At 63.6% G+C, this 114,524-nt stretch carries 102 protein-coding genes (2 of these 102 running past the window's edge); 50 read left to right on the forward strand and 52 right to left on the reverse strand.

The window, feature by feature from the left end; genetic code table 11:
• Nucleotides 1-318, forward strand: partial view of a transglutaminase TgpA family protein gene (locus AC4QBL_RS11465; protein ID WP_472906983.1) — the end only. 1,698 nt of this gene lie to the left of the window's left edge; 318 of the gene's 2,016 nt are visible here — the last part of the coding sequence; its start codon lies beyond the left edge, outside the window; it ends in the stop codon at nucleotides 316-318.
• On the forward strand, nucleotides 315-1,424 hold the full coding sequence (gene mltB / locus AC4QBL_RS11470) for a lytic murein transglycosylase B (protein WP_472906984.1): 1,110 nt from the start codon (nucleotides 315-317) through the stop codon (nucleotides 1,422-1,424). Before AC4QBL_RS11465 ends, mltB begins: the two co-directional genes overlap by 4 nt.
• A 27-nt stretch (nucleotides 1,425-1,451) precedes the next feature.
• Here the strand turns inward: mltB and AC4QBL_RS11475 are convergent, their stop codons facing one another.
• The 4 genes from AC4QBL_RS11475 to AC4QBL_RS11490 form a co-directional block, all read right to left on the reverse strand.
• Complete coding sequence (locus tag AC4QBL_RS11475) at nucleotides 1,452-2,288, reverse strand: transglutaminase family protein (RefSeq protein ID WP_472906985.1); 837 nt, start codon at nucleotides 2,286-2,288, stop codon at nucleotides 1,452-1,454.
• Between the two features lie 81 nt (nucleotides 2,289-2,369).
• Nucleotides 2,370-3,332 carry an alpha-E domain-containing protein gene (locus AC4QBL_RS11480; RefSeq protein ID WP_439114971.1) on the reverse strand — a complete coding sequence of 321 codons (963 nt, stop codon included), beginning with the start codon at nucleotides 3,330-3,332 and terminating at the stop codon, nucleotides 2,370-2,372.
• Between the two features lie 70 nt (nucleotides 3,333-3,402).
• On the reverse strand, nucleotides 3,403-4,842 hold the full coding sequence (locus AC4QBL_RS11485) for a circularly permuted type 2 ATP-grasp protein (protein ID WP_472906986.1): 1,440 nt from the start codon (nucleotides 4,840-4,842) through the stop codon (nucleotides 3,403-3,405).
• Nucleotides 4,843-4,952: 110 nt separating this feature from the next.
• Nucleotides 4,953-7,397, reverse strand: a complete 2,445-nt coding sequence (locus AC4QBL_RS11490; protein WP_472906987.1) for a DNA internalization-related competence protein ComEC/Rec2 — start codon at nucleotides 7,395-7,397, stop codon at nucleotides 4,953-4,955.
• Nucleotides 7,398-7,744: 347 nt separating this feature from the next.
• Between AC4QBL_RS11490 and AC4QBL_RS11495 the strand changes: the two genes are divergently transcribed.
• From AC4QBL_RS11495 to AC4QBL_RS11555, 13 genes are all read left to right on the forward strand, one after another.
• Entirely contained in the window at nucleotides 7,745-11,248 is a 3,504-nt protein-coding gene (locus tag AC4QBL_RS11495; RefSeq protein ID WP_472906988.1) for a transglutaminase family protein, read from the forward strand.
• Nucleotides 11,249-11,339: 91 nt separating this feature from the next.
• Nucleotides 11,340-14,024, forward strand: coding sequence for a circularly permuted type 2 ATP-grasp protein (locus tag AC4QBL_RS11500; RefSeq protein WP_472906989.1), 2,685 nt, complete (start codon nucleotides 11,340-11,342; stop codon nucleotides 14,022-14,024).
• A gap of 2 nt (nucleotides 14,025-14,026) precedes the next feature.
• Nucleotides 14,027-15,055 (forward strand): transglutaminase family protein, encoded by a 1,029-nt coding sequence (locus tag AC4QBL_RS11505; RefSeq protein ID WP_472906990.1) that lies wholly within the window; start codon nucleotides 14,027-14,029, stop codon nucleotides 15,053-15,055.
• 194 nt (nucleotides 15,056-15,249) lie between these two features.
• Entirely contained in the window at nucleotides 15,250-15,720 is a 471-nt protein-coding gene (locus tag AC4QBL_RS11510) for a RidA family protein (RefSeq protein ID WP_472906991.1), read from the forward strand.
• Nucleotides 15,721-15,777: 57 nt separating this feature from the next.
• A complete protein-coding gene (locus tag AC4QBL_RS11515) occupies nucleotides 15,778-16,053 on the forward strand; it encodes a BrnT family toxin (RefSeq protein WP_472906992.1) in 276 nt (91 codons plus the stop codon).
• A complete protein-coding gene (locus AC4QBL_RS11520; RefSeq protein WP_472906993.1) occupies nucleotides 16,016-16,306 on the forward strand; it encodes a BrnA antitoxin family protein in 291 nt (96 codons plus the stop codon). Before AC4QBL_RS11515 ends, AC4QBL_RS11520 begins: the two co-directional genes overlap by 38 nt.
• A gap of 54 nt (nucleotides 16,307-16,360) precedes the next feature.
• A complete protein-coding gene (locus AC4QBL_RS11525) occupies nucleotides 16,361-16,918 on the forward strand; it encodes a flavin reductase family protein (RefSeq protein ID WP_472906994.1) in 558 nt (185 codons plus the stop codon).
• A 64-nt stretch (nucleotides 16,919-16,982) separates the two neighbouring features.
• Nucleotides 16,983-17,261, forward strand: a complete 279-nt coding sequence (locus AC4QBL_RS11530; protein ID WP_492131586.1) for a hypothetical protein — start codon at nucleotides 16,983-16,985, stop codon at nucleotides 17,259-17,261.
• A gap of 25 nt (nucleotides 17,262-17,286) precedes the next feature.
• Nucleotides 17,287-18,249: an IS5 family transposase gene (locus tag AC4QBL_RS11535; protein WP_472901589.1), complete on the forward strand. Its 963-nt coding sequence runs from the start codon at nucleotides 17,287-17,289 to the stop codon at nucleotides 18,247-18,249.
• A gap of 220 nt (nucleotides 18,250-18,469) precedes the next feature.
• Nucleotides 18,470-19,153, forward strand: a complete 684-nt coding sequence (locus tag AC4QBL_RS11540) for a hypothetical protein (protein WP_472908243.1) — start codon at nucleotides 18,470-18,472, stop codon at nucleotides 19,151-19,153.
• A 140-nt stretch (nucleotides 19,154-19,293) separates the two neighbouring features.
• Nucleotides 19,294-19,416 carry a type II toxin-antitoxin system Phd/YefM family antitoxin gene (locus AC4QBL_RS11545; protein ID WP_472901833.1) on the forward strand — a complete coding sequence of 41 codons (123 nt, stop codon included), beginning with the start codon at nucleotides 19,294-19,296 and terminating at the stop codon, nucleotides 19,414-19,416.
• A gap of 318 nt (nucleotides 19,417-19,734) precedes the next feature.
• Nucleotides 19,735-19,980, forward strand: a complete 246-nt coding sequence (locus AC4QBL_RS11550; protein WP_472901834.1) for a type II toxin-antitoxin system Phd/YefM family antitoxin — start codon at nucleotides 19,735-19,737, stop codon at nucleotides 19,978-19,980.
• Nucleotides 19,977-20,240, forward strand: coding sequence for a Txe/YoeB family addiction module toxin (locus AC4QBL_RS11555; protein WP_472901835.1), 264 nt, complete (start codon nucleotides 19,977-19,979; stop codon nucleotides 20,238-20,240). The genes AC4QBL_RS11550 and AC4QBL_RS11555 overlap by 4 nt, the downstream gene beginning before the upstream one ends.
• A gap of 97 nt (nucleotides 20,241-20,337) precedes the next feature.
• On the opposite strand, the gene AC4QBL_RS11560 is transcribed toward AC4QBL_RS11555, so the two are convergent.
• The 5 genes from AC4QBL_RS11560 to AC4QBL_RS11580 form a co-directional block, all read right to left on the reverse strand.
• Entirely contained in the window at nucleotides 20,338-20,889 is a 552-nt protein-coding gene (locus tag AC4QBL_RS11560; RefSeq protein ID WP_472908242.1) for a phasin family protein, read from the reverse strand.
• 201 nt (nucleotides 20,890-21,090) lie between these two features.
• Nucleotides 21,091-22,368, reverse strand: a complete 1,278-nt coding sequence (locus AC4QBL_RS11565) for an amino acid deaminase (protein WP_472908241.1) — start codon at nucleotides 22,366-22,368, stop codon at nucleotides 21,091-21,093.
• A 6-nt stretch (nucleotides 22,369-22,374) separates the two neighbouring features.
• Nucleotides 22,375-22,548 (reverse strand): hypothetical protein, encoded by a 174-nt coding sequence (locus AC4QBL_RS11570; RefSeq protein ID WP_472908240.1) that lies wholly within the window; start codon nucleotides 22,546-22,548, stop codon nucleotides 22,375-22,377.
• Between the two features lie 5 nt (nucleotides 22,549-22,553).
• Nucleotides 22,554-24,905: a DNA topoisomerase IV subunit A gene (gene parC / locus AC4QBL_RS11575; protein WP_472908239.1), complete on the reverse strand. Its 2,352-nt coding sequence runs from the start codon at nucleotides 24,903-24,905 to the stop codon at nucleotides 22,554-22,556.
• 128 nt (nucleotides 24,906-25,033) lie between these two features.
• Nucleotides 25,034-27,028 (reverse strand): DNA topoisomerase IV subunit B, encoded by a 1,995-nt coding sequence (locus AC4QBL_RS11580; RefSeq protein ID WP_472908238.1) that lies wholly within the window; start codon nucleotides 27,026-27,028, stop codon nucleotides 25,034-25,036.
• 133 nt (nucleotides 27,029-27,161) lie between these two features.
• Between AC4QBL_RS11580 and AC4QBL_RS11585 the strand changes: the two genes are divergently transcribed.
• The 5 genes from AC4QBL_RS11585 (at nucleotide 27,162) to bamC (ending at nucleotide 31,335) form a co-directional block, all read left to right on the forward strand.
• Nucleotides 27,162-28,424 (forward strand): MFS transporter, encoded by a 1,263-nt coding sequence (locus AC4QBL_RS11585; RefSeq protein ID WP_472908247.1) that lies wholly within the window; start codon nucleotides 27,162-27,164, stop codon nucleotides 28,422-28,424.
• Nucleotides 28,421-28,564 (forward strand): hypothetical protein, encoded by a 144-nt coding sequence (locus AC4QBL_RS11590; protein WP_472908237.1) that lies wholly within the window; start codon nucleotides 28,421-28,423, stop codon nucleotides 28,562-28,564. The genes AC4QBL_RS11585 and AC4QBL_RS11590 overlap by 4 nt, the downstream gene beginning before the upstream one ends.
• Nucleotides 28,564-29,157 (forward strand): class I SAM-dependent methyltransferase, encoded by a 594-nt coding sequence (locus AC4QBL_RS11595; protein WP_472908236.1) that lies wholly within the window; start codon nucleotides 28,564-28,566, stop codon nucleotides 29,155-29,157. Before AC4QBL_RS11590 ends, AC4QBL_RS11595 begins: the two co-directional genes overlap by 1 nt.
• Before the next feature lie 78 nt (nucleotides 29,158-29,235).
• Entirely contained in the window at nucleotides 29,236-30,123 is an 888-nt protein-coding gene (dapA, locus tag AC4QBL_RS11600; RefSeq protein ID WP_472901844.1) for a 4-hydroxy-tetrahydrodipicolinate synthase, read from the forward strand.
• Nucleotides 30,124-30,186: 63 nt separating this feature from the next.
• On the forward strand, nucleotides 30,187-31,335 hold the full coding sequence (gene bamC / locus AC4QBL_RS11605) for an NlpB/DapX family lipoprotein (protein WP_472908235.1): 1,149 nt from the start codon (nucleotides 30,187-30,189) through the stop codon (nucleotides 31,333-31,335).
• A 122-nt stretch (nucleotides 31,336-31,457) separates the two neighbouring features.
• Here bamC and AC4QBL_RS11610 read toward each other — a convergent pair whose 3' ends face one another.
• The 3 genes from AC4QBL_RS11610 to AC4QBL_RS11620 form a co-directional block, all read right to left on the reverse strand.
• Nucleotides 31,458-31,775, reverse strand: a complete 318-nt coding sequence (locus AC4QBL_RS11610; protein ID WP_472901846.1) for a hypothetical protein — start codon at nucleotides 31,773-31,775, stop codon at nucleotides 31,458-31,460.
• 228 nt (nucleotides 31,776-32,003) lie between these two features.
• Entirely contained in the window at nucleotides 32,004-32,528 is a 525-nt protein-coding gene (locus tag AC4QBL_RS11615; protein WP_472901847.1) for a hypothetical protein, read from the reverse strand.
• Nucleotides 32,529-32,569: 41 nt separating this feature from the next.
• Entirely contained in the window at nucleotides 32,570-33,658 is a 1,089-nt protein-coding gene (locus tag AC4QBL_RS11620; protein ID WP_472908246.1) for a JmjC domain-containing protein, read from the reverse strand.
• A gap of 104 nt (nucleotides 33,659-33,762) precedes the next feature.
• Here AC4QBL_RS11620 and AC4QBL_RS11625 point away from each other — a divergent pair, with 104 nt between their 5' ends.
• A complete protein-coding gene (locus AC4QBL_RS11625) occupies nucleotides 33,763-34,305 on the forward strand; it encodes an FKBP-type peptidyl-prolyl cis-trans isomerase (RefSeq protein WP_472908234.1) in 543 nt (180 codons plus the stop codon).
• Nucleotides 34,306-34,371: 66 nt separating this feature from the next.
• Here AC4QBL_RS11625 and dut read toward each other — a convergent pair whose 3' ends face one another.
• The 8 genes from dut to xseB all read right to left on the reverse strand — a co-directional run bounded on the left by dut (nucleotide 34,372) and on the right by xseB (nucleotide 42,754).
• Complete coding sequence (dut, locus tag AC4QBL_RS11630) at nucleotides 34,372-34,821, reverse strand: dUTP diphosphatase (protein ID WP_472908245.1); 450 nt, start codon at nucleotides 34,819-34,821, stop codon at nucleotides 34,372-34,374.
• Nucleotides 34,822-34,838: 17 nt separating this feature from the next.
• Nucleotides 34,839-36,626, reverse strand: a complete 1,788-nt coding sequence (locus AC4QBL_RS11635) for a TRAP transporter large permease (protein ID WP_472908233.1) — start codon at nucleotides 36,624-36,626, stop codon at nucleotides 34,839-34,841.
• Nucleotides 36,627-36,638: 12 nt separating this feature from the next.
• Complete coding sequence (locus tag AC4QBL_RS11640; protein WP_472901850.1) at nucleotides 36,639-37,256, reverse strand: TRAP transporter small permease subunit; 618 nt, start codon at nucleotides 37,254-37,256, stop codon at nucleotides 36,639-36,641.
• Nucleotides 37,257-37,436: 180 nt separating this feature from the next.
• A complete protein-coding gene (locus AC4QBL_RS11645) occupies nucleotides 37,437-38,567 on the reverse strand; it encodes a TRAP transporter substrate-binding protein (RefSeq protein WP_472908232.1) in 1,131 nt (376 codons plus the stop codon).
• Nucleotides 38,568-38,802: 235 nt separating this feature from the next.
• Entirely contained in the window at nucleotides 38,803-39,603 is an 801-nt protein-coding gene (folE2, locus tag AC4QBL_RS11650; protein ID WP_492131587.1) for a GTP cyclohydrolase FolE2, read from the reverse strand.
• Between the two features lie 32 nt (nucleotides 39,604-39,635).
• Nucleotides 39,636-41,531 (reverse strand): 1-deoxy-D-xylulose-5-phosphate synthase, encoded by a 1,896-nt coding sequence (gene dxs / locus AC4QBL_RS11655; protein ID WP_472901853.1) that lies wholly within the window; start codon nucleotides 41,529-41,531, stop codon nucleotides 39,636-39,638.
• A 51-nt stretch (nucleotides 41,532-41,582) separates the two neighbouring features.
• Nucleotides 41,583-42,488, reverse strand: a complete 906-nt coding sequence (locus AC4QBL_RS11660; RefSeq protein ID WP_472908231.1) for a polyprenyl synthetase family protein — start codon at nucleotides 42,486-42,488, stop codon at nucleotides 41,583-41,585.
• Nucleotides 42,485-42,754 (reverse strand): exodeoxyribonuclease VII small subunit, encoded by a 270-nt coding sequence (gene xseB / locus AC4QBL_RS11665; RefSeq protein ID WP_472901855.1) that lies wholly within the window; start codon nucleotides 42,752-42,754, stop codon nucleotides 42,485-42,487. The genes AC4QBL_RS11660 and xseB overlap by 4 nt, the downstream gene beginning before the upstream one ends.
• A gap of 313 nt (nucleotides 42,755-43,067) precedes the next feature.
• On the opposite strand from xseB, the gene AC4QBL_RS11670 reads away from it, so the two are divergent.
• The 5 genes from AC4QBL_RS11670 to AC4QBL_RS11690 all read left to right on the forward strand — a co-directional run bounded on the left by AC4QBL_RS11670 (nucleotide 43,068) and on the right by AC4QBL_RS11690 (nucleotide 51,387).
• Nucleotides 43,068-44,219, forward strand: a complete 1,152-nt coding sequence (locus AC4QBL_RS11670; protein WP_472901856.1) for an aromatic ring-hydroxylating oxygenase subunit alpha — start codon at nucleotides 43,068-43,070, stop codon at nucleotides 44,217-44,219.
• A 52-nt stretch (nucleotides 44,220-44,271) separates the two neighbouring features.
• The gene (locus AC4QBL_RS11675) at nucleotides 44,272-45,162 is read left to right on the forward strand and encodes a DMT family transporter (protein ID WP_472901857.1); all 891 of its coding nucleotides are present in this window, start codon (nucleotides 44,272-44,274) and stop codon (nucleotides 45,160-45,162) included.
• Nucleotides 45,163-45,256: 94 nt separating this feature from the next.
• Nucleotides 45,257-46,123 (forward strand): sulfurtransferase, encoded by an 867-nt coding sequence (locus AC4QBL_RS11680; protein ID WP_472908230.1) that lies wholly within the window; start codon nucleotides 45,257-45,259, stop codon nucleotides 46,121-46,123.
• 103 nt (nucleotides 46,124-46,226) lie between these two features.
• Nucleotides 46,227-48,818 carry a PAS domain-containing sensor histidine kinase gene (locus AC4QBL_RS11685; protein ID WP_472908229.1) on the forward strand — a complete coding sequence of 864 codons (2,592 nt, stop codon included), beginning with the start codon at nucleotides 46,227-46,229 and terminating at the stop codon, nucleotides 48,816-48,818.
• Between the two features lie 4 nt (nucleotides 48,819-48,822).
• On the forward strand, nucleotides 48,823-51,387 hold the full coding sequence (locus AC4QBL_RS11690) for a PAS domain-containing sensor histidine kinase (RefSeq protein WP_472908228.1): 2,565 nt from the start codon (nucleotides 48,823-48,825) through the stop codon (nucleotides 51,385-51,387).
• Between the two features lie 26 nt (nucleotides 51,388-51,413).
• Here the strand turns inward: AC4QBL_RS11690 and AC4QBL_RS11695 are convergent, their stop codons facing one another.
• The 3 genes from AC4QBL_RS11695 to polA form a co-directional block, all read right to left on the reverse strand.
• Entirely contained in the window at nucleotides 51,414-52,265 is an 852-nt protein-coding gene (locus tag AC4QBL_RS11695) for a ZIP family metal transporter (RefSeq protein ID WP_472901861.1), read from the reverse strand.
• 101 nt (nucleotides 52,266-52,366) lie between these two features.
• A complete protein-coding gene (locus AC4QBL_RS11700; RefSeq protein ID WP_472901862.1) occupies nucleotides 52,367-53,266 on the reverse strand; it encodes a dienelactone hydrolase family protein in 900 nt (299 codons plus the stop codon).
• A gap of 192 nt (nucleotides 53,267-53,458) precedes the next feature.
• On the reverse strand, nucleotides 53,459-56,296 hold the full coding sequence (polA, locus tag AC4QBL_RS11705; RefSeq protein WP_472908227.1) for a DNA polymerase I: 2,838 nt from the start codon (nucleotides 56,294-56,296) through the stop codon (nucleotides 53,459-53,461).
• Nucleotides 56,297-56,367: 71 nt separating this feature from the next.
• On the opposite strand from polA, the gene AC4QBL_RS11710 reads away from it, so the two are divergent.
• From AC4QBL_RS11710 to AC4QBL_RS11725, 4 genes are read left to right on the forward strand one after another with little or no spacing between them, the layout of a single operon-like run.
• Entirely contained in the window at nucleotides 56,368-56,691 is a 324-nt protein-coding gene (locus tag AC4QBL_RS11710; protein WP_472901864.1) for a hypothetical protein, read from the forward strand.
• Between the two features lie 16 nt (nucleotides 56,692-56,707).
• On the forward strand, nucleotides 56,708-57,718 hold the full coding sequence (locus AC4QBL_RS11715) for a homoserine kinase (RefSeq protein ID WP_472901865.1): 1,011 nt from the start codon (nucleotides 56,708-56,710) through the stop codon (nucleotides 57,716-57,718).
• 25 nt (nucleotides 57,719-57,743) lie between these two features.
• Nucleotides 57,744-58,598 (forward strand): BPSS1780 family membrane protein, encoded by an 855-nt coding sequence (locus AC4QBL_RS11720; RefSeq protein ID WP_472901866.1) that lies wholly within the window; start codon nucleotides 57,744-57,746, stop codon nucleotides 58,596-58,598.
• Nucleotides 58,599-58,615: 17 nt separating this feature from the next.
• Nucleotides 58,616-59,002, forward strand: a complete 387-nt coding sequence (locus AC4QBL_RS11725; protein WP_472901867.1) for a hypothetical protein — start codon at nucleotides 58,616-58,618, stop codon at nucleotides 59,000-59,002.
• 66 nt (nucleotides 59,003-59,068) lie between these two features.
• Here the strand turns inward: AC4QBL_RS11725 and istB are convergent, their stop codons facing one another.
• Complete coding sequence (istB, locus tag AC4QBL_RS11730; RefSeq protein WP_472901868.1) at nucleotides 59,069-59,884, reverse strand: IS21-like element helper ATPase IstB; 816 nt, start codon at nucleotides 59,882-59,884, stop codon at nucleotides 59,069-59,071.
• Nucleotides 59,877-61,403, reverse strand: coding sequence for an IS21 family transposase (istA, locus tag AC4QBL_RS11735; protein WP_492131588.1), 1,527 nt, complete (start codon nucleotides 61,401-61,403; stop codon nucleotides 59,877-59,879). The genes istB and istA overlap by 8 nt, the downstream gene beginning before the upstream one ends.
• 229 nt (nucleotides 61,404-61,632) lie before the next feature.
• Here istA and AC4QBL_RS11740 point away from each other — a divergent pair, with 229 nt between their 5' ends.
• Together AC4QBL_RS11740 and AC4QBL_RS11745 are read left to right on the forward strand one after the other, a co-directional pair.
• The gene (locus AC4QBL_RS11740; RefSeq protein WP_472901921.1) at nucleotides 61,633-63,804 is read left to right on the forward strand and encodes a PhoX family protein; all 2,172 of its coding nucleotides are present in this window, start codon (nucleotides 61,633-61,635) and stop codon (nucleotides 63,802-63,804) included.
• Between the two features lie 151 nt (nucleotides 63,805-63,955).
• Complete coding sequence (locus AC4QBL_RS11745) at nucleotides 63,956-65,818, forward strand: bifunctional metallophosphatase/5'-nucleotidase (RefSeq protein WP_472901922.1); 1,863 nt, start codon at nucleotides 63,956-63,958, stop codon at nucleotides 65,816-65,818.
• A gap of 52 nt (nucleotides 65,819-65,870) precedes the next feature.
• Here AC4QBL_RS11745 and AC4QBL_RS11750 read toward each other — a convergent pair whose 3' ends face one another.
• The 3 genes from AC4QBL_RS11750 to AC4QBL_RS11760 form a co-directional block, all read right to left on the reverse strand.
• Nucleotides 65,871-67,013 carry a glycerophosphodiester phosphodiesterase family protein gene (locus tag AC4QBL_RS11750; RefSeq protein WP_472901923.1) on the reverse strand — a complete coding sequence of 381 codons (1,143 nt, stop codon included), beginning with the start codon at nucleotides 67,011-67,013 and terminating at the stop codon, nucleotides 65,871-65,873.
• 418 nt (nucleotides 67,014-67,431) lie between these two features.
• The gene (locus tag AC4QBL_RS11755) at nucleotides 67,432-67,596 is read right to left on the reverse strand and encodes a hypothetical protein (protein WP_472901924.1); all 165 of its coding nucleotides are present in this window, start codon (nucleotides 67,594-67,596) and stop codon (nucleotides 67,432-67,434) included.
• Nucleotides 67,565-67,693: a hypothetical protein gene (locus tag AC4QBL_RS11760; protein WP_472901925.1), complete on the reverse strand. Its 129-nt coding sequence runs from the start codon at nucleotides 67,691-67,693 to the stop codon at nucleotides 67,565-67,567. The genes AC4QBL_RS11755 and AC4QBL_RS11760 overlap by 32 nt, the downstream gene beginning before the upstream one ends.
• Nucleotides 67,694-67,872: 179 nt before the next feature.
• Between AC4QBL_RS11760 and AC4QBL_RS11765 the strand changes: the two genes are divergently transcribed.
• From AC4QBL_RS11765 to fabI, 5 genes are all read left to right on the forward strand, one after another.
• Nucleotides 67,873-68,886 (forward strand): M14 family zinc carboxypeptidase, encoded by a 1,014-nt coding sequence (locus AC4QBL_RS11765; RefSeq protein ID WP_472901926.1) that lies wholly within the window; start codon nucleotides 67,873-67,875, stop codon nucleotides 68,884-68,886.
• A gap of 9 nt (nucleotides 68,887-68,895) precedes the next feature.
• Nucleotides 68,896-69,672 carry an alpha/beta fold hydrolase gene (locus AC4QBL_RS11770; protein WP_472901927.1) on the forward strand — a complete coding sequence of 259 codons (777 nt, stop codon included), beginning with the start codon at nucleotides 68,896-68,898 and terminating at the stop codon, nucleotides 69,670-69,672.
• A 143-nt stretch (nucleotides 69,673-69,815) separates the two neighbouring features.
• Nucleotides 69,816-71,618: a PHA/PHB synthase family protein gene (locus tag AC4QBL_RS11775; RefSeq protein ID WP_472901928.1), complete on the forward strand. Its 1,803-nt coding sequence runs from the start codon at nucleotides 69,816-69,818 to the stop codon at nucleotides 71,616-71,618.
• Between the two features lie 13 nt (nucleotides 71,619-71,631).
• Nucleotides 71,632-72,810 (forward strand): acetate/propionate family kinase, encoded by a 1,179-nt coding sequence (locus AC4QBL_RS11780; protein ID WP_472901929.1) that lies wholly within the window; start codon nucleotides 71,632-71,634, stop codon nucleotides 72,808-72,810.
• A 128-nt stretch (nucleotides 72,811-72,938) separates the two neighbouring features.
• Entirely contained in the window at nucleotides 72,939-73,697 is a 759-nt protein-coding gene (fabI, locus tag AC4QBL_RS11785; protein ID WP_472901962.1) for an enoyl-ACP reductase FabI, read from the forward strand.
• A gap of 144 nt (nucleotides 73,698-73,841) precedes the next feature.
• On the opposite strand, the gene AC4QBL_RS11790 is transcribed toward fabI, so the two are convergent.
• The 3 genes from AC4QBL_RS11790 to AC4QBL_RS11800 all read right to left on the reverse strand — a co-directional run bounded on the left by AC4QBL_RS11790 (nucleotide 73,842) and on the right by AC4QBL_RS11800 (nucleotide 78,931).
• Nucleotides 73,842-75,257, reverse strand: coding sequence for a bifunctional enoyl-CoA hydratase/phosphate acetyltransferase (locus AC4QBL_RS11790; RefSeq protein WP_472901930.1), 1,416 nt, complete (start codon nucleotides 75,255-75,257; stop codon nucleotides 73,842-73,844).
• A gap of 63 nt (nucleotides 75,258-75,320) precedes the next feature.
• On the reverse strand, nucleotides 75,321-76,994 hold the full coding sequence (locus tag AC4QBL_RS11795) for a PEP/pyruvate-binding domain-containing protein (RefSeq protein WP_472901931.1): 1,674 nt from the start codon (nucleotides 76,992-76,994) through the stop codon (nucleotides 75,321-75,323).
• A complete protein-coding gene (locus AC4QBL_RS11800) occupies nucleotides 76,991-78,931 on the reverse strand; it encodes a phosphate transport regulator (RefSeq protein ID WP_472901932.1) in 1,941 nt (646 codons plus the stop codon). The genes AC4QBL_RS11795 and AC4QBL_RS11800 overlap by 4 nt, the downstream gene beginning before the upstream one ends.
• A 249-nt stretch (nucleotides 78,932-79,180) precedes the next feature.
• On the opposite strand from AC4QBL_RS11800, the gene AC4QBL_RS11805 reads away from it, so the two are divergent.
• Together AC4QBL_RS11805 and AC4QBL_RS11810 are read left to right on the forward strand one after the other, a co-directional pair.
• Nucleotides 79,181-79,459, forward strand: a complete 279-nt coding sequence (locus AC4QBL_RS11805) for a hypothetical protein (RefSeq protein WP_472901933.1) — start codon at nucleotides 79,181-79,183, stop codon at nucleotides 79,457-79,459.
• Between the two features lie 493 nt (nucleotides 79,460-79,952).
• Nucleotides 79,953-80,927 (forward strand): porin, encoded by a 975-nt coding sequence (locus AC4QBL_RS11810; protein ID WP_472901934.1) that lies wholly within the window; start codon nucleotides 79,953-79,955, stop codon nucleotides 80,925-80,927.
• 168 nt (nucleotides 80,928-81,095) lie between these two features.
• Here the strand turns inward: AC4QBL_RS11810 and AC4QBL_RS11815 are convergent, their stop codons facing one another.
• Nucleotides 81,096-83,525, reverse strand: a complete 2,430-nt coding sequence (locus AC4QBL_RS11815) for a UvrD-helicase domain-containing protein (protein WP_472901935.1) — start codon at nucleotides 83,523-83,525, stop codon at nucleotides 81,096-81,098.
• A 247-nt stretch (nucleotides 83,526-83,772) separates the two neighbouring features.
• On the opposite strand from AC4QBL_RS11815, the gene AC4QBL_RS11820 reads away from it, so the two are divergent.
• Nucleotides 83,773-84,750, forward strand: a complete 978-nt coding sequence (locus AC4QBL_RS11820) for a GMP reductase (protein WP_322303625.1) — start codon at nucleotides 83,773-83,775, stop codon at nucleotides 84,748-84,750.
• A gap of 196 nt (nucleotides 84,751-84,946) precedes the next feature.
• On the opposite strand, the gene AC4QBL_RS11825 is transcribed toward AC4QBL_RS11820, so the two are convergent.
• The gene (locus AC4QBL_RS11825) at nucleotides 84,947-85,831 is read right to left on the reverse strand and encodes an alpha/beta hydrolase (RefSeq protein ID WP_472901936.1); all 885 of its coding nucleotides are present in this window, start codon (nucleotides 85,829-85,831) and stop codon (nucleotides 84,947-84,949) included.
• Between the two features lie 165 nt (nucleotides 85,832-85,996).
• Between AC4QBL_RS11825 and AC4QBL_RS11830 the strand changes: the two genes are divergently transcribed.
• From AC4QBL_RS11830 to AC4QBL_RS11845, 4 genes are all read left to right on the forward strand, one after another.
• Nucleotides 85,997-86,839: an NAD(P)-dependent oxidoreductase gene (locus tag AC4QBL_RS11830; RefSeq protein ID WP_492131660.1), complete on the forward strand. Its 843-nt coding sequence runs from the start codon at nucleotides 85,997-85,999 to the stop codon at nucleotides 86,837-86,839.
• Nucleotides 86,840-86,927: 88 nt separating this feature from the next.
• The gene (locus AC4QBL_RS11835) at nucleotides 86,928-87,743 is read left to right on the forward strand and encodes a motility protein A (RefSeq protein ID WP_472901938.1); all 816 of its coding nucleotides are present in this window, start codon (nucleotides 86,928-86,930) and stop codon (nucleotides 87,741-87,743) included.
• 16 nt (nucleotides 87,744-87,759) lie between these two features.
• Nucleotides 87,760-88,578: an OmpA family protein gene (locus AC4QBL_RS11840; protein ID WP_472901939.1), complete on the forward strand. Its 819-nt coding sequence runs from the start codon at nucleotides 87,760-87,762 to the stop codon at nucleotides 88,576-88,578.
• A gap of 228 nt (nucleotides 88,579-88,806) precedes the next feature.
• On the forward strand, nucleotides 88,807-89,409 hold the full coding sequence (locus AC4QBL_RS11845; RefSeq protein ID WP_472901940.1) for a response regulator: 603 nt from the start codon (nucleotides 88,807-88,809) through the stop codon (nucleotides 89,407-89,409).
• A 129-nt stretch (nucleotides 89,410-89,538) separates the two neighbouring features.
• Here the strand turns inward: AC4QBL_RS11845 and AC4QBL_RS11850 are convergent, their stop codons facing one another.
• The 3 genes from AC4QBL_RS11850 to orn form a co-directional block, all read right to left on the reverse strand.
• Complete coding sequence (locus AC4QBL_RS11850; RefSeq protein WP_472901941.1) at nucleotides 89,539-91,479, reverse strand: DEAD/DEAH box helicase; 1,941 nt, start codon at nucleotides 91,477-91,479, stop codon at nucleotides 89,539-89,541.
• Between the two features lie 404 nt (nucleotides 91,480-91,883).
• Nucleotides 91,884-93,470, reverse strand: a complete 1,587-nt coding sequence (locus AC4QBL_RS11855; protein WP_472901942.1) for an inorganic phosphate transporter — start codon at nucleotides 93,468-93,470, stop codon at nucleotides 91,884-91,886.
• A 105-nt stretch (nucleotides 93,471-93,575) separates the two neighbouring features.
• Complete coding sequence (gene orn / locus AC4QBL_RS11860) at nucleotides 93,576-94,178, reverse strand: oligoribonuclease (RefSeq protein WP_472901943.1); 603 nt, start codon at nucleotides 94,176-94,178, stop codon at nucleotides 93,576-93,578.
• A 100-nt stretch (nucleotides 94,179-94,278) separates the two neighbouring features.
• Between orn and AC4QBL_RS11865 the strand changes: the two genes are divergently transcribed.
• From AC4QBL_RS11865 to rsgA, 3 genes are read left to right on the forward strand one after another with little or no spacing between them, the layout of a single operon-like run.
• Complete coding sequence (locus AC4QBL_RS11865; RefSeq protein WP_472901944.1) at nucleotides 94,279-95,568, forward strand: M48 family metallopeptidase; 1,290 nt, start codon at nucleotides 94,279-94,281, stop codon at nucleotides 95,566-95,568.
• Nucleotides 95,569-95,583: 15 nt separating this feature from the next.
• Complete coding sequence (locus tag AC4QBL_RS11870) at nucleotides 95,584-95,904, forward strand: 4a-hydroxytetrahydrobiopterin dehydratase (protein WP_472901945.1); 321 nt, start codon at nucleotides 95,584-95,586, stop codon at nucleotides 95,902-95,904.
• Between the two features lie 32 nt (nucleotides 95,905-95,936).
• Nucleotides 95,937-96,923 carry a ribosome small subunit-dependent GTPase A gene (rsgA, locus tag AC4QBL_RS11875; RefSeq protein ID WP_472901946.1) on the forward strand — a complete coding sequence of 329 codons (987 nt, stop codon included), beginning with the start codon at nucleotides 95,937-95,939 and terminating at the stop codon, nucleotides 96,921-96,923.
• Between the two features lie 26 nt (nucleotides 96,924-96,949).
• Here the strand turns inward: rsgA and AC4QBL_RS11880 are convergent, their stop codons facing one another.
• From AC4QBL_RS11880 to AC4QBL_RS11935, 12 genes are all read right to left on the reverse strand, one after another.
• A complete protein-coding gene (locus tag AC4QBL_RS11880) occupies nucleotides 96,950-97,885 on the reverse strand; it encodes a CobD/CbiB family protein (RefSeq protein ID WP_472901947.1) in 936 nt (311 codons plus the stop codon).
• Between the two features lie 81 nt (nucleotides 97,886-97,966).
• The gene (locus tag AC4QBL_RS11885) at nucleotides 97,967-98,650 is read right to left on the reverse strand and encodes a CoA pyrophosphatase (protein WP_472901948.1); all 684 of its coding nucleotides are present in this window, start codon (nucleotides 98,648-98,650) and stop codon (nucleotides 97,967-97,969) included.
• Nucleotides 98,651-98,776: 126 nt separating this feature from the next.
• On the reverse strand, nucleotides 98,777-100,501 hold the full coding sequence (gene soxB / locus AC4QBL_RS11890) for a thiosulfohydrolase SoxB (protein ID WP_472908127.1): 1,725 nt from the start codon (nucleotides 100,499-100,501) through the stop codon (nucleotides 98,777-98,779).
• Between the two features lie 126 nt (nucleotides 100,502-100,627).
• Nucleotides 100,628-101,278 (reverse strand): sulfur oxidation c-type cytochrome SoxX, encoded by a 651-nt coding sequence (soxX, locus tag AC4QBL_RS11895; protein WP_472901950.1) that lies wholly within the window; start codon nucleotides 101,276-101,278, stop codon nucleotides 100,628-100,630.
• Between the two features lie 15 nt (nucleotides 101,279-101,293).
• Nucleotides 101,294-102,061, reverse strand: coding sequence for a sulfur oxidation c-type cytochrome SoxA (gene soxA, locus AC4QBL_RS11900; RefSeq protein WP_472901963.1), 768 nt, complete (start codon nucleotides 102,059-102,061; stop codon nucleotides 101,294-101,296).
• Nucleotides 102,062-102,184: 123 nt separating this feature from the next.
• The gene (gene soxZ, locus AC4QBL_RS11905) at nucleotides 102,185-102,496 is read right to left on the reverse strand and encodes a thiosulfate oxidation carrier complex protein SoxZ (RefSeq protein WP_472901951.1); all 312 of its coding nucleotides are present in this window, start codon (nucleotides 102,494-102,496) and stop codon (nucleotides 102,185-102,187) included.
• Nucleotides 102,497-102,554: 58 nt separating this feature from the next.
• Nucleotides 102,555-103,010, reverse strand: a complete 456-nt coding sequence (soxY, locus tag AC4QBL_RS11910; RefSeq protein WP_472901952.1) for a thiosulfate oxidation carrier protein SoxY — start codon at nucleotides 103,008-103,010, stop codon at nucleotides 102,555-102,557.
• 34 nt (nucleotides 103,011-103,044) lie between these two features.
• Nucleotides 103,045-103,383, reverse strand: coding sequence for a c-type cytochrome (locus AC4QBL_RS11915; RefSeq protein WP_472901953.1), 339 nt, complete (start codon nucleotides 103,381-103,383; stop codon nucleotides 103,045-103,047).
• Between the two features lie 106 nt (nucleotides 103,384-103,489).
• The gene (locus AC4QBL_RS11920) at nucleotides 103,490-104,578 is read right to left on the reverse strand and encodes a c-type cytochrome (RefSeq protein WP_472901954.1); all 1,089 of its coding nucleotides are present in this window, start codon (nucleotides 104,576-104,578) and stop codon (nucleotides 103,490-103,492) included.
• Nucleotides 104,578-105,849, reverse strand: coding sequence for a sulfite dehydrogenase (soxC, locus tag AC4QBL_RS11925; protein WP_472901964.1), 1,272 nt, complete (start codon nucleotides 105,847-105,849; stop codon nucleotides 104,578-104,580). The genes AC4QBL_RS11920 and soxC overlap by 1 nt, the downstream gene beginning before the upstream one ends.
• Before the next feature lie 64 nt (nucleotides 105,850-105,913).
• Nucleotides 105,914-106,330, reverse strand: coding sequence for an ArsR/SmtB family transcription factor (locus tag AC4QBL_RS11930; RefSeq protein WP_472901955.1), 417 nt, complete (start codon nucleotides 106,328-106,330; stop codon nucleotides 105,914-105,916).
• Between the two features lie 304 nt (nucleotides 106,331-106,634).
• Nucleotides 106,635-107,672, reverse strand: coding sequence for an IS630 family transposase (locus tag AC4QBL_RS11935; protein ID WP_472907607.1), 1,038 nt, complete (start codon nucleotides 107,670-107,672; stop codon nucleotides 106,635-106,637).
• A 161-nt stretch (nucleotides 107,673-107,833) separates the two neighbouring features.
• Here AC4QBL_RS11935 and AC4QBL_RS11940 point away from each other — a divergent pair, with 161 nt between their 5' ends.
• From AC4QBL_RS11940 to AC4QBL_RS11950, 3 genes are all read left to right on the forward strand, one after another.
• Nucleotides 107,834-108,136 carry a c-type cytochrome gene (locus AC4QBL_RS11940; RefSeq protein ID WP_472907771.1) on the forward strand — a complete coding sequence of 101 codons (303 nt, stop codon included), beginning with the start codon at nucleotides 107,834-107,836 and terminating at the stop codon, nucleotides 108,134-108,136.
• An 11-nt stretch (nucleotides 108,137-108,147) separates the two neighbouring features.
• Complete coding sequence (locus tag AC4QBL_RS11945) at nucleotides 108,148-109,428, forward strand: FCSD flavin-binding domain-containing protein (protein ID WP_472907772.1); 1,281 nt, start codon at nucleotides 108,148-108,150, stop codon at nucleotides 109,426-109,428.
• Nucleotides 109,429-109,501: 73 nt separating this feature from the next.
• Complete coding sequence (locus AC4QBL_RS11950) at nucleotides 109,502-110,116, forward strand: c-type cytochrome (RefSeq protein WP_472901958.1); 615 nt, start codon at nucleotides 109,502-109,504, stop codon at nucleotides 110,114-110,116.
• A gap of 456 nt (nucleotides 110,117-110,572) precedes the next feature.
• Here AC4QBL_RS11950 and fba read toward each other — a convergent pair whose 3' ends face one another.
• The 4 genes from fba to AC4QBL_RS11970 all read right to left on the reverse strand — a co-directional run.
• Nucleotides 110,573-111,640, reverse strand: a complete 1,068-nt coding sequence (fba, locus tag AC4QBL_RS11955) for a class II fructose-bisphosphate aldolase (protein WP_472901959.1) — start codon at nucleotides 111,638-111,640, stop codon at nucleotides 110,573-110,575.
• 154 nt (nucleotides 111,641-111,794) lie between these two features.
• A complete protein-coding gene (locus AC4QBL_RS11960) occupies nucleotides 111,795-112,988 on the reverse strand; it encodes a phosphoglycerate kinase (RefSeq protein WP_472907773.1) in 1,194 nt (397 codons plus the stop codon).
• Between the two features lie 10 nt (nucleotides 112,989-112,998).
• Entirely contained in the window at nucleotides 112,999-113,997 is a 999-nt protein-coding gene (gap, locus tag AC4QBL_RS11965; protein WP_472907774.1) for a type I glyceraldehyde-3-phosphate dehydrogenase, read from the reverse strand.
• A 36-nt stretch (nucleotides 113,998-114,033) separates the two neighbouring features.
• On the reverse strand, nucleotides 114,034-114,524 hold the 3' portion of the coding sequence (locus tag AC4QBL_RS11970) for an HAD family hydrolase (RefSeq protein WP_472901064.1). Its footprint extends 202 nt past the window's final position; the window shows 491 of its 693 coding nt (coding positions 203-693); its start codon lies off the right edge, out of view; it ends in the stop codon at nucleotides 114,034-114,036.

The following is a 114,524-nucleotide window of genomic DNA, read 5'->3' on the forward strand; positions in this document are numbered from 1 at the left end:
GTGGTGGTGCTGGTGAGTCTGGCGGGCGCGGCCTGGACGCTGTGGGAACGCCAGCAACACGACCCCTGGCTGCGCCTGCTGCAGCGCGCCCGCCAGCGCCTGCACAAGCTGGGGCTGAGCAACGCCAACAATCTGCCGCCGCGCGCCCTAGCCCAAGAGGCAAGGCAGCGTTTTGGCGACACCCCCTTCAGCCAGAGCGTGACGCAATGGCTGCTCAAACTGGAATCCCAGCGCTACAGCCGCGAAAGCCCTGTTTCGCTGGCTACACTGCAACGCGAATACAAGCAACTTGCATGGCCCAAGGAGGGTAACCAGTGATTTTCAAGGGTCGTCGTTTTTTCCCGTTGCTCTGCAGCACCCGCGCCGTGCTGGCCCTGTGCCTCGCCACCGGCTTCACCGCCGCCAGCGCCCAGCCCACCAGCCCGGCCAAGGTGCGCCCGGCCGCAGCGGCCAAACAGCCAGCGTTCACCTACGGCCAGCACCCAGAAGCCATGGCCTTTGCAGACGACCTGGCCAACCGCCGCAACCTCGACCCCGCCTGGGTGCGCCAGCAGGTGGCGCAAGCCCAGCGCATCCCCACCGTGGCGCGGCTCATGGCGCCAGCGCCCCGGGGCACGCCGAAAAACTGGGCCGCCTACCGCGCCCGTTTCATCGAACCCGTGCGCCTGCGCGCGGGTCAGCGTTTCTGGGAAGACAACCGCAGCACCCTGGCCCGCGCCGAGGCCGAGTTCGGCGTGCCCGCCAGCCTCATCGTGGGCGTGATCGGCGTGGAAACCCTGTACGGCCAGCACACCGGCAACTTCCGCGTCATTGACGCCCTCACCACGCTGGCCTTTGACTTTCCCACCAGCCACCCCCGCGCTGCGGTGCGCACCGAGTTTTTCAAAAGCGAGCTGGAGCAATACCTGAGCCTGACCCAGCGCACCGGCATGGACCCCCAAGCCCTGCGCGGCAGCTACGCCGGGGCCATGGGCTGGCCGCAGTTCATGCCCAGCAGCTGGGCCAAATACGCGATCGACTTCGACGGCGATGGCCAGGTGGACCTGTTCAACAGCACCACCGACGTCATTGGCTCGGTGGCCAACTACTTCAAGGTGTTTGGCTGGCAAACCGGCCAGCCCACACACTACCCGGTGGCTTTTGACGCAGAAAAGCTCGACAAAGACGCCCTGCTCGCCCCCGACATCCTGCCCACCTTCAGCGTGGCCAGCTTCACCGCCAAAGGCGCTGTGCTGGAAGGCGCCGCGCTGCAACACCCCGGCCAGCTCGCCCTGGTGGAACTGGAAAACGGCCCCGCCCCGCGCAGCTATGTGGCGGGCACCGAAAATTTCTACGTGGTGACCCGCTACAACTGGAGCAGCTACTACGCGCTGGCGGTGATTGAGCTGGGCGAAACTATCCAGGCACTGCTGGAGCCGCGCTGAAGTGTCGGGCGCCGCATCGCGGCGGCGTCAGCCTGCCAGCGGTTCAATCTGGATGTCTACTTTCATCACCTCTTCCCCGCCCCCACGGCGCAGCCCCTTGATGGGCAGGCAGGCGGTGTAATCGGTGGCGGCGGCCAGGCGGATGTGGCGTTCGTCGGTGGGGCAGCGGTGGGTCACGTCCAGGCTGAGCCAGTGGTTGGACTGGGGGTGGGTGCACACGTCCACCCAGGCATGGCTGGCCAGTTCGGGCTCGCCGGCGGCGTAAAAGTAGCCGCTCACATAACGCGCCGGCAGGCCAATGCTGCGGCACACGGCCACCATCACATGGGCCTGGTCCTGGCACACGCCCAGCTCCCAGTCAAACGCTTCGAGCGCGGTGGTTTCCACGCCGGTGCTTCCCGGGCGGTACTGCACTTTGTCGGCCACGGCGCTGGCCAGGGCCACCAGGTCGGCCATGGTGGGCTGCTCGCCACGCGCCCGCGCCGCCACCAGGGCTGGCACCGTTTGCAAGGCCCACATGGCCATGCGCGGGTGCGGCTCGGCCAGTGGGGTGGAGCGTAAGAAAAAGGCGGGGTGCAGGCGGCCGGTGTCGGCAAATTCGGCCGTGCCGTGGGTGCTCACCTGGCCTTTGGCCACCACGGTGATGCGCCGCAGGGCTTCTTCGGCGCGCGCCACCAGGCTGAAGCTGTGCACCCGGTTGCCCTGGCCGTCGGGCTGGGCGTGCAGGGTGCCCGGGGTGCGAATGTCCCACTGCTCGACCGTTTGGCATGGGCCGCTGGCGGGCCACAGGTGCAGGGTTTGCACCGAATACAGCAGCGGCTGGCTGTAGGTGTAGCGGGTGGTGTGGCTGATGTGGAATTTCATGCGGGGATCGGGGCGTGCTGAGGCCAGCGCGCATTGTGCCCGCCCCGCATGGGCAGCTCCGCTGTGAAGCCGCTCAGCCGATCAATGGGTGGTGGGCACCAGGAAGTCCTGGCTGATGCGCCCGCCCAGTTCGTTCACCCGGTCGAGAAACTGCGTCAGGAAAGCGTGCAGGCCGGTGGACAAAATCTCGTCGATGCGGGCGTATTGCAGGTCGGCCTTCAGCTTGCCGGCGCGGCGCAGCGTTTCACTGGAATGGTCGTTGGCCACCACGCTCAGGTTGTTGACCACTTCGTTCAGGCTGGCGGCCAGGCTGCGCGGCATGTCGGCGCGCAAGATAAGCAGCTCGGCCACGCGCTCGGGCGTGATCACGTCGCGGTACACCTTGCGGTAGACCTCAAAGCCGCTCACGCTGCGCAAAATGGCGCTCCAGTGGTAGAAGTCGTACTCTTGGTCCAGCTCGCTGGCGGCACCAAAAAAGTCGCTCTGCACGGCGTGAAACTTCACGTCCAGCAGGCGCGCGGTGTTGTCGGCCCGCTCCAGAAAAGTGCCCATGCGGTAGAAGTGAAACGCTTCGTCTTGCAGCATGGTGCCAATGGCCACGCCGCGCGAGAGGTGCGAGCGGTGTTTGACCCATTCAAAAAAGGCGCCGGGGTCGCGCTCGAAGTCTTTGGACTTGAGGTACCCCGCCAGCTTGAGCCAGGTGGAATTTTGCGTTTCCCACAGCTCCGTGGTCAGCGCGCCCCGCACGGCACGGGAGTTTTCACGCGCGGCGCGCAGGCACGAACAGATGCTCGACGGGTTGGACTCGTCGCGCACCATGAAGTCCATGACGTTGCGCGGCGTGATGTCCTTGCCGTATTTGGCGGTGTAGCTCGGCATCAGCTCGCTGATCACCAGCAGGCCTTCCCAGCCCACCTGAGCCACCGCGGCCGACTGCGGCAACAGCGAGGTCTGGTAGTTGATGTCGAGCATGCGCGCGGTGTTTTCCGCGCGCTCGGTGTAGCGGGACATCCAGAACAAATGGTCGGCAGTGCGTGACAGCATTTCAATAACTCCGGCAAACAGCGCCAAACAAGCAGCGCAACAAGTGATTCATTCCAGCGTCGCGGGGGGATCAGTCCTCCAGCACCCAGGTGTCTTTTGTACCGCCGCCTTGTGACGAGTTGACGACCAGCGAGCCGTCTTTCAGCGCCACACGGGTCAGGCCGCCGGGCACCATCTGCACTTCTTTGCCGCTGAGCACAAACGGGCGCAGGTCAATATGGCGCGGCGCCACGCCGCTGTCCACATAGGTGGGACAGGTGGACAGGCTCAGCGTGGGCTGGGCAATGTAGCCGTCGGGTTTGGCTTTCACCAGCGCACGAAACTCTTCCACTTCGGCCTTGGTGGACGCCGGGCCCACCAGCATGCCGTAGCCGCCCGCGCCATGCACCTCTTTCACCACCAGCTCTTCCATGTGAGCCAGCATGTACTTCAGGTCTTCCGGGTTGCGCCCCATGAAGGTGGGCACGTTGTTCAAAATGGGTTTCTGGCCCAGGTAAAACTCGATCATCTTGGGCACGTAGGGGTAAATCGACTTGTCGTCGGCCACCCCGGTGCCCACGGCATTGCAAATGGCCACGTTGCCGCTGCGGTACACGCCCAGCAAGCCCGCGCAACCCAGCGTGGACGTGGGGCGAAACACCAGCGGGTCCAGAAAATCGTCGTCCACGCGGCGGTAAATCACGTCCACCCGCTTGGGGCCGCGGGTGGTGCGCATGTAGACAAAGTTGTCTTTCACAAACAGGTCTTGGCCTTCAACCAGCTCGATGCCCATTTGCTGCGCCAAAAAGGCGTGTTCAAAGTAAGCGCTGTTGTACATGCCGGGCGTGAGCACCACCACCGTGGGCTCGGCCGTGGTGGCGGGGCTCACGGCGCGCAGGGTTTCCAGCAGCAGGTCGGGGTAGTGCGCCACGGGCGCCACGCGGTTCTGGCCGAACAACTCGGGGAACAGCCGCATCATCATCTTGCGGTCTTCCAGCATGTAGCTCACGCCGCTGGGCACACGCAGGTTGTCTTCGAGCACGTAGTACTCGCCCTCACCGGCCGCGTTGGGGGCCCGCACAATGTCGACACCCGCAATGTGCGAGTACACGCCACCGGGTACGTCCACGCCCATCATTTCGGGGCGAAACTGGGCGTTCTGGAAAATCTGGTCGGCCGGCACAATGCCCGCCTTGATGATTTCCTGGTCGTGGTACACGTCGTGAACGAAGCGGTTGAGCGCGGTCACGCGCTGCACCAAGCCTTCTTCCATGCTGCTCCATTCCTTGGCCGGGATGATGCGGGGAATCAGGTCAAACGGAATCAGGCGCTCGGTGCCCGAGCCGTCCTCGTCTTTGGCGCCATACACCGCAAAGGTGATGCCGACGCGCCGGAAGATCATTTCAGCCTCTTCACGGCGCGACGCCATGACCTCCTCGGGCTGCTGCGCCAGCCAGCGGGCGTAGTTTTCGTAATGGGCTCGCACCTCGGTGGGCGAGGCGTTCATTTCATCAAACATCGGTCGGCTCATGGGCGTTTTCTCTCCTTGTTACAGCATAGCAAGGACTGGGCCAGGCACCGCAAGTTCAGCCCCAAATCGGTGCAAAAAGAAGCGACCCGCGCGCTGACGGCGAAGTGAGATCAGTCGTTTTGCAGCGTTGTGAACGCGGGCGCCGGGTGGTGCCAATAGCGCCGCGCCTCGTCTCGCTGGCATTGCACCGCGTCGGGCTCGGCGCTGCGCCAGGTGGCGGCGCCGCAGTCGGCCGACGTCACCCAGCGCATGCCGCGCTGGCGGTAGCGTTCCAGCACGGCCGGCGCCGGGTGGTTGAAGCGGTTGCGGTAGCCCGACTGCACCAGCACCCAGCGTGGGCGCAGGGTGTTGAGCAGCACCGGGCTGCTGGACGTGAGGCTGCCGTGGTGCGGCGCCAGCAACACGGTGGCGCGGGCGTCGGGCTGGGCCAGGGCCAGGCGGGTTTCCTGCTCGGCGTCGATGTCACCGCCCAGCCAGGCGCTGTGCTGGGCGCTGGCCACGCGCAGCACGCACGACATCGCGTTGCTGCTGAGCAGGCCCTGGCCCTCGGGCCCGTAGTGGGCGGGCTGCGGGTGCAGCACCTCAAAGTCCACCCCGTCCCAGCGCCAGCGCTGGCCGGCCACGCAGCGCTGCGCGGGCTCGGCGTCAAAAGACGACAGCCACCGCGCCTGAGGCCAGGCGCTGCGCACCGCCGCCATGCCGCCGGCGTGGTCGCTGTCGCGGTGGCTCACCACGACGGTGTGGGGCGCCTCGCCCAAGGCGCGCAGCAGCGGCACAATCACGCGCTGCCCAGCGTCGCTCTCAGGGCTGTAGCGCGGCCCCGCGTCGTACAGCAGGGTGTGGCGGGCGGTGCGCACCAACACGGCGCTGCCCTGCCCCACGTCCACCGCGAGCAGCTCAAACTGCCCCACCGCGGGGCGCGGTGGCGCCCACAGCAGCACAGGCCACACCAGCAGCAGCCCGGCACCGCGCACCGCCCAGGGCAGGCGCAGCACCAGCAACACACCGCCCAGCACCCCGGCCAGCGCCAGCGGCGCCGGCGGTATGGCCCGGTGAATGGCAGCCCAGGGCCACTGGGCCAGCCACTGCAACACCGCGGCTTGCGCCTGCACCGCCAGCGCGGCGGCCTCCCACAGCACCGGCACGGCCACACCCAGCATGGCCAGCGGCGTGACGACCAGCGTGACCCACGGAATAGCCAGCAGGTTGGCCAGCAAGCCCACCACCGAAAACTGGCCAAACAACAGCAGCGACAACGGCGCGAGCGCCACCGTGACCACCGACTGCTCGCGCAGCAGCCCGGCGGCGGCACGCAGGGAACGCCGGGCGCGCGGTTCCAGCTCGGCCTGGGCCAGGCGGGCCAGGCGCTGCCCCGGGTCGGTGGCAAACAAAATGCCCACCGCCACAAAGCTCAGCCAGAAGCCCGGCTGCAGCAAGGCCCAGGGGTCCAGCAACAGCACCGCCACCATGGCCAGCAGCCACACCACCGGCCATGGCCAGCGCCGCACCGACAAGCGCAGCCCCACCACCACGGCCAGCATGATCACGGTGCGCTGCGACGGCACGCCCCAGCCCGAAAACAGCGCGTAGGCGGTAGCCAGCACCACCCCGCCCACACTGGCTGCCAGCGGCGTGGGCACCGCCAGCAAAGCCTGTGGCCGCACCCGGGCCAGGCGCCGCCACAGCGCCCCAATGAGTGCGGTGGCCAGCCAGGCAAACATGGTGACGTGCAAGCCGGAGATGCTCATCAAATGGGCCACGCCGGTGGTGCGAAACAGGTCCCAGTCGGCGCGCTCGATGGCACTTTGGTCACCCACCACCAGCGCCGCCAACACGCCGGCGCTGCGGGGCTCGTCCACCTGCGCCTCAATGCGGGCGCCGACCCACTGGCGCGCCGTGTCCAGCGGGTGCCAGGCGGTGCGGCCCAGGTGCTCAGGGGCGGGGTCTCGCGGGCCGTTGCGCACATAGCCAGTGGCGCCAATGCCTTGCTCCCACAGGTTGCGCTCGCGGTCAAAGCCGTGCGGGTTGGCGTTGCCGTGTGGGCTGCGCAGGCGCACGGTGAAGCGCCAGCGGTCGCCGGCGCGCAGGCCAGGGGTATTTCGGACGCCGGCGCTGGCTTCTTCAAATACCGCCGCTGCGCTGCCATACCAGCTCAGCTGCAGGCGCCCGGGCACAGCCACCGGATGTCCGGCGCGGGTGGCGGTTTCCACCACCAGGTCGAAGCGCTCGCCCAGCTCGGTGCGGCGCGGCAGCGAAGCCACGCGCCCGGTGACCACCAGGTCCAGACCCTGCAGGTGGTGGGGCATGGCCTGCGCAGCGTAATGGGCCGCACGCGTGCCCGTGAGCCCTGCGCCCGCCAGCACACCCGCCAACACCGTGCCCAGCAACAAGCCAGGCGGGCCGAGCCGCGCGAACCGCGCAAACCCCAACAGCAGCACCCCACCCGCCAGCAGCAGACCCGCATACACCCCCAAAGGCCACAGGGCCGCTTGCTGCAACTGCAATGCCACCCCGAGCACCCAGGCCAGCAAAAAAATCAGGCCAGGGTGCGCCATGGTCAAGCGACGCAATGTCTGTTTAGACAGAACGCACGGCGCAGCCGCCGGCGAGCGGTCGCAGGGCTAGGAGCCTGCGCGGCAGAAGGCATCGTAGCGAAACGGGTGGGAAAAGAGCCCAATTTGGCCCTGCTTTTGAGGACTGTGGCCGTCGCCACAGCCGGAAAAACAGGGGCGAAGTGGGACTTTTCTCCATCCGTTGCAGCCGATGCGCTTCTGCCGCGCAGGCTCCTAGGCCGGCAGCCATGGCCGTCTGGCGCAAGACTTGCTAGCATGGGTACGGGCCGCGACGGCAACGCGCGCGCCAGCGAATTCATTGTTTTTATCCCCTGTTGAAAGACACCAGCATGGCCATTCATGTTGCCCTGAGCCACATTACCCATTATCGGTACGACCGCCTGGTCAAACTCGGTCCGCAGGTGGTGCGACTGCGCCCTGCGCCACACAGCCGCACCAAGGTGTTGTCTTATTCCCAACGCATCGAGCCGGCCGGCCACTTCATCAACTGGCAGCAAGACCCGTTCGCCAACTACCAGGCCCGCCTGGTGTTTCCCGAGCCGACCACCGAGTTCAAGGTCACCATCGACCTGGTGGTGGAAATGGCGGTGCACAACCCGTTTGACTTCTTTCTGGAGCCCAAGGCCGAGAAGTTTCCGTTTGCCTACGACGCCGCCCAGCTGCAAGAGCTCGCGCCGTACCTGGCCACGGCGCCGGTCACACCCCTGCTGAAGGCCTACCTGGCCAAGGTGGACCGCACCGAGCGCCGCACCATCGACTTTCTGGTGGACGTGAACCAGATGCTGCAGCGCGATATTTCGTACACCATCCGCATGGAGCCGGGCGTGCAGACGCCAGAAGAAACGCTCACGCTGGGCAGCGGTTCCTGCCGCGACACCGGCTGGCTGATGGTGCAAATCTTGCGCCACATGGGCCTAGCGGCGCGCTTTGTGTCGGGCTACCTCATTCAGCTCAAGTCGGACGTGAAGTCGGTCGACGGCCCCAACGGCCCCGAACAAGATTTCACCGACCTGCACGCCTGGTGCGAGGTGTTTTTACCCGGCGCCGGCTGGATCGGCCTGGACCCCACCTCGGGCCTGCTGGCCGGTGAAGGCCACATTCCGCTGGCCTGCACGCCGCAGCCGTCCAGCGCGGCGCCGGTGGAAGGCGCCATGGACAAGTGCGAGGTGGAGTTCAGCCACCACATGGGCGTGACGCGGGTGTACGAGTCACCCCGCGTGACCAAGCCTTACTCCGAAGAACAATGGGCCGGCGTGCTGGCACTGGGTGAAGCGGTGGACGCCGACCTGGAAAAACACGACGTGCGCCTGACCATGGGCGGCGAACCCACCTATGTGGCCACCGCCGACCGCGACGCCGCCGAATGGAACACCGACGCCCTGGGCCCCACCAAGCGCGGCTACGCCACCGAGCTGCTGGGCCGGCTGCGCGAGCGCTACGGCGCGGGCGGCTTTGTGCACATGGGCCAGGGCAAGTGGTACCCCGGCGAGCAGCTGCCACGCTGGGCCCTTTCGCTGTTCTGGCGGGCCGACGGCGAACCCTGCTGGAACAACCCGGCGCTGCTGGCCGACGAACGCGACCAGGCCCGCTTTGACGCCGAAGACGCCCGCCGCTTCACCCAGGCGCTGGCGCGCAAGCTCGGCTTGTCCACCCAATACATCACGCCGGGTTATGAAGACACTTGGTATTACCTGTGGCGCGAACGCCGCCTGCCGGTCAACGTGGACCCGTTTGACGCCAAGCTGGACGACGAGCTGGAGCGCGCCCGCCTGCGCCGCGTGTTCACCCAGGGGCTGGACGCGACGGTGGGCTTTGTGCTGCCGCTGCAGGCCGATGGCGACGGCCCGCTGTCCAACACCGGCAAGAGCGGCTACCACCGCGTGTCGGGCACCCGCTGGTCCACCGGGCCGTGGTTCTTCCGCGACGAGCGCATGTACCTGGTGCCCGGCGACTCCCCCATGGGCTACCGCCTGCCGCTGGACTCGCTGCCCTGGGTGTCGGCGGGCGACTACCCGTACCACATCGAGCAAGACCCGCACACCGCCCGCGACCCGCTGCCCAAAGGCGCCACCGTGAAGCACCAGGTGTCGCCCCACCAGGTGGGCGGTGGTTTTGCCGAAGGGGGCACCGTGGCCATGCAGGGCATGGACTACAACGCCACCGGCCCCGCCGCGGACGGCCTGCGCCCCGGCCAGCCCGGCCCCGGCGCGGCACCGGCGCAACCGCTCTCGGCCAAGTTTCCGCAGCGCAACGAATCGGCCGCCTGGCTCACCCGCACCGCCTTGTGTGTGGAAACGCGCGACCCGCACCGCGCGAATGGCCCCAAGGCCGAAAAAGTAGGCGGCGGCAAAAACCAGCACATCTATGTGTTCATGCCGCCCATGCAGCGGCTGGAAGACTACCTGGACCTGCTCGCCGCCGTGGAAGCCACCGCCGAAAAGCTGGGCATGGCCATCGTGCTGGAAGGCTACCCGCCACCGCGCGACCCGCGCCTGAAAACGCTGCAGGTCACGCCCGACCCGGGCGTGATCGAGGTCAACATCCACCCCGCCCACAACTGGGGCGAGCTGGTGGACCACACCGAGTTTTTGTACGGCGCGGCCCACGAAACCCGGCTGTGCGCCGAAAAGTTCATGACTGATGGGCGCCACACCGGCACCGGTGGCGGCAACCACTTTGTGATGGGCGGCGCCACCCCGGCCGACTCCCCGTTTTTGCGCCGCCCCGAGCTGCTGGGCAGCCTGGTGGCCTACTGGCACAACCACCCTTCGCTGTCGTACTTGTTCAGCGGCATGTTCATTGGCCCCACCAGCCAGGCGCCGCGGGTGGACGAGGCGCGCAACGACCAGCTCTACGAACTGGAAATTGCGCTGGCGCAGATCGAGAAAAACCGCCAGACCTACGGGCAGGACATGCCCCCGTGGCTGGTGGACCGCACGCTGCGCAACATCCTGATCGATGTGACCGGCAACACCCACCGCAGCGAATTTTGTATTGACAAGCTGTATTCGCCCGACGCACCCACCGGCCGCCTGGGCCTGCTGGAACTGCGCGCGTTTGAAATGCCGCCGCACGCCCGCATGAGCATTGCGCAGCAGCTGCTGTTGCGCGCGCTGGTGTCGCGTTTCTGGCAACAGCCGTGGCACGGCAAGCTCACCCGCTGGGGCACCGAGCTGCACGACCGCTACCTGCTGCCCACCTATGTGCGCATGGACTTCCAGGACGTGCTGACCGACCTGGCCGACTTTGGCTACAAGTTCGACCCGGCCTGGTTTGAGCCGCACTTTGAATTCCGCTTCCCGCTGGTGGGCGAGGTGGCCGCGCGCGGCATCGAACTCACCCTGCGCAGCGCCCTGGAGCCCTGGCATGTGATGGGCGAAGAAGGCGCGCCGGGCGGCACCGTGCGCTATGTCGACTCGTCGCTGGAGCGCATTGAAGTACGGGTAAGCGGCTGGAACGACAGCCGCCATGTGATCACCTGCAACGGCCGCGCCCTGCCCCTGTACAGCACCGGCACCGTGGGCGAATTTGTGGCCGGCGTGCGCTACAAGGCCTGGAGCCCGCCGTCGGCGCTGCACCCGTCCATACCTGCGCACGCACCGCTCACGTTTGACATTGTGGACACCTGGATGCAACGCTCGCTGGGCGGCTGCCAGTACTTTGTGGCGCACCCGGGTGGCCGCAATTACGACACCTTCCCCATCAACGCCTACGAGGCCGAAAGCCGGCGCATGTCGCGTTTCTTCCAGATGGGCCACACGCCGGGCAAGATGGTGGTCACGCCCGCGGCGTCGAGCCGCGAGTTCCCGTGCACGCTCGACCTGCGCACCTGATCAGCACGGATCGCCGAAGTTCGTGAAGGAAGCCCCCGGAGCTCCATCGGTGCACGGGCCGCCCGCTCCCCAGCGGGCATACTCGGAGCCCGTGACAAAAGAAGCCCCCGACCCGCTGTTTGACGAGCCCAGCCCCGGCCAGCCCGGGGACTGGGCTTTGTCGCTGTCCATTCCCGCAGACGCCGGCCACCGCGACGAATTGCGCCAGCACAGGCCCGGCAAGCCAGCCAGTGACGATGCGCTGGACCCCCACTGGGCCAGTTTCTTCGAGCACATAGGCGCTGACGGTTTTGCCGACCTGAACCGCCGCGCCGACAACCTGCAGCGCCAGGTGCGCGACAACGGCGTGACCTACAACGTCTACGCCGACGCCGCCACCGGCCAGCAGCGCCCCTGGGCGCTCGACCTGTTCCCCACCATCGTCAGCCCGCAAGACTGGGCTCATATAGAAACCGGCGTATTGCAGCGCGCCCGCCTGCTCAACGCCATGATGGCCGACCTGTACGGCCCAGGCGAGCTGCTCAAGCGCGCCATGCTGCCCGCCGCGCTGGTGCAAGGCCACCCCGGCTATTTGCGCGCCATGCAAGGCGTGAAGCCGCCCGGCGGCACCTGGCTGCACATCGTCGCGTTTGACCTGGCCCACGGCCCCGACGGCCGCTGGTGGGTGGTGGGCCAGCGCACCCAGGCGCCGTCTGGGCTGGGCTATCTGCTTGAAAACCGCATCGCCATTTCGCGCCAGTTTCCACAAGCGTTTGCCGACATGAAAGTGCAGCGCCTGGCCGCCAGCTACCGCGCGCTGATGGACGGCATCAAGGCCATGGCGCCCGAGGGCGACAACGCCCGCATCGCCCTGCTCACGCCCGGCCCCTACAACGAAACCTATTTTGAGCACGCCTACCTGGCGCGTTACCTCGGCCTTACGCTGGTGGAAGGCAACGACCTCACCGTGCGCGACCAGCGCCTGTACCTCAAGACCCTGAAGGGCCTGGAGCCGGTGCACGCGCTCATCAAGCGGCTGGACGACGAGTGGCTGGACCCGCTGGAACTGCGCTCAGACTCCACCCTGGGCGTGCCCGGCCTGCTGCAGGTGCTGCGCGCGGGCAACCTGCTGCTGGCCAACGCACCGGGCTCGGCGCCCCTCGAATCCAGCGCCCTGCTGGGCTTCTTGCCCGCCATCAGCCGCCACCTGCTGGGCGAAGAACTGGCCCTGCCGTCGCTGGCCACCTGGTGGTGCGGCGAAGACGCGGCCCTGCGCGAGGTGCTGCCGCTGTTGAAAAACAGCGTGATCAAGCCCACCTACCCGCGCTCGGGCCTGGAAACCGCCATGGGCCAGAGCCTGAGCGCGCGCGAACTCGACGAATGGTCGGGCCGCATGGTGCGCCACCCCGAGGACTACACCGTGCAGGCCTGGCTGCCACTCAGCCAGACGCCCACCTGGGCCGACGAGCGCCCCCGTGGTTGGCCGGACCGTACCAAAAACGACGGCACCCCATCAGCAGGCCAGGCAGCGCCTGGGGTCGGGTCCATTGCGCCGCGCTCGGCCATGCTGCGCGTGTTTGCCCTGGCCGACGGCCCGCAAAGCTGGCGGGTGCTACCCGGCGGCCTGGTGCGGCTGGCACCGCGCGGCCAACTCATTGCCGCCATGCAGCGCGGCGGCAGCAGCGCCGACTGCTGGGTGCTCACCGAAGGCGCGGTGGACCGCACCACGCTGCTGCAGTCAGCGCCCAGCACCCTGACCATTGCCACCCAGAAACGCCCGGTCACCAGCCGCGCCGCTGAAAACCTGTTTTGGCTCGGCCGTTACACCGAACGCACCGAAAACAGCATCCGGCTAACGCAGATCGTGCTGAACCAGCTCAGCGGCGAAGAACCCAGCTCCCCCGCGCTCATGGCCTGGCTGTCGGCCACCGCCCGCGAACACTCGCTGGTGCTGCCCGACGTGCCCGGCGCCGCACAGTCGCCGCGCGTGTTTGCGCGCAGCCTCATCGCCGCGCTGTCGCCAGCGGCGGGCAGCCCGCAGGCGGCGCAATCGTTCAGCGTGGGCTTCAACCTGCGGGCGCTCAAAGCGTCGGCAGCCCAGGTGCGCGAACGCCTGTCGCAAGAACACTGGAACCTCATCGAACGCACCGAAGCCGCCTTTGCCCGCGACTGCGCCGCGCTGTCCACCGACGCCGAATACGCCACCGCCGAAGCCCTGAGCGCGCTGCAAAACGCCAGCGAACTGCTGGCCGCCATCACCGGCTCACAAACCGACCGCATGGTGCGCGACGACGGCTGGCGCCTGCTCTCCGTGGGCCGCCACATTGAACGGCTGATCACGCTGTCGCGCGCGCTCATGCTCGGGCTGGAACACCACTGCCTGCACGACGCCGAAGGCTTCGAGGCTGTGGTGGCGCTGTTTGACAGCACCATCACCTTCCACGCCATGTACCAGCAGCGGCGCGACATGGTCGCCCTGATCGACCTGCTGGTGCTCGACCGCGACAACCCCCGCTCGCTCGCCTGGGTGGTGCAAACCCTGCGCTCGCGCCTGGCCAAGCTGGCCCAGAGCGTCACCCCGCAAGACGCCGAACTCGCCTTGGCCCTGCCCGACCCCGACACCTGGGTGCTCACCGACCTGAGCAACTGGCAGCGCTCGCCCGAGGGCCAGCGCACCTGGGGCGACCTGGTCGCCCTGCTGGAAGCCTGCGAACAGGCGGCCGGCAACCTGTCCAACGAGATTTCGCGACTGCACTTCAGCCACGCGGACCGGCAAAACCAGAGCCTGGGAGCCTGAGCGTGTTGCTTCGCATCATTCACCGCACCACCTACCACTACCAGGGCAGCATCGACATGGCGCAGCACATGGTGCACCTGTCGCCAGTGGTCACACCGTGGCAGCAGGTGCGGTCGCACACCCTGCGCGTGCACCCCGAGCCCGCCAGCCGCAGCCAGGCCACCGACGTGTTTGGCAACTTGCGCCACTTTTTTTCGCTGCAGGCGCCCCACGATACGCTCATTGTGGAAGCCGACAGCGAAGTGGAAACTTCCGCGCCTGGCGAACTGCCCCACAGCGCCGCCTGGCAAAAGCTCACCTGGGAAACCGTGCGCGAGCACTTTCGCTACCGTGCCCAAGCCCCGTTTGACCCTGCCAGCGAATTCCTGTTTGCCTCGCCCTACGTGCCGCGCGACGACGCTTTTGCCGCCTTCGCCCGCCCCGCATTCAAGCCCGGCTTGCCCATGCTGACCGCTGCGCGCGCGCTCATGGAGCGCATCCACACCGAGCTGAAATACGAGACCGCCAGCACCGAAGTCAACACCCCCGCGCTGCAAGCGCTGGAACAAGGCAAGGGCGTCTGCCAAGACTTCGCCCACATCATGCTCGGCTGCCTGCGCAGCCTGGGCCTGCCCGCGCGGTATGTGAGCGGCTACCTGCTCACCCAGCCGCCCCCCGGCAAGCCCCGCCTCATCGGCGCCGACGCCTCGCACGCCTGGGTATCGGTCTACGTGCCGTATCCACCCGACTTCCAAGAGCGCGTGCCGCGCCAGGCAGCAGCTGACGACAAGCCAGCGTCCGACATCGGCGACCGCCTGGCAACCGGGCCAAGCACCGCAGCCGGCGCCTGGTTTGACTTCGACCCCACCAACAACCGCTGTGGCTGGGGCAGCCCCGGCGAAGACTACGTCACCCTTGCCACCGGCCGCGACTTCGCCGACGTCTCCCCCATGCGCGGCGTCATCCAGGGCGGCGCCCAGCACACCCTGGAAGTGGGCGTGACCGTGGCCCCCCCCGACGAACTGGCCGCGCTGCAAGCGCCAGTCCCCTGAGCCCACCGCACCGTTTGGGCCGAACCCCGCCTACCGTTTGGGCCGAACCCCGCCTACCGTTCGGGCTGAGCCTGTCGAAGCCCCGCAGCCACCGCGCCACCCCATGAATCCGCCTGATACAGCGGGTTCAGCCCAGACCCGGTCGATAGAATGACCCGACCCCATCCCCATCCGACCATTCAGGAGCCTTCACCATGAGCGTTTACACCAAACTGGCCCAACTCGGCATCGAACTGCCCCCCGTCTCCATCCCCGCCGCCGCCTATGTGCCCTTTGTGCAAACCGGCAACCTCGTTTTCCTCAGCGGCCACATCGCCAAAAAAGACGGCAAACCCTGGGTTGGCCAGCTCGGCCTGACCATGGACACCGAAGAAGGCAAAGCCGCCGCCCGAGCCATCGCCATCGACCTCATGGGCACCCTGGCCGCCGCCTGCCTGGCTGCCGGAAAGACCCTCGACGACGTCAAACGCATCGTCAAAGTCATGAGCCTGGTCAACAGCACCGGCACCTTCACCGAACAGCACCTGGTTACCAACGGCGCCAGCGAACTCTTCGGCGAAGTGTTTGGCCCACAGGTTGGCGCACATGCGCGCAGCGCGTTTGGCGTGGCGCAAATTCCCATGGGCGCGTGCGTGGAAATTGAGCTGATTGCTGAGCTGGGGTGATTCCACAACGACAGCTTCGGCGTTGCCTTCATTGGTTTATGTAGATACACTAACCTCATGCGAATTTCCTACGATCCCGCGAAACGAGCGAAAACGCTCACACAACGGGGTCTGGATTTCGAAGACGCCGTCTGGGTGTTTGAAGACACCACCGTGGAAGTGGATGACGAACGCAAAGACTACGGTGAACGCCGCGTCATCTGCTATGGCTTGCTCGACGGCAGGCTGGTGGTGATCGGCTACACACCTCGTGGCGAAGTGCGCCACATCTTCAGCATGAGAAAGGCCAACGACCGTGAACAAACCCGACTCGCGCAAACCTTTGGGCTCTGACCTCGCCCAGGTCGACGCCCACCAAGTCAAGCCACACGAATACAAGGAGCTGCCTGAGCTGACGGACGACATGCTCGCCCGCGCCGTGGTCAACAAGGGCGGCCGCCCGCGTGCAGAAAACCCGCGCCAGCTCATCAGCCTGCGCTTGCCACCCGAAGTGATCGAGCGCTGGCGCTCCACCGGGCCTGGCTGGCAAAGCCGCATGGCCGAACGCCTGGCCAAAGGACCACTCCCCCGCTCGACTCGCGCATAGACACAACCAAAGTGTCCCATCAAACAACCTTCAGGAAGGTGTGAGGACATGCCCATGCAGCCCGTCCCACTCGACAAGGCCAGCCGCCTGCTCAACCACGGCCCCACTGTGCTGGTGGGTAGCGCGCACGCCGGGCGCGTCAACGTCATGGCTGCGGCCTGGGCCATGCCGCTGGACTTCACGCCGCCCAAGCTGGCGGTCGTCATCGACAAAGCCACCCTCACCCGCGAACTCGTGGACGCCAGCGGGGTGCTCAGCGTCTGCGTGCCCTGCGTCGCCCAGGCCGACCTGACCCGCGCGGTGGGCGGCGAGAGTGGCAAAGACCACCCCGACAAACTGCAACGCTGCGGCGTGGTCTTCGAACTCGGGCCTCTCACGGCCTGCCCGCTGGTGCAAGGTGCCATCGCCTGGATGGAATGCCGCGTGTTGCCCGCCACCGCGCATGTAGCGGGACCACACGACCTGATCTTGGCCGAAGTGGTCAGCGCCTGGGCCGATGAACGGGTGTTCAGCCGCGGGCGCTGGCACTTCGAGAATGCATCCAGTGAACTGCGCAGCCTACACCATGTGGCAGGTGGATTCTTCTACAGGATTGATGGAAAAGCGGTCTGACACAGTTAATCAAAAAGCATCTACGCCATTAAAGGACGAAGTCAAACCAATACCTCGCTTAAAAATGAAATTCTTCAAAGATCAATCTTTTGCCCTCTTTTTTCTCTATGACGAACTGCAATTTTGCACAAATGATATCCCAGACATGATAGTAGACAAAAGCGGAAACTCATTGGTGATAGCAGCACGAGGCGGCGAACAAACAGATGGGATTCATATACTTGACAACGGCAAACACTTAGTCAAAGGCAACAACCCAGAAAATGGATGGCTGGACATTTATTTGGCCACAAATCATTTAAGGAAACTCTGCAAAACCACCCCAGCGGCATGGCAGATGTAAGCCCAGCGCGGCACACTCGGGCACCATGAAACAAAGCAGCTTTGACTTGAACCTGAGCACGCGCAAGACCCGCAAGCAGGTGTTTTTGCAGCAGATGGAAACCGTGGTTCCATGGGCTGCCCTGGTCGAGCTGATAGCCCCGTATTACAGCGAAGGGCGCAATGGTCGCCCACCCTTTGCGCTGGAGACGATGCTGCGAGTGCACTTCATGCAGCAGTGGTTCAGTCTGTCAGACCCGGCCATGGAGGAAGCCTTCTTCGACACACCGCTTTACCGCGAATTCGCTCAGCTCGATACCTTTGGCCGACTGCCCGACGAGAGCACCATTCTTCGGTTCCGCCACAGGCTGGAGAAACACAAGCTGGCCGATCAGATCCTGGCCACCGTCAACGAACTGCTGCAGCAGCGCGGCTTGCTGCTCAAGGCCGGCACCGCTGTAGATGCCACCCTCATCGCCGCGCCCAGCTCCACCAAGAACAAAGACAAAGCGCGAGACCCCGAGATGCACTCGAGCCAAAAGGGCAACGAGTGGCACTTTGGCATGAAAGCCCACATAGGCGTGGATGCCGACTCGGGCTTGGTGCACACCGTGCGAGGCACCTCGGGCAACGTAGCCGATGTCACCGAGGGCAACAGCCTGCTGCATGGTCAAGAGACCGACGTGTTCGGTGACGCGGGCTACCAAGGCGCAGACAAGCGCCCCGATGCAAAAGCCAGCCACAAATGGCATGTGGCCATGCGCCCAGGCAAGCGCAAGAAGCTGGACAAAGACAGCAACTCGAGGGATGCGCTGATCGACAAAGTCGAGAAGATCAAGGCCGGGATTCGCGCCAAGGTGGAGCACCCGTTTCGGGTGATCAAGCGCCAGTTTGGCTTCACGAAGGTGCGATATCGGGGTCTGAAGAAGAACACCTTGCAGATCAAGACGCTGTTTGCGTTGTCCAACTTGTGGATGGCCCGTCACAAACTGATCGGAGCACAGGCGTGAGTGCGACCGAAACCGGGTCAGTGGCCCTCAGGCGGCCCCAAATGGGGCAAACCGGATACGAATTCCAACCCAAACTGGGCCGGATCGCGCGAAAGCTCATCGGACGAAACTCCGTCAGGCACGTAACACGCTGGCTGGTGGGTTTTTCAGAGCATCCTTAACAAACGAGGAGAAGAATAATATATTTCAAAACAAACAAGACCTAGATTCCATAAATCATGTGATTTCACTTGGAAGTTCAAAGTTCGTCAAACATTTGGTCATTCTAGCTTACTCAGATGGCACAGAATGCGAGAATACACCAGACCGCTGCATAATTAAATCAAAAGTTGGCGGCCCTGAAATTGTCGCGGAGTTCATGCTATCGAAATTCGTCAACAATTTCCGAAGACTAACAAATGAACAAATAGAAAGAGGAGAAATCCCGACGCAAATTGAATACAACAACGACACTACAAGTTCACGCAGGTACACATTCGACTTTAGTCTAGCAGAATCACTTGCAGAATTAGACCCAACCGATGACAGCAATGTGGAAGTGGAAATGGATGGAAGCATTTGGGGAGAAGCATTTTCACGATATCAATTCAACATCAACAACGATGCCGTCAACAAGCTCGCAAAGGAGTTGACAATTCCAGATAGAGTCTTCGCAGTGTTGACACAAGAACAAAAAGAGACACTCAAAAATCAAATTCCAAAAATATTAATAGAGAGAATGGATTTCATTGGTCGTGAAATTTTCGGGCAAAAATTCCCTAGCTACGAAAGCCACATTAGACACCTTGATTCAATTGCCAGGTCCAGAAGCTGGGACCAATCAATGAGCGACCTGCTTGGCGCGGAAGGAAGATACCTTGGCAACGGAATTTCCTATAACAGCGATGGAACCCTTGAAGACTAATAATAGGCAAACCAGCAAGGGGGTCCGGCACGGCACGTAAACAGCGGGGTCAAGTCTTGCCTTTTGCCCAAAAAACCCAGCCAGGATCGACTTGACGTAACGTACTGAAAACGTACGCCTCAGGATCGCGGGCGAAAGCCATGCCCTCCACCCTCACCGCCAGCGAAGCCCGCGCCAACCTCTACCGCCTGATGGACCAGGCGGCAGAGTCGCACCAGCCTGTGACCATCATTGGCAAACGCAACGACGCGGTGCTGGTTTAGGCTGAGGACTGGCAGGCGATCCAGGAAACGCTGACTCTGCTCTCAGTGCCGGGAATGCGCAAGTCGATCAAGGAAGGCATGGCCGAGCCGGTGGACGGTTGCACCACGGAGCTGGACGGTGAGCTGGGCCGTCGTCTTCGCAAAGCACGACCTGAAAGTGGCTCGGGCACGAGGGTCAGGTCTTGCCTTTTGCCCACGCGCGGGCATGAGAGGGTCGTGGGCATGAGGGTCAGATACCGTCTTGCCTTTTGCCACCAAAATTTCCAGCTTGACCAAACGTACCTAAAAACGTACGCTCATCAACATCAGGAGCTCACCATGACCACCACCCTTACCGCCAGCGAAGCCCGCGCCAACCTCTACCGCCTGATGGATCAGGCAGCCGAGTCGCACCATCCGGTGACCATTGTGGGCAAGCGCAACAATGCCGTGCTGGTGTCTGCCGAAGACTGGCGAGCGATCCAGGAAACGTTGTATTTGCTTTCTGTGCCGGGCATGCGTGAGTCGATCAAGGAAGGCATGGCCGAGCCGTTAGACGGCTGCGCCACGGAGCTGGACTGGTGAACTGGGAGCTTGTCTTCACCAAACACGCGCAAAAGGACGCCCAGAAGCTAGCCGCCAGTGGCTTGAAAGCCAAAGCGCAGGAACTGCTGGCTGTGATGACAGAGAACCCTTTTCAGAACCCGCCGCCTTACGAGAAGCTGGTGGGTGATTTGGCAGGGGCGTATTCACGGCGCATCAACATCCAGCACCGGCTTGTGTACCAGGTGCTCGAAAAAGAGCGCTTGGTGAAAGTGTTGCGCATGTGGTCGCACTACGCGTAACCGCAGCTAACGGGCCACGCACCCACGCAAAAAAGGCTCCCGAAGGAGCTTTTTTGGTGGAGCCAACGGCCCAAAGACCGTTTGCGTCAGACCGGAATCAGACAGCCTTGGCGGCTTTTTTCACCATGTCGGTGGTCTGCTTGGTGGCCACGGCAAAGTTGGCCTGGGCGGCTGCCGTGGCTTTCTTGATGCTGGCCTGGGCCGACTCAACAGCTTTCTGGCTGTTGCTCAGGGCGCTCTGGAAAGCGGCCACAGCGGTTTCGGAACCGGCTGGTGCGCTCTTGACGAGCTGGTCCACCGAGGCGCCGAAGGCTTTTTGTGCGTCGGCCATGTTGGCTTCGATCTGCTTGGTGATGTCGGCGCTGCCTTCGGTGGCAATGCTCTGCACGTGCTGGAAGTAAGCGGTGGACTTTTCAGCCAGGGGCTGGAAGAAACCGGTTTGCAGTGTCATGAATTCCTGGGGCGTCTTGGCCGACATGGCGGCTTTGGCGTGGCTGAAGGACTCGCTCACGGCGGCTTTGCCAGCGGCCATGTTGAGTTCCACCAGCTTTTCTGCACCGGTGAAGGCCTTTTTGAAGGCGGCTTCGAAGGCTTCCATGTTGGCTTTGTTGGCGGCGATGATCTGGTCGGCGGGGTTGTTCATGTTCATTTCGGTTTCCTTAATGTGGAGGTGACAGGGGAGCCGCCGGTAGAACATGCATCGGGTCGCCGATTTATGTTGCAGTGCAGCATGGGTTGAATTCTACGGGTATTCCCGCAGATGGCAAGTGTTTTTGCTGCGCTGCAACAAAGTTAGAGGCATTCCCCCAACAACGTCACAAAGTCCGCGCCGGGGGCGTGGCGGTGGCGCTCAAAACCAGGTGGTCACAGCGTCCACCACGCGGTAGGTGTCGTCCACCACCGGGAGCCAGCGCCATTTGTCGAACGTGGTGCACGGGTGCGATATGCCGCTGGCCACGGTGTCGCCCAGGCCGGGCCATTCGGCCTCGGGCGCTGCCGGGTCGTAGCGCAGGTAGGCGTGCTGGTCGTTCAGGGCGTCTATGCGCCAGTGGCTCGGCACCGGCTGTGGCGCCGCACCGTTGCCGGGTGAGCGCCACACGGGCTGCGGCAGGTCCAGGTCGTACGACACATCGCGCTTGCCCATGCCCAGCAGCGCCAGGCCCGGCTCGGGCTGGCTCTGCACGCAGGCCAGCACTTCCAGGGCGGGCTTGAGCGTTTCGCGCAGGTTCAGGCGCTCGCCCACGCAGCACAGGTAGCGCGTGTAGCGCTGGTGGTCGTGCGTGAGGTAACAGCCCGAGCGCAGCACGCCGCGCACCGGGCGACCCAGCGGGGGTGTGAGCCGTTCGGCCACCAGGTCAAAAATGGCCGAGCCGCCGGCCGTGAGGATGATCTCGTCTTGTGCGAACCAGCCGCACGCGATGGCTTCTCGCGCGATCGCGTCCACGCGGTCCATGAGGTGCTGCACGGTGGCGCGGTCTTGGGCGTGGTCACAGGTGGCGGTGGTGCCTTCGTAACACTCAATGCCCGCCAACCGCAGCGCCGGGCTGGCCGCAATGCGCTGGGCAAGGTGCCGCGCTTGCTCTGCCGTGCGGCAGCCGGTGCGCTGGCCGGTCATGCCCAGTTCCAGCAGCACCTCAAACTGGCCCTTGAAACCACGGGCCGCAGCCCAGGCTTCAATCTGGTCCACCTGCCCGAGCGAATCCACCAGAAACAAAGAACGCAGCGCCGACCGCTGTGCGTGCAGCAGCGCCAGCGCGTCCAGCTCGGCGCGCTGCATCACCTGGTTGGCGATCAGCAGCACCGGCACGCCGTGGCGCGCACCCACGGCCGCCTGGAACACGGTGGCAAAGCTGATGCCCCAGGCGCCGGCGTCCAGCTGCATCTGCCACAGCTCGGGCGACATGGTGGTTTTGCCGTGTGGCGCCAGATGCAGGCCACGCTGGGCGCAAAAATCGCGCATCCAGTGCAGGTTGTGCTGCAGGGCGCTTTGTTTGATGACGGCCAGCGGCAAGGCCAGGTCGCCGCGCAGCAGTTGCCAGCCTTGTTCGGCAATGTGTTCGCGCAACAGTGGCGCCTGGCCGGCTGGGAAGCCCTTGAGATGGGGGCCAAAGGTGCATGCGGCGGGCATGGCGCTTCAGTTGCGCTTCTTGCGCGCCTGCGCACGCCGCACCTGGCGGCTTTGCCCGGCCAGTTGCTGCTGCGCCTGCTGTGCCGCACGGCGGGCACGCACGCGCTTGCCCAGGGAGCGGGCCACGATGAAGGCCAGCACAGCGCTGGCCACGATGACGAACAAGGCAGTGGTGTCCATACCGCTCACTCCACCCGCGTGATGCGGTTGGGCTTGAAGCCCAGGTCGGCCGCCTTGCCTTTGCGGCCACGGGCGGCGCGGGCGTTGTTGAGGCTGCGAATCTCCAGCGTTTCGTCGCGCTCTTTGCCACCACGGCCGATGCCTTCGATCTTCACGCTGCGGGTGTAAGCCGCTGCACCCGCCAGGGTGTCTTTGGCGTCCAGGTCAATCAGCATCAAACCGCGCCCGCCTTTTTCCATGGCCTTGAGTTCGGCGATTTCAAAGGTCAGGATGCGCCCGCCGGTGGAGGCGCAGGCCACATGCGTGGCCGCATTCAGCGGCTGGCCGCCCGAGGTGTTGGCTGCGTGCGACGGTGCGCAAATGGTTTCGCCCTCGCCCACGCTGATGAAGGCCTTGCCGGCTTTCTGGCGCGACACCAGGTTGTCCACCGTGGCCAAAAACCCGTAGCCACCGGTGCTGGCGAGCAGCAGCGTGGCGTTGGCCGGGCCGGCAAAGTAGTGCATGGGCTGCGTGCCGCTTTCCAGCTCGATGAGCGTGGTAATCGGCTGGCCGTCGCCACGCGCACCGGGCAAGCTGGCCACGGGCACGCTGTACACGCGGCCATTGCTGCCGAACACGATCAGCGTGTCCACCGTGCGGCATTCAAACGTGCCGTACAGGCCGTCGCCGGCCTTGAACGCAAAGCTGCCCGCCTCGTGGCCGTGGCCGGTGCGGGCGCGCACCCAGCCCTTGCTGGAGATGACGACCGTGACCGGCTCGTCCACCACCTTGATTTCGGCCACGGCCTTTTTCTCGGCCTGAATCAGCGTGCGGCGCGCGTCGGCAAAGGTCTTGGCGTCGGCCTCGATCTCTTTCACCATCAGGCGCTTCAGGCTCCCGGGGTTCCCCAAAATGTCTTCCAGCTTGCCCTGCTCTTCGCGCAGCGTGCTCAGTTCTTGCTCAATCTTGATGGCTTCTAGCCGCGCAAGCTGGCGCAGGCGAATTTCCAGAATGTCTTCGGCCTGGCGGTCGCTGAGCTTGAAGCGCTCGATCAGCGCGGCCTTGGGCTCGTCGCTCTGGCGGATGATGGCAATCACCTCGTCAATATTGAGCAACACCAGCTGGCGGCCTTCCAGAATATGGATGCGGTCGAGCACCTTGTTCAGCCGGTGCTGCGAGCGCCGCACGATGGTGGTCTGGCGGAACTCGATCCATTCGCTCAGCATGAGCCGCAGGCTCTTTTGCGTGGGCCGCCCGTCCAGGCCGATCATGGTCAGGTTGATGGGCGACGAGCTTTCCAGGCTGGTGTGGGCCAGCAGCGCGGTGATGAGCTCCTGCTGCTCGATGCGGCTGCTCTTGGGCTCAAACACCAGTCGCACCGGGGCGTCCTTGCTCGACTCGTCGCGCACCACGTCCAGCACCATCAGCATGCTGGCTTTGAGCTGCGTCTGGTCCTGGCTAAGCGCCTTCTTGCCAGCTTTCACCTTGGGGTTGGTGATTTCTTCAATTTCTTCCAGCACCCGCTGGCTGCTCACGCCGGGTGGCAGCTCGTTCACCACCAGCTGCCACTGGCCGCGCGCCAGGTCTTCAATTTTCCAGCGCGCGCGCACTTTGAGGCTGCCGCGGCCGGTGCGGTAGGCGTCGGCAATGTCACCGGCCGGGCTGATGATCTGGCCGCCGCCGGGGTAGTCCGGGCCGGGCAGGATCGTCAGCAGGTCTTCTTCACTGAGTTTGGGGTTCTTGATCAGCGCCACGCAGGCGTCGGCCACTTCGCGCAGGTTGTGGCTGGGGATTTCGGTGGCCAGGCCCACGGCGATGCCACTGGCGCCGTTGAGCAGGTTGAACGGCAAGCGAGCGGGCAACTGCTTGGGCTCTTCGAACGATCCGTCGTAGGTGGGGATGAAGTCCACCGTGCCTTCGTCAATCTCGTCGATCAACAAGCTGGTGATCCTGGCCAGCCGGGCTTCGGTGTAGCGCATGGCGGCAGCGCCGTCGCCGTCGCGGCTGCCAAAGTTGCCCTGGCCGTCGATCAGCGGGTAACGCTGGCTGAAGTCTTGCGCCATGCGCACCAGCGCGTCGTAGGCGGCGCTGTCGCCGTGCGGGTGGTACTTACCCAGCACATCACCCACCACGCGCGCACTCTTGACCGGCTTGGCTGCGGTGTTGTTGTTCGGCCCGGAAAAGCCCAGTCCCATGCGGTCCATGGCAAACAGAATGCGCCGCTGCACCGGCTTCTGGCCATCGCACACATCGGGCAGCGCACGGCCCTTCACGACGGACAGCGCGTATTCCAGGTAAGCCCGCTGGGCGTAGCTGGCCAGGTTGTCTTCGCCGGGCAACTCTGCCGGTGCGAGATCGAGTTCAGGGGTATCGTTCATGGGGTTTCAGGCATTCGTACAAACAGGCGCGTGCAGAGGGCTGGCTCAGAAACACCGCCGGGCTGGCTCCGCCAGACGGCTGGTGTTGCCCCCTCGGGGGGTGACGCCGAAGGCGGCGCGGGGGGAAATCAAATATCCACTTCCACCGAATCGCCGTGCAGCTCCATCAGCTCCCGGCGCGAAGCGGCTTCGCCCTTGCCCATGAGCTTGGTGATGAGCGCTTCGGTGGCTGCGAAGTCCATAGACCCGAGGTTCACCTGCATCAGGCGGCGGGTGTCGGGGTTGAGCGTGGTGTCCCACAGCTGCTCGGCGTTCATTTCACCCAGGCCTTTGAAGCGGCTGATCTGGCATTTTTCGCGCGGCACGCCGTCCTTGGCGCATTTGTCCAGAATGGCGGTGAGCTCGCCCTCGTCCAGCGCGTACTGCTTGATGGCGGGTTTTTTTCCGCGCGCGGGCACGTCCACCCGGAACAGCGGCGGGCGCGCCACATACAAATGGCCGTTTTCAATCAGCTTGGGAAAGTGGCGGAAGAACAGCGTGAGCAGCAGCACCTGGATGTGCGAGCCGTCCACGTCGGCGTCGCTCAAGATGCAGACCTTGCCGTAGCGCAGCCCGCTCATGTCGGGCGTGTCCAGCGGGCCGTGCGGATCAATGCCGATGGCCACCGAAATGTCGTGAATCTCGTTGTTGGCAAACAGGCGGTCGCGCTCCACTTCCCAGGTGTTCAGCACCTTGCCGCGCAGCGGCAAAATGGCCTGGCTTTCCTTGTCGCGGCCCATCTTGGCACTGCCACCGGCCGAGTCGCCCTCGACCAGAAACACCTCGTTGTGCGCCAGGTCCTTGCTTTCGCAGTCGGTCAGCTTCCCCGGCAGCACCGCCACGCCCGAGCCCTTGCGCTTTTCCACCTTCTGGCCGGCTTTCTGGCGAAACTGCGCGGCCTTGATGGCGAGTTCGGCCAGCTTCTTGCCGTAGTCCACATGCTGGTTCAACCAAAGCTCCAGCGCGGGGCGCACAAAGCTGCCCACCAGGCGCACCGCATCGCGCGAGTTCAACCGCTCCTTGATCTGGCCCTGAAACTGCGGGTCGAGCACCTTGGCGCTGAGTACGTAGCTGGCGCGGGCAAACACGTCTTCGGGCAGCAGCTTCACGCCCTTGGGCAGCAGCGCGTGCAGTTCGATGAAGCCCTTCACGGCCTGGAACAGGCCGTCGCGCAGGCCGCTTTCGTGCGTGCCGCCCGCGCTGGTGGGGATCAGGTTCACATAACTCTCGCGCACCGGCTGGCCGTCTTCGGTGAAGGCCACGCACCAGCTGGCGCCCTCGCCTTCGGCAAAGCTGTCGTGGGCGCTGTCGGCAAAGCCCTCGCCTTCAAACAGCGGAATCACCGGCTCGCCGTGCAGCGTTTGCTGCAAATAGTCGCGCAGGCCGCCCTTGTAGAGCCACACCTGCGTGTCCTTGGTTTTTTCGTTCACCAGCGTCACCGTCACGCCCTGCATCAGCACCGCCTTGCTGCGCAGCAGGTGGGTGAGCTCGTTCATGGGCAGCGCGGCCGACTCGAAATACTTCGCGTCGGGCCAGGCGCGCACCGTGGTGCCCTGCTTGCGGTCGCCCTCGCCTTTGGGCGCGATCACCAGCTGTTCGATCACGTCACCGGCCGAGAACGCCAGCTTGGCCACTTTGCCCTCGCGGTAGCTGGTCACTTCCAGCCGGGTCGAGAGCGCGTTGGTCACACTCACGCCTACGCCGTGCAGGCCACCCGAAAAGCTGTAAGCGCCGCCGCTGCCCTTGTCAAACTTGCCCCCGGCGTGCAGCCGGGTGAAAACCAGTTCCACCACCGGGGCCTTTTCTTCCGGGTGGAGGCCAAACGGAATGCCACGGCCGTCGTCTTCCACACTCACCGAGTGGTCGGCGTGCAGCGTGACCTTGATCTTTTTTCCATGGCCAGCCAGCGCCTCGTCGGCCGCGTTGTCCAGCACTTCCTGGATGATGTGCAGCGGGTTGTCGGTGCGGGTGTACATGCCCGGCCGTTGTTTGACCGGCTCCAGTCCCTTGAGGACGCGGATCGAACCTTCGGAATAAGCGTCGCTGGCGGCGACGGACTTGGGGGCGGCGGGTTTCTCTGTCATGCGCGGCATTGTAGTGCGCGCCCCGCCTTTTCACTGTATGCAACAACAGCTTGCCGGACTGGCGGCTTGCCTGCGTGTGACCGGTTTCGCGCAGGTGGCAGCGGGCATGGGGCAAATTCGCTACATTCCCCGGATGTCCATTGCCTCACCCACCCCGTCCGGCGCGCCCCCAACCCAGGGCCCCGCTGGTCTATCCACCCTGCAGGTGCTCGCCTGCGGTGCTTTCATCGTCACGCTGTCCATGGGCATCCGCCATGGTTTCGGCCTGTGGCTGCAACCCGTGACCCAGTCTCAGGGCTGGACCCGTGAAACCTTTGCCTTCGCGCTGGCGGTGCAAAACCTGTCGTGGGGCGTGTTCGGCATTTTTGCCGGCATGGCGGCCGACCGCTTCGGCGCCTTCAAGGTGCTGGTGGTGGGCGCCGCGCTGTATGCGCTGGGCCTGCTGGGCATGGCCATGTCCACCACCTCGTTGGGGTTCGCGCTCACGGCGGGCATCTTGATTGGGGCGGCGCAGGCCGGCACCACCTACGCGGTGATTTACGGTGTGATCGGGCGGCAAATACCGGCCGAAAAGCGCTCATGGGCCATGGGCGTGGCCGCGGCGGCAGGCTCGTTCGGGCAGTTCCTCATGGTGCCGGTAGAAGGCTGGCTCATCAGCAGCTTTGGCTGGCAAGAAGCGCTCATGGTGCTGGGCGCGGCGGTGCTGCTGATCATGCCGCTGGCCTGGGGCCTGCGTGAACCGGGTTTTGCGGGTGGCACCATGCCCAAGCGCGAGCAATCCATTGTGCAGGCGCTGCGCGAAGCGTTCAAATACCGCAGCTTCCAGCTGCTCATGGCGGGCTATTTCGTGTGCGGTTTCCAGGTGGTGTTCATTGGCGTGCACATGCCGAGCTACCTGAAGGACAACGGGCTGTCGCCCCAGGTGGCGAGCTACGCGCTGGCGCTCATTGGGCTGTTCAACGTGATCGGCACGTACGCCGCTGGCGCGCTGGGCCAGCGCATGCCCAAGCGCTACATCCTGGCGTTCATTTACCTGGCGCGGGCGGTGGCCATCAGCGTCTTCCTGATCGTGCCGCTGTCGCCCGCCAGCGTGTATGTGTTTTCAGCCGTCATGGGCGTGCTGTGGCTGTCCACCGTGCCGCCCACCAATGCGGTGGTGGCGCAAATTTTTGGTGTGGCCCACCTGTCCATGCTGGGCGGCTTTGTGTTTTTCAGCCACCAGATTGGCAGCTTCATGGGTGTGTGGCTGGGCGGCGTGTTGTACGACCGCACCGGCAGCTACGACATCGTCTGGTACATCTCGATTGCGCTGGGCGTGTTTGCCGCCCTGATCAACCTGCCGGTGCGGGAGTCTCCCATCGTGCGCGGGCCCCAGCGCGTGGGAGCGGCGGCGTGAAAACCACCGGCTGGAACGGTCTCTGGGCCAAGGTCACCCTCTGGGCGGGCATCGGTGCAGCGCTGCTGGGCACCCTCAAGCTCTACAACCAGCCCGACTTTTTGTTGAACCTGGCCGACCAGCTCTGGAGTTGCTTCTGATGCCCAACACCGCCCTCCCCTCGACGGGTAGCCCCGTGCTACACGGCAACGAAGCCCCCTCAAGCTGGGTGCGCCGCTGGACGCACCTGATCCCCGCCGGGGGCACTGTGCTGGACGTGGCCTGCGGCCACGGCCGCCACCTGCGATGGCTCGCCGAGCGGGGCCACCGCGTGACGGGCGTGGACCGCTCGCCCGAAGCCATTGCCGCCGTGGCGCCGCTGGGCCGAGCCGTGCTGGCGGACATTGAAAACGGTCCCTGGCCGTTGGAGGGTGAGACCTTTGATGCCGTGGTGGTGACCAACTACCTGTGGCGCCCGCTGTTGCCGCTGATCGTGGCCAGCGTGGCACCGGGTGGCGTGCTGCTGTACGAGACCTTTGCCAGCGGCCATGAGACCGTGGGTCGACCGGCTCGGCCCGACTTTTTACTACAACCCGGCGAGCTGCTGCAGGCCTGCGGTGGGCTGAGGGTGGTGGCCTTTGAAGACGGTTTTTGCAGCGCGCCCGAGCGCTTCGTGCAGCGCATCGCAGCCGTGCGAGAAACCGGGCATTCCGGAGCCACGCCAGTGCGTCGTCTGCTCGACGTCACTGGGTAGAATGCAAGATTACCTGCCCACCGCGGGCCGGCCCGTCCTGACGCTGGGTCAGGGTGCATCCTTTCGAGCCTGAAGCTTATGAAAACCATCACCGGCAGCATCGTGGCCCTGGTCACGCCCCTGTTAGAAGACGGCAGCGTGGACTACCCCACCCTGCGCAAACTGATTGACTGGCACATTGCCGAGGGCACCGACTGCATTGGCGTGGTCGGCACCACCGGCGAGTCGCCCACCGTGACGGTGGAAGAACACTGCGAGATCATCCGCGTGTCTGTGGAACAGGCCGCCAAACGCGTGCCCATCATGGCCGGCTGCGGTGCCAATTCCACCGCCGAAGCCATTGAACTGGCCAAATTTGCCCAAAAAGTGGGCGCCGACTGCCAACTGCAGGTCGTGCCCTACTACAACAAGCCCACGCAAGAGGGCCAGTACCAGCACTTCAAAGCCATTGCCGAAGCCACCGGCGACCTGCCCATCGTGCTGTACAACGTGCCCGGCCGCAGCGTGGCCGACATGTCGGTTGAAACCGCCCTGCGCCTGGCGCAGGTGCCGGGCGTGGTGGGCATCAAGGAAGCCACCGGCAACATTGAGCGGGCGCAATGGCTCATTCGGGAAGCGCCCGAGGGCTTTGCCATTTACTCGGGTGACGACCCCACCGCTGTGGCGCTCATGCTGTGCGGCGGCCAGGGCAATGTGAGTGTGACCGCCAACATTGCACCGCGCCTGATGCACGAGCTGTGTGTGGCCGCCATCGCGGGCGACGTGAAGCGCGCCATGGACATCCAGTTCCGCCTGATGCCGGTGCACAAAAACCTGTTCGTCGAAGCCAACCCGATCCCGCTCAAGTGGGCCATGGCCCGCATGGGCCTTTGCAACGAGACCATGCGCCTGCCGCTCACGCCCATGTCGCGCGCGCTGGTGCCCACGGTCGAAAACGCCTTGCAGGACAGTGGGCTGATCGCCTGACGCAACGGCTCGCCGCCGCCTGCCCCGTCCCTCACACACCTTTCTCTCACCGAGCGCTCCAACATGCCCACTTCCGCACCGTTTGAAACAGCATCCCGCCCGACTGCCGCGGCACACGCCGGCTTCGGTCTGGCACGCCTGAGCCTGCTGGCCGCTGCGGCGGTGCTGGCCACGGGCTGCTCGATCTTGCAAGAAGACAAGATCGATTACAAAAGCGCCGAGCGTGGTGTCACGCTGGATGTGCCTCCCGACTTGACCCAGCTCAGCCGCGACTCGCGCTACAACGTGCCGGGTTCGGTGGTCACCGCCAGCGGCTACCAGACCGCGCAGCCAGCCCAGGCATCCAGCGGCACCACCGCGGTCAACACCGTGGGTGACGTGCGCATTGAACGCGCCGGCAACCAGCGCTGGCTGGTGATTGACCGCCCTGCCGACAAGCTCTGGAGCCCGGTGAAAGACTTCTGGCAAGAAAACGGTTTCCTGCTCGAACTTGACCAGGAAAACCTGGGCATCATGGAAACCGACTGGGCCGAAAACCGCGCCAAGTTGCCACAAGACATCATTCGCCGCACGATCGGCAAGGTGTTTGAAAACCTGTATTCCACCGGCGAACGCGACAAATTCCGTACCCGTCTGGAACGCAATGCCGCCGGTGGCACCGAAATCTACATCAGCCACCGCGGCATGATCGAGGTGTATTCCAGCACCCAAAAAGACCAGACCGTGTGGCAGCCCCGTCCAGCCGACAGCGAACTCGAAACCGAGTTTTTGCGCCGCCTGATGGTGAAGCTGGGGGTGAGCGAAGCCCAGGCCAAAGCGGCTGCAGAGACGGCGCCGGTCCAGGCTGTGGCGCGCGTGACCACGGTCAACAACGTGCCCCTGGTGCAAATAGCCGATGGTTTTGACCGCGCCTGGCGCCGGGTGGGCCTGTCGCTGGACCGCACCGGCTTCACGGTCGAAGACCGCGACCGCACCCAAGGTGTTTACTTTGTGCGCTACGTGCCCGCTCAAGCAACCGACGCGGCCAAGCCCGGCTTCTTTGGCCGGCTGTTTGGCAGCTCGGCACCAGAGGCTACGCCAGCCAAATACCGTGTCGTGGTGCGAAGCAGCGGCGAAAGCACCACGGTGTCGGTGTTGGACGCACAAGGCCAACCCGACAGCTCGGCCAATGCGCAAAACATTTTGCAATTGCTCGCCAACGACTTGAAGTGACAGGCAGCGCTGCTGATGGCAGCGCCTGCGCGTGAAGTCCATGGGTGGACAGCGCTCCAAACGAAAAAAAGCCGCCTAAGGGCGGCTTTTTTGCGACCGGGCTCAAGGCCCGGATGCACGCATTACTGCGCAGGCTTCACAGCAGCTTTGGCGGCTTCGGCAGCAGCGTCAGCAGCGGCTTTGGCAGCATCGGCAGCGCCAGCGGCAGCAGCGTCAGCAGCGGCACCAGCAGCAGCTTCGATAGCACCAGCGACGGTGGGGGTGGCAGCAGCGTCGGTTGCAGCAGGAGCGGCATCGGCAGGAGCGGCGGCAGGAGCGGCTTCCACAGGTGCTGGAGCAGCAGCAGGTGCTGGTGCCTCAACAGGTGCTTCTTCTTTTTTACCGCAAGCGGTCAGGGCAACAGCAGCCAACAGGGTGGCGATCAGGAGGGTCTTATTCATGAGAAATTCCAATGGATGTGTACTAAACGAAGCAAAACGCTTGAATCGACCAAAAAAAAACCCGAACCTTTATTCGAGTTAAATCGATTCAGCCTGACGCCCATTTGTGAATGTGTGTCCCGGCTGGAAGGGAATGATACGCCCGAAAAAACAACCGTGTTTACCCTGATCAAGTATTTCTTTTACTCACAGATTAGCGTTGCAAAAATACAACTTTCAGCTATCTTCCTACAAACCCAAGGTGGTCGGCGGCAGTGACGGACTGCCCTTTTGCCACCAGTGATCCAGCCGCTCAGCCAGCGCCACATGGCGCCGCGCGTCGCGGCTCGCCACCATCACGCCATGGCTGGCATCGATGCGTTCCAGCGTCCAGCCGGGCGACCAGATGGCGCTGGGCAAATCGCCGGCCAAAGCGCTGCTGCAGGCACGCACCTCGATCAGATGGGCCCACGTCACGCGCCACTGCACAAAGCGCGGGTGTTGCAAGCGCAGCGACCCGAGGTCTTGGCCCAGCACCTGCAGCACCCGACCCCGCCGGGCCCAGGCTTGTAGCGAAGCGACCACCGCCCGTTCGCCCAAGGGCCAGTCCAAAAAATTCGGATCACAAAGCACCAGGCGCGGCCACCCCTCAACAGCGGCTGTGGCCAGTGCTTGGCGCACCAGGTCAGCAAACAGCAGCCGCCCCTGCAGACGACCCTCGGGCAACGGCTGCCATGCGCCGGGCGCATCAGGTGTGTGGGAAGCGTCGGTCATGGTGGTCTCCTGGCGCGCTTGATCGCAGGCCTTTCAGAAGGTCAGGCAGCGTGTAGCCATCCGGCTTCAAACCAGTCTTGCAGCAGTGCGCGCGCGTCTGCGCTGGCGCGCTGCACCTGCGCAGCCGTGAGGCGCCGCTCGTCTGCCAGCGCACGCATCAGCCGGGCATCGGCACCACCCGCATGCAGGCTCTCCCCGTTGATGAACACATGGCGCTTGTCGTACATCATGCGGGTGCGCCGGTCCAGCTGCACCGCGCCGGGCGCCCAGTCGGCCTCGGGCTCTTCAAACCACACCCGCGGCTTGGGCTCGGTCATGACCTCGCCCAAAGCACAGGCGAGCGACTGGCGCTCGGCCAGCAGGCGCTGCAGCGCGTCGACCGCAAACGCTTCGAGGGCGGGCGGCATGGCGGCGGGTGTCGCGGTGGCAGGCTGAGCCGGGTCGCGGTAGAGCGTGGCATCTTCAAAGTCGTCGGCCATGCGCTGCAACAGTTCACCGGCCAGCCCGCCGCGCTGCGGCACGCGAAAGCCCACGGAATAGGTCATGCAGTCGTCGCCCACGGCCACGCCGTCGTGCGCCCAACGCGGCGGCAGGTACAGCATGTCACCGGGGTTGAGCAGGTGCTCTTCCTCGGGCTCAAAGTTGCTCAAAATTTTCAGGGGAACGCCCTCCTCCAGCGTCAAGTCTTTCTGGCGGCCGATGCGCCAGTGGCGCTGCCCACTGGCCTGCAGCAAAAATACGTCGTAGCTGTCGAAATGCGGGCCCACCCCGCCGCCATCACTGGCCCACGAGATCATGAGGTCGTCCAGCCGGGCGTCGGGCACAAACCGAAAGCGCTGCAGCAACTCGTGTGCAGCGTTCACATGCAGGTCCACGCCTTGCACCAGCAGCGTCCAGCGAGGTTGCTTGATGGGCGGCAAGGCGGTCCGTGCCAGGGGGCCGTGCTTGAGCGTCCAGCCTTTGGCCTGGTGCACGATCAGGCGCGACTCGACCGCTTCGTCTGCAGCCATGGCAAACAGTTGCTGGCGCGTGAGAAAGGGCTTGAAGCCCGGCAACGCATTGCGGATCAGCAGCGGCTTTTTCTGCCAATGGCGGCGCATGAACTGCGCGGGAGAGAGACCACCCAGCATCGCGGTAGGTGCATCGGGTTGGGGATGAGCGGCCGCCACGGGGGCGCTGGCCAGGCTGGAAGGGTTGGCTTTGAACATGGGACAATTGTCCAATGAAAAGCCCTATGACCATCACCGAACAATGCGTTGTGGCCCTGACCTGGACGCTGAAAGACACGCTGGGCGAAGAACTCGATGTGCTCGACGAGCCGATGGAGTTCTTTGTCGGCGGCAACGACCTGCTGGCCAAGATCGAGGAAGCCCTGCAAGGCCACGAAGCCGGCGCCACCGTGGACCTGCACCTGGAGCCGCAAGACGCCTTTGGCGACTACGACGACACCCTGCTGTTTCTGGAGCCTCGCCACCTGTTTCCCGCTGAGCTGGAAGAAGGCATGGGTTTTGAAGGCCTGCCCGCCGGCTGCAACCCCAACGCGCCCAAAGACCGCCTGTACTTTGTCAGCGACATCTACCCCGAACATGTGGTGCTGGACGCCAACCACCCGCTGGCGGGCATTGCGCTGCGCATCTCGCTCAAGGTGCATGCGGTGCGCGAAGCCGAGGAAAACGAAGTCGGTGCTGGCTCGCTGGGTACCGGGTTTTTCAGCATGCAGGTGAACCCGATACCGGCGGACGACACACCCGACGACCACACGCCCACGCTGCACTGACCCCCGACGGGTTACACGCAAAAAAAAAGGCTCCTGACGGAGCCTTTTTTTCGTCGTGATCGGCACTCAGGCGCGACCGGTGGAGCCGTAGCCCCCTGCACCGCGTTCGCTGGCGGCACCAAATTCCGCCACCACATTGAACCGCGCCTGCACCACCGGCACGATCACCATTTGCGCAATGCGCTCCATGGGCTCAATGGTGAAGGCCACGTCGCTGCGGTTCCAGGCGCTGACCATGAGCTGCCCCTGGTAGTCGCTGTCGATCAGCCCGACCAGGTTGCCCAGCACGATGCCGTGTTTGTGGCCCAAGCCCGAACGCGGCAGGATCATGGCCGCAAAGCCCGGGTCGGCCAGGTGAATGGCCAACCCCGTGGGCACGAGCTGCCAGGCATTGGGCGCCAGCGTCAAGGGCGCGTCCAGGCAAGCCCGCAGGTCCAGGCCGGCACTGCCGCTGGTGGCGTAGGCCGGGAGCTGTTCCGCCATGCGCGGGTCCAGCACTTTCACGTCGATCTGCATCTGAAAGCTCCCGTCGCTCATTCGGCTTTTTTCATCGCATCTTCGAGCGCCTTGGCAGGATCCACTTCCGCTTCCTCTTCGGCGGTGGGCTCTGGCACGGCAGCATCCGCTGCGCCACCACCGCTCATGTCCGGTGCGTCGTCATCGTCCGTCTGTAGATCTTGCATGTTGTTCAACATGTCGCTCACGGCCGCGTCGTCCACCACGGTGGCCTTGTCCAGGTTGCCGGTCACGATGCCTGGGTTCAACACAATGACCGCGACCATGATGACCTGAAGCATGATGAAGGCGATGGAGCCTTTGTAGATCTGGGCGGTGGTCACGGCCTTGATGCGCTTGCCGGTCACCACGTCGTCGTAGTCATTGCGCGCGGCCACGCTGCGCAGGTAGAACAACGCGAAGCCAAACGGCGGCGTGAGGAACGAGGTTTGCAGGTTCATCGCCAGGATGATGCCGAACCAGATCAGGTCGATGCCCAGCTTGTCGGCCACTGGCACCAGCAACGGAACCACGATGAACGCGATTTCGAAGAAGTCGATGAACATGCCCAGGATGAACACAATGAAGTTCACGACAACCAGGAAGCCGATCTGACCACCGGGCAACTTGTCAAACAGGTGCTCAACCCAAATGTGGCCGTCGGCCGCGTTGAACGTGAAGGCGAAGACCGTGGAGCCGATCAGGATGAACATCACGAAGATGGCCAGCTTGGTGCTGTTCTCCAGCGCCTGCTTGAGCAGGTTGAACGACAGCGTGCGCCGGGCACCGGCCATGATGAGCGCGCCGATGGCACCCATCGCGCCACCTTCGGTAGGGGTCGCCACACCCAGGAAGATGGTGCCCAGCACCAGGAAAATCAGCACCAGCGGCGGAATCAACACGAACGTCACACGCTCGGTGAGGCGCGACAACAGGCCGAGCTTGAACAACCGGTTCAGCAACGCAAGACCGAGAGCCAAGAACGCACCAATGGCGGTGGAGAGGATAAATACCTCGTCACCAGGTGCCGCATTTTCCCGCTCCAGCAAGGGGTTCAGGATGGACTCGTGCGCCTGCGACCACAGCACACTGGCGACCGCACACACCGACAGCAGCACCAGCAGCGACATGTGGCCGCTGGAGCCGTTGGGCTCATTGTAAATACGCGCCTCAGGCGGCAGTGCCGGTACCCAGCCCGGTTTCACCAGCGCCACCACCACGATAAACAGCAGGTACAAGCCCACCAGCGACAGGCCAGGGATCAGGGCACCGGCGTACATGTCACCCACCGAGCGGCCGAGCTGATCGGCCAGCACGATCAGCACCAGCGACGGCGGCAGCGCCTGCGCCAGCGTGCCCGATGCGGTGATGGTGCCGGTGGCGATGGTGCGGTTGTAACCGTAACGCAGCATGATGGGCATGGCGATCAGGCCCATGGAGATCACCGATGCAGCCACCACACCGGTGGTAGCAGCAAGCAACGCGCCAACCAGCACCACCGCGATACCGACACCACCGCGCAGCGGACCAAACACCTGGCCCACGGTTTCCAGCAAGTCTTCAGCCATGCGGCTGCGCTCCAGCACGATGCCCATGAGCGTGAAGAACGGAATGGCCAGCAGCGTGTCGTTCTGCATGATGCCGAACACCCGTAGCGGCAGCGCCTGGAACAGGTTGGACGGGAACAGGCCCAGCTCCATGCCGATCAGGCCAAAAAACAAACCGGTGGCTGCCAGCGAGAAAGCGACCGGAAAACCGATGACCAAAAACGCGATCAACCCGATGAACATCACCGGGACAAAGTTGGCGGACAAAAATTCAACCATGGTGAAGTCCGATCAGTGCTTGTTGGCCGAAGCGAGTGACGCTTCAAGCTTGAGTTTTTCGGCCTCGGCAATTTCTTTCGCCAGCAACTCGGTTTCGCTGGGCCCGGAGTGGCTCAGCGGGTCAGGGCCATGCCCTGTCAAAAAGGCGAAGCGCTTGACCAGCTCACTCAAACCTTGCAGGGCCAGCAGGGCAAAGCCCAGCGGAATGATCGCGTACACGGGCCAGCGAATCAGGCCGCCAGCGTTGGACGACATCTCACCCGAAGTCCACGCGTTCACGAACAGGGGCCAACCTTCCAGGATCATCAGATAACACAGGGGCAACAGAAAAATGATGATGCCGCCCACGTCGATCCAGTTGCGGGTGCGGGCCGAGAACTTGGAGGAAATGAAGTCGATGCGCACATGGGCGTTGCGCAAAAAGGCGTAGCCGCCGCCCAGCATGAACACCGCGGCAAACAGGTACCACTGGATTTCAAGCCAGGCGTTGGAGCTGGTGCCAAAGGTCTTGCGAATGACCGCATTGCCGGCGCTGATGAGGGTGGCGGCCAGAATCATCCACATGGCAGACTTGCCAATGAGGTCACTGAGGCCGTCAACCAGACGGGAGAGCTTGAGCAGGAGAGGCATAACGGTTCCCCAAATGGGTAGGGTGTGAATGGCAGCGCAGAAGTCTATAGAAACCTGTGGGCGATCACGGCGGGCCGAAGCAAAAAATGATCAGACACCGAGCCACCCTGGGAGGGATGGCTCGGTGTCGGATCAAAAAACCCCGCACAGGCGGGGTTTTTTGCCGGACAGGTGTGCCGCTTACAGCTTGGCCGACTGCATGTAGCGGTCGAACTGGGCTTCGGTGAAGCGGAACCAGAGGTTTTGCTCTTTGCGGAAATCTGAGTAATCCGTGTAGATTTTTTTCCAGTTCGGATTGGTCTCACTCAACTCCGCATACAGCTCCATCGACTGCTTGTAAGACTCGTCCATCACCACTTTGGGGAACGGCAGCAGCTTGGCACCACCGGCCACCAACCGCTTCAAAGCGCCTGGATTGCGGGCATCGTACATGGCCTGCATCGTGGTGTGGGCATGCGATGCAGCGCACTCGACAATGGCCTTGTTCTCGGTCGACAAGGCGTTGAAAGCAGCCTTGTTGATGTAGAAGTCAAGCTGTGCGCCGCCTTCCCACCAGCCTGGGTAGTAGTAGTTCTTGGCGACTTTTTGGAAGCCCAATTTTTCATCGTCGTACGGTCCGATCCATTCGGTCGCGTCGATGGTGCCTTTTTCCAGCGCCTGGTAGATCTCGCCACCGGGGATGTTCTGGGGCACGGCGCCCATGCGGGTCATGACCTTGCCAGCAAAACCGCCCACGCGCATTTTCAGGCCCTTGATGTCGGCCAGCGTGTTGACTTCCTTGCGGAACCAGCCACCCATCTGGGCACCCGTGTTGCCACCTGGGAAGTTCACGATGTTGTACTGGTCGTAGAACTCGCGGAACAGCTTCAAGCCGTTGCCGTCGTAGTACCAGGCGGTGAGCTGGCGGCTGTTCAGACCAAACGGAATGGCCGTACCCAGGGCAAACGTGTCGTCCTTGCCGAAGTAGTAGTAAGGCGCGGTGTGACCGGCCTCCACCGTACCGGCCTGAACAGCGTCCACCACACCGAAAGCGGGCACCAGTTCGCCGGGCGCATGCACCGTCACCTGGAACTTGCCACCCGACATTTCGTTGATCTTCTTGGCAAACACATCGGCCGCGCCGTGGATGGTATCCAGCGCCTTGGGGAAGCTCGATGTCAGACGCCAGCGAATGGTCTCGCTGGTTTGAACAGCAGGCGCAGCAGGCGATGTGGCGGCGGGGGCAGCAGCCTCTTCCTTTTTGCCACAGGCAGCCAGAATGCCGGCTACTCCAGCGATTCCGGTGGCGGCAATGATGGAACGACGATCCATAGTGGGTAACTCCGTGGTTGTTGATATCCAACTGGCTTGCGCGGATGCACAAGCCATTGACGTTTAAGCCGCCCACATTCTAAGAGGCCCGAGGACCGACTCGTCAGGGGTTTTCCCTTGAGAATTTCCTGGAAATGAATGTTTTTGAGGTCATTTCCAGCCACCGCGCGGCGACGTGAAATTCCGCTCACAAGCGACGTGAAAAACCATCCGAAGAATGGCTAAAAACACCCCCTCAGGCGGTGCGTTTGTCCCTTGAAACGCGTGCATGCACGTCATGCGCATGGATGGACTCGAAGTTGGTCACATCCACCGCATAGGCGTCAATGCGGGGGTCGCGTTCCAGCGCCAGCGCCACATCGCGCACCAGGTCTTCGACGAATTTGGGATGCGCGTAAGCCCGCTCAGTCACCCACTTTTCGTCGGTGCGCTTGAGCAAGCCCCACAACTCGCAAGAGGCGTTGTCTTCGGCAAAACGCACCAGTTCGGTCCAGGCCATGGGCGCGTTGAGCAACACCTCCAGCCGAATGTGTGAACGCTGGTTGTGGGCACCATCGTCGCTGACCTCTTTGGAGCAAGGGCACAGCGACTTAACCGGCACAGTCGCGATCATGCGCACGTCGGTGGAATCGCCCACGTTGTGCACCACCGACCAACCGCCGTCGTATTCCATCAGGCTCTGCAAGCCAGACACTGGCGCGGATTTGCGGATGAAAAACGGGAAACTCACCTCGAAACCCCCGGTGGTGGTCTCCAGCAGCGCCAGCAGCTCGGGCATGGCGGTTTGGAGCCGCTCGAAGGTGACGGGCAACGCGTCACCTTCCTCTGGCTGGGTGAAACCGTCCAACCACGCCAGCAGGCGCGACATGTGCGCGCCTTTTTGCTCGGCGCGCAAACCGACATGCACATGCCAGGTGCCCACGCTGTGTTGCAGGCGTTCAGCCACCCTCAGCGCAATGGGGTAGCGCAGGTTTTTCACGCCCACTTGGGCAATCGGCATGGCGCGTGGGTCGTGGCGGCTCTGCACATCGGGCATGGGAACCGGCGCAGCAACGTTGAGCGGCTCCATCACGCTGCCGCTTTCAAACCGGCATCGGCAACCAGCAGGTCACCAAAACGCTGACGCACCGAGCGCTCAATGCCGGCGGCATCAAGGCCGACCATGGCCAGCAGCTTGACTGGGTCGCCGTGTTCAATGAACTCGTCGGGCAAGCCCAGTTGCAGCACCGGCAGGTTCAATCCCTCGGCCTGCAGGGCTTCCAGCACGGCGCTGCCGGCACCGCCCTGCAAGCAGCCCTCTTCCAGGGTCACCAAGGCCTGATGGCTTGCGGCCAGTTCGCGCAGCAGTTCCACATCAACAGGCTTGGCCCAGCGCATGTTGGCCACGCTGGCGCCCAGCCTCTCGGCCGCCGCCAGCGCGGGGTGCAACAAGGTACCAAACGCCAAAATGGCCACGCCTTGGCCCTTGCGCGTCCATTCGCCGCGGCCATAAGGCAGGCCTTCCAGGCCAGCAGGCTGCACCGCCCCCACGCCCGCACCGCGCGGGTACCGCACGGCCACTGGGTGATTTTGCTCAAAGGCGGTGCTGAGCAGCTGGCGGCATTCGGCCTCGTCGGCCGGGCAGGCCACCGCCATGTTGGGAATGCAGCGCAGGAAGGCGATGTCGTAGGCACCGGCGTGGGTGGCACCGTCGGCGCCCACCAGACCGGCGCGGTCCAGCGCAAACACCACGGGCAGGTTTTGCAACGCCACGTCGTGGATCAACTGGTCGTAGCCGCGCTGCAAGAAGGTGGAATAAATAGCCACCACCGGCTTCAAGCCTTCGCAGGCCAGACCAGCGGCGAAAGTGACGGCGTGCTGCTCGGCAATGCCGACGTCAAAGTAGCGGGCCGGGAAGCGGCGCTCAAACTCAACCATGCCAGAGCCTTCGCGCATGGCTGGCGTGATGCCGACCAAGCGGGGGTCGGCAGCGGCCATGTCGCACAGCCACTGGCCAAAGACTTGGGTAAACGTGGTTTTCGGCGGCGTGGCGGGCTTGGTGAGGCCCACCGCCGGGTCGAACTTGCCGGGACCGTGGTAGGCCACGGGATCGGCTTCGGCCAGTTTGTAGCCCTGGCCTTTTTTGGTGACCACGTGCAAAAACTGCGGGCCGCTGTCGGTGTCGAGCAAATGGCGGATGTTTTCCAGCGTGGGAATAAGCGAGTCGAGGTCGTGGCCGTCGATGGGGCCGATGTAGTTGAAGCCAAACTTTTCAAACAGCGTGGCCGGCACCACCATGCCCTTGGCGTGCTCTTCAAGGCGCTTGGCCAGTTCAAACAGGGGCGGCGCGTTTTTCAGCACCTGCTTGCCCACGTTTTTGGCGGCGGCGTAAAACTGGCCGCTCATGAGCTGGGCCAGGTAGCGGTTGAGCGCGCCCACGGGTGGCGAGATCGACATGTCGTTGTCGTTGAGCACCACCAGCAGTCGGCCTTCGGCCACGCCGGCGTTGTTCAGGGCTTCAAAGGCCATGCCGGCGGTCATGGCGCCGTCGCCGATGATGGCCACGGCGTTGCGGTTTTCGCCCTTGATCTTGGCCGCCAGCGCCATGCCCAAAGCGGCCGAAATGCTGGTGGACGAGTGCGCCGTGCCGAAGGTGTCGTATTCGCTTTCTTCGCGGCGCGGAAAGCCGCTGATGCCGCCCTGCTGGCGCAGGCTGTGCATGCGGTCGCGGCGACCGGTCAGGATTTTGTGCGGGTAGGTCTGGTGGCCCACGTCCCAGACCAGCCGGTCTTCGGGCGTGTTGAACACATAGTGCAGCGCCACGGTGAGCTCAACGGTGCCGAGGTTGGAGCTCAGGTGCCCCCCGGTGCGGGCCACGCTGTCCAGCAAAAAGGCCCGCAGCTCATCGGCCAGGGGGTGCAACTGGGTGCGCGACAGACGCCGCAGGTCGGCAGGCGACTGGATGTGGGACAGCAAGGAACTCATGGGTGGGTCGCGTCGTGCGCTGTAAAAGAACTCAAAGGGCGAGGGATGGGCTCAGTGGGCGCGTCGCCCCACCCAGTCGGCCAAAGCGTGCAGGTTGTCCAGCTGGGTCAGTCCGGTCTGGCGCAGCGCGTCGTGCGCCTGGTCCAGCACCCGGTCCGCATAGGCCTGGGCCTGTTCAAGGCCCAGCAGGGAAACAAAGGTGGGTTTGTCGCAGGCGGCATCTTTGCCTGCAGTCTTCCCCAAGGTCGCGGAGTCGGCGGTCACATCCAGAATATCGTCAACCACCTGGAACGCCAGGCCCAGACTGGCACCGTACTGCGCCAGATGCGCCTGCGCCGCCGGGCTGACGTGGCCGGTGGCAGCACCCATCACCACGCTGGCCTGGAGCAAGGCGCCGGTTTTCAGGCGGTGCATGCCTTCCAGGGCGGCCTGATCCAGCGCCGTACCCACACTGGCCAAGTCCACCGCCTGACCGCCCGCCATGCCAACGGCACCGGCCGAGCGTGCGAGCAAGCGGCACAAACTGGCCGACATGTCGGGTGCCATGCAGCCATCGTCAGGTACCAGCAATTCGAAGGCCAGCGCCTGCAGCGCGTCACCAGCCAGCAGGGCCTGGGCTTCGCCAAATTGCACATGCACCGTGGGCTTGCCTCGGCGCAACACATCGTTGTCCATGCAGGGCATGTCGTCGTGCACCAGCGAATAGGCGTGGATCAGTTCCACCGCGCACGCAGCCCGCATGGCCGCAGCAGCTGAGCCCCCCACGGCGGCGCTGGTGGCCAGCACCAGCAGCGGGCGCAGGCGCTTGCCGCCGTCCAGCACCGCGTAGCGCATGGCCACGCCCAGGCCCGCGGGCGCGTCGGGCGACACCCACCCGGACAGCGCCTGCTCGACCGCCGCCTGCTGCGACGCGCGCCAGGCCACAAATGCTGCGTTTTCTGTGGGCACGGCGCTCATGCAGCGTCCCACGGCTTGAGCTCACCGCCTTCGAGCACCTTGATCTGGTTTTCCACCGCTTCGAGCCGCGCACGGCAATACGCCAGCAGCTCGGCGCCGCGCTGGTAGCGGGTGAGCAGCTGGTCCAGCGGCAACTGCCCGGCATCGAGCTGGGACACCAGTTGCTCCAGCTCCTCAAGTGCAGCTTCGTAGCTGGTGGCGACCGCGCTGGCAGCGCCCGCGCGGGCCGGGGATTTGGTCGGTTTGGATGGGGTGGGTGATGTCATGGGCAGCAACAGAACAGACCGGCTTGCCGTCGGGGCGGGCCACAGCCAGCACCCGGCCAGCCAGACCGTCGATCGAAGATTTTAGCCGGGCGAGGCGCGGCAGCAGCCACCCAGGAAAACCGGCGCCGCGCGCCCGGGGGCCAAGCCCCGGGCCAGCAGGGCCCCCGGGGTACAATCCGCGCTCATTTTTTCATCACTGACGGACAAGCTTTGTCCGGAGGGACGCACCACTCCACCCATCCCGCGCGAATTCGATTTTCGACCAGCGCTTACCCTGCCCCTTCATAGGGGGAGTCTCTAGGTCAAGACCACCATGTCTGATTTAAGTCTTCAATTACAGCAGGCCAGAAGCCAACTCCCGGTTTCCAGCTATTTCAACCAGACGCTCTTTGAGCGCGAACTGGAAACCCTCTTTCAGCGGGGCCCCCGGTACGTGGGGCATGAACTTGCTGTGCCCAACGTGGGCGACTACCACGCTCTGCCGCAGGAAGCCGGGGGGCGCGCTTTGGTGCGCACCGAAAATGGCGTGGAACTGGTGTCCAACGTGTGCCGCCACCGCCAGGCGGTGATGCTCAAAGGCCGCGGCAACCTGGGCACCACACAAAGCGGCAGCGCCGGCGGCAACATTGTGTGCCCCCTGCACCGCTGGACCTACAGCGGCGGCCGGGGCAACACGCCCGCCGGCAACCTGGTGGGCGCACCGCATTTTGCCAAAGACCCCTGCCTGAACCTGAACAACTACAAATTGCGCGAATGGAACGGGCTGCTGTTTGAAGACAACGGCCGCGACATTGCTGCCGACCTGGCCAACATGGGCCCGCGCACGGCCCTGAACTTTGAGGGCATGGTGCTGGACCACGTGGAGCTGCACACCTGCAACTACAACTGGAAGACCTTCATTGAGGTCTACCTGGAGGACTACCACGTGGGGCCGTTCCACCCGGGTCTGGGCAACTTCGTCACCTGCGACGACCTGCGCTGGGAATTCAAGCCCGAGTATTCGGTGCAAACCGTGGGCGCTGCCAACCTGCTGGGCAAGGCGGGCAGCCCGGTCTACCAGCGCTGGCAGCAGCAGCTGATGCAATACCGCCAGGGGCAAATGCCCGAACACGGCGCCATCTGGCTCACCTACTACCCGCACATCATGGTGGAGTGGTACCCGCATGTGCTCACGGTTTCGACCCTGTTCCCTGTCAGCGTGGACAAAACGCTGAACATGGTGGAGTTTTATTACCCCGAAGAAATTGCCGCCTTCGAGCGCGAATTTGTGGAGGCCCAGCGCGCGGCTTACATGGAAACCTGCATGGAAGACGACGAAATTGCCGAGCGCATGGACGCAGGCCGCAAGGCACTGCTGGCCCGTGGCGACAATGAGGTGGGCCCCTACCAGAGCCCCATGGAAGACGGCATGCAGCACTTTCACGAGTGGTACCGCCGCCAGATGAGTGGCGCGGCCCTGGACTGATCGAGGCCCGGGTATTCCCACAAGACCTCCTCACCACACGGGCGCCTGAACCATGCAGGCGTTGTGGATGCTGCTCGCGTCGCTGTTTTTTGCCACCATGGGGGTGTGCATCAAGTTCGCGTCTGAGCATTTCAACAGCTTTGAAATCGTCTGCTACCGCGGCATGGTGGGCGTGATCTTTTTGCTAGGGATGACCCGCGTGCGCGGGGTTTCGTTGCGCACCACGTTGCCCATGATGCATTTCTGGCGCAGTGTGGTGGGCGTCACCGCGCTCACCTCGTGGTTCTATGCCATCGCCGCCCTGCCGCTGGCCACGGCCGTCACGCTCAATTACATGAGCAGCGTGTGGATTGCCGCCTTTCTGCTGGGCGGCGCGCTGCTGGTGCAGGGGCGCAACGCACCCATCAAACAACAAGGCCCTTTGTTTCTGGCGGTGCTGGCTGGTTTCGCGGGGGTGGCCATGATGCTGCGCCCCACCCTGAACGAAGACCAGTTTGTGGGCGCCTTCGTGGGCCTGCTTTCAGGCATTTTTTCAGCCTTTGCCTACCTGCAGGTGGCCGCACTGTCCCGCGCGGGCGAGCCCGAAAGCCGCACCGTGTTTTATTTCTCCATTGGCGCGGTGCTGGCCGGGGCGCTGGGCATGGTGTTTGTGGGCGCGAGCACATGGCACTGGCCCAGCGCGCTGTGGCTGCTGCCCATTGGCTTGCTGGCGGTGTTTGGCCAGCTGTGCATGACGCGCGCTTATGCCAGCGGCGCCACGCTGGTGGTGGCCAATCTGCAGTATTCGGGCATTGTGTTTGCGGGCATCTACAGCCTCACCATTTTTGGCGACCAACTTCCCCTGATCGGCTGGCTCGGCATGGGCCTGATCATTGTGAGCGGCATCGCCGCCACGGCCCTGCGTGCGCGGGCGGTGCCACATGCGCCGGCCGAAGAGCACTGAAAACACCGGTGCGCTGGGCCCACGGCCCGCGCACCCCTAAACGCGGCGCTTTCGGGGCCTCGCCAAGGGCCAGCAGCTACCGCACAATGTGCGCATGTATGCCACCCTTATCTCCGCCACCGAACTGAAACAGCTGCTCAACGCCGACACGCCCGTGCTGGTGTACGACTGCAGCGCCGACCTGATGAACCCCGCCGCGGGCAGGGCGCAATTTGAAGCCGAACACATACCCGGTGCCCGCTTCGTTGGCCTGGACGAGCACCTAAGCGACAAAACCAGCCCGGACCGCGCCAGCGGCGGGCGCCACCCCCTGCCCTCGCGCGAGCGCTTCGCCGCCTGGCTGGGTAGCACCGGCCTGGCCTCACCCGCCACCCAGGTGGTGGTGTACGACCGGCAAAGCGCCAACTACTGCGGCCGCCTGTGGTGGATGCTGAAATGGTGCGGCCACGAGGCCGTGGCCGTGCTGGACGGCGGCTGGGCCGCCTGGGTGGCCGCGGGCGGCTCGTCCGAAAGCGGCCCTGGCCCGGGACCAACGAACGCATCAAGCGCGTATCCACTCAGCCCGGCGCGCGCCGCCACCGCCAACACGCCCACCATTGCCCAGCGGCTGGGGAGCCCGGGCCTGACCTTGATCGATGCACGTGCGGCGGCCCGCTTTCGCGGCGAAATGGAGCCGCTGGACCCGGTGGCGGGCCACATTCCCGGTGCGCTGAACCGGCCGTTCACTGACAACATCGGGCCCAACGGCCGCTTCAAGCCAGCGAACGAGCTGCGTGCCGAGTTCGAGCAGCTGCTGGCCGGGCGCGACCCCGCCAGCGTGGTGCACCACTGCGGCAGCGGCGTGAGCGCCATTCCCAACCTGCTGGCCATGGAAGTGGCTGGCCTGGGGCGCACCGCGCTGTACCCCGGCAGCTGGAGCGAATGGTGCAATACGCCGGGCGCACCGTGTGCGCGGACTTAAGTTCGGGGCGATGTGCTCCGATATACCCGCATAGCAATGCGCCTTGCTCGCAGACCGGCGCTCAACACGCCCTGGTTCTGCACACACCCGATGCGTGCCCCACGTGAACCCCACTCCTCCGACACCTTCTGCTGACCACGGGTCCATTGCCCTCCATTCGACGCTGCAGTCGGTCTCGTTGCTGATCGGTATTGCGGCCAGTCTGCTCACGCCGCTGGTGCACTGGAGCACCACCAACCCGCTGGAAACCTGGGCAACAGCCCTGGTGGCGGTGTTGGGCTGGTTTGCATTTGCGCTGGTGCGCTCAGGGCACACACGATTCATCCCGCACCTGCTGGTGTTCGGCGTGCTCTCAGCGTCCATTTTGGCGGTGCTGGCCCACGGCTCGGTGCGCACGGCAGGCGGCTTCCTGTTTGTGGCCGCGGTGGCGGGGGCAGGCATTTTGCTGGGACGCAACGCGCTCATGGCGTCGGTCGCGTTCAGTGTGGTGTCGCTGGCGGCGCTGACCTATGCCGAACGCAGCGACTGGCTGCACACCCCCAACTTTGAGGTCGGCTTCAAGGTCTGGCTCACCCACTCTGCCACGCTCACCGTGGTCGCCATACTGGTCTATTACAGCCGCCTGCGGGCACAGCAAGCTGCCACCCAACAGCTGGAGGAATACGAACGGCGCAAGCGCACCGAGCAAGAGAGGGACCGCAACCTGGAGCGCTTCGCCCGCATCTTTCACAACTCACCCAGCCCCATGATTGCCCAGTCGGCCCACAGCGGTGTGGTGCTGGACGTCAACCCCGCGTTTGAGCGCTGCTACGGTTACACCAAAGAACAGCTGCTGGGCCGCGTGGAGAGTTTTCTGTGGGCCGACCCGGCAGAACGCGAGGCCTATGCCTTGCGCCTGTTCAGTCAGCGCAGCATCCGGCAGCACCCGGCGCTGGGCCAACGTGCAGACGGCAGCACCTTCCACACCATGCTGTCCAGCGAACTGAGTGACGATCGGGAAGACAAACTGATCATCACCACCGTGACCGATGTCAGCGTGGAGAACGAAGCATTGGTGAAGCTTCAGCGCTCCGAAGAGCGCTTTGCCAAAGCCTTCAATTTCAGCCCGCTGAAGATGACCATCACCCGTCTAAGCGATGGCAAGTTTGTTGAGGTCAACCAGGCCCGAGACCCTGTGCAGGGTCTGGGCAGGCAAGACTTGATTGGCAGAACGACGCTGGATACAGGCGGCTGGCTGAGCCCGCAGGAGCGCCATATTTTCATCAGTCGCATCCAGCGCGAAGGCCACCTGAGCGGCTACGAGACGCGCATGCGGCACGCCGACGGCCAGGTGATCGACGCCAAGATGTGGGCCGAGCTGATCGAGATCGACGGCGAGGACTGCATACTTTCCTGCTTCGTGAACACTACTGAAGAAAAACGGCGCGAAGCGCTGTTGCTGAGCGTAGCCCAGGGCATGACAGGACAGACTGGCGAGGCTTTTTTTAAGGCCTTGACGCAGCACATGGCGCAGTCGCTCGGCGCCGACATGGTGATCATGGGCGAGCTGCGCCCTGACCAGCGGATGCGCACCCTGTCGGTCTGGTCCGATGGCACCCATGGCCGCAATTTCACATTTTCGCTGGCGGGTGCACCCTGCGGCAAAGCCCTGGACCAAACCGGTCTCTGCGTCCACACCGAAAACGTGGCCCAGCAATACCCGCAAGACCCACCGCTGGCAGAAGCCGGCTTCGAGGCCTACGTGGGGCAGTCGCTGCGCGACGACACAGGTGAGCCCATCGGGGTTCTGAACGCGCTCTGGAAGCACCCCATTGCGCTCACGCCCGAATTGCGCGCCCTCATGTCTATCTTTGCCAGCCGGGCCAACGCCGAGTTGCTGCGGCTGCAGCGCGACCGAGAAATTCAGCGCCTGAACGAAACGCTGGAGCAGCGGGTGCGCGAGCGCACCGCCGACCTGCAAAAGCTCAATGCCGAACTTGATTCGTTTGCCTACTCGGTGTCGCACGACCTGAAGTCACCCCTGCGCACCATCGACGGCTTTACCCGCTTGCTGGACGAGCAACTGGGCGAGCGCCTGAGCAGCGAAGAGCGCAGCATGATGCAGCGTGTGTTGGCCGCCACCCACCGCATGTCGGGGCTGATTGCCGACCTGCTGGCCCTGGCCCGCGTCAGCCAGGGCGCGCTGAGCCCGCAGCGCGTGGACCTGAGCACCATGGCCCACGAGATACTGGACCAGGCGCTTGAAAAGCAGCCCGAACGCAGGGTGGAGCGCCGCATCAGCCCCGGCCTGAGCGCCCACTGCGACGAGCGGCTGGCCCGGATTGCGCTGGAAAACCTGCTGAACAACGCGCTGAAATACAGCCGAAACCAGCCCTTGGCGGTGATCGAAATGGGGCAAACCGAAGCCCTGCGCAGCACACCGGCAACACTGTTCGTTCGCGACAACGGCGTGGGTTTTGACATGGCCTACGCCGACAAGCTCTTCAAACCCTTCCAGCGCTTGCACCTGCCCAGCGAGTTTGAGGGCACGGGTATTGGCCTGGCCACGGTGCGGCGCATCATCGAACGCCACGGCGGGGACATACGCGCCGAGGCGGCGCCCCACCAGGGCGCCTGCTTCATGTTCACCTTCCAGGCGGCCGGCGCCACACCAGCAGCTTCTTCCGGGCTGGCGCACACCCAAGCTGTTTCCTAAACCCATGGACAACGCACCAAACACAGACGATCCGCTGGGCGCCCCCAAAGCCAGCGCACTTGAACAACACCAGAACGCGGCCTTGCGGGCCTTGCTCATCACCATTGGCCTCGCCGCACCCCTCATCACGGCCAGTGTGTATGGGCGCGACGGCCTGGTGCCCCTGGTCTACCTCACGGGTCTGCTGACGCTCAGCGTGTGGGCCATCTGGGCGATTTTTCTCAGAGGACACGCGCGCCTCGCGGCCCACCTGATCGTGGCTGCGCTGGTGCTCAGCGCCACCGCCGGCATGGTGGTTGATGGCAGCGTGCGCAGCGCCTCGGTGCTGGCCATGATGGCAGCCTTGGTGCTGGCCGGCACCTTTTTGCAACGCCGCGCTACTGTCATCACCAGCATCATCTGCATCGCCACACTGGGTGTGCTGAACCTGCTGGAACAGCAAGGCCACCTGAGCGGCCGCAACCTGCACACGGGTCTGGCGGTGTGGATCGTGCAAACCGCCGTCATCTTGACCATTGTGGTCAGCGTTTTTTACAGCCGATTTCGGCTCATCGATGCCCTGACCAGCCAGGAAGAGGCGCTCACACATGCGCACCAGGTGGAGGCCAAGCTGCGCGCCAGCGAGGCGCGCTTCATGGGGCTTTTTCGCAACACACCTGCCGCTTGCCTGGTGCAAAACATGGAAACGCGCTGCGTGCTGGACGCCAACGAAGCCTTCGTGAAAATGTTTGGCTACCCGCGCGAAGCCTTGCTGGACCAGACACCCCCCACCCTGTGGGCCGACGCCGGCGAACACCTGGCCTTTCGTGCGCGCATGCAGGTCGAGGGCCGGGTCAGCGGCATGCGGGCACAAGCGCTCCGCAGCGACGGCAGCTCGTTTGAAGCCCTTCTTTTTTCAGAAACCATCCAGCAGGGAACCGATCGGCTGGTGATGTCCATGACCCTTGATGTCAGTGCTGAAGTGGCGTCGCGCCAAGAGTTGGCGCAGTCTCAAGAGCGGTTCTCCAAAGCGTTCAACTTCAGTCCGGTCGGTACCGTCATTTGCCGGCTGCGCGATGGCACCTACCTGGAAGCCAACCCGTCCAACCAGCGCGTGCTGGGCTACAGCGCCAGCGAGTTGCTGGGCCATACATCCACCGAACTCAATGTGTGGATTTCACAGGAGGACCAGCGCGCTTACGCCAGCCAACTGCATGAACAGGGACAGGTGCTGGGTTTTCCGACCCGGCTGCGCAACAAGCAGGGCGAGGCGGTGGACGTGATGCTGTGGTCGCAGGTGATCGAACTCAACGGCGAAGTCTGCGAGCTGGCCTACACGATCAACGTGACCGAAGAACGGCGCCGAGAAGCCATGCTCATGACCGTGGCCCAGGGCGTATCCACCCACACGGGCGAAGCGTACTTCTTGTCCGCGGCCGAGCACCTGGCCAGGGCCGTGGGTGCGCAGGGCGTTGTCATTGGCGAACTCGACGCTCAGAACCAACTGGGCACACTGGCCTTGATGCAAGACGCAGAACTGCAGCCCAACCGCACCTTGCCGCTGCACCACACCGGCTACGCCCGGTTGTTGCTGCAAGACGATCTGCTGCTGCTTGACACACGTTCGCAGCAAATCGTTCAGTCTTGCCCACCGTTTGACCCGGACCAGATGGAAGCCTTTGCGGGCGTCACCTTGCGCGATGCCGACGGCTCGATGGTGGGCCTGCTGGCCGTGACCTGGCAACGCATGCCCGACTACGGCGAAAGCATGCAGGCGCTGCTGTCCATTTTTGCCAGCCGCTGCAATGCCGAGCTGCTGCGGCTGCGCCGCGACCGCGAAATTCGCAAGTTGCAGGAAACACTGGAGCAGCGGGTGGCTGAGCGCACGGAACAGCTGGAGTACCTGAATCAGGAGCTCGAAACCTTTTCTTACTCGGTCTCGCACGACCTCAAGTCGCCCCTGCGCTCCATGGACGGTTTCATGCACCTGCTGCGCGAGCAAATGGCATCGCGCATGACCACCGAAGACGAAGATCTGGTGGACCGCATCGCGGCTTCGGTGGCGCGCATGAACAGCCTGATCAACGATCTGCTCGCGCTGGCCCGTGTGAGCCAGGGCCAGCTTCAGCGCATGCGCGTTAACCTGAGCGAACTGGCCGAGGACGTGATTCGCCAGGAACGCCACCGGGACCCCACGCGGGAGGTGGAGGTGGTCATTGCGCCCGGCCTGATGGCCGACTGCGACCCCCGCCTGGCCCATATCGTGCTGGAAAACCTGCTGGGCAACGCCTGGAAATACTCACGCAACCAGCCCAAAGCGCGTATCGAGATGGGCGTTTGCGCTGACGCCGTCAGCGGCCTCAAAGGCTTTTTCGTGTCCGACAACGGGGCCGGCTTTGACATGAGCCGCGCCGACCGCCTGTTCAAGCCTTTCACCCGGCTGCACTCGCCCAAAGAGTTTGAGGGCTCGGGCATCGGCCTGGCCACGGTGCGCCGCATCATTGAGCGCCACGGCGGGCAAATTCAAGGCAAAGGCGCCACCGGTCAGGGTGCCATGTTCTGCTTCAGCTTTGGCAACCACACGGTCTGAATGGCTGAGCGCACCCCGCTGGCCGCTCAGTGCGTGTGCGCGAAGCGGCTGACCACCGTGACCAGCCCGATGCCCGCCAGCAGCCAGGCCACCTGGGCAGCCGTCTCACGCAGCCCCAGCCGCTTTTGCAGCTGCGGAATCAGGTCGGCCAGCGCCACATAAACAAAACTGCTGGACGCCGCCACCAGAAAAAATGGCAAAAAATCGTCGAGCTTGCTGAGCAAAAAATACCCCACCAACCCGCCAATGGCCGTGACGGTGCCGGCCAGAGACACCTTCACCAGCGCCGCACGCGGTGTGCCCGAGGTGTGCCGCAGCACCACCAGGTCGCCCATGTGGTGGGGCACCTCATGGGCTAGCACAGCCACAGCGGCCACCACGCCCAGCTTCATGTCGGCCATGAAAGCCGAGGCGATCAGGATGCCGTCGCCAAAAGCGTGCACGCTGTCGCCCGCCAGCACCGCCCAGCCGCCCGAGCGCGGCCCGTGGTGGTGCGTGTGAGCGCCCGCGTGGGCGGCCGCGCTGGCGTGGCTGTGGTGTGCATGGCCGTGCCCGTGCGCGTGGCCATGTGCGTGCTCAGACTCGGGCATCGCCTCGTGGTGGTGCTCATGCCCGTGGTGCCACAGCTCGGCCTTGTCGAGCAAAAAGAAAAACACGAGGCCCGCCAGCAACATGGAAAACAGCTCGTGTGCGCTGGCCTGGCTCTCAAAAGCCTCGGGCAGCAGGTGCATAAACGCGGTGGCCATGAGCGCGCCCGCCGCCAGGCTCAGCATGTGTTGCGTGTAGCGCGCGAGCATGGCGAAGCTCAGCAAGGCAGCCAGCCACACGCTGCCCACCCCCGCCAAAATGGTGCCCACCAGGATCGCTAACAAAGTCATGTTGTTCTGCTCAATTCACCCGTCAAACGCCCTGCCCAGGGCCGCCGCCGCCAAAAAAAAGGCCGCTAAACAGCGGCCTTGGTGCACATGCAGCACATACGTTATGCCACGCCGTGCTGCTTGAACCATGCCATGGCGCGCTTCCAGCCGTCTTCGGCCGCGTCCTTGCGGAAACTCGGCCGGTAGTCCGCGTGGAAGGCGTGCGGGGCTTCGGGGTACACCACAAAAGTCGACGCCTTGGCCGCTGCGTTGCCAGCCGCCAGCGCGGTCTTCATCTTATCAACTGTCACCAGCGGAATGCCCGTGTCGGCACCGCCGTACAAACCGAGCACCGGCCCATGCAGGCCAGCCGCCACGTCCACCGGGTGCTTCGGGTTAGGTGCGCTCGTCTCGCCCACCAGCCGGCCGTACCACGCCACACCCGCCTTCACCGCCGGGTTGTGTGCGGCATACAGCCAGGTCTGTCGCCCACCCCAGCAAAAACCCGTCACACCGATTTTGCTGGCGTCGCCCCCGTTGGCCGCTGCCCACTTCACCGTCGCGTCCAGGTCGGCCAACACCTGCGCGTCGGGCACCTTGGAAATCACCTCGGCAATCAGCTTGGCCATTTCGCCATAGCCTTGCGCATCGCCCTGGCGCACAAACAGCTCCGGCGCAATGGCCAGGTAGCCGGCCTGCGCAAAGCGGCGCGCGGTGTCGGCAATGTATTCGTGCACGCCAAAAATTTCGGACAACACCAGCACCACCGGCAAGCCGGTTTTGCCGGCAGGCGCAGCCCGGTAGGCCGGCATCGAATAGCCGTTGACGTCAATCATCACGTCGCCCGCCGTGAGGCCGGTGGCCGGCGTGTTGATGGCCGTCTGCGCCATGATGGGCAGGGCTGCGGCGGCATAACCGACACCGAGGGCCGCCTTCAGCGCGGTGCGGCGCGTGGTACCGGCTTCGGTGGACTGGCCAGGCAGCAAGGCCGACAGGTCCTGGGTCTGGGTTTCATTGAGCATGGGTCATCTCCTGTTGTTGTGATGGGAAGATCAAATGATTCTGCATGCACGGGAAAGTTCGCAAAACGCCCCAACATATCCCCGTCAAGCGCGGGCTCCCAGCCAAGAAACACCGCGGAACCGGCCGCCGGGCCGCAGGTGTTGCCCCCTTGGAGGGGGTGACGCCGCAGGCGGCGCAGGGGTATGTCGCCGTCAGTGCGCCTTGTCCCAGTTCGGCCCCACGCCCACCTCGGCCAGCAGCGGTACCTTGAGCTGGGCCACGCCAGCCATGAGGTTTGGAATCTCGGTCTTGATCCAGTCCACCTCGGCCTCGGGCACTTCGAACACCAGTTCGTCGTGCACCTGCATGATCATTTTGGTGCCCTTGCCTTGTGCATCCAGAGCCTTTTGCACCGCCACCATGGCGAGCTTGATGAGGTCGGCGGCCGTGCCCTGCATGGGGGCGTTGATGGCCTGGCGCTCCAGCCCGGCCAGGCGGGCGCCCTTTTCGTTCTGGATGCCGGGCAGCACCAGGCGGCGGCCAAACACCGTTTCCACATAGCCCTGGGCTTTGGCCAGGGCGCGGGTGTCGTCCATGTATTGCTTCACACCCGCAAAGCGGGCGAAGTAGCGGTCGATGTAGGTCTTGGCGGCGGCGTTTTCGATACCCAGCGACTTGGCCAGACCGAAGGTGCCCATGCCGTAGATGAGGCCGAAGTTGATGGTCTTGGCGTAGCGGCGCTGCTCGGTGCTCACCTGGGCGGCGTCCACGCCGAACACCTCGGCGGCGGTAGCGCGGTGCACGTCAATGCCCTCGTGAAAGGCCTTGAGCAGGGCCGCGTCGCCGCTGATGTGGGCCATGATGCGCAGCTCGATTTGCGAGTAGTCGGCGCTGGCGATGACGCTGCCTGCGGGCGCCACAAAGGCCTCGCGCACCTTGCGGCCTTCGGGCGTGCGGATGGGGATGTTTTGCAGGTTGGGCTCGTTGCTTGAAAGCCGCCCCGTGACCGCCACGGCCTGCGCGTAATGGGTGTGCACGCGGCCGGTGCGCGGGTGGGCCAGCTGGGCGAGCTTGTCGGTGTAAGTGCCTTTGAGCTTGGACAGGCCCCGGTGCTCCAGAATTTTGGCGGGCAGCGGGTAGTCTTCGGCCAGTTTTTCCAGCACCTCTTCGTCGGTGCTGCGGGCGCCGGTGGCGGTTTTCTTGATGACCGGCAAGCCGAGCTTGTCAAAGAAAATTTCACCCAGCTGCTTGGGGCTGGCCAGGTTGAACGGCTGGCCGGCAATGTCGTAAGCCTCTTGCTCCAGCGCGTGAATGCGCGTGCCAATGTCGTGGCTCTGCTTGGCCAGGGTGGGCGCGTCGATCAGCACGCCGTTGCGTTCAATGCGGTACAGCGCTTCGCTGCTGGCCATCTCCAGTTCGTAAATGAAACGCAGCTTGTCGTCGGCCTGCAGCTGAGGCCAGAGCACGCGGTGCACATCCAGCGTCTGGTCGCTGTCTTCACACGAATACTCGGCGGCTTTGGGCACGTCGACCTGCGCAAACGGGATCTGGTGCGCGCCCTTGCCGCACAGGTCTTCGTAGCTGATGCCGCTTCGGCCCAGGTGGCGCTCGGCCAGGCTGGCCAGGCCGTGGGGCTTGTGCACTTCCAGCACGTAGCTTTGCAGCATGGTGTCGTGCGCGTAACCCTGCACCTCGATGCCGTGGTTGGCAAACACGTGGCGGTCGTACTTGATGTGCTGGCCGAGCTTGAGTTTTTGCGGGTTTTCCAGCCAGGGTTTGAGCTGGGCCAGCACTTCGTCAAACGGCAGTTGTTCGGGCGCATCGGGCCCGGCGTGGCGCAGCGGGATGTAGGCGGCTTCGCCGGGCTTCACGCTGAAGCTGATGCCCACGATCTCGGCGCGCATTTCGTCGAGCGACGTGGTTTCGGTGTCCACCGCCACCAGCTCAGCAGCCTGCACCTTGGCGAGCCAGGTGTTGAAGGCTTCCCAGGAGAGGATCGTTTCGTAGGCGAGGTTCGGTGCGCGCGCGGGGGCAACGGGTGCCGGCTCCGAGAAAAGATCCCGTTCGCCCTGAGCCTGTCGAAGGGCTTCGACAGGCTCAGCCTGAACGGTGGTTTTCGCGCCGAGCGACTGCGCCAGGCCCTTGAAACCGTAGGTTTCGTAGAAGCTGCGCAGCGGCTCGGTCTGCGGTTGCCCCATGCGGATGGCTTCAAGCGCGGGCATGTCCGGCACCCAGCCGTTGAGGTCGCAGTCGGTCTTGATGGTCAGCAGCTGGCGGCCGGTGGGCAGCCAGTCCAAAGCCTTGCGCAGCTTGTCGCCCACCGCACCTTTGATCTGATCGGCCTGCGCGATCAGGGCGTCCACCGAGCCGTATTCCTGCAGCAGCTTCACGGCGGTCTTGGGGCCCACGCCCTGCACGCCGGGCACGTTGTCCACCGTGTCGCCCACGAGCATCTGGTAGTCCAGCATCAGGCGGGCGGGCACACCGAATTCGGCCTCCACCCCGGCCAGGTCGCGCACCTTGCCGCTCATGGTGTCGATGATGGAAATGTGCTCGTTCACCAGCTGCGCCAGGTCTTTGTCGCCGCTGGAAATGACGACCTCAATCCCCTGGCTCGCCGCCGCCGCTGCCAGCGTGCCGATCACGTCGTCGGCCTCCACGCCCGGCACATCGAGCACCGGCCAGCCCATCAGCCGCACCACCTCGTGAATGGGCGCTATCTGCGCGCGCAAGTCGTCCGGCATCGGGCTGCGCTGGGCCTTGTAGGCGGGGTAAATGGCGTCGCGAAAGGTGGGGCCTTTGGCGTCAAACACACACGCGCCGTACACCGAAGGAAAGTCCTTCAGCAGCTTCTGCATCATGTTGATCATGATGCGAATGGCGCCGGTCTTGTAGACCGTGCCGTCGGGCAAGGTGGTACTCATGGACTCGCCGCCGGCAAAAAACGCGCGGTAGAGGTAGCTGGAGCCGTCCACCAGCAGCAAGGTGGGTGGGCGCGCGGCATCGGGCGCTGCGCTGGGCGGGGTTGGGGTCGTGGGTGCTTCTGACATGGCGCCATTGTGGAGGAGTTTGGGACAGCCCCTGCCGCGCCGGCGTCCACCCTGGTTGCCTACAATCGGGCATGCACTCTACTTTGCGTCTGTTGACGTTGCCTACCCTGTGTCTGGCCCTGAGCGCCGCGGCCCAGCCCCCTGCCGCGGTGCCCGATGCGCCTGCGCCGCTGCCCCTGACGCCGCGCGTGGAGCGCATCACCCATGAAGACGCGCTGTCTCGCATTGACGAGCTGCGCGTGGGCGGGCAAACCCAGCGCATCGACGTGCAACCCAAAAACGGCGCACCCGCCTACCAGATACAACCCGGCCAAGGGCAGCCTGCTGGCTTGGACAGCGCCACCCAACCCACCGGCAATGCCGGGCGCAGCAGCTGGCGCATCCTGAGTTTCTGAACTTTTTTGCTTTCACATGGCCGTTTACACCGAAGTCCCGTTTGAAGAAGCTGCCGCCCTGCTGCGCACCCTGAACCTGGGTGAACTCACCCAGCTGCAGGGCATCAAGGGCGGTATTGAAAACACCAACTATTTCGTCACCAGCGAACGCGACGGCGCGGTGCTGGAACACGTGCTCACCCTGTTTGAGCGCCTGGGCTTTGAGCAGCTGCCGTTTTACCTGCACCTCATGAAGCACCTGGCGGGCAAAGGCATAGCCGTGCCCGACCCGGCCGCCACAACCCAGGGCGACATCCTGCACCGCGTGCAGGGCAAGCCTGCTGCGGTGGTGAACAAACTGCGCGGCAAAAGCGAGCTGCGCCCCAACGCGAGCCATTGCCACGCCGTGGGTGACATGCTCGCCCGCATGCACCTGGCCGGGGCCGATTTCGCCATGAGCCAGCCCAACCTGCGCGGCCTGCCCTGGTGGAACGACACCGTGCCGGTGGTGCTGCCGTACCTGAGCGCGGCCCAGGCCGACCTGATCCGCTCAGAACTGGCTTTTCAAAACCATGTGGCCGCCAGCCCGGCCTATACCGCGTTGCCCCGCGGGCCCATTCACGCCGACCTGTTCCGCGACAACGTGATGTTTGACGGCGACGAGCTCACCGGCTTCTTTGACTTCTACTTTGCCGGCTGCGACAGCTTTTTGTTCGACATCGCCGTGTGCCTGAACGACTGGTGCGTGGCACACAGCGCCGACGACCAAGACGGCGCCCACGAACCCGAGCGAGCGCAAGCTTTTCTGGCCGCTTACCAGGCGGTGCGCCCCCTGAGTGCTGCCGAACGCAGCCTGCTGGGCGCCATGCTGCGCGCCGGCGCCCTGCGCTTCTGGGTCTCGCGCCTGTGGGACTTGCACCTGCCCCGAGAAGCCGCCATGCTGCAAGCGCACGACCCCGCGCATTTTGAACGTGTGCTGCGCCTCCGCGTCCAACACGCCCAAACCCTCTCATCGGCCCTGCTCGATACGCCCTGCCTGGCGCACTGAGCCCGCTACAACCTGCGTCCCCCTCATGAAACTCAATGTCGTCCCCGCAAGCACCGGCCTGTCCTGGGTCAAGCTGGGGGTGAAAACCTTCTTTCGCCAGCCACTGGCCATGTCTGGGCTGTTTTTCATGTTCATGGCGGTGGTCTCGGTGCTGTCGGTGGTGCCGTTCGTTGGCACGGCAATTTCGCTGGCCCTGGTGCCTGCGGCCACCGTGGGCCTGATGGCCGCGAGCCGCGAAGCCACAGCCGGGCGCTTTCCCATGCCGGTGCTGTTGCTCACGGCGTTTCGCTCGGGCATGGACCGCGCACGCCCCATGCTGATCTTGGGCGGCATGTACGCGGGAGCGCTGCTGCTGGTGCTGGGTATTGCGGCCCTGCTCGGCCCCACTGGCGGCACACCCGTGCCGGTCACCGATGGCGAAGTCACCCCTGAAGCGATGCGCACAGCCTTGGTCAGCCAAGGCATGTGGGTGGCCATGCTGGCCTACGTGCCGGTGCTCATGGCCTTTTGGCATGCGCCTGCGCTGGTGCACTGGCACGGCGTGAGCCCGGGCAAAAGCCTGTTTTTCAGCGTCATGGCCTGCTGGGGCAACAAAGGCGCCATGCTGGTCTACACCTTTGGCTGGGTGGGTGTTTTCGTTTTGATGGGTCTGGTCGTGAGCCTGCTGGGCGCCATGCTGGGCGGGGCCAGCGCGCTGAACCTCATCATGTACCCCATGGTGCTGTTCATGGCGTCCATGTTTCACACCTCGATCTACTTCACCTTTCGTGACAGTTTTGTACTTGATGACAGCTCGTCCACCGCAAGTTTGAGGAACCTCGTGGAGAAGAATGGAGTTTGGGCTCCTGATGAAAACTCAGACGAATCGAAAAAGCCCTAAAAGCAGGATCATCCAAAATGAACCAGATACACACCCTTCAAGGCCGCAGCGAAGCAGAAGTGACGTGGTTTCAACGCCGCGATACCCTCAAGGCGGCGGCGGCCTGGGTGGCCATGGGCGGCATGCCCGCGGCACTGGCCCAGCAGCGCAGCAACGTAGTGGAATTTGTGGGCGACGTGCTGCTGAACGGCCAGCGCATGCGGCCACAGCAAACCATACAGACCGGCGACGAAATTTTGACCGGCCCTGCTTCGCGTCTGGTGTTTCTGATCGGCAACGCCGCGTTTCATGTGCGGCAAAACTCGCGCCTCACCGTCGAGCGCGGCAACACGCTCAACACCGTGAGCCTGCTTCGCCTGCTCACGGGGGCGGTGGTCAGCGTGTTCGGGCGCGGCGGCTGTTGATTCATCAGTACAACTGAGCCAGTGATCACGTCGAATACTGAGCCACCGGGTTGATGGGTTTTTTGGCTATTCGGTTGTGGATAAGTCTATAGGGTCCGCTGGTTTTCGATCTCCTTTCTGAGTCTTTGGGCGTTGCTTTGGCAGTGCCGCGCCAGCGGCACTGGAATGCTTGAATCGCCAGCTCTCGTTGCCCGTCTCCACGATGTGGCAGTGGTGCGTGAGTCGGTCGAGCAAGGCGGTGGTCATCTTGGCGTCGCCAAAGACGCTGCTCCACTCCGAGAAGGTGAGGTTGGTGGTGATCACCACGCTCGTTCGCTCATAGAGTTTGGAGAGCAGGTGGAACAGCATCGCGCCGCCCGACTGCGTGAACGGCAAGTAGCCCAGTTCATCCAGGATCACCAGATCGACATACATCAGGCGATGTGCCAACTGCCCAGACTTGTTCTGAGCCTTCTCCAGCTCCAGGGCGTTGACCAACTCCACCGTAGAGAAGAAACGAACCCGCTTGCCGTGCATGCGGATCGCCTCGATCCCCAGGCTCGTAGCCAGGTGGGTCTTGCCCGTGCCGGGGCCACCGACCAGCACCACGTTGTGCGCCGACTCCAGGAATCGAAGGGTGTGCAGCTGGCGCACCAGCGCTTCATCGAGTTGCGCATGGACGAAGTCAAAGCCAGCGAGATCGCGGTGCGATGGGAACCGCGCCACGCGCATCTGGTAGGCCATGGAGCGCACCTCGCGCTGCGCCGTCTCAGCCTTGATGAGCTGGTGCAACACGGCCTCATGGTCGAGCGACTTCATGCGGGCGGTGCCCAGCACCTCCGGCCATGCACTGGCCATGCCGTGCAGGCCCAGCGCTTTGAAAGCATCAATGACATCATGCATGGTCGGACTCCGGTGACGCCTCATGAGGCTGGGGGTTGCGCAGTGCGTCATAGCGCCGCAGGTTGGCCAGTGGTGGCGTATTGAGCGTGAGCATCGTGGCCACTGGCGGCTCGGGCGCACGCTGCTCCTGCAAGCGAGAGAGCACGTTGAGCACGTGCTCGGCACTCACCCGCCCGGACTGCAGCGCCAGCTCCACCGCCACCTGCACGGCCTCCAGCCCGTGCAGGCTCACCCCCATGAGCACCTGCGCCATCACCCTGTCGCCCCCGCTGTGGCGCAGCAACTGGCGCTGCAGTTCCTGTAGGGGTTCGGGCATGGTCTTGAAGGGCGCACCATTGCGCAGCGCACCGGGCTTTCGCTCGACCAGCGCGATGTAGTGCATCCAGTCGTAGATCGTCTGATCCCGCTCGAAGCTGCGCTCCAGCCGCACCTGCCGCCCATCGGGTCCGACCACCAGCAGGCCATCCGCGTAGGCCCGCAGACTGACCACCGCGTGGATCCATTCACACGGCACGCTGTAGCGGTTGCGCTGGAAGTGGATCAGCGAGGTGGCAGAGACCCGCACCGGCTGCTCCACATAGCCGTCAAACGCACGGGGGTTGGGCATGAGGCGAACACGTTCGTCCTGCCAGACATCAGCCACCGTGAGGTGCACCCACTCAGGGTGACTCATCTCGGCCCAGGCCTTCACGCAGGCCTGCTGCAACCAGTCGTTGAGCTCGCCAAGCGTCCCCCAGCGCCGCTCACTGGCTTCCCTCCAGATGTCCTTGCGCCGATCCTGAACGTTCTTCTCGACGACTCCCTTCTCCCAGCCGGCGGCCCGGTTGCAGAACTCCGGCTCGAACAGGTAGTGCCCGGTCATCACCTCGAAACGTGCATTGACGCTGCGCTGCTTGCCCCGGCCGACCTTGTCTACCGCAGTCTTCATGTTGTCGTAGATGCCCCGCCGGGGCACGCCACCGAAGAGGGCAAACGCCCGTGCGTGCGCGTCGAACAGCATCTCGTGCGCCTGGCTGTAGTACGCCACCAGGCAGAAGGCGCGACTGGCCGCCAGCTTGGTGTGCGCCACCTCCAGACGGCGGCGCAGTCCCCCTATGAAGAGGTACTCGCAGCTCCAGTCGAACTGGAACGCCTCGCCCAGCTCGAAGCTCAGCGGCACAAACCCTGCGCCGCGCGCAGCGTTGCCTTGCTCTTGCTGCCAGCGCTGGGCAAAGGCGTAGACCGGCCCTCGGCTGCCGCTGTAGCCCTGCGCCCGCAGTGCTTCAAACATCGCCTTGACCCCACGCCGATCGCGCTTGCTGCGGTGGCTATCGGCCTTGAGCCACTGGCTCAACTGCTCTTTGTACGGATCGAGAACGCTGGGCCCCGAGACCCGTTGTGGGTATCGTGGCTCGGCCATCTGGCCGTCCTTGAGCCACTTGGTGGCTGTGTTGCGCGAGATACCGAGGCGCCTGCTGGCCTCGCGCACCGACACGTCCTGCCTCAGCACGAGGCGGCGTAACTTGCTCAATGTGCTCACGTTGATCACTCCTGCTCCTCCGTGCTGAAAAATTCAGCAGGATAGAGCGGCAACGTGGCTCAGATTTCAACGTGAACTCGTCCCGAAATGGCCCAGTTTTGGAAATGAATCAACACTGCGGGGCGGTTCATCCGCCCCGTAACCGCTTTAGCGCCTGGGCGTCACGAAGGTTTCACACAACCTTCAGACACTGCCTCGGACTTTTACCTTTTCACAAGACTCTGTCCCTATGAACCACGACGCCCACCACCCCGCCATCGACTTCAACGACGAAGACTCCAACACCACCAGCAACCCCGCCTTTGAACAGGTGCTGGACGCGCGCCTGAGCCGCCGCAGCCTGTTTAAGGGCACGGGCATGGCCGGCGCTGCTTTGGGTGCAGCAGCCCTCACGGGCTGCGCCACCACCGGCAGCGGCGGCACCGCAGGCACCGCGCTGAACAGCCTAGGCTTCAAGCCCGTGGCCAAAACCACTGCGGACACAGTGAGCATCCCCGATGGCTACACCGCGCAAATCCTTTACGCCCTGGGCGATCCGCTGGCCACGAACGTGCCGGCCTTCAAGAACGACGGCACCGACACGGCGTTTGATCAGCGCGCTGGCGATCACCACGACGGCATGGAGTGGTTCGGTCTGGACGCATCGGGCAAGGCATCTGACAGCTTCAACAGCCGCGGCATCTTGGGTGTGAACCACGAAGCCACGACCGACGAGAAGTTGGCCTCGTTCTTCATTCACGCCAATGGCGGCGCGTCCACGCTGCCGCGTCCTGCGTCTGAAGTGGACAAAGAGCTGGCGATCCACGGTCTGTCTTTCGTTGAAGTGCAAGCAGACGGCAAGCAGTGGGCATACAAGGCGAACTCGAACTTCAACCGCCGCATCACCACCATGACGCCCGCAGCCATTCACGGCCCGGCGCGCGGCAGCGAACACCTGGTGACCAAGTACAGCGCCGACGCCACCCAGTGCCGCGGCACTCTGAACAACTGCGGTACCGGCAAGACGCCTTGGGGCACGTTTGTGAGCGGCGAAGAAAACTGGTTCGGCTACTTCACCCGCGACGCCAAAGACGACGACGCGCGCAAGAAGGACAAGCAGGTGCAGGCGCTCAAACGCTACGGCCGCCGCGCCGGCACCGCCAGCCGCCACGGCTGGGAAAGCGGTGGCACCGAAGACCGCTTCGTGCGCTGGAACAACAGCGCCATTGGCGCATCGGCCAAGGACGACTACCGCAACGAAATGAACAGCTTCGGCTACGTGGTCGAAGTGGACGCTTACGACACCAAGGCCCCCATGCGCAAGCGCACCGGCCTGGGTCGCTTCGCGCACGAAAGCGTGGCCTTCGCCAAGCCGGTGTCGGGCCAGCCGATCGTGGCCTACATGGGTGACGACGCGCGCGGCGAATACATCTACAAATTCGTCTCTGCGGCCAAATGGGATCCGAGAGACGCTAGCGGATCGAACCGCCTGGCTGCTGGCGACAAGTACCTAGACAAAGGCACCCTGTTCGTCGCCCGCTTCAAGGAAGACGGTTCCGGCGAATGGGTCGAGCTGTCGATGAACAACCCGGTGATCGCCAACAGTTCGTACTTCGAGTTCAAGAGCGACGCCGACGTGGCTATTTTCACGCGCCTGGCTGGAGACGCCGTGAGCGCCACCAAGATGGACCGTCCCGAGTGGGGCGGCGTGAACCCGCGCACCGGCGAGGTCTACATCACGCTGACCAACAACAGCAACCGCACCGCCGCCACCACCGACGCGGTCAACCCCCGCATGTACACCGACATGAAGGGCAGCCGGGAACAGAAAGGCAACGTCAACGGCCACATCGTTCGCATGGCCGATACCACGCCAGCCGGTGACACCTTCAAGTGGGACATCTATGTGTTCGGCGCGGAAGCTGGAGCCGACAAGGCGACCGTCAATCTGTCGAGCCTGACCGACGAGAACGACATGTCGTCGCCTGACGGCCTGGTGTTCAGCCCGGCCACCGGCATCTGCTGGATCCAGACCGACGACGGCGCCTACACCGACAAGACCAACTGCATGATGCTGGCCGCTATTCCCGGCAAGCTCGGCGACGGCAGTGCGCGCACCGTCAAGCACGGCGACAAGGCAGTCACCACCTATATGGGCAAAACCCCGACGCCCACCACGCTGGCGCGCTTTCTGGTCGGCCCCAAGGGCGCTGAAATTACGGGCTGGTGTGAAACGCCAGATGGCCGCGCCATCTTTGTGAACATTCAGCACCCCGGCGAAAACACCGCCATGGCCGACGTGAACGACCCTGGCAAGTTTGAAAGCCAATGGCCTGCCAGCGCTGGCTACGGCGCCGGCAAACGCCCGCGTTCAGCCACCATCGTGATCACAAAAAATGACGGCGGCGTGATCGGCACCTGACCGCAAGACCGGTAGCAACAACTCGGAAACGCCGGCCTTCAATGGCTGGCTTCAAGCGGCCTTCGGGCCGCTTTTTTTCTTCACAGTTCTGTCAAGGGGCCTACACAAATGAACTGCAGCATCGAAAAGGTATTCACCAACCCATTGCGCCATGAAACAGCTACATCCCTCCCTTCCCAAGTCCTTGATCTCGTTGCTGATGGTCACCACGCTGAGCGCTTGTGGCGGTTCCGACCCAGCGCCCGTCGCCGAACCCAGTTTCGCCGCAATAAACGTGACACTGGCTCACATCAACGACCACCATTCCCAGCTTGATGCCTTCTCCAACACCGAGCTGGTGCTGGATGGCGTGGCCACACAGGTGGAGCTGGGCGGCTTTCCCCGGGTCACCACCGCCTTTGCGGGCTACGCCAATCGGCAAGACGTGATCAAGCTGCATGCGGGCGATGCCATGACGGGCTCGCTGTACTACACGCTGTTCAAGGGCGAGGCCGACGCTGCCTTGATGAACACAGTTTGCTTTGACGCCTTTGCATTGGGCAACCACGAGTTTGACGACAGCGATGCGGGGCTGAAAAGGTTTCTGGACTTCCTGCGCAGCGGCACCTGCCAGACACCGGTGCTGGCCGCCAACGTGAAGCCGCAGGCCGGCACACCGCTGGCCGAGGGCTACATTCGGCCCTACACGATCAAAACCGTTGGCGGCGTTCAGATCGCGGTCATTGGCATTGACATCAAGGGCAAGACCACCAACTCCTCGCGCCCGCTGGACACCACCGTGTTTGAAGACGAAGCCGAGGCCGCGCAGCGCACCATCGACGCACTCAAAACGCAGGGCATTCGCCACTTTGTGTTGCTCACGCACCAGGGCTTTGAAGCCGACAGGGCGCTGGCCGCCCAACTGACCGACGTGGACGCCATCGTGGGCGGCGACTCGCACTCCCTACTGGGCGACTTCACAGCCCTGGGCCTGAGCAGCTCGGGCGCTTACCCCACCCGCGTCACCAACAAAGACGGCAAGACCGTCTGCGTGGTGCAAGCCTGGGAATACAGCAAGGCTCTGGGCGAGCTGAACCTGCGCTTCAACAACCGTGGCGAAGTGGATGCGTGTGAAGGCCAGGCCTCGCTGCTGATTGGCTCCAACTTCCGGCGCAAAGACAGCTCTGGCGCATTTGTGGCTGTGAACGATGCCACCCGCCTGCAGATCATTCGCTCGCTGGCGACGGTGCCCACGGTGCGCGTGGTGGAGCCAGACACCGTGGCTTCGCTCACGTTGGCGAGCTTCTCCAGCCAGGTGGCTGCCAAAAGGGCAGAAACCATTGGCACCGCCAGCGAGGCACTGTGCCTGGTTCGGGTGCCCGGTGAAAGCACCAACCGGTCTGGAGGCACGGCCGGCTGCGAAGTGGCCAACACACTGGCACGGGGGAGCGATGCTGCGCAGGTGGTGGCAGAGTCCTTCCTGGCGGGTAGCTTGCGCGCCGATGTGGCGATTCAGAACGCAGGTGGCGTGCGCGTCCCAGTGCCAGCCGGCACCCTGAGCATGGACACGGCCTTCACCCTGCTCCCCTTCACCAACGTGCTGGTGGAGCTGCCGATGACCGGTCAGCAGCTGGTGAATGCGCTGGAAGATGCGGTGTCCAACCACCTGGACAGCGCCCAGTCCAGCGGCTCGCACCCTTACGCAGCGGCATTGCGCTGGGACATGGACATGAGCCGGGCCAAGGGCAGCCGCTTCAGCAATGTGCAAGTGCGCAACCGCAGCACCGGTGTCTGGAGCGCCATTGACCCAGCTCGCACCTACACCGTGGCCACCAACGACTTCATCGCCAGCGGCAAAGACGGCTACACCACCTTCGGCGCCATCTACGCCACCGGAAATTACGTCAACAACTACCTGCTCTACACCCAGACCTTTGTTGACTATGTGCTGGCGCAGGGCAGCATCAGCCGCCCAGCACCAGCCAACTATTCGCACCAGAGGGTAACCACCGCCAGCGGCGTCGTGCTGCCTTGAATGCGGGCCGCCTGAAATGCCCCTGGCCCGTGAGGACAGGGGCAGAAAACGGTCAACGCAAGCCGGCGCAGTTTGCGTAGAACGTGGTGGTGGCGGGCCAGTCGGAAAACACACCCATCACGCCCACGTCGCGTTCCAGCACATCGAGCACACGAAAGATGTCGCCTTCGGTCTTGATGGCCGAGTCGAAGGTTTGGTAGTAATAGCCGTTGTTGCCATCGGCCAAAATACCTGAGCGCTCCAGCGTCCAGGCGATCATGCCCAAGCCGGCGTTACGCGCGTTGCGCGCATAGGCCGAGGGCGCAATTTGGCCGGACGCATCGGTGCTCAGCAATGCAAAGATGGGCGGCGCGACGATGTTGATGCCCGCGCTTTTGTAACCCACCAGATCGTTGGCACTGGGCAGGTCGGCAACGGTGTTGGCGTCATCCAGGTAAACCGCCTGGCGGCCAAACGCGGGTTCTTTCTCTACCCAGTACAGCACATCGTCCATGTTGAACGACTGCGGCCACACATGGCGCGCCGGCACGCCCGCGCGCTTGTATTCATCAACCATCTTCTGTGCATAGTCCCGCTGCGTGAACCCGTCAAACGGCATCTCGACGCTGGCGCTTTTGAGTTCGGGCGTCATCTTCACCCCCAGCGTCTTGAACAATTCGATGCTCTCCGCGTGTGTCATGAGTGTGCCGCTGCTGGGGCCAGAGTAGAGGTCTGTGCGCCAGTTGGCCGTGCCGCCCAGGTATTCTTGCGGTGTGCGGGCTGCCGGGTTAAAGGCATCCATTTTTCCACGCAGGGTTTTGAACTCGGCCAGGGTGATGTCGCTGGTTCGGCACTCGGCTTTGGCGGGCGTGACGAGCTTGCCGTTGGCATCGAGCGTCGCGGGGACAAAAGCCTGGGTGCACTTGGCCGCCAGCGGCGTCACCAGAATGTTGGTGGTGGTGTGCAGATCGTTCTGCGCATGGCGGCAGACCAGCGCTTTGTCTTTGGTGAAGGTCACATCGCATTCCACAATGCCGGCACCCATGCGGGCCGCTGCGGTGTAAGACTCCAGGGTGTGTTCGGGGAACTGCATGGCCGCTCCGCGGTGACCAATGGAGAAGTCGCTGGCTTTGAACTGACCCCGCTGGCCACACTGCTGCAGCCGCTGCTTGAGCGGGCTGTCGCTCATGTCATCGACGAGGAAAAAGGGACGCATACCCAGCTGCACATGAGAAGGACGCTCAGCGCGCTGCCCCTTCTTGTGCTCAGGCGGCGAAGCCAGGACCGAACCCGCGGCAACGCTCAGCAGAGCAAAACCAACAATCAGATGTCGCATGAAAGTACCCCTTGAATGGAAGGAACGATGACTGGAGCCAAGCACCGCGAAAGGCGGTGCTGCTTCATGCTAGAAACCGCATGTGGCAGGGGTGTGGCAAAGGTGCGGCGGTGCAGCCGTTTTAGCTGGATGGTCGCGCTGGGTCAACAGAAAGCAGGCGCACGCTCGCGCTTGGGCGGGAGCACCTCTCCGCGCGCAAAGGTGCGAGTGATTCACCAGCGCTAAGGTGCTCGCGGCAGATTCAAGCGCGCAACCCAGGCACCCCGCGCACAGCTGGCGGGCAGCTGGGTTCAGGGCCTCAGCGGTTCCAGGCGGAGTGGCTGCGAGCGCGCCGCGCGAGGTAGCGCGAGCGTTGCAGTGCAAACAACTCCAGGATGCCGCACACCACGCTGCAACCGATCAAGCCGATGCGCTTGACGAGCTGCAGCGGGTCAGTCTTCCAGCGTTCCGAAGTGTTCTTCATAAAAGCTTCCATCGGTCTCTGGCAGGCACAGTCGGCACCAACCGTCGTCAAACAGGGCGTCCAGCAGATGCTGCAGACCAAGCAGTTTCCAGACCATGAGGCACTCCTGACATCGTGTGAATGTGCGGCCAAGTTAACGCGTCTGTGTGAATATTTCAGGTCACTTTTATGACGTTTATGGTGGCACCTTGCTGCCCCTCAAAACGGCATGGTCAGGCGTTATGCTCAGCGCGCTGCGCCGTCTTTCACGGGCACACCCCCAACCTCTTTTTTGCTGTGCACAAGAACGCCCTGCCCGAGTTGTCCGCGCTGGAAAAAATCGTAGAACAGGGCGCACCCCACCTTCAGGTGGAGGTGGTGCGCGAGGTGTCGGTGGCGGCGGGCCACCGCTTTCCCGTGTATGCGATCTGCCTCGGGAACCCCAGCCCCGACGTGCCGGCTGTGGGCTTCTTTGGCGGGGTGCATGGGCTTGAACGCATTGGCGCGCAGGTCGTGACCGCCTATCTGCAGCACCTGGTGATGCGGCTGCGCTGGGACACGATGCTGCACCGGCAACTGGAACAGGTCAGGCTGGTGTTCATGCCCGTCGTCAACCCCGGCGGCATGTGGTCCGCGACCCGCGCTAACCCGCGTGGCGTGGACCTGATGCGCAACGCACCCGTGGACGCACTGGAAAAAGTGCCCTACCTGATGGGGGGCCAGCGACTGAGTGCCGGACTGCCCTGGTACCGGGGGCGGCTGGGCGAGCCGATGGAAGCGGAAAACCAGGCGGTGTGCGAGGTGGTCCACCGTGAGCTGCTGACGCGGAGCGTGAGTCTGGCCATCGACTGCCACTCGGGCTTCGGCGTGAGCGACCGCCTGTGGTTTCCCTTTGCCCACACACGCAGCCCCATACCGCACCTGGCCGAGCTGCACGCACTGCAGGAAATCTTTGAACAGTCGCACAGCCACCACCCCTATATCATTGAGCCCCAAAGCGCCCAGTACCTGGCCCATGGCGATCTGTGGGATCACCTCTACCTTCAGGCCTGTCACGATCCCGCGCGCACTTTTTTACCGCTCACGCTGGAAATGGGCTCCTGGCTGTGGATAAAGAAAAACCCCCGGCAACTGTTTTCGCGCAACGGCATCTTCAACCCGCTGATTGGTCACCGACTGCAGCGGGTGCTCAGGCGCCACCTATCGCTGCTCGACTTTCTGGTGCGCGCCGCCGCCAGCCACGAACGGTGGATGCCAACACCCCACCAGCGCGCGGCACGCCACGCCAGCGCGCTGACCCACTGGTATTGACTGCGCGCCATGGACACCTGGGTTTTTTTGCGAGGCCTCACACGGGAAACCGCCCACTGGGGCTCGTTTCCCGAGAAGTTTCAAAAACGCTTCCCGGAATCACAGATCATTGCGCTGGACCTGCCCGGCAACGGGCTGCTGCACCGGCAACAGAGCCCCCGGACGGTTGGCGCCATGGCAGACGCCTGCCGTGAAGCGTTGGCGCGCCGTGGCGTCAGCGGGCCTGTGCATCTGCTGGCCATGTCGCTGGGTGCCATGGTGGCGATCGAGTGGGCCCGCACCGCGCCGGCCGAGGTGGCCGGGTGTGTGCTGATCAACACCAGCGTGCGCCCCTTCAGCCCCTTTTACCGGCGCTTGCTGCCGCGCAACTACCTTGGCCTGCTCAAGCTGGCCACGCCGTCCCTCTCGGTTGAGGCTGTCGAACACGGCATTTTGCGCATGACCAGCAACCACGCCGAGCAGCACCGCCGTGTGTTGCCCGATTGGGTCAAGGTGCGGCTGCAAAGGCCGGTGTCCCGAGCCAACGCCCTGCGCCAACTCACCGCAGCGGCCCGCTTCCTTGCGCCCACCACAGCGCCCGCCCCACCGGTCTTGCTGCTGACCAGCCAGCAAGACCACCTGGTGGACTCCCGGTGCTCAGTCGCGCTGGCAAGGGCCTGGAACTGTCAGCTGGCCGTCCACCCGGATGCCGGGCACGATCTGCCGCTGGATGCTCCCCAGTGGGTGGCAACCCAGGTGCAGCAATGGATGCACCAAACGGCCAGCGGGGCACGGCCGCCCTTTTGACGCGACGACACCACGCAGCACGGTGGCTGGCACCTGAGCAGCCACGCAGCCGCGCGCCGGGTAACCACCCCGCCCCGGCAAGCTTTCTGAAACACGGGCGCTTTTTCAAACGCCTGACACAGAGGGCCGGTAGCATTTTGAACATGTCACCTCAACACACCCCCCAGCAGCTCCACCAAGCCGCAGAAGCCCTGGACCAGTTTGCCCATGCGGCGCTGGCCCGGGCCAGCGCCGGGCTGTCGCCCGTGTCAGTCGCCCGCGCGTGGACCGACTGGTTCCTCAATCTGACGGTTTCGCCGGGCACGCAAGCCCGCCTGGGTACCGAGGCCCAGCTACTCGCACTGGCCTGGGCCGAAGAATCGCTGCGCGCTGCTGCGTCCCGGCTGGTACCCGCGCCGCTGAATGGCCAGGAAGCCGCCGCTGAGGCCGACGCACCCCACAACGCGTCGCAGCCCAAGGACACCCGCTTTGACGACCCGGCATGGAACCAGTGGCCCTGGAGCAGCATGGCGTCGGCCAACGTGGCCTGGGAGCGCTGGTGGCAAAGCGCTGCCGATCTGCGCGGCATGGAGCCGCACTCGCGCGAGCAAATGCAGTTTCTTTCCAGGCAATGGCTGGACATGGTTTCGCCCGGCAACTGCCTCCTGTCCAATCCGCAGGCGCTGAGCAAGGCCGCGAGCACCCACGGCCAAAGCCTGGTCACGGGCATGGCCCAAGCTGCCGACGAATGGCGCCAGCGACATGGGCTCACCCCGCTGCACCTGGACGCGCAGCCACTGAGCCCGGGCCATGGCCTGGCCACCACCCCCGGGCAGGTGGTGCTGCGCAACGAGCTGATGGAGCTGATCCAGTACCTGCCCACCACCCAGCAGGTGCACAAGGAACCGGTGTTGATCGTTCCGTCCTGCATCATGAAGTTCTACATCCTGGACCTGTCGCCACACAACTCCATGGTGAGCTGGCTGGTGGCCAATGGGCACACGGTGTACATCGTGTCGTGGCGCAACCCGGACGAAGACGACGCCCTGCTGACGCTGGACGATTACGTGCGCCTGGGCGTGCTCGATGCGCTGGGCCATGTGCACGCGGCCACGCAGCAACCGGTGCATCTGGCCGGCTACTGCCTGGGCGGCACGTTCACCGCCATCGCGGCCGCAGCACTCAAGCGCCTTGAGACCCCGGACATCCCGCAGACACCCCTGGCCAGCCTGACGCTGATGGCCGCCGAGACCGATTTTTCCGAACCCGGCGAGATGGGCGTGCTGATCGACACCGCCCAGGTGGACATGCTGGAAGACATGATGGCCGAGCAGGGGTTTCTGAGCGGCCGGCAAATGGCCGGGTCGTTCCAGTTCCTGCATTCGCGCGACCTGGTGTGGGGGCAGCGCACCCGCTCGGTGCTGCTGGGCGAACAGCCCTTCAGCAACGACCTGATGGCCTGGAACGCCGATGTCACGCGCCTGCCGGCCGTGATGCACAGCCAGTACCTGCGCCGCATGTTCCTGGGCAACGATCTGGCCGAAGGCCGCTACCCGTTCGAGGGGCAGGCGGTCTCGCTGCGCGACATCGATGTGCCGGTGTTCGCCGTCGGCACCGTCAAGGACCATGTGTCGCCTTGGCGCTCGGTGTTCAAGATACACCAGCTGGTGGACACCGACGTGACCTTCGTGCTCACCAACGGCGGGCACAACGCGGGTATTGTGTCCGAACCGGGCCATGCAGGGCGCCACTACCAGATGCAAACCACCGCCCGGGCCACACACCGCTGCTCTGCGGACGAATGGGAAGTCACCGCGGCGCAGCGACAGGGCAGCTGGTGGGAAGCCTGGAGCGGCTGGATGCAGGGTCAAGGCAGCGGTGAACTGACCGATGCCCGCCAGCCCCTGGTTGACCCCGCGCTGGGCGCCGCCCCCGGGCGCTACGTGATGCTGCGCCACGGCGACTGAGCCGGAACCGAACGTGGCAGCCACTCCCCTTCTGCTGACCCTGAACGCTGGCTCATCGTCTGTCAAGTTTGCAACCTACGCGGCAAGCGACGGCTTGCCCCTGCTGGCCACGGGTCAGGTCGAAGGCCTGGGTGCCAGGGCCAGGTTTTCCGCCGCATCGGCCACGCAAGACGCGCACAGCTTCAGTTTCAAACCCGGCCCCACGCGGCATGCCGAGGCCGTTCAGGCCATCCTTGAATGGATGGACCAGGTTTACGCGGGTGCACGCCTGGCCGCAGTGAGCCACCGGGTGGTGCACGGTGGCACGGACCATGTGGCGCCCGCGGTGATCTCCGATGCGCTCATGGCCCAGCTTGAGCGTCTGGTGCCGCTTGCACCGCTGCACCAGCCACACAACCTGGCCGGCATACAGGCAGCGCGCGGTTCGTTTCCTGGCGTGCCGCAAGTGGCCTGCTTTGACACAGCCTTTCACCGCCACCACACCTTTGTGGCCGACACCTTTGCACTGCCGCGAAGCTACTACGACGAAGGCATACGGCGCTACGGATTTCACGGTCTGTCCTACGAGTTCATCGCCCGCCGGCTAAGCGCTTACGACCCGGTGCTCGGCCATGGCCGGGTGATCGTGGCGCACCTGGGCAACGGCGCGTCCATGTGCGCCATGCGCGACGGCCGCTCGGTCGCCTCGACCATGGGATTCACAGCCCTTGACGGCCTGCCCATGGGCACGCGCTGCGGCCAGATGGACCCCGGCGTGGTGCTGTACCTGATGGCAGAAAAAGGCATGAGCGCAGCAGCCATCAGCGATCTGCTCTACAAACAATCGGGCCTCAAGGGCTTGTCTGGCCTCACGCACGATGTGCGCGCCCTGCAAGCGTCAGACAGCGCCGCCGCCCGCGAGGCGTTGTCGTACTTCGCAGACCGAGCGCGGCGCGAGATCGGCGGCCTGACGACCTGCCTGGGAGGGCTCGACGCCCTGGTGCTCACGGGCGGCATTGGAGAAAACGCCGCTGCCGTGCGCGCCGCGATGCTGGCCGATATGGGCTGGATGGGTATCCACATCAACGCCGAAGCCAACCAGCGAAACGACACCGTGATCAGCGACGTCACATCGCGTGTGCGGGTGCTGGTTTTCAGGACCGACGAAGAGCGCATGCTCGCCGAACATGCAGCCGAGCTGCTGACGCTGTAGCGCACAAGCGCCAGCGCGCAGCCAGACCACCTAAAATTTTTAAACACCAGGAAAACACCATGTTCACCGACGCCAACTCCATCGATCCCTTGCCCAAGGTATGGGACGAAAACACCCGCATTGGTGACATGCTCAAAGGCAAGCGGGGCTTGGTGGTCGGGGTGGCCAACGGCGACAGCATTGCTTTTGGTTGCGCGGCCAAGCTGCGGGCATTTGGTGCGGACATTGCACTGACTTATCTCAACGACAAGGCCAAGCCACACGTTGAACCCCTGGCCCGGCAAATTGACGCGGCACTGTTGCTGCCGCTGGATGTGACCCAGCCAGGGCAAATGAAGGCGGTTTTTGACACCATCGAGCAGACGTGGGGCTCCATCGATTTCGTGATCCATTCCATCGCCTTCGCCCCGCGCGAAGACCTTCACGGCCGCATCATGGACTGTTCGCAGACGGGGTTTTTGCAGGCCATGCAGGTGTCCTGCCACTCCTTTATCGAGATGGCACACCATGCCGAACCCATCATGAACCCCGGCGGCGCGCTGATCACCATGAGCTACTACGGTGCCGACAAAGTGGTGAACAACTACAACCTCATGGGCCCGGTGAAGGCCGCTCTGGAATCGAGCGTGCGCTACATGGCAAAGGAGCTGGGCGAAAAAGACATCCGGGTGTTTGCCGTTTCGCCAGGCCCGCTGCGCACCCGCGCTGCGTCGGGTATTGCGCACTTTGACGAACTGATCGACATGGCCGTAACCCGCGCGCCCGGGCGCCGGCTGGTGGACATTGCCGAAGTGGGGCGGGCCGTGGCCTTCCTCGTGGGCGGTGGCGCGTCGGGCATGACCGGCGACGTGATCTACGTGGACGCGGGTCTGCACATCATGGCTTGAGGCTTTGCGCGCGTCCCGGGGCTTTGCCTGAAAGGCGCGCGCGCCACGCACCTACAGCGACCAGCGCGCCCATCACGGCCCGGGCGATAAACCAGAAACAGGACAGTCCCAACGATTGGGGCCCCTGCAAGCCGCCAGAGCGCTTCAAACCCCGGTTTTCAAACCACTCGCTTTGCCGTGGTGCGCCACCAGCTGCACCAGCAGCGCTGACGAGGCACGTGCCCGCGGGCCGTCGGCCCGGCTGGTGAGGGCTATCGGCACGCTGGCTCCGAGCACGATGCCGGCGCCGGTCGCACCGGCGAGGTATTCGAGCTGCTTGGCCAGCATGTTGCCGCTTTCCAGATCGGGAACGAGCAGAACGTCTGCCTGCCCTGCGACCGGGGAATCAATCTTTTTGATCAGCGCTGCTTCGACGGAAATGGCGTTGTCAAAAGCCAGTGGACCGTCCAGCAAACCGCCCCGGATCTGGCCACGATCGGCCATCTTGCAAAGCGCTGCGGCGTCCAGTGTGGATGGCATGTTGGAACTGACGTTTTCCACGGCCGACAGCAAGGCCACGAGCGGCAACTCCACCCCCATCAAGCGGGCGAAGTCGATGGCGTTTTGCAGAATGTCCGCCTTTTCTTCCAGCGTCGGGCGGATGTTGAGAGCCGCGTCGGTGATGAGCAAGGGCTTGCTGTACAGCGGTACGTCGAAGCGGAACACGTGCGACATGCGCCGGCCGGTGCGCAGTTCCCGGCGGGCCAGCACGGCGTTGATGAACTCGTTGGTGTGCAGACTGCCCTTCATGAGGCTTGCCACGTCACCGTCGGCGGCCATGGCTGCGGCGTGTTCGGCTGCCGCATGGCTGTGCGGCATGTTCACAATGTCCATGCCGTTCAGATCCAGGTCCAGGGTGTCGGCAAGCGCCCGGATGCGGGCCTCGGGCCCAATCAGCACCGGCACCAGAAGCCCATAGCCTGCGGCGTCCACCGCGCCCCTGAGCGAGCCTTCGTCACACGGGTGTGCGACGGCACAGCGCACCGCTGGCAGGGTTCGGACCATGGCAAGCAGGTCGTTGAAGCGGGCTTCCGGATCAAACACCTGGATCCGCGGCACGCTGCCCCGGGGCATGCGCACTTTGTGTGCCGGTGCAAGCACCCGCGCAACGCCGCTGACCACACACTCGCCTTTCTGGTTGACCGCCTCGCAGGCCAGTTCAACCACTTTCTTGTGCTCGTCCTTGGCGATCACGGTCGCGCTCACCGTCAAGGTGTCACCAATGCGGACCGGGCGCGAAAAGTGCAGCGCCTGGTCCAGGTAAATGGTGCCGGTGCCGGGAAACTGGGTGCCGAGCAACGCAGAAATCAAGGCGCCGCTCCACATGCCATGGCCGATCACACCGTGAAACAGCGTGTCGTTGGCGTACTCGGCGTTCAGGTGCGCGGGGTTGGTGTCTCCGGAGACCGCGGCAAAGGCCTGGATGTCTTGCGGGGTCAGGGTGCGCAGCAACCGAGCGGTCTGGCCGATCTGCAACTCTTCAAAGGTGTGGTTCTCGACAAAATCGTTTCCCAGGTTCATGGCGTGGATCTCAGTGAGGGGGGTATCGACCGGTTTGGCCGGTTTGACGGGTTGTGTGGCGGCTCAAGCGTGGTGCTGATGCGGGTGCTGGTGTTTGTGTTTCCCGGGCTTGTGGGCCGGGCCAAGGCCCGAGGCCTCGCGCAGCGCAGCCAGCCGCGCCAGTAAGACCTCGTCGACCACACCCACGGCAGCCACCTGGCCGGCGTACACCAGGCCCTCGTTGCCGTCGAGCGTGATGAGGTCGCCTTCGTCGAATTCGCGGTCACCCAGCCGCACCACCCGGCGCGCCTCGTCGATGTGCAAGGCGTCGCAGGCCACCAGGCACACCCGGTTCATCTGGCGGGCCACCACCGCTGCGTGCGAAGTGCGCGCACCGCGGTGGGTCAGCAGGCCAGCCGCGGCGTCGAGCGCGGCGATGTCGCTGGTCTGGGCGTCCTGGCGCACCAGCACCACCGCCACACCGGCGGCGCTGCGCTCTTGCACGCGCTGGGCGTCCAGCGCAATCTCGCCGCTGACCACGCCGTTGCAAGCCGACGTAGCCTGGGCAAGCGGTGCCACCGGCCCCGCCTCAGACGTCTCTGCGTCCTGCGTCACCAGGCGCTGCGTAGCGAGCTCAGCGTCCTGCAAAGACGCGGTGCGCTCCAGCGCCTGCTCGGCCTTGATCAGCCCCTCATCCAGCATGTCCAGCGCGATGCGGGCAGAAGCCAGCGGCGTGCGCTTGCCCGAGCGCGTCTGCAGCATGTAGAGCGCACCGTCCTGCACGGTGAACTCAAAGTCCTGCATGTCTTCAAACTCTTGCTCCAGCCGCAGCGCGGTGGCCTGCAGTTCGTTCCAGGCGTCCGGCGCAGCCTGGGCCAATACGGCGTGCCCATGCGCGTTGCGCTGCCCAGCAACCACGTCCTCGCCCTGAGCATTGGCCAAAAAGTCCACCCACATCTGGTTGCTTCCGCTGGTGGGGTCGCGGGTAAAGCCCACACCCGCGCCCGAGTGACAGCCCGAATTGCCAAACACCATGCGCTGAATGGTCACCGCGGTACCCATCGCGTCATCGATCCCATGCATCTCGCGGTAGCTTTTGGCTTTGGGCAGCTGCCACGAGGCGAACACGGCGTGCACCGCCCCGCTCAACTGGGCACGCACCTCTTGGGGAAACGGCTCACCCGCGTGTTCCAGGTACATCGCGAGAAAACGCCGACTCAGATCGCGCAGGTCGCTGAAGTCGAGCAGCCGCTCGTCCCGTCCCTGCGTGGTGCGGCGAATCTCTTCTTCAAACAAGGCGCCGGGCAAACCGGCCACCACCTCGCCGTAGGTGGCGATCAGGCGGCGGTAGGCATCCCACACCAGACGCGGGTTGCCCGTCTGGCGCAACAGGCCCGGCAGCGTGGCCTCGCACAGGCCCACGTTGAGCAGCGTCTCCATCATGCCGGGCATGGACACGGGCGCCCCTGAACGCACCGAAACAATCAAGGGCTGGCGCGGATCGCCAAACACCATGTCGGTGACCGACTCCAGGGCCGGCAGGCCCACGCTGAACAGCGGCAGCATGCAGTCTTCGGGCGAGCGCGTGAAGTGGGTACCAATCACCAGCGCAGCAGGCACCGGCAAGCCAATGGAGGCCATGCGCAGCAGGTTGTGCGCCTTGGAACCCATGTTCTCGGGTGTGGGCTTGTGGTGCGGCGGGGTCTGGCCGCTCGCGACCAGATAGAAATGTTTGGGCCAATGGTGCGTGGCGTTCATGCAGACATTCCTGATTTGTTGAAGACCATTTTGCGCAGCGCATAGCCGGCCGTGAGCAGGCTGTCGGTGGCGCTCTCGATGGTGGCGGCCAGTTCGGTGGCCAGCGAAAACAAGGCCGGTGTGGCGTGCAGGCTCTGCACGATGCGCGCGCGGGCGGTGCGCAACAGGTCATCGCAAATGCGCTCGGCGCGCAGCATGCGCCACAGCGCCAGCAAGAAGGCCTCGCTGTCGGACGGCTCGGTGTGCTCACTCATGTGGCGCGCAATTTCAATCGCCTTGATCTGGTCCTGGATGGCGGCCAGGGTGGTGTCAGCCAACTCACCCAGCACCGCATTCACAGCCGGCGGCAGCCCGGTCAGGGGCAGTGCCAGCGTCATGCTGTGGATAAAGGTCGCCTCCTCCAGCGCGTCGGCAATGTCGTCCATTTCATCCAGCAGTTGCACCACGGGCAGCCAGCGTGGTTGGCGCTCGGCGCGGCGCCGCGCTTCCATCAGCAGGTGGTCGGCCTTGCGCTCCCACTTCTTGGCGCGCTGCACGCCTTCGGTGGTGTTGTTGGCAAACTCCAGCGCCTCGCTCAGTGCCAGCGCCAGCGCATGGCAAAAGGCCGCGTGTTCGGCCAGCAAATCAAACTCAAAGGTACGGCGCTGCAGTACCCGCGCCAGCAGCAACCGGGCTTCGTCCGCAATCAACGCCACCGGTTGCTGTTCGCGCAGTTTCACGCTGGCCACGCGCAGCAGGTCTTGCAAAAACGCTTGAGTGGCGGCTTCGCCCAACACCTGGTCGAGGCGGTCGCCAATGCGAAAGGCGTCTCCGTCCACCGCCTGCATGGCCTCGTACACCAGCTGTTCACCCCCCGCGAGCAACCAGGCCATGTGGCCCAGATCCTGTTCGGCCGCAAAACGCAGCACGGCCACGGCCACCGGTTTGCGCACGAACTCCTGCAGCCGCTTGCGAGCGCGGTTCCAGTCAATCACGAACACAATGCGCGAAGCCACGGCTTCCAGCGCCTCCTGCAACGCCTCATCGTCGGCCGCCGCAAATACCGCGTTGCCCACCTGGTAAGGCTTGCCTTGGTTCAGTCCTTCCGTGGTGCGTGGGTCGAAAACCGTCCATTCAAAACCAATGCCCTCCAGCATCTGCTGGAAGAACCCGAACCGCGCCACGTGCAGGTCTGAATAGGTCAGGTGGATCCTTCGATCCTCCACTTCAATCACAAGCACATGCGCGTCGTTGGTGCCAATGTCGTTTTGAATCAGCAGGCGGTTTCCATCGCGGGTCACTGCGGTGTCCAGGCCCGGGTGGTTGAACTTCAGCGCAGCGGTGCGCGCGAGCCCGCGCATGAAAGCGCGAATCAGCGGGCGGTCTGCGTCGTCCACCTGCCAGACGTGGGCGCCGTCCACATCCTCCGTGGCCACCGCCACCGCCATGTTGTTCAGCTGCTTGTGCAGGTCCATCACCAGCAGATGGAAGCTGTCGCTGCCGTGGCGGTTGCCGTGTGTCAGATCGCTCAGCGCCTGGGCGCTCAAACCTTCCTCGTCAATGAGGTCTTCGATCTTCTTGAGCCAGCGGTCGCGCCGGGCCGCCAGGGGCGCGTCTCTGTGTTCGGGCACGTCGCACAGCGGCCGAGCCATCAGGTTCAGGTCCGAAGCCAGCGCCTCCAGCCACAGAGACAGCTCGGGCACGATCAGCGTCTGGTCTTGCAAATAGGCCGTCGTGGCCACGTCTTTGAGCCAAGAGGCATCGCGCAGGCCCAGGTGGGCGATCTCGCGCGTCCAGTCGGGCGAGCTGGCGGCCGGGTTGGCGGCACGCTGCGCCGCCGACTGCAACACCGACAAATAAAGCTTGAGTCGGTCGTTGGCCTGCAAGGCGGCCTTGATCCAGGCGGGCAGCAACAAAGTGGCCTGACCCAGTGAGGCCACTGCATTTTCTTTTTCCATACAACTCCTGTGCGATTGGCTACCGGCTGATGTTGCAGATCGCTTGTGGCGACACAGTGACAAACGCTGTATCAACCGGTATCAGGCCGGGAGCCCAGGTGCCTATTGCCTCGCCCTGCTCGTCACGAAACTGCCACTGTTTTGTCATCACACAGGGCGTGGCGCTGGTTATGCTCCATCACAAGTGGCAAAGACGAGGCAAATAGACCTCATCCGCCTGTATCAACCGTTGAGAGCCAGAGGCCGTTTATGAGAGCACTGAAAAAAACCCGCAAGCTGATCGAGCGCAACCCTGGCAAACCCGAGGCCAAAATTCTGTCGGCTTTGGTGGTCGCACTGGAGTCGGAAGAGCCCTTCAAGCTTTCGGACCTGTACCAACTCGATTACGACGACTTTGGCCTTGCCCTGGAGCTGCTGAGCGAATGGCGCCTGGACCGCTACTACACCAGCAAAGCGGTGCTGCTGGGTATCTCTGTGCAAGTGGGCGAACTGCCGGACGAGCCAAGCAAGGCTGCAGCCAAACCGTAACGGTAAACCCGCCGTTTAAACCTTCAGCAGCAGCCTTCGCGCCCAAGCAGCCGCTTTCGCCGGCTGCTTGATCCGCAGCCGCATCAAGGCCTGCGGATCCTTCAAAACCCCACCTTGTTGAAACCCCTGCCCACAGGGTTCACCCCTCGGATTCAGTGCCAGCAGGCCTGCGCTTGATCAGCAACTTGGGCTTCTGCCTCGCGACAGCGCCAAGCCATCTCACTTCATGACACCACGAGGGCAGCAGCCTGGTTGCACCCACCCCAACGTCTTTTCAGGCTGCTCAAAGCGCGCAGCATCACAGGACACCCGCTCGGCCAGGGTTGAAACCGCAAGCCCCGAACACACCAAGTTGCCAAACCGCAACACTTAGGGCAAATACGGCTTGTGTCACAGAGATTTTTTGTTTGGTTGTTTCAATACGTTCACCTGATTGCAATCGGCAACGGGCGCGAGTCAAAAAACCTTGCGACAAACTTTTTTGGAAACCCTCATGAAAAAATCCCTTATCGCTCTGGCCGTTCTGGCCGCTTCCGGTGCCGCACTGGCGCAGTCTTCTGTGACCATCTATGGCCGCGCCGACCTCGCAGTGGGCGCTGAAAAGACGCTTGGCAAGTCCAGCGAATCAAAAGTGTTTGACGGCGGCCTGACCACGTCGCGCCTGGGCTTTCGCGGTACCGAAGATCTGGGTGGCGGCCTGAAGGCCACTTTCCAGCTGGAGCAGCGCATCAACCTGTCCACCGGTCAGTACACGAACGCAACGACTTTCCACGGTGCGTCCACCGTGGGCTTGTCGGGTGGCTTTGGTCAGGTTCGCGCCGGTCGCATGACCACGGTGCTCGACGATGTCCGCGCTTTGGCCTACAGCAGCGATGTGTTCGACTCTTCGTTCACACCGGCTTCCAATGGTGTGTTCAGCTCGGGTGGCGACTTCTCCAGCCGTTTCGCCAACATGTTGCGCTACGACCTGCCGTCAATGGGCGGTGTGTATGGCGGCGTGAACTATGCTTTCGAACAAACCGCTGGCGCAGATGACACCCTGGTGGGATTCATGGTTGGCTACAAGGCCGGCGCGCTGAACGTCGCTCTGGGCCACCAGGACGAAAAGACCAAGAACAAATACACCACGGTGGCTGGCTCCTACAACTTGGGCGTGGCCAGCATTTCGGCAGGCTACAACATGCGTGATGGTGCTACCGCAACCGCGGGTGACGACAGCGAAATCTCGGTGGGCGTTACCGTGCCACTGGGCGCAGTCAGCCTGTCGGCTGGCTATGCCAACAGCGAGACCGAAGTCAACGGCACCACCACCCTCAAAGCCAACGGCTTCGGTTTGGGCGCCACCTACACCCTGTCCAAGCGCACCCGCGTGTACGCTGGTTACCGCACCAACGAACGCAAAACCGCTGCTGGCGTCAAGCAGGTCGATACACAGCGCTACGCCGTGGGCGTGCGCCACGACTTCTGATGTAAACGAATGGCGCGCCGAGGGCGTGCCATCTGCTTTTTTCTCCAAGGTTGCGCGGAGCAAGCAATTGCAATCAGAGACCGCGTGATTTTTTATGCCGTGACCGGCTCGCCGGTCACGGCTTTTTTGTGGCCCCCACCGACGAAACGCGCAGCAGACCGCCGCAAGTCAGTCGTCCACAGGCGTCAGTTTGGCCACGCTCAACGCCAGCCACTTCACCCCATGGCGAGAAAAGTTCACCTGCGCGCGGGCGTCGGCGCCGGCGCCTTCAATGGCCAGCACTTTGCCCTCACCAAATTTGTTGTGGAACACCTTTTTGCCGGCTTTCACGTCGGTGCCGCGGTCGGGCTCGGGCGCGTTTTGGCCCAGGCCTTTGGGGTCGCCGCGCTCGGCAAACCCGGGCGACCATGACGGCTGCAACACCGGTGCAGCGCCAAAGCTGCGCTTGCCGTTTTGCCAGCTGCCTGTGCCGCCCGATCCACCAGCACCACCGCCCGCACCCCAGGCGGGCTGCTGCGGCGTGAGCCACTTCAGGCAGGCGGCTGGCAGCTCGTCAAAAAAGCGGCTCTTCAGGTTGTAGCGCGTCTGCCCGTGCAGCATGCGCGTTTGCGAATGGCTCAGATACAGGCGCTTGCGTGCGCGGGTGATGGCCACGTACATCAGGCGGCGCTCTTCTTCCAGCCCGTCGCGGTCGTTCATGGAATTTTCGTGCGGGAACAAACCCTCTTCCATGCCGGTGATGAACACGCAGTCAAACTCCAGGCCCTTGGCGGCGTGCACCGTCATGAGCTGCACCGCGTCTTGACCGGCCTGGGCCTGGTTGTCGCCGGATTCCAGCGCCGCGTGCGTGAGAAAGGCCGCGAGCGGGCTCATGGTTTCGCCGGTGTCGGCGTCAGGCGCCAGCGGTTCGTCGAGCATCGGCAACGAGGCGTCCAGCCCCTGGCTGGCCGGGCTTTGCGTGAGCGGCTGCCCCTGCGCATCCACCGTGCGCGCCACGGCGTCGCGGCCAAAGCCTTCGATGCCCACAAAGCTCTTGGCCGCGCTCACCAGTTCTTCCAGGTTTTCCACCCGGTCTTGCCCTTCGCGCTCGGCACGGTAGTGCTCCAGCAGGCCGCTGTGCTCCAGCACCAGTTCAATGATTTCGCTCAGCGTCATGCCCACGCTTTGCTCACGCAGCACATCGAGCTTGGCCACAAAACCGCCAATGGCCACGCCGGCCCGGCCGGTGACGGCGCTCACCGCGTCGTGCAGCGAACAGCCCGAGCTGCGCGCCACGTCTTGCAACTGCTCGATGCTGCGCGCCCCAATGCCGCGCGGCGGGAAGTTCACCACCCTCATGAAGCTGGTGTCGTCATTGGCGTTTTCCAGCAGGCGCAGGTAGGCCAGCGCGTGCTTGATTTCGGCGCGCTCAAAAAAGCGCAGACCGCCATACACGCGGTACGGCAAGCCGGCGTTGAACAGCGCGGTTTCCACCACCCGGCTTTGCGCGTTGCTGCGGTAAAGCACGGCCATTTCGGTTTTCGGCATGTCTTCGCGCGCGAGCTGCTTCATCTCGTCCACCATCCACTGCGCTTCGGCAAAGTCGCTGGTGGCTTCAAACACACGGACCGGCTCGCCCGCACCGGCGTCGGTGCGCAGGTTTTTGCCCAGGCGGTGGCTGTTGTGGCTGATGAGTTCGTTGGCCGAATCCAGAATGTTGCTGGCGCTGCGGTAGTTTTGCTCCAGCTTGATCTGGTGGCGCACCCGAAACTCGCGCACAAAGTCGGTCATGTTGCCCACGCGTGCTCCGCGAAACGCGTAAATGCTCTGGTCGTCGTCGCCCACGGCAAACACGGCGTTGCCGGGGCCGCTCAAGCCCTCCACCGGCGGCGCGCTGAACATCTTGATCCACGCGTATTGCAGGCGGTTGGTGTCTTGAAACTCGTCAATGAGGATGTGCCGAAAGCGCCGCTGGTAGTGCTCGCGCACCGGGTCGTTGTCGCGCAGCACTTCATACGAACGCAGCATCAGCTCACCGAAATCCACCACACCTTCGCGCTGGCATTGATCTTCGTAAAGCGCGTAAAGCTCGACCTTCTTGCGCGTCTCTTCGTCGCGGGCCACCACGTCGGCTGGGCGCTGGCCGTCTTCTTTGCAGCCGCTGATGAAATACTGAATCTGCTTGGGCGGAAAGCGCTCGTCGTCCACATTGAACTGCTTGCACAGCCGCTTCACGGCCGACAGCTGGTCTTGCGTGTCCAGAATCTGAAACGTCTGCGGCAGGTTGGCCAGCTTGTAATGGGCGCGCAAAAACCGGTTGCAAAGGCCGTGAAAGGTGCCGATCCACATGCCGCGCACGTTGATCGGCAGCATGCTGCCCAGCCGGGTCATCATTTCCTTGGCGGCCTTGTTGGTGAAGGTCACCGCCAAAATGCCGCCCGGCGTGACCTGCCCGGTCTGCAGCAGCCAGGCAATGCGGGTGGTGAGCACGCGGGTTTTGCCCGAGCCGGCACCCGCGAGGATGAGCGCGTGCTCGGCGGGCAGCGTCACGGCGGCACCCTGTTCGGCATTGAGGCCCGCGAGCAGCGGGGACGGAGAGACGGATTCTTCAAACAACATGCGCTTGATTGTAGGAAGGCCAGCCTGCGCGCGCCGGGTATACGCCCATCTGTATAAAACCTATATGGGCGCCACGGGTCACACGGCCTGTTGCTGCTGGTTGGTTGCGCCTAGAATCGATCACCGGGCCCAAGATTCTTGCGCCCGGTTTCTTTTTGGCCGGATGGGTTCCGGCCGGACAGAAGACCGGACCCAAGCCAAGCGCTCTCCCTGTTCACACACAACAGTTTTCTGGAGCCTGGTTTTTATGGAAATTTTTGACTACGACAACATCCTGCTGCTGCCGCGCAAATGCCGCGTGGAAAGCCGTTCAGAGTGCGACGCGGGCGTGGAGCTGGGAGGGCGCAAGTTTCGCCTGCCGGTGGTGCCCGCCAACATGAAGACGGTGGTGGACGAATCCATCAGCCTGTGGCTAGCGCAACACGGCTACTTTTATGTGATGCACCGGTTCGACCTGGACAACGTGCAGTTCGTGCGCGACATGCATGCCAAGGGTGTTTATGCCTCCATTTCGCTGGGCGTGAAAGCGCCCGACCGCGCCACGGTGGACACGCTGGCGGCTGAGGGCCTGGTGCCGGAATTCATCACCATCGACATTGCCCACGGCCATGCCGACAGCGTGCGCGACATGATCGGCTACATCAAAGGCAAGCTGCCCAGCAGCTTCGTGATTGCCGGCAACGTGGCCACGCCCGAAGCCGTGATTGATCTGGAAAACTGGGGCGCCGACGCGACCAAGGTGGGCGTGGGGCCGGGCAAGGTGTGCATCACCAAGCTGAAAACCGGCTTTGGCACTGGCGGCTGGCAGCTGAGCGCGCTCAAGTGGTGCGCCCGCGTGGCCACCAAGCCCATCATTGCCGACGGCGGCATCCGCAGCCATGGCGACATTGCCAAGAGCATCCGGTTTGGCGCGTCCATGGTCATGATCGGTTCGCTGTTTGCCGGCCACGAAGAGTCACCCGGCAAAACCGTGGAGGTGGACGGCGCCTTGTTCAAGGAATACTACGGCTCGGCCAGCGACTTCAACAAGGGCGAATACAAGCACGTGGAAGGCAAGCGCATTCTGGAGCCCATCAAGGGCAAGCTGGCCAACACGCTGATTGAAATGGAGCAGGACGTGCAAAGCTCCATCAGCTATTCGGGCGGCACCAAGCTGGCGGACTTGAAAAAGGTGAACTACGTGGTGCTGGGCGGCGAAAACGCCGGTGAACACCTGTTTATGTAGGGCCCCCCGCGCCGCCTGCGGCGTGCCTTGCAGGCCGCACCACCGGCAGAGCCGACGTCACGTCGGGCTGTCCAAATCTGCGCGGGCAGACTTGGAGCCGCAGCCCTCAGCACATCAGGGGGCAATGCGAGTGGTCCGGCCAAGCCGGTTCCACCGCATCCTGGCGTCAAGCACGTCGCGCCGGACAGGGCTGGGCCTACGCCTTCAGCAGCTGGCGTGCCAGCTGGTGCAACCGGTGCCCGGACTGCACCAGCGCCTCCAACACACTGAAGTGGTTCAGGCCCGGCAGGGCTTCGCACACTGGCACCACACCGCGGCCCCAGACCTGCTGGATCAACTGGTTGTGGCGCAAAAACTCAGCGCTCTCGTTGCCCCCGGCCACGGTGTAAAGCACCCCGCGCCCACCATGCACCACAGGCGACGGCAGCAGCGCCGGACTGGCTTGCTTCACCTGCTCGGGCGTGAGCCGCAGCGAGTCGGCCAAAAACGGTGTGTGGCGCAGCGGCTCCAGGTCGTATAGGCCTGAAATAGACAGCGCGTTTTTCACCAGTGCCGTTGGCAAGTCGGCCTGGTAGGTGGGCCATTGGCAGGCCAGCAGCATGGCGGCCAGGTGCCCACCGGCCGAATGGCCCACCACCGTGATACGGCTCGGGTCACCGCCATGGGTGGCGATGTGGCGGTACACCCAGGCCAGCGCTTTCACCATTTGCATCGTGATGTCTGGAATGGTGACCGCCGGGCACAGCGCGTAGTTGGGCACCACCACGCAGGCGCCCTGCTTCACAAAAGGCGGTGCCAGAAACGAGTGGTCGGCTTTGTCCAGGCTGCGCCAGTAGCCGCCGTGAATGAACACCAGCACCGGTGCGGGCGCCGTGCCCGGCTGGCGCGCGGCGGGAAAAATGTCCAGCGTTTCACCGTTGCCGTGCCCGTAGGCCACGTCCAGCAGGGCATCGCCATCGGCTCGGGCCGCGGCGGAATCTCGGGCCCAGCGCTCAAAATGGCTCGCGTGCTCGGGCACCAGGGCGCGGTTGTTGTACTGGCTGTCCAGCCAGGCCGGGTCGGGGCGTTGGGGGGCTTTCATGCGTCGGCATTGTGTCACGCACCCCCGCCACACTCCACCTACAATTTTCAAAACGCCTCTCTTGCAGACCCCATCGACCACCCGAAGAAGACCCACGTGAACACCTCTACCGCGTCCCAGAAACCTTCTCAACAACCGGCCCAGGTGGCCGTGCTCGGCATCGGCATGATGGGTTTTCCCATGGCGCGCCGCTTGTGTGAAGCCGGTTGCACCGTGAGCGTGTGGAACCGCTCGAAAACCAAGGCCGAGCGCCTGCTGCCCTTCGGCGCCCGTGTGGCTGAAACACCGGCCGAAGCCGTGGCCCAGGCCGACATCGTCATCACGCTGCTGGAAAACGGCGCCGTGGTGGAAGACGTGCTGTTAGCCCAAGGCGCCGCCCCTGCCCTGCGCCCGGGCACGCTGGTGGTGGACATGTCGTCCATACAGCCGCGCCAGGCACGCGAGCACGCCGCCCGGCTGCAAGCACAGGGTGTGCAGCACCTCGACGCCCCCGTGTCGGGCGGCACGGTGGGCGCTGAACAAGGCACGCTCGCCATCATGGCGGGCGGGGAAGCCGCCGACTTTGAGCGCGCACAGCCGCTGCTGGAACTGCTGGGGCGCCCCACGCATGTGGGCCCACACGGCGCCGGCCAGCTGGCCAAACTGGCCAACCAGATGATTGTGGGCATCACCATTGGCGCAGTGGCCGAAGCCCTGTTGCTCTGCGAAAAAGGTGGCGCCGACATGGCCAAGGTCAAGCAAGCCATCACCGGCGGTTTTGCCGACAGCCGCATCTTGCAGGTGCATGGCCAGCGCATGGTTGAACGCGACTTCACCAAACGCGCGGCCATCACCGTGCAGCTCAAAGACATGCGCAACGCGCTGGCCACGGCCGGCGAAATTGGCTTTGAAGCGCCCATCACTGGCCTGTTTGAACAGCTCTTTGCCCAAGCCACCGAACACGGGCTGGGCGACCTGGACCACTCGGCCCTGTTTGTTGAGCTGGCGCAGCGCAACGGTATGCGCTGAAGAGCACCCAAAAAACCACCCTGTTCCGGCCTTTGGCCGGCACCCGCCCCAAGGAAAATGATGTGATCTTTTCCCTGGAGCGTTCCGTTTGAATCCCTCTACCCTGATCGGCATTCTGGTCAGCACCGCGTTTCTCGCGGTGGTGCTGCTGTTCGCTGTGGACGACCCGATGCTGTTCGTCGACGTGCCGGGCCTGGCCATCGTGCTGGGCGGCACGCTGGCCGCCACGTTTCTGAGCTACCCGCTGCGCGAGGTGCTGCGGATTTTCCACCTGGTGGGTACGGTGTTTCGCCACGACCGGCTCAACACCAGCAAAGACATTGACGAGCTGGTGCGCATGTCGCGCCTGTGGATCCAGGGCGATCTGCGCGCCGTTGAACAGGCGCTGGCCCAGGTGACCAACCCGTTTCTGCGCACCGGCGTGCAGCTCATCATCGACCGCACGCCAGAGACCGACATTTTGGACCTGCTGCAATGGCGTATCACCCGCATGCGGGCCAAAGAAACCGCTGAAGCCCAGCTGTTTCGCGTCATGGCCAACTACGCGCCAGCCTTTGGCATGCTGGGCACCTTGCTGGGTTTGATCAACCTCATGGACCTACTGGGTGCAGGCGACATGAACGCGATTGGCAAGCAACTCGGTATTGCCCTCATGACCACGTTTTACGGCGTGCTGCTGGCCAACCTGGTGTTCAAACCGGTGGCGGTGAAGCTGGAGCGCCGGACCGAACAGCGCCTGATCTTGATGAACATGGTCATGGAAGGCATTTCGATGATGTGCAACCGCCGCACCCCAGCCGTGATGCGCGAAACGCTCAAAACCTTTGCAGCCCGCTACGACGATGAAATTTACGACGGACAGCGCAACGCTGCAGGATACGGTGCCGGCCAACGGCCCACCTGAGCAGGCGCGTTGACCCATGAAAACCCTGGACCCGCTTGAGCGTGACAACGCGTTTGGCGCAGCGCCTGACACGCCGCCCAACGCAGCGCTAACTAACAACCAACCAGCGCCAAACCACGCACCCCCACCCAGCGCACGCCCACGCCACACGGCCAACCGCTGGCACATCGAGCCCGTGATGGAAGCGCAAGAAGAAAGCTGGCTGATGACCTACCTGGACGTCATCACCCTGCTGTTGGTGATGATGGTGGTCATGCTGTCGTTGGCCGGGCCGCCCAACGGCGAAACCACCACCGACGCTGAACACCCGCAGCCAGACCCCGTGGCCGCAGCACCGGTGCCCACCCAGGTGTCGCCCGACATCGTGCCGCCCGTGCCCCTGCCGGTGGCGCTGCCCGCCGCCACCGATCCCCTGGCCGGGCTGCCGCTGGAGCAGCTGGGCAAAGATATTGAAGTGGTGAAAAGCGACACCGGCGTTCGCCTTCGTATCAGCAGTGAAATCTTGTTCAGCTCCGGCGCCGCCAGTCTGGCCCAGGGCGGGCTTTCGGTGCTGGACACCCTACTGCCCGTGCTGAACGCCCAACCCGAGCTGCGCCTGGTGGTCGAAGGCCACACGGACAACGTCCCCATACAGACCGAGCGGTTCCCGTCCAACTGGGAGCTGTCAACCGGCCGCGCCGCCAGCGTGGCCCGGTATTTGATTGAGCGCGGCATTGCACCGCAGCGGCTGCAAGCCACTGGCTATGCCGATACCCGCCCGATCAGCGATGCACAGAGTCCTTCGGAGAAGGCGCTCAACCGGCGGGTGGAGTTGACGATGGAGATACCGCGGTAGGTAGGGTGACCTTCCCTGAGGCGCGCGGCTTTCAAAGCCTTCCCACCGAGGTTGGAGGATCGTTTGGTGGCACTGACCGGGGAACCAAAACACCGCACCAGGTTTGCAGGATTGGCCCCTCCCCTTTCTCAACCCGAACGCAATGGCGCGTTCAGTACACAAAATGTGCAAACAACAATAGAAAAATGTCAAAATAAGACGATCTATCTAATTTTGTCGGTTCAACACATGTCTACATCTTCCGATTACTGTGGCACTTTTGAAGCAGCTCGCATGCTCGGCCTGTCGGTGGGCACCGTGCAGTCGCTCGTGGAACGGGGCGAGCTTGAGGCGTGGAAAACCCAAGGCGGCCACCGCCGTATTGCCAACCAGTCTCTGCGCGATTACCAAGCCCGGCACGGAAACCAGGGCTCAAGCGGCCCTGAAAGCAACCCGATGCTGCGGGTGTTGGTGGTCGATGACGACTTGGTGACGCTGGAAGTGGTGCGTGCCGCAACCGAACAGTGGGGTCTGCCTTTGTCCTGCACGCTGATGTCTTCTGCGGTGGAAGCGCTGCTACAAATTGGGACGCTGCGACCGCATGTGTTGCTGACCGATCTGAGCATGCCCGGCGTGGACGGCTTTGAGTTGCTGCACTCGCTGCGCAGCAACCCGGCGTTTGCCTCCATGCTGCTGGTGGCGATCTCAGGGCTCAGCGAGGGCGAAGTGAAGGCCAAGGGCGGGCTGCCAGCCGACACGGTGTTTCTGAAAAAGCCGCTGGACCTGCGGTGGCTGCATGGTTTTTTGTCTGCCTTGGTGGCGACCAGACAACTCAAGGCTGCTCAGATCTGACAGCCTTGTCCGCAAGGCTGTGCTGAACAGCGCCCTCGCTGTTCGACCGCCGAGTCAGACCCGCACAGGCAAAAAAAAGCCGGACACAAGGTCCGGCTTTTTTATGGGCCCGAGGGCCCTTTGGTGCACTCAGCGTGGGCTGCGACGCGCCACGGGGCGAGCCGGTGCGCCACCTTCAGGGCGGCGGGGAGCGAACTCACCACCGCGCATGGCAGCGCGCTCGGAGTTGCCGCGGTCGCTGAAACGGTCACCACCGCGGGTGTCGGGGCGACTGTCTGGGCGGCCAAAGCTGGAGAAACCAGCTGGCTTGGCGCCGAAACCAGCGCGTGCTGGCGGCTTGTCACCAAAACCACGGCCTGCAGGGCGGCTGTCGCCACGGTTGTCAAAGCGGTTTTCGCTGCGAGGGGCTTCGCGCTCGAAACGGTTGCCTTCGAAGCGGGGTGCATCACCACGGCCTTCGAAGCGAGGCGCATCACCGCGACCTTCAAAGCGCGGTGCGTCACCACGGCCTTCGAAACGCGGGCCACGCGGTGCTGGCGCGCCACGGCGGTCGGCAAAGCGGTCGTTGCTGTTGCCACGGCCGCCTGGGCGGCCACCGGGGGCACCACCGCGTCCAAACGGCTCGGCGGACGGAGCGCGCTGGCGCGGCTCCATGCCAGGGATGGTTTCAACGGCAATGCGCTGGCGGGTGAAGGCTTCAATGTCGAAGATCTTGCGGCGGTCGCGCATTTCGGCAAACGTGATGGCCTGACCATCGCGGCCGGCACGGCCGGTGCGGCCAATGCGGTGCGTGTAGTCTTCGGCTTTCATCGGCAGGCCAAAGTTGAACACGTGGGTGATGGTGGGCACGTCAATACCGCGGGCCGCCACATCGGTGGCCACCAGAATCTGCACCTGGCCGTCGCGCAGCGCCATCAGGCGGCGGTTGCGAATGCCCTGGCTCAGTGCGCCATGCAAGGCCACGGCGGCAAAGCCGGACTGTTGCAAGTCGGTGGCGAGGCCGTCGCATTCAATTTGCGTGCTGCAAAACACAATGGCCTGGTTGATGGTGGTGTCGCGCAACCAGTGGTCGAGCAGCGTGCGCTTGTGCTGGGCGTTGTCGGCCCAGAACAGCTTTTGCTGGATGTTGACGTGCTGCTCTTGCGGGCTGTCGATCTGGATTTTCTGGACGTGCTTGCCGCCGTCGTGCATCACGCGCATGGCGAGCTGCTGAATGCGGGGGGCAAACGTGGCCGAGAACATCATGGTCTGGCGGCGCTGGCTGGTCATGTCGTTGACATCGGCCAGGTCGTCGGAGAAGCCCAGGTCGAGCATGCGGTCGGCTTCGTCAACCACCAGGAACTGCACTTTGTCGAGTTTGATTTGCTGCGAGCGCTGCAGATCCAGCAAGCGGCCAGGGGTGGCCACCACCAGATCGGCGTTTTGCAGGCGTGCAATCTGCACCTGGTAAGGCATACCGCCCACCACGTTGGCAATGCGCAGGCCGCGGCAATGGCGCACCAGGTCGATGGCGTCTTGCGCCACCTGCTGGGCCAGTTCGCGGGTAGGGCACAAGATCAGGGCGCCGGGGGTGGCGGCCTTGAAGTTGCGTGCGCTGGTGGGGTCTTTGCGCTTGGGGCGCTTGGGGGCAACTTCACCGCGTGCCAGGGCTTCGGCCACGGAGCGGTCGAAGTCGGCGCGCTCTTGGGCTTCTGCCTGGGCTTGCTGTTGCAGCAACGTGTGCAGCACGGGCAGCAAGAAAGCAGCGGTCTTGCCGCTACCGGTCTGGCTGGAAACCATCAGGTCGGCAAAACGGGCTTCGCCTTCGGCCAACATGGCCTTGGGCACCACATTGTTTTGAACCTGGGTGGGCTTGGTGTAACCCAAGTCGACACAGGCTTGCACCAGCTCGGGCGCCAGGCCCAGCAATTCAAAGCCGTTGGGCTCGGTTACCACCGGTGCGGCGTCGGCCACAGCGTCGGTTTCAGGAGCGGCTTCCACGGCCACGTCGGCCACTTCAGCGATAAAAGCGTCTTGCGCAGGCGAAAATTCGTCGCGGGTGTTGTCGGAGAAATCCAGTGAGTCGTTCATGTTCCATCATCCTGTGCGCAAAAAAATGGCGCGCACGTGATCGAGCAAAGCGGGAACTGTTCCGGGCAGACGGGCAAAGCCGGTGCCGCAGGGTCAGGCTGCTTCATTCGTGGTTGGCAAAAACATCAACCATCAAACGAAGAGCGCCGCTCGTCAGATCAGGAATCTGGCAGAGGATGGCGCATGGGCCCTGGAGATAAACATCAACCGTGAAGACCCGCCGAAGGTGGGTGGCTGTCACGGTCGTGGCCGTCATTGGGGAAGCTTGAGCGGTTTGGCTATTGGCTTCCCGACGGCATCAGGACTCTGAGTGTGAGGCAGATGCACAATATGCGCAGTTTCCTGCGCAGCCACTGATTATGGCAGATTTTAGGGAAAACCCTAGAATTATTTTTACACGCGGCTCAACTGAGCACGGCTGCCACGATGTGGAAGAGGATGGCCGCCAGCACCGCGGTGGCCGGCACGGTCACGATCCAGGCGGCCACGATGCGCATGACCGCCGAGCGTTTGACGATTTCCTGCTTGTAGGCTTTCTTCAGGGCCTTGCGCTCGCTCTTGGCAAACAGGGCGCCTTCGGCCTCCTCGCGTGCTTTGGTTCGGCGCTTCATGTCGGCCAGCATGCGTTTTTTCTCCAACACCTCGGCCGCCTCGAAGCGCTGCAGATACGCCTCAACCTCGGCCCGGTCTTGGCCCTGGTGGCCCGCAAACACCACGGCCTCCATCTTGGCGTAGTTCACCTTCAGCAACTCGCGCAGAAAACCCACACCAAACACCGCACCAATGGTCACGTGCGTGGTGGACACCGGCATTCCCAGCTGGGCCGCCACGATCACGGTGAGCGTGGCCGCCATGGCAATAGAGTACGCACGCATGTTGTCCAGCTCGGTGATTTCCTTGCCCACGGTGCGAATCAGCTTGGCGCCATACAAAGCCAGACCAATGGCCAAGCCCAGCGCACCCAGCACCATGATCCACAGGGGCGTTGCGGCCTTGGTGGCCACTGCGCCCGACTTCACCGCTTCGTAAATAGCCGCAAGGGGGCCAATGGCGTTGGCCACGTCGTTGGCGCCATGGGCAAAGCTCAACAATGCGGCCGAGCACACCAGCGGCCAGGTGAACAAGCGGTTCACACCATCTTTGCTGTTGTCCTGGCGTGCCGCCATGCGCGCCACCGGCTTGCGGACCAATGCCCAGGCCACAGCGGCCATGAGCACACCGGCCAGCAGCGCCGTCACGAAGCCAACCTTGACCAACTGCCCCAGACCTTTGAGCATCATGTAGGTGCCAAAGGCCCACACCATGACAGCGATGAGCCACGGCACCATGCGGGTGGCCGCCTCGGTTTTTTCAGCCCGGTAGGTGATGCTGCGCTTGATGACGTAGAGGAAGCCCGCCGCAATGGCGCCGCCCATGAGGGGCGAAATAACCCAGCTCGCCACAATGGCGCCAATGGTGCTCCAGTTGACCAGGCCCCATCCACCCGCAGCAATACCCGCGCCCATGACGGCGCCAATGATGGAGTGTGTGGTGGACACGGGTGCGCCCACTGCGGTGGCGAGATTCAGCCAGAGCGCGCCGGCCAGCAGCGCCGCAAACATGACCCAGGCGAACCGGCTGGGGTCGGCAATTTGATCTGCGTCGATGATGCCGCCCTTGATGGTGCCCACCACCTCGCCCCCGGCCACGATGGCACCCAAGACTTCAAAAACCGCGGCGATCAGAATGGCCCAGCCCATGGTGATGGCGCCTGAACCCACAGCAGGGCCCAGATTGTTGGCCACATCGTTGGCGCCAATGTTCATGGCCATGTAAGCGCCCACAGCCGCTGCCACAATCAGCAGCCACACGGCCGACGACGCGAGACCCACCGTGGAGGCGCCGGTGAGCGAGGCGTACACACCAACCAGGATCAGGAACAAAACGGCCGCGCCGAGTTGCAGCACGTCTTGGTACTTCGAGACGAAACGGGATTTGGATTTTTTTGTCATAGAAAATTCGCGCAATTGTCTCAATTTTGACATGCTGCACGCAGCCCGCGCCACATCGGCGGGGCCCAAGCCAACACCTTGCAGCACCAGCCAGATGGGCGCGCTTCAGCGCAAAAAGTGCGTGCGGTAGTGCTCAAGTTCGTCAATCGACTCGTGCACATCGGCCAAGGCGGTGTGTTTCTGGTGCTTTTTAAACGCGTCGTACACCGCCGGGCTCCAGCGTTTGGCCAATTCTTTGAGCGTACTCACGTCCAGGCAGCGGTAGTGAAAATACGCCTCCAGCTTGGGCATGAACTTCACCAGAAAGCGGCGGTCTTGGCTAATGGTGTTGCCGCACATGGGCGAGCTGTTTTTGGGCACGTATTTGCCAATAAACGCCAGCAACTCGGCCTGCGCCTGCTCTTCGGTCACGGTGCTGGCGCGTACCTTGTCAATCAGGCCACTGCGGCCGTGCGTGCCCTTGTTCCAGTTGTCCATGGCACCCAGCACGGCGTCGCTCTGGTGAATCACCAGCACCGGGCCTTCCACCCGGGGCGTCAGTTGCGGGCCGGTGATCACCACCGCAATTTCCAGCAAGCGCTCCTTTTCCGGGTCGAGCCCGCTCATTTCGCAGTCGATCCAGACCAGGTTCTGGTCACTTTTGACCAAGGTAGGCACAGTTGCCGGGGTCGCGGCGGCGGGAATTTCAATGGGGTTGGTCGATGTCATGGCGTGATTTTCGCCGATCCGGCACAGTCGCCCGCCGGAGCGAGGGGAAACCTGTGGTCCGTGCGCCGCGGCGGGTACGGTCTTCGATAGACTCGCTGGCATGGACACCGAATCATTGATTTTCACCGCCGTCTTCTGCGCCCTGCTGGTGCTCAGCCTGATCACGCGCACCGTGCTGGCGAGCCGCCAGATACGGCATGTGGCCCGGCACCGCGGCACCGTGCCGGCGGCTTTCAGCCACACCATTTCACTGCCCGCCCACCAAAAGGCGGCCGACTACACCATCACCAAGTCGCGCTTTGGCTTGCTGGAGCTGGCCATTGACGCCGCGCTGCTGCTCGGCTGGACGCTGCTGGGCGGGCTGGACTGGCTCAACCAGACGCTGCTGGGCGCACTGGGTGGCGGCATGGTGCAACAACTGGCCTTGCTGGCAGCTTTCACGCTCATTGGCGGGCTGATTACGCTGCCGTTGGGGTGGTGGGCCACGTTCCGCATTGAAGAGCGCTTTGGCTTCAACAAAATGACGCTCTCCCTTTGGCTGGGTGACCTGGTCAAGGGCGCGCTCGTGGGTGCCCTGGTGGGGCTGCCCATCGCAGCGCTGGTGTTGTGGCTCATGGGCGCGGCAGGCGCCACCTGGTGGCTCTGGGCCTGGGGCGTGTGGATGGCGTTCAACTTGCTGGCGCTGGTGCTGTACCCCACAGTGATCGCGCCTTTGTTCAACAAATTTGAGCCGCTGCAAGACGAAACGCTGAAGGCCCGTGTGAACGCGCTGATGCAGCGCTGCGGCTTTGCGGCCAAGGGCTTGTTTGTCATGGACGGTAGCAAGCGCAGCGCCCACGCCAACGCGTACTTCACCGGTTTTGGCGCCGCCAAGCGCGTGGTGTTTTTTGACACCCTGTTGCAGCAGCTCAACCCGGCCGAAATTGATGCCGTGCTGGCGCACGAACTGGGCCACTACAAACGCCGCCACATCATCAAGCGTATTGCGCTTATGTTTGGCTTGAGCCTGCTGGGCTTCGCGCTGCTGGGCTGGTTGTCTGGACAAGCCTGGTTTTACACCGGGCTGGGCGTCATGCCGGCGCTGGATGCACCCAACGACGCCCTGGCCCTGCTGCTGTTCATGATGGCGGTGCCTCTGCTCACTTTTTTCCTTTCACCGCTGATGGCAGGCATGTCGCGCAGCCACGAATTTGAAGCCGACGCCTACGCCATGGCCCAGACCAATGGGGCGGATCTGGCCAGCGCATTGCTCAAGCTCTTCAAGGACAATGCCAGCACGCTCACTCCCGACCCGGTTTACGCGCGGTTTTATTACTCGCACCCGCCCGCCAGCGAGCGCCTGGCCCGCCTGCTGGCCGCCAGCCCCACCCACACCGCCACGCCTGCCTGAAGGCACACCGACACCATGAACCCCATTCACCAAAACCGCCGCGCCCTGTCGGCCACCGAAATCGTGACGCAACTCACCCAGCTCAACGGCGATGCCGCCCAAGGCTGGAAGCTCATCGACGGCGCGCTGGAGAAGACCTACACCTTCACCAACTTCCACGAAACCATGGCCTTCGTGAACGCGCTGGCCTGGGTGGCGCACCGCGAAGACCACCACCCCGACCTGGCCCTGGGCTACAGCCGTTGCACCGTGCGCTTCAACACGCACGACGTGGGCGGCATTTCGGTGAGCGACTTCTTCTGTGCGGCGGCGGTTGACGCCCTGCTGAAAGCCTGAATGCACCGCCTCACACCCGCAGGGCGCACCGCTTGAAGCGCAACCACACCCCGCAGCCCGCTGGGGCCAGCGCTGCGACGACACCCCCGACTGAAGGCTTGGTGGTGGCGGCCCACGGGCGGCACTGTCTGGTGGAAAGCCCCGACGGCGAACGCCGCATTTGCCACCCCCGCGGCAAAAAGAGCCAAGTCGTCGTGGGTGACCAGGTGCTGTGGCAGACCACGGGCGACGAAGGCAGCATCGAGCGCGTGCAGACGCGGCGCAACCTGTTTTACCGCCAGGACGAGATGCGGACCAAGTCGTTTGCGGCGAACCTGGACCAGATACTCGTGCTGGTGGCAGCCGACCCCGAGTTTTCAGAAAGCCAACTCGCGCGCGCGCTGATCGCGGCCGAGGCCGAGCACATCGACGTGCTGATCGTGCTCAACAAGAGCGACGTGCAGCCGGGCTTTGACCGCGCCTGGGCACGCCTGGCGCCCTACCGCCGCATGGGCTGTGCGGTACTGCCCTTGCGCCTCAAAGGTGAAACCGCCGCCACCACCGAAGCCGGGCTGGACGAGCTGCAAGCCCGATTGGCCGGCAAACGCACCCTGGTGCTCGGACCTTCGGGCGTGGGCAAAAGCACCTTGGTCAACCGGCTTGTGCCGCACGCGCGAGCGCTCACCGGTGAAATTTCTCGCGCGCTCAATTCGGGCAAGCACACCACCACCAGCACCACCTGGTATTGGGTGGACGAGCAACGCCAGACCGCCCTGATCGACTCGCCAGGTTTCCAGGAATTTGGCCTCAACCACATCGAACCCATGCAGCTGGCGCACCTGATGCCCGACCTGCGCGCCAACCTGGGCACCTGCCGTTTTTACAACTGCACCCATTTGCACGAACCCGGTTGCGCCGTGGTGTCGCATGTACAGACCGGTGACGAGCCTTCGGCCAACGATGCCCTGGCCATCAACCCTTACCGCTACCAGATCTACCGGGAACTGTTCGACGAACTGTCGAACAAGCGGCGCTACTGAGCGGCTGAGAGCGGAGGCGTCTGCGCTCAGCCCACCAGCCGGGCCAGCGTCAACAAAGCCAGCAGCAGCATCCAGAGCACCACGGTGCGCCACACCAGGCCCACCACGCTACCCAGATGCGCCAACTGGGGCTCGGGGCGCAAGCTGTTGTCGGCATCGTCAATGGGATCGGCGCTCTCCGGCTGCGACGCCAGCCGCACGTTGAGCGCGCCCGACGTGGCGGCGAGCACCACACCGTCGCTGCCCGGTGCAAAGCGTTCGGCGTCACCCCGCCAGCTCGCCACCGCTTCTTCAAAGTTGCCCACAATGGCAAAGCCCAGTGCCGTCACGCGGGCTGGCAGGTGGTCGACCCATTGCCAAGCCAGCGCGGCGGCACGGCGCAAGGCTTCGCTGGGGGTGCCGTCGGGGCGAGCGCGCCAGTTGCGCGACAGGTACTCGGCCATGCGGTACAGCACCGCGCCCGCAGGCCCCAGGCCAAGCACCCAGAACACGACGAACGCAACCAGCACACCAAACACATGGCGGTGGGCCGACAGCACCGAATGCTCGATCACCTGGCGCAACAGCTCGGTGCGGGGCAGGCTGCTGGCGTCCACTTGCAGCCATTGCGCCAGCTTTTCCCGCGCAGCCATGTCGTCGCCCACGTCCAGCGCCTGCCGGATCTCGCTGAAATGGTGGCTGAACTGCCGGAAACCCAGGGTCACATACAACACCCCGACCATCCACACAAAAGCAAGCACGGTGCTGAATTGCCACAGTCCCCAGTAAACCAGACCCGCCACCAGCGCGGGCACGCCCGCCGCTAGCGCCCAGGCCGTCCAGCCGTGGGCCGATTGTCCGGCGTCGAGGTTGCGGCGCACCATGCGGGCCCAGCCACGCAAGCCCGCGTGAACCGGGTTGTCGTGCGCGAGCGGGCGGGCCTGCTCCAGCAACAGCGCGATCAGGATGGCGAAAAAACTCATGGCGTCATCATAGCGGCGCAGGTGCCGACCGCCGTGCCGGTGGCCCCCTCAGAGACCGCCCAAACGGCCACCCCTGGCCACTCATGCGCTGAGCATGCGGTAGAAGTTGCGCAACATGCCGGCCGTGGCGCCCCAGATGAAGCGCTCCTGGGCGCCGTCCTGGTAAGGCATGGAATACCACTCGCGCACCACCCCCTTAAATGTCCAGGCGTGGCGACGGTGGTGCAGCGGGTTCATGAGGTAAGCCAGCGGCACCTCAAACACGTCGTCCACCTCCTGCGGGTTGGGCTGCAAGGCGAATCCCGGTTGCACCAGCCCCACCACGGGTGTCACGGTGAACGCGGTGCCCGTGACATACACCGGCAAGGTACCCAGCACCTCCACGCGCTCGGGTGGCAGGCCAATTTCTTCGTGCGTTTCGCGCAGCGCCGCCGCCGTGGCGCTGGCATCTGTGGCGTCGAGCTTGCCACCCGGCAGCGCAATTTGCCCCGAGTGGGTAGACAAATGCAACGTGCGCTGCGTCAAGATCAGCATCAGCTGCTCGCGCATGACCAGGGGCAGCAGCACCGCCGCCTGGGCCGGCGCACGGTCGGCAAACATCTTTTCCTCCCGCAGCTCGGGCGTCCAGATGGGCGGACTGGCGAACAGCTGGCGCAAACCCTGCGGCGTCAGCCGGTGGGCGGCAGGCGCACACAAGCCATCGGCCTGCGCACCTTGCACCACAGGCACCTGGCGCGGATCAAAAATGGGCAAAGGCTTGAGCATGGCGCCAAGCATAAGGTCTGCCGGGCTGGCACAGCGGCCGCCTCGGTGACTGCCAGGTAGGTTCCACAGACAAAAAAGCCCCCAGGCCGGTGCGGCTGGCGGCTTCGTTTGGCGGAGCGGACCGGATCAGGCAGCGATACCCGGGTTGCCTTCCATGCCGATGATGGTGGGCGTGTTGATCTTGACGCCTTTGATCACCTTCTTGTCGCGCAGATAACCCGAAACGAGATCCCAGATGGGCTCGCCCTGCACGCCTTCTTGCACCGAGGCCCAACCGGCCACTTTGTACTTTTTGTCGGCGTCAATGGGCTTGCCTTTGAGCGTCATGTTGTTGATGCGCTTGCCGGCCGCCGCACCCGGGGTACAGCTGTACTGCATGCCGCCGATGCGCACCATGTCGCCGCCCTGCTGGTAGTACGGGTCAGGGTTGAACAGGTTGTCTGCCACATCTTCCAGAATTTCCTTGATCTGGGTGCCGGTGAATTCGTTGAGCGTGGTGGCCGGGTAGGTCAGCGCCATCTGGTCCATCATGCGCTCGTAGGTGATCACGTCACCAGGCAGCAGCGATGTGCCCCAACGCACGCCAGGCGAGAACGACATGTCAGCACCCTTGACGTCCATCAGCGCATCACAAATAACCTGATCCCACGAGCCGTTGAAGTTGCCGCGGCGGTACAACAGGTCTTCGGTAACGGCGAGCTTTTCTTCCAGCTTTTCTTTGTAAGGCGCGCGCACCTTGTCGATGTGGGCCTGCATCTCTTTGTCTGCCGGAAGCAGGTTCGAGAACACGGGCAGCAACTTGTAGCGAAAGTCTTGTACCTTGCCACCGCGCACGTCGAAGTCGAGCACGCCCAGAAACTTGCTGTTGGAGCCGGCGTTGGTCACCAGGGTCTGGCCACCGCTGTTTTTCACGATCACGGGGGCGGGCATGCCGTCGTGGGTGTGGCCGCCCAGCACGGCGTCGATGCCCCGCACGCGCGAAGCCATCTTGATGTCCACGTCCATGCCGTTGTGCGACAGCACGACCACTACCTGCGCGCCTTTGGAGCGCGCCTCGTCCACCATCTTCTGCATGTGCTCGTCCTGGATGCCGAACGACCAGTCAGGCACCATGTGGCGCGGGTTGGCAATGGGGGTGTAGGGGAACGCCTGACCAATCACGGCCAGCTTCACGCCGTTCATTTCGCGCATGGAATACGGCGCAAACACCTGGTCGCCGAAATCGGACGTCTGGACGTTTTGCGCCAGGAAGTCGATGTGACCTTTGAAGTCTTTTTCGACAATCTCTTGAACCCGTTTGGCACCAAAGGTGAATTCCCAGTGGGGCGTCATCATGTTCACGCCCAGCAGCTTGCACGCGTCAACCATGTCCTGACCGTTGGTCCACAGCGAAGTGGCACTGCCCTGCCAGGTGTCGCCACCGTCGAGCAGCAAGGCATGGGGGCGGCTGGCTTTGATCTGCTTAACCAGCGTGGCCAAGTGGGCGAAACCACCCACCTTGCCAAAGGTCTTGGCGGCTTGCGAGAAGTTCAGGTAGGTGAACGCGTGCGCTTCGGCCGTGTTGGGCTTGAAGCCGTAATGCTTGAGCAAGCCCTCACCCACGATGTGCGGCGGGCGACCCAGCGCCTCGGCCACCCCCAGATTCACATTGGGTTCGCGAAAATAGATGGGCTGCAACTGAGCGTGGCAGTCGGTGAAGTGCAAGAAGCTGACATTGCCGAATTTGGGCACGTCGTACAAACGCTCGCCCGCGCCGGGCGCGGCAGCCAGCACGTCTTTTTGGCCGATGGCCATACCGGTCGCACTGGCCACGGCGAGCACCTGCATGAATTCACGACGACTGAAGCTCATAAACATTCCTTAACAATTGATTACTGATATTTGCACCAAATTTTTAGTCGAAATGCCCGACCAACCGAAGCTGGCCGGGACATGCGCGCAGGTCAGGCGTCCTGTGCGCAAAGCCACATCACATGATCACTTGTTGACCGGTGAAGCGGGATCCAGCAGGAGCGCCATTACGTCCTGAATCTGCTTTTCGTTCAAGATACCCATGTGGCCGGCACGCGGCATTTGTGAGCAGGCGTTGTAGGCACGGGCGTTCCAAAGTTTGCCCCAGGTGTATTCGACAATAGCCTTGGAGGCCGCGGCGTTCGGATCGGTCACGCCGCGCAGCTTGCCATAGTTGTACAGACTGGGGCCAAGATTGCCGAAGGAAATTTCTTCCTTGCCGATCATGTGGCAGTTGTAGCAGTTGCCGCCGTTGGCCGAACCCGCAGCATCGCTCCACGTCAAACCGCGACCGCTCTGGGCAATTTTTTCGCCCTCTTTCCAGTCGCCGAGAAACTTGCCGTCGCTGGGCCACTTCACGGTCTTGAGGTTGGCTTCTTCGATGGCCTTGGCCACCTTTTCGTCCAGCGGTTTGCCCGCGACATCGGCAGCGCTGCACTCGCGATTGGCGTCGTCTTGCTGCAGGCGGTCGAGCTTGGCAATGCCACGGTCCTGGAACGACGCTTTCACCACATCGGCGGTCATTTTGTCGTAGTCAGCACCTGAGGGCGACGATGTACAACCCGCGAGCACCAGGGCGGCCAAAGGGATGAGTGCGAATTTCATGGTGGTTTTCATGTCGGTGTCTCCTGATCAGCGCTTGATGGCCGGCACGATGGATTCGGCGGTCTTGGCATTGACGCCCATGTACACACCCAACGCGATGGTGGCGTCGCTGCCGAACTTGGGCTCGGGGAAGCGCTGCTGGCGGTAGCAGTCGTTCAAACGCAACTGCATGCCCCACATCTGCGAATTCGACACGCGGTAAGCGGGCCAAGCGGCAAAACCAACCCCATCTCCGGGATTCTTGGTCAGGTTGGGCAGGTCTTGCAGACGGATACGACCGCCATCAACGCCATGGCAGGACGAGCAAGCGAAATCGTGCGGACCGCCGCGTGCGAAGAACAGGCGCTTGCCCACCTCGTACATGTTTTTCTCTTGTTCATGCGCCTGCGGCAGGTTGAAACGCATGCCCTTGGAAGCGGTCGCCACATAGGTGGCCAACGCCGTCACGTTGGCCATTTCACCGCGGCCAAAAGGCGTCTTGGCAATTTCGGCCGCATTGAATCCCTGCAAGGTTTCCATGCAGGTGATCAAACGGGTTTCCAGGTCCTGCACCCGGCCCGTGTCTTTGAAATAACGGGGCAATTCAACGAAAGCACCAGCGATCACGCCGGGGCCTTTGCCCAGATCGCATTGCTCCAGCGAAACATTCTTCGGGCCACGCTTTTGCTTCCAGAGCTCTTCGCCCTTCATCTCAAACAGCTCGGCAGGGTTGCCGTCGGCCAGCATTTCACGGTATTTGGCGATGCCCTCAGCGGCAGTGCCCTGTGCGTGTGCAGCAGACAGTCCGACGGACATGACGGCAGACAGCAAAAGCAGGCGTTTGGCCACGGATTTCTTCATCTGGAGTCTCCTTCTTTTTGCATTGAAAAATCAAAAACGGCCAGACTTCGCAGGCTGGCCGTTTGCACCATGCACCAATCAGGCGATAGCGGCTTCGTCGGTGCGGGTTTCACCCTTGCTGTCGGTCCACTTCACCACGACCTTGTCACCCTTGGCGCCGCCCTTGAACTTGAAGGACAGGAAGGGGTTTTGCGACACAGAGCCGCTGAACATGGCCTTCAGCACGGTCTTGCCGGCGCTGGTGGCTTCCACGTCTTTGATGAAGTGGGCGGGGATGGTAGCGCCGGACGCGTCTTTGCGGGTACCGGGTTCCATGGGGTGGGACATGAGCACACGAACGGTGGTTTCGTCGCCAGCGAGGGCGGCACGGATGCGCATCGGATCTGCCATGATGGACTCCTAAGTTTTCAATGAAAGGTTTGTACGGTGACTTGGTTGATGGGGGCGATCAGCCGCCGCAGCCACCCAGGGTCACTTTGGTTTCTTTGCTGGCCGAGAACAGCTTGCCATCGGCCTTCACCACGGCGATCACGTTGGTGCTCTGACCCATCTTCAGACGGGTCTGAACGTCAGCCGCGGTACCCGCAGGGATCATGAAGCCAGCCGACAGCGGGGTTGGGTTCTTCTCGACGATGAGGTACATCTCGGTGGTGTTGGGCAGCTTGCTGGTGGCGCCCACGGGCACCACAGCGCCGTTTTCAGCGATGTCGGGGGACACCACAGAAACCTGGTCGCTGGTGGCGGCGGTGCCACCGATGGCTTTGAGCGCATCTTCCAGGGTCTTGACCTGGAAACTGGCGTGGTCCACAGCGGCCTGGGCCTGGCTCTGGGTGATGATGCCCAGCGACACCAGTGTGGCGAACGCCCCGGTGGTCTTGAGGGCGACACGGCGTGATTTGTTCATGTTGAGCTCCTGGTAAAAGAAAAATGTGAAAAGTTTACTTGTCGGGGGCACCGGCAAGAATCCAGGCGGCGAGCAGTTTCAACTCGTCGTCTTTCAGATTGGGTTGCGCAGGCATGGGGACAGGACCGTACATGCCGGAGCCGCCCGACTTGATGCGTGCAGCCACCTTGGCTTCGGCATCGGCCTGACCCTTGTGCTTGGCCGCCACGTCTTTGTAAGACGGACCGACCAGCTTCTTGTCCACCGCATGGCAAGCCAGGCAAGCGCTCTTGGATGCGAGCGCCTTGGCGGCAGCGGCGTCCATCGCGTAGGCTCCGGACATGGCCAGCAACGTAGTTATAGCGAAAGCAAGTTGTTTCGTCATCATTTTCATAGCTTAAGGTCTCCTTGACTTAAAGAAGTTGGGGTTTACGAGTAAATGCTGATATTAAGATGCACCAGCGGATCAACGGTTCCTGAGAAGATGTTCTTGCCCCCCCTTATTTCGCACCTGCAGCGATCCACTGCGCAATGGCTTTGGCTTCGGCATCCTTCAGCTGCGGTTGAGCCGGCATCGGGACAGCACCGTACACGCCTGAACCACCGTTCTTGATCTTGTCGATCAAATAAGCTTCAACATCTGCGCGACCTTTGTGCTTGGCGGCGATTTCATTGAAGCCGGGACCCACCACCTTGCTCTTCATGCCATGGCACGCCGTGCAACTGTTGGCATTCAGCAAAACCTTGGGGTCGCTGCCGCCTGCGGTTGGTGCCGCAGCCACCACCGGTGCGGGCAAGGCAGAAGAACCGACGGGGCCTTTGGGAGCAGGCTTCGTCGTGTCGGCGCCACGCACGGGACCAATGATGCGGTTTTGCTCGGCAATGTTGCCGTGCGCGTCGCGGGCAAAGTCGGGCAAGGAGGATCGGATGGTCGTTTCAACCGGGCAGTCCTTCATGCACGCCACATTTTTCACATCGCCCTTGCCGTTGACTTTCCACAGCGGCTCGTAGAACACCATGCCATTGCGGTTGGGCATGCGCTTTTGCACCTCGGCAATGTTCTTGTCGGTGAGGGTGAAGTCGGTCGGCACGATTTCAGCCAGGCTCAGAATATAGGCCGTCACGCCGTACACCTCGTCGGTGGTCAGCGTCTTGGGCGCATTCCAGGGCATGGCGCGGTTGATGTAATCCCAGATGGTGGAGAGCGTGGCCACCTTCATGAGCGTGGTCTTCTGGGGGAAGCTGCCGCCCTCCTCCAGGTTTTTCACACGGCCACGCTCAATGTCGGCCTTGGTGGTACCGCCCACGATAGGGGTGAACACTTCGTTGGACTCACCAAAGCTGCCGTGACAAGAGGCGCATTTGGCCTCCCACACTTCTTCGCCTTTGGCAACGCTGCCAGCGCCAGCAGGCAAACCCTTGAAGTCGGGACGCACATCGATGTCCCAGGCTTTCACCTCGGCGGGAGTGGCGTCGCGGCCAATGTTGTGCCAAGGCTGGGTCTGGGCCACGGCAGCACCGGAGCCCAACAAGGCCAGGGCCAGGGTCACGACCGCAGCGGGAGTGGAAATTTTGAATGAGGATTTCATCAGAACACCTGCACGTTGGAGACTTCACCGTTCTCAGACACTTTCCAGGACTGAATGGCGTTTTGGTGGTACACGGACTTGGTGCCCCGCACGGCACGCAGCTGGTTGATCTTGGGCTGCACGTAGCCGGTGCTATCGATCGCACGGCTCTGCAAAATGGCTGGCTTGCCATCCCACACCCAGTCAATGTTGAAACGGGTCAGGGCTTTCGGCAGCACGGGCCCTTCCATGCGCGCGGTGCGCCAGTTGCGTCCACCGTCCACGCTCACGTCCACCCGCTTGATGGCACCACGGCCCGACCAGGCCAAACCCGTGATGTTGTAGAAACCCTTGTCCAACAGCGTCTGGCTGCCCGACGGTGTGGTGATGACGGACTTGCACTCCTGAATGCCGGTGTACTGGCGGTGCGTGCCATCGGGCATGTGGTCGATGTAGTGAACCGCCTCGTCTTTCGTGGCGTACTTCATATCGCCCACCTCGATGCGGCGCAGGTACTTGACCCAGCTCACGCCTTGCACACCAGGCACCACCAGACGCAGGGGATAGCCGTTTTCGGGGCGCAGCATTTCACCATTCATCGCCCAGGCCACCAGGCAGTCGTCCATGGCCTGATCGATGGCGATCGTGCGGGTCATGGAGGAGCCATCGGCACCCTCGGCCAGCACGTACTTGCCATTCTTTTTGTCGTAGCCACACATTTCCAGCAGCGTCGACAGCAGCACGCCGGTGAATTCCGAGCAGCTGACCATGCCGTGCGTGTACTGCACCGAAGGCAGCGCCACGTTGCCCCACTCGGGTGCCGAGTTGGCGCCGCACTCAATGAAATGGATGCGCGACACGCTGGGCAGACGCATCAGGTCGTCCATGGTGAACACCCGTTCGCGCTTCACCAGGCCGTTGATCATCAAGCGGTGCTTGCTGGGGTCAATGTCCCACCAGCCCTGGTGGTGGCGCTCGAAGTGCAAACCACTGGGCGTGATGATGCCAAACAGACCCTGCAGCGGGGTAAAGCTGACCGAAGCCTGCGACACGCGGGTCAGACCCGGGCTTTCACGGCGCTGCAGGTTGCCCTCCCACTTGCTGGGCTTGCCATAGCCTTCCATGGCCACGGGCTGCCCCAGGCCCACGGTGTGCGCAGGCAGCTTCAAGATCGCTTCTTCGCCCTCGGCCGCCATGGCACGCGTCGTGGCGGTGGTGGTCGCGGCCACGCCAGCCCCCATGGCCAGGGCCTTGCCCATGAAACTGCGGCGCGCCTTGCGGGCCTCTTCCATTTTTTCGGCACTCAGGTGATTCTCAGGCGCGGGGAGGACGCGCCCAATGACTTCGCTCAGGTCTTTAGACACTTGCTTTTTCCTTCTGGTTGAGGGGGTTTGTGTGAGGAGCCCGGGCCGGCTGGCTTGGGCGGGGAGTCATGTCATCGACGAAATGGTTGAAGCTCTCGCGAGCGTTGGCCGCACTTTCAATGCGCCCAGCCACTTGCACCGACACCGCGCGGCACAATTCGACGTACATCGGGTCGGCCACTTTGTAAAAAATCTGGTTGCCATCGCGGCGACGCGACAACATGCCCGCCTGGTACATCAGGCCCAAGTGGCGCGAAGCGTTGGCCTGCGCCAGCCCGGTAGCCTTGAGGATGTCGTTCACGCAGCGCTCTTCCTGGCACAGCGCATGCAAGATGCGCAAGCGCGTGGGCTCGCCGAGCACGCTGAAATAGCGCGCCACAGACTCAAACACCTCATGCAGTTCATCCACCAGCGGTTCTCCGGTCAGGCTTTGTTTTGATCGTTAAAACTATATGATTGAATGCTGATATACCGATTAGTGTAAACCCGGATTCCCTCAAAAATCTGACAAACGGTGGTCACTGGCGCGGCGCAACAGCACGCACCGCAAGCAGCCGCAGCACCCCACACACCCAAAAGACGCCCATTCCAGCCGGCCGTTTTAAGCTGACTTCACACTGACGCGAGCGGCCCTGAACGCCCCTAATTCGCTAGGGTTTTCACGGGCTGGAGTCGCTGGGGGGCCGATGCTATTGATCCGGCCCTGTGAAGTCTTAAGCTGCATATCGAACGTGACGGTCCTGGAAGTAGCTCATGACGCGCTCGGGGTTTTGCTCCAGCATCGCCATGTGATCGTTGGCCGCATCGCGTAGCTTGGCCTTGGTTCGCACCGGCACGCGCTTGCCCATCTCCTGCTTCAAGTCCGCATTGAGCCGCTCCTCTGGGTTGAGCTGTGGGCTGTAGCTGGGCAGGTAGAACAACTCGATCTGGTCCTGCCGCTCAGCCACCCAAGCCTTCACCAGCTTGCTGTGGTGGACCCGCAGGTTGTCCAGAATCAGAAAGACTTTTTTACCCGCGTCCTTGATCAAAGCTTGTAGGAATTCGATGAGCTTCTCAGCATCGAAAGCCTCGTCAATGATCATCCACCGCGTCTTGCCCTGGTTGGTCACCGTGGCAATCATGGAGAGCTTTTGACGGGTGCCGCCCACGGCCATGGCCACCGGTGTTTTGCCCGCTGGCGCGAAGCTCCTGCCGCGCACATCGGTGTTGACCAAGGCCGTCTCGTCGCCCCAGTGAATCTCGGCCCCCTCGGCCCTGGCGCGCTGCTCAATGCCGGGGTACTCGCCCTCCAACCAAGCCTGCACGGCAGCAGGGCTTTGCTCGTAAGCGCGCTTGATGGGCTTTTGCGGTGTGAAGCCCCAGCGGGTGAGGTACTTGCCGATGCTGCGCACTTGCAGCTTGATGCCAAATTCCTGTTCGATGAGCTGACCCACTGCGGCCCGGCTCCACAAGCTGAAATCCATCTTGAGCTGCTCGGGGCGTTTGTCGATGATCAGGCGCTGGATGGTGTCTTCCTGCGCCTGACCGAGCACCCGGCCATCGCCTCTGGCTCGTCCACGAACAGCGGGACGTATCGCACCCCAGCCGCCAGCGTCAAACAGATCGATAGCCGTTCGCACTGTCGGGTAGCTCAGCCCCGTCATCGTGACGATCTGCATGATCTTGGTGCCTTGTCTGTACAGCCTCACGACCTGTTTGCGTCGTTCGTGAAGTTGCTCCAGTGTCTGACTTCTTGCGCTTTCTTTTTCCATGACACTCTGATCGCGAAAATCAGACAAAGTTCAGACTTTAACGGGCCTTATCTATAGCATCAAACATCTAAATATGCGGAATTACTGATGCTTATGGCAGTTGCAGGGGTCTGCTACAGTTTTAGACGGTGTTCAATCAAAACCAACCTCTGGAGATGACGATGGTCAAATCGATGAAGTGGCTGGCTGCGGGTGCTTTGTGCCTCGCCGCTGCGGGGGCGCAAGCCCAGGTCAACCAGGTCCGCGTCTGGGCAGCGGCATGTGCCAACTGCCATGGCACCGATGGGCGGGCGCTCCAGGGCATGGAGTCACTGGCGGGCAAAGACAAAGACGAACTGCTGCAGAAAATGCTGGACTTCAAGACCGGCAAGAAGCCCGCAACCATCATGCACCAGCTGTCCAAGGGCTACTCCGACGAACAACTCGGTCAGATCGCAGCTTACTTTGCTGCCCAGAAGAAATAAGGAGCCCCACCATGAAACGTCGTCAATTTGTACAAACGCTGGGCGCTGGCTCGGCTGTGGCTGGTCTGGGCTTGCTGGGCGGTTGCGCCGGTATGGGCGGCAGCAGCGCCAAGGTGGTGGTGGTGGGTGGCGGCTACGGTGGCGCCACCGCAGCGAAGTACGTCCGCATGTTTTCGGACTACGGCATCGACGTCACGCTGATCGAGCCCAACGAGGCCTTCATCTCCTGCCCCATCTCCAACCTGGTGATCCAGGGCAGCAAAACGATTGCAGAAATCACCACGCCCTACGACAACCTGACCAAGCGCCACGGCGTGAGGGTGGTGCGCGACATGGTGGCCAGCATCGACGCTGAAAAGCGCATGGTCAAACTCGCCAGTGGCGGTGAACTGCCCTACGACCGGCTCATCCTGTCGCCCGGCATCGACTTCATGTGGGACAGCCTGCCCGGCATGGCCAGCCAGGCCGCCAAAGACAAGGTGCTGCACGCCTGGAAAGCCGGCGCGCAAACCGTGGCCCTGCGCAAGCAGCTCGAAGCCATGCCCGACGGCGGCGTCTACGCCCTGTCCATTCCGCTGGCGCCCTACCGCTGCCCGCCCGGCCCCTACGAGCGCGCCTGCATGGTGGCCAACTACTTCAAGAAGGCCAAGCCCAAGAGCAAGGTTGTGATCTTCGACGCCAACGACGACATCCAGTCGAAGAAGGGTCTGTTCATGAAGGCCTGGAAGGACCACTACGACGGCATGATCGAGTACCGGCCCAAGCACAAGGTCACCGATGTGGACGCCGCCACCAACACGCTGAAGTTTGAGTTCAACGACGACTTCAAAGCCGCTGTGGCCAACGTGGTGCCCAACATGCGCGCCGGTGACATTGCCGTGAAGACCGGCCTGGCCACGGCCAACAACCGCTGGTGCGAAGTGGACTTCCTGACGTTTGAGTCCAAGGCCCACAAAAACATCCACGTGCTGGGCGACGCGATCCAGATCGCCCCGGGCATGCCCAAGTCCGGTCACATGGCCAACCAGCACGGCAAAACCTGCGCTGCGGCGGTGGTCTCGCTGCTGGCCGGCAAAGAAGCGCCGAGCATGCCTATTTATGCCAACACCTGCTACAGCTTCGTCACCGACGAAGACGTGGTCCACGTGGCCAGCGTGCACCGCTACGACGCGGAAAAGAAAACGATGCTGACGGTGCCCGGCTCGGGTGGTGTGTCGAGCGCGGCCAGTGAACTGGAAGGTCGGTACGCCCTCGCCTGGGCGCGCAACATCTGGGCTGACACACTGGCCTGATGAACTTCAAAGACGCCCCGTTGTCACAGCGGGGCGTTTTTTTCGCTTTCAAATATCAGTCTGAGGTTATGCAATGAAGGCCAATCGTCCTCTCCTCCTCTCCAGCATCGCCGCTGCAGCAGCGTTGTTGGCACCCACCAGCGCCTGGGCACAAGCCGACGAAGCCCGCGCCAAGAAGATTGCAGGCGGCTCCTGCTTTCTCTGCCACGGCGCACAGGGCGAGTCCACCAGCGAGGCTTTTCCACGGCTGGCTGGCCAGCACGCCGAGTACGTAGCCAAACAGCTTGAAGCCTTCAAGAGTGGCCAGCGCAAGAGCTCGGCCATGAACGAGATGGTGGCCAAGCTGACACCCGACGAAATGCTGGCGCTGGGCAAGTACTACGAAAAAATGAGCCTGCCGCGCGAAGAGGCCAAAGACCCCCAGCTGGCCGCCATGGGCCGCTACGTGTACCACAACGGCAACAAGTTCAGCGGTGTGCCAGCCTGCGTCAGCTGCCACGGCACGAACGCCGAGGGCGCCGCCAACCTGCCCCGCCTGGCCACCCAGTTTTCGGGCTACATCCACACGCAGCTGAAGTCGTTCAACAAACGCGACCGCACCAACGACAACGTGGTGATGCATGTGGTGGCGGAGAAGATGACGGAGCTGGAGATGGCAGCCGTCGCCGAGTACGTCAGCAGCAAGTAGAGATCCCCCCGCGCCGCCTGCGGCGTCACCCCCCAGGGGCGATGCGAGTGGCCTGGCATAGCCGGTTGGCACTGGCCCCACCCCCGTCGCTTGTTCGCTGCGCGTAACCTCTCCGCCCCTCAAGGGGCGATGCGTGCTGCCCGGCATAGCCGGTTCCACCGCATCCTGGGTTGGGGCATTTCACCCCGGAGGGGAAGCCCGATCCCGATCCAGAGCTTCGCCGTGTGGCCGGGCTGAGCAGCGCAGGGGCGAGCGGATCAGGGCGGGCGTTGTCTGAGCGCAGCGAGTTCAGCCCGACCCCGCTCGAACCGAGCAGCGCAAGGCACCGCGCAGCGGCCCGGACTTCGGCTCGCCTTTTCTTTGCTTACTTTCTTTTGGCGAAGCAAAAGAAAGTGAGTCGGCCGCCGGGCCGAGACCCGGCTCGCCACGAAAGAAAAAGATCCACGACAAAGAGGCTCAAGCGACCCGAGCCACCAACGCACCCGAGTCATACCGCTTCTGCATCGCCTCCAAGCTGTACACCTGCGTGATCTTCGACGCCATGCCCGCCGCACCAAACGCCTCGTAGCGCGCCGCACAAATCGCCTGCATCGCCTTGGTCGCTTCCTTGTAGAACTTGCGCGGGTCGAAGTTCTTGCGGTCTTCGGCCAAATGCCGCCGAATAGCCCCCGTGCTGGCCATGCGCAGGTCGGTGTCGATGTTGACCTTGCGTACGCCGTTCTTGATGCCTTCCACGATCTCTTCCACCGGCACGCCGTAGGTCACGCCCATGTCGCCGCCATACTGGTTGATGATGGAGAGCCAGTCTTCCGGCACGCTGCTGGAGCCGTGCATGACCAGGTGCACGTTGGGAATGCGCTGGTGGATTTCTTTCACGCGGTCGATGCGCAGCACCTTGCCGCTGGGCTTGCTGCTGAACTTGTAGGCGCCGTGGCTGGTGCCGATGGCGATGGCCAGCGCATCCACCTGGGTCTTGCTCACGAAGTCGGCGGCTTCATCGGGGTCGGTCAGCAGCATCGAGTGGTCCATTTCGCCTTCAGCGCCGTGGCCGTCTTCCTCGCCAGCCTTGCCGGTTTCCAGCGAACCCAGGCAGCCCAGTTCACCTTCCACCGATACACCGCAGGCGTGGGCCAGATCCACCACCTGCTTGGTGGTGTTGACGTTGTACTCGTAGCTCGACGGCGTCTTGCCGTCGGCCAGCAGACTGCCGTCCATCATCACCGAGCTGAAGCCCGACTGGATGGAGCGCGCACAAATGGCGGGCGTTGCGCCGTGATCCTGGTGCATGCAGACGGGGATGTGCGGGTACATCTCGATCGCGGCCGAAATCAGGTGGCGCAAAAACGGCTCGCCCGCGTAGGAGCGCGCACCGGCCGAACCCTGCAAGATGACCGGGCTGTTCACCGCGTCAGCCGCCTGCATGATGGCCTGCACCTGCTCCATGTTGTTGACGTTGAAGGCCGGCAGGCCGTAGTGGTGCTCCGCCGCGTGGTCGAGCAGCTGGCGAAGGGAAATGAGGGCCATGGTGTTTCCTTAAAAAATGGAGGGTGGGTGGTTCAGCGCGGAACGATCTGTAGCTTCAAAGCGGGGGAGTCCACCCAGGATGCCGCGGGTCCGGGTCTCCCGGCCCGCAGGCATCGCCCCCTGGGGGGGGTGACGCCGCAGGCGGCGCGGGGGGTTACGTCGATCTGCGCGCCAGCACCTCAAAAGCCGGCAGCGTCTTGCCTTCCAGCACTTCCAGGAACGCGCCACCGCCGGTGGAGATGTAGCCTACGTCCTTCTCAATGCCGTACTTGGCAATGGCCGCCAGCGTGTCACCACCGCCGGCGATGCTGAAGGCGCTGCTCTCGGCAATGGCTTGCGCAATGACCTTGGTGCCGTTCTCGAACGCGGCGAATTCGAACACGCCCACCGGGCCGTTCCAGACGATGGTGCCGGCCTTTTTCAGTTGATCGGCCAGCAGCGCTGCGGTCTCCGGGCCGATGTCCAGAATCAGGTCGTCGTCGGCCACGTCGGTGGCGGCTTTCACCGTGGCCACGGCGTCGGGGCTGAAGGTCTTGGCGGTCACCACGTCGGTGGGAATGGGCACGGCCGCGCCGCGCGCTTTCATGGCTTCGATCACGGCTTTGGCTTCACCGACCAGGTCGGGCTCGGCCAGGCTTTTGCCAATCTTCAAACCCGCCGCGAGCATGAAGGTGTTGGCAATGCCGCCACCCACAATCAGGCCGTCCACGTTTTTGGCCAGGGCTTGCAGGATGGTGAGCTTGGTGCTGACCTTGCTGCCGGCGACGATGGCGATCAGCGGGCGCTTCGGATTGGCCAAGGCTTTGCCGATGGCGTCCATCTCAGCCGCCAGCAGCGGACCAGCGCAGGCGATGGGCGCGGTTTCGGCGATGCCGTAGGTGGTACCTTCGGCGCGGTGCGAGGTGCCAAACGCGTCGTGCACAAAGATGTCGCACAAGGCGCCGAGTTTCTTGGCCAGCTCGGGGCTGTTTTTCTTCTCGCCTTTGTTCAGGCGGCAGTTTTCCAGCATCACCACTTCACCGGGGGCCACAGAGAAGTCGCCATCCACCCAGTTGGCCACCACGCGCACCGAGCGGCCCATGAGCTCGCCCAGGCGCGCGGCCACGGGGGTCAGGGAGTCTTCGGGTTTGAATTCGCCTTCGGTGGGCCGGCCCAGGTGGCTGGTGACCATGACGGCAGCACCCGCGTCCAGCGCCATCTGGATGGCGGGGATGCTGGCGCGGATGCGGGTGTCTTCGGTGATGCGGCCGGCGTCGTCTTGCGGCACGTTCAGGTCGGCGCGGATGAAGACGCGTTTGTCGCGCGCAAAACCACTGGCGCACACATCGCTGAATCTCAAAAACTTCATGCCGTGCTCCTTACGCGCCAACCACGCGCACCATTTCCAGGCACTTGTTGGAGTAACCCCACTCGTTGTCGTACCAAGCCACCACCTTCACAAAGGTGCTGTCCAGCGCGATACCGGCATCAGCGTCGAACACGCTGGTGCAGGTTTCGCCACGGAAATCGGTGGCCACCACTTTGTCGGTGGTGTAGGCCAGCACGCCCTTCAGGGCGCCTTCGCTCTGGGCCTTCATTTCGGCGCAGATTTCAGCGTAGGTGGCTTCGGTGTTCAGCTCCACGGTCAGGTCGATCACCGACACGTCGGACGTGGGCACGCGGAAAGACATGCCGGTGAGCTTTTTGTTCAGCTCGGGAATGACCACGCCCACGGCCTTGGCGGCACCGGTGCTGCTGGGGATGATGTTTTCCAAAATGCCGCGGCCACCGCGCCAGTCTTTGTTGCTCGGGCCGTCCACGGTCTTTTGCGTGGCAGTGGCTGCGTGCACGGTGGTCATCAGGCCGCGCTTGATGCCCCATTTGTCGTTCAGCACCTTGGCCACGGGGGCCAGGCAGTTGGTGGTGCAGCTGGCGTTGGAGATGATGGCCTGGCCGGCGTAGGTCTTGTCGTTCACGCCAAACACGAACATGGGGGTGTCGTCTTTGGAGGGCGCAGACAGGATGACTTTTTTGGCGCCCGCGTCCAGGTGTTTCTGGGCCGTGACCTTGTCCAGGAACAGGCCGGTGGACTCGATCACGATGTCGGCACCGACTTCGTTCCACTTCAGGTTGGCGGGGTCGCGCTCTTGCGTCAGGCGAATGGTCTTGCCGTTGACCACAATGTTGCCGCCTTCCACCTTGACGGTGCCCTTGAAGCGGCCGTGCACGCTGTCGTATTGCAGCATGTAGGCCAGGTAGTCGGGTTCCAGCAGGTCGTTGATGGCAACAACTTCGATGTCAGAAAAACTCTGGATCGCGCTGCGCAGCACGTTGCGCCCGATACGGCCAAAGCCGTTGATACCGATCTTGATGGTCATGGTGGAAGGTCTCCGGGAGAGGTGAAAAATGGGCGTTCAGGCTGTTGTGGGCAGCTCGGTGGTCAACGCCGAAAAATCGGGAATCACGCGATCAGGTGAGCAGGATTCGATGGGTTCACCCATGTTGTAGCCATAGGGCAGCGCCCACACCGCAATGCCGCCGTTGCGCGCCGTGGCCACGTCGATGCTGGAGTCGCCCACAAACAGGGTGCGCTCACGCGGCACACCAAAGCGCTGCAGGCAATGCTCGATACCGGCCGGGTTGGGCTTCTTCACCGGCAGCGTGTCGCCGCTGATCACAAGATCAAACAGCGGCGTCATCTGGTGTGCGTCCAACACGGTCTGGGTGTACCGCCCTTCCTTGTTGGTCATCACCACCAACTTCACGCCCGCCGCACGCAGGGCGTGCAGGGTTTCCCGCACCTGGGGATACAGGTGACTGCGCGTGCCGCAGCGGCGCTGGTAGAACTTGCCAAATTCGACCTCAATCAGCTTGAAGCTGTCTGAGTGGCGCACCAGGTCGGCTG

This window comes from Hydrogenophaga sp. L99 (assembly GCF_058731905.1).

Coding starts and splice junctions, on each gene's coding strand:
- AC4QBL_RS11920 (WP_472901954.1), bottom strand. CDS start 104,578: ATGAAATCCTCATTCAAAATTTCCACTCCCGCTGCGGTCGTGACCCTG.
- AC4QBL_RS11820 (WP_322303625.1), top strand. CDS start 83,773: ATGGAAATTTTTGACTACGACAACATCCTGCTGCTGCCGCGCAAATGC.
- parC (WP_472908239.1), bottom strand. CDS start 24,905: ATGAACGATACCCCTGAACTCGATCTCGCACCGGCAGAGTTGCCCGGC.
- AC4QBL_RS11645 (WP_472908232.1), bottom strand. CDS start 38,567: ATGGATCGTCGTTCCATCATTGCCGCCACCGGAATCGCTGGAGTAGCC.
- soxB (WP_472908127.1), bottom strand. CDS start 100,501: ATGAGCTTCAGTCGTCGTGAATTCATGCAGGTGCTCGCCGTGGCCAGT.
- dxs (WP_472901853.1), bottom strand. CDS start 41,531: ATGAGTTCCTTGCTGTCCCACATCCAGTCGCCTGCCGACCTGCGGCGT.
- AC4QBL_RS11560 (WP_472908242.1), bottom strand. CDS start 20,889: ATGAACATGAACAACCCCGCCGACCAGATCATCGCCGCCAACAAAGCC.
- AC4QBL_RS11885 (WP_472901948.1), bottom strand. CDS start 98,650: ATGCTCAAGCCTTTGCCCATTTTTGATCCGCGCCAGGTGCCTGTGGTG.
- AC4QBL_RS11610 (WP_472901846.1), bottom strand. CDS start 31,775: ATGAATAAGACCCTCCTGATCGCCACCCTGTTGGCTGCTGTTGCCCTG.
- gap (WP_472907774.1), bottom strand. CDS start 113,997: ATGACCATCAAGATCGGTATCAACGGCTTTGGCCGTATCGGGCGCAAC.
- AC4QBL_RS11825 (WP_472901936.1), bottom strand. CDS start 85,831: ATGAAAGCCCCCCAACGCCCCGACCCGGCCTGGCTGGACAGCCAGTAC.
- soxA (WP_472901963.1), bottom strand. CDS start 102,061: ATGTCCGTCGGACTGTCTGCTGCACACGCACAGGGCACTGCCGCTGAG.
- AC4QBL_RS11830 (WP_492131660.1), top strand. CDS start 85,997: ATGATGGGTTTTCCCATGGCGCGCCGCTTGTGTGAAGCCGGTTGCACC.
- AC4QBL_RS11720 (WP_472901866.1), top strand. CDS start 57,744: ATGAAACTCAATGTCGTCCCCGCAAGCACCGGCCTGTCCTGGGTCAAG.
- AC4QBL_RS11800 (WP_472901932.1), bottom strand. CDS start 78,931: ATGGAAAAAGAAAATGCAGTGGCCTCACTGGGTCAGGCCACTTTGTTG.
- dut (WP_472908245.1), bottom strand. CDS start 34,821: ATGCAGATCGACGTGAAAGTGCTGGACCCGCGCATGGCGGAACAGCTC.
- AC4QBL_RS11680 (WP_472908230.1), top strand. CDS start 45,257: ATGTATGCCACCCTTATCTCCGCCACCGAACTGAAACAGCTGCTCAAC.
- dapA (WP_472901844.1), top strand. CDS start 29,236: ATGAAAACCATCACCGGCAGCATCGTGGCCCTGGTCACGCCCCTGTTA.
- AC4QBL_RS11640 (WP_472901850.1), bottom strand. CDS start 37,256: ATGCCTCTCCTGCTCAAGCTCTCCCGTCTGGTTGACGGCCTCAGTGAC.
- AC4QBL_RS11660 (WP_472908231.1), bottom strand. CDS start 42,488: ATGAGCGCCGTGCCCACAGAAAACGCAGCATTTGTGGCCTGGCGCGCG.
- fabI (WP_472901962.1), top strand. CDS start 72,939: ATGCTCAAAGGCAAGCGGGGCTTGGTGGTCGGGGTGGCCAACGGCGAC.
- AC4QBL_RS11695 (WP_472901861.1), bottom strand. CDS start 52,265: ATGACTTTGTTAGCGATCCTGGTGGGCACCATTTTGGCGGGGGTGGGC.
- AC4QBL_RS11770 (WP_472901927.1), top strand. CDS start 68,896: ATGGACACCTGGGTTTTTTTGCGAGGCCTCACACGGGAAACCGCCCAC.
- AC4QBL_RS11635 (WP_472908233.1), bottom strand. CDS start 36,626: ATGGTTGAATTTTTGTCCGCCAACTTTGTCCCGGTGATGTTCATCGGG.
- AC4QBL_RS11945 (WP_472907772.1), top strand. CDS start 108,148: ATGAAACGTCGTCAATTTGTACAAACGCTGGGCGCTGGCTCGGCTGTG.
- soxX (WP_472901950.1), bottom strand. CDS start 101,278: ATGAAAACCACCATGAAATTCGCACTCATCCCTTTGGCCGCCCTGGTG.
- AC4QBL_RS11940 (WP_472907771.1), top strand. CDS start 107,834: ATGGTCAAATCGATGAAGTGGCTGGCTGCGGGTGCTTTGTGCCTCGCC.
- AC4QBL_RS11595 (WP_472908236.1), top strand. CDS start 28,564: ATGCCCAACACCGCCCTCCCCTCGACGGGTAGCCCCGTGCTACACGGC.
- AC4QBL_RS11690 (WP_472908228.1), top strand. CDS start 48,823: ATGGACAACGCACCAAACACAGACGATCCGCTGGGCGCCCCCAAAGCC.
- AC4QBL_RS11485 (WP_472906986.1), bottom strand. CDS start 4,842: ATGAGCCGACCGATGTTTGATGAAATGAACGCCTCGCCCACCGAGGTG.
- AC4QBL_RS11865 (WP_472901944.1), top strand. CDS start 94,279: ATGGACACCGAATCATTGATTTTCACCGCCGTCTTCTGCGCCCTGCTG.
- AC4QBL_RS11815 (WP_472901935.1), bottom strand. CDS start 83,525: ATGTTGTTTGAAGAATCCGTCTCTCCGTCCCCGCTGCTCGCGGGCCTC.
- AC4QBL_RS11510 (WP_472906991.1), top strand. CDS start 15,250: ATGAGCGTTTACACCAAACTGGCCCAACTCGGCATCGAACTGCCCCCC.
- AC4QBL_RS11525 (WP_472906994.1), top strand. CDS start 16,361: ATGCAGCCCGTCCCACTCGACAAGGCCAGCCGCCTGCTCAACCACGGC.
- AC4QBL_RS11530 (WP_492131586.1), top strand. CDS start 16,983: ATGAAATTCTTCAAAGATCAATCTTTTGCCCTCTTTTTTCTCTATGAC.
- AC4QBL_RS11725 (WP_472901867.1), top strand. CDS start 58,616: ATGAACCAGATACACACCCTTCAAGGCCGCAGCGAAGCAGAAGTGACG.
- AC4QBL_RS11775 (WP_472901928.1), top strand. CDS start 69,816: ATGTCACCTCAACACACCCCCCAGCAGCTCCACCAAGCCGCAGAAGCC.
- AC4QBL_RS11915 (WP_472901953.1), bottom strand. CDS start 103,383: ATGAAAATGATGACGAAACAACTTGCTTTCGCTATAACTACGTTGCTG.
- AC4QBL_RS11805 (WP_472901933.1), top strand. CDS start 79,181: ATGAGAGCACTGAAAAAAACCCGCAAGCTGATCGAGCGCAACCCTGGC.
- AC4QBL_RS11845 (WP_472901940.1), top strand. CDS start 88,807: ATGTCTACATCTTCCGATTACTGTGGCACTTTTGAAGCAGCTCGCATG.
- AC4QBL_RS11790 (WP_472901930.1), bottom strand. CDS start 75,257: ATGAACCTGGGAAACGATTTTGTCGAGAACCACACCTTTGAAGAGTTG.
- AC4QBL_RS11960 (WP_472907773.1), bottom strand. CDS start 112,988: ATGAAGTTTTTGAGATTCAGCGATGTGTGCGCCAGTGGTTTTGCGCGC.
- AC4QBL_RS11760 (WP_472901925.1), bottom strand. CDS start 67,693: ATGGTCTGGAAACTGCTTGGTCTGCAGCATCTGCTGGACGCCCTGTTT.
- AC4QBL_RS11480 (WP_439114971.1), bottom strand. CDS start 3,332: ATGCTGTCACGCACTGCCGACCATTTGTTCTGGATGTCCCGCTACACC.
- AC4QBL_RS11840 (WP_472901939.1), top strand. CDS start 87,760: ATGAAAACCCTGGACCCGCTTGAGCGTGACAACGCGTTTGGCGCAGCG.
- AC4QBL_RS11620 (WP_472908246.1), bottom strand. CDS start 33,658: ATGCTGGGTGGTCTCTCTCCCGCGCAGTTCATGCGCCGCCATTGGCAG.
- AC4QBL_RS11850 (WP_472901941.1), bottom strand. CDS start 91,479: ATGAACGACTCACTGGATTTCTCCGACAACACCCGCGACGAATTTTCG.
- AC4QBL_RS11810 (WP_472901934.1), top strand. CDS start 79,953: ATGAAAAAATCCCTTATCGCTCTGGCCGTTCTGGCCGCTTCCGGTGCC.
- AC4QBL_RS11475 (WP_472906985.1), bottom strand. CDS start 2,288: ATGAAATTCCACATCAGCCACACCACCCGCTACACCTACAGCCAGCCG.
- AC4QBL_RS11565 (WP_472908241.1), bottom strand. CDS start 22,368: ATGCCCGCCGCATGCACCTTTGGCCCCCATCTCAAGGGCTTCCCAGCC.
- AC4QBL_RS11700 (WP_472901862.1), bottom strand. CDS start 53,266: ATGCTCAATGAAACCCAGACCCAGGACCTGTCGGCCTTGCTGCCTGGC.
- fba (WP_472901959.1), bottom strand. CDS start 111,640: ATGGCCCTCATTTCCCTTCGCCAGCTGCTCGACCACGCGGCGGAGCAC.
- polA (WP_472908227.1), bottom strand. CDS start 56,296: ATGTCAGAAGCACCCACGACCCCAACCCCGCCCAGCGCAGCGCCCGAT.
- folE2 (WP_492131587.1), bottom strand. CDS start 39,603: ATGCCCGATGTGCAGAGCCGCCACGACCCACGCGCCATGCCGATTGCC.
- AC4QBL_RS11580 (WP_472908238.1), bottom strand. CDS start 27,028: ATGACAGAGAAACCCGCCGCCCCCAAGTCCGTCGCCGCCAGCGACGCT.
- AC4QBL_RS11880 (WP_472901947.1), bottom strand. CDS start 97,885: ATGAGTTTTTTCGCCATCCTGATCGCGCTGTTGCTGGAGCAGGCCCGC.
- AC4QBL_RS11495 (WP_472906988.1), top strand. CDS start 7,745: ATGGCCATTCATGTTGCCCTGAGCCACATTACCCATTATCGGTACGAC.
- AC4QBL_RS11950 (WP_472901958.1), top strand. CDS start 109,502: ATGAAGGCCAATCGTCCTCTCCTCCTCTCCAGCATCGCCGCTGCAGCA.
- AC4QBL_RS11935 (WP_472907607.1), bottom strand. CDS start 107,672: ATGGAAAAAGAAAGCGCAAGAAGTCAGACACTGGAGCAACTTCACGAA.
- AC4QBL_RS11750 (WP_472901923.1), bottom strand. CDS start 67,013: ATGCGTCCCTTTTTCCTCGTCGATGACATGAGCGACAGCCCGCTCAAG.
- AC4QBL_RS11855 (WP_472901942.1), bottom strand. CDS start 93,470: ATGACAAAAAAATCCAAATCCCGTTTCGTCTCGAAGTACCAAGACGTG.
- AC4QBL_RS11755 (WP_472901924.1), bottom strand. CDS start 67,596: ATGAAGAACACTTCGGAACGCTGGAAGACTGACCCGCTGCAGCTCGTC.
- AC4QBL_RS11515 (WP_472906992.1), top strand. CDS start 15,778: ATGCGAATTTCCTACGATCCCGCGAAACGAGCGAAAACGCTCACACAA.
- AC4QBL_RS11545 (WP_472901833.1), top strand. CDS start 19,294: ATGCCCTCCACCCTCACCGCCAGCGAAGCCCGCGCCAACCTCTACCGC.
- AC4QBL_RS11795 (WP_472901931.1), bottom strand. CDS start 76,994: ATGAACGCCACGCACCATTGGCCCAAACATTTCTATCTGGTCGCGAGC.
- soxC (WP_472901964.1), bottom strand. CDS start 105,849: ATGGAAGAGGCCCGCAAGGCGCGCCGCAGTTTCATGGGCAAGGCCCTG.
- AC4QBL_RS11570 (WP_472908240.1), bottom strand. CDS start 22,548: ATGGACACCACTGCCTTGTTCGTCATCGTGGCCAGCGCTGTGCTGGCC.
- AC4QBL_RS11870 (WP_472901945.1), top strand. CDS start 95,584: ATGAACCCCATTCACCAAAACCGCCGCGCCCTGTCGGCCACCGAAATC.
- bamC (WP_472908235.1), top strand. CDS start 30,187: ATGCCCACTTCCGCACCGTTTGAAACAGCATCCCGCCCGACTGCCGCG.
- AC4QBL_RS11670 (WP_472901856.1), top strand. CDS start 43,068: ATGTCTGATTTAAGTCTTCAATTACAGCAGGCCAGAAGCCAACTCCCG.
- AC4QBL_RS11740 (WP_472901921.1), top strand. CDS start 61,633: ATGAACCACGACGCCCACCACCCCGCCATCGACTTCAACGACGAAGAC.
- orn (WP_472901943.1), bottom strand. CDS start 94,178: ATGACATCGACCAACCCCATTGAAATTCCCGCCGCCGCGACCCCGGCA.
- AC4QBL_RS11615 (WP_472901847.1), bottom strand. CDS start 32,528: ATGACCGACGCTTCCCACACACCTGATGCGCCCGGCGCATGGCAGCCG.
- AC4QBL_RS11715 (WP_472901865.1), top strand. CDS start 56,708: ATGGCCGTTTACACCGAAGTCCCGTTTGAAGAAGCTGCCGCCCTGCTG.
- AC4QBL_RS11745 (WP_472901922.1), top strand. CDS start 63,956: ATGAAACAGCTACATCCCTCCCTTCCCAAGTCCTTGATCTCGTTGCTG.
- AC4QBL_RS11490 (WP_472906987.1), bottom strand. CDS start 7,397: ATGGCGCACCCTGGCCTGATTTTTTTGCTGGCCTGGGTGCTCGGGGTG.
- AC4QBL_RS11710 (WP_472901864.1), top strand. CDS start 56,368: ATGCACTCTACTTTGCGTCTGTTGACGTTGCCTACCCTGTGTCTGGCC.
- AC4QBL_RS11585 (WP_472908247.1), top strand. CDS start 27,162: ATGTCCATTGCCTCACCCACCCCGTCCGGCGCGCCCCCAACCCAGGGC.
- soxZ (WP_472901951.1), bottom strand. CDS start 102,496: ATGGCAGATCCGATGCGCATCCGTGCCGCCCTCGCTGGCGACGAAACC.
- AC4QBL_RS11535 (WP_472901589.1), top strand. CDS start 17,287: ATGAAACAAAGCAGCTTTGACTTGAACCTGAGCACGCGCAAGACCCGC.
- soxY (WP_472901952.1), bottom strand. CDS start 103,010: ATGAACAAATCACGCCGTGTCGCCCTCAAGACCACCGGGGCGTTCGCC.
- AC4QBL_RS11550 (WP_472901834.1), top strand. CDS start 19,735: ATGACCACCACCCTTACCGCCAGCGAAGCCCGCGCCAACCTCTACCGC.
- xseB (WP_472901855.1), bottom strand. CDS start 42,754: ATGACATCACCCACCCCATCCAAACCGACCAAATCCCCGGCCCGCGCG.
- AC4QBL_RS11625 (WP_472908234.1), top strand. CDS start 33,763: ATGACCATCACCGAACAATGCGTTGTGGCCCTGACCTGGACGCTGAAA.
- AC4QBL_RS11675 (WP_472901857.1), top strand. CDS start 44,272: ATGCAGGCGTTGTGGATGCTGCTCGCGTCGCTGTTTTTTGCCACCATG.
- istB (WP_472901868.1), bottom strand. CDS start 59,884: ATGCATGATGTCATTGATGCTTTCAAAGCGCTGGGCCTGCACGGCATG.